This window comes from Luteolibacter sp. Y139 (assembly GCF_038066715.1).
Lineage (GTDB): Bacteria > Verrucomicrobiota > Verrucomicrobiia > Verrucomicrobiales > Akkermansiaceae > Haloferula > Haloferula soli.
The window spans coordinates 1-115,343 of sequence record NZ_JBBUKT010000013.1 but is presented as its reverse complement, the minus strand read 5'-3'; the positions used below and the strand labels follow the sequence as shown (position 1 = coordinate 115,343).

88 protein-coding genes and 1 tRNA gene (1 of these 89 running past the window's edge) are annotated in these 115,343 nt (G+C 63.1%); 37 read left to right on the top strand and 52 right to left on the bottom strand.

What is annotated here, in order from left to right:
* The 4 genes from WKV53_RS24715 to fabF all read left to right on the top strand — a co-directional run.
* Nucleotides 1-346, top strand: the 3' portion of a protein-coding gene (locus tag WKV53_RS24715; RefSeq protein WP_341407507.1) for an ExbD/TolR family protein. The gene continues 83 nt to the left of window position 1, outside the view; the window shows 346 of its 429 coding nt (coding positions 84-429); the start codon falls outside the window, past its left edge; its stop codon occupies nucleotides 344-346.
* 86 nt (nucleotides 347-432) lie between these two features.
* Nucleotides 433-1,176 carry a hypothetical protein gene (locus WKV53_RS24710; RefSeq protein ID WP_341407506.1) on the top strand — a complete coding sequence of 248 codons (744 nt, stop codon included), beginning with the start codon at nucleotides 433-435 and terminating at the stop codon, nucleotides 1,174-1,176.
* Nucleotides 1,173-1,415 (top strand): hypothetical protein, encoded by a 243-nt coding sequence (locus WKV53_RS24705; RefSeq protein WP_341407505.1) that lies wholly within the window; start codon nucleotides 1,173-1,175, stop codon nucleotides 1,413-1,415. Before WKV53_RS24710 ends, WKV53_RS24705 begins: the two co-directional genes overlap by 4 nt.
* Before the next feature lie 72 nt (nucleotides 1,416-1,487).
* Nucleotides 1,488-2,732, top strand: coding sequence for a beta-ketoacyl-ACP synthase II (gene fabF, locus WKV53_RS24700; protein ID WP_341407504.1), 1,245 nt, complete (start codon nucleotides 1,488-1,490; stop codon nucleotides 2,730-2,732).
* Between the two features lie 317 nt (nucleotides 2,733-3,049).
* On the opposite strand, the gene WKV53_RS24695 is transcribed toward fabF, so the two are convergent.
* Nucleotides 3,050-3,994 (bottom strand): hypothetical protein, encoded by a 945-nt coding sequence (locus WKV53_RS24695; protein WP_341407503.1) that lies wholly within the window; start codon nucleotides 3,992-3,994, stop codon nucleotides 3,050-3,052.
* Between the two features lie 115 nt (nucleotides 3,995-4,109).
* Here WKV53_RS24695 and WKV53_RS24690 point away from each other — a divergent pair, with 115 nt between their 5' ends.
* Both WKV53_RS24690 and WKV53_RS24685 read left to right on the top strand, forming a co-directional pair.
* Nucleotides 4,110-4,508: an acyl-CoA thioesterase gene (locus tag WKV53_RS24690; protein WP_341407502.1), complete on the top strand. Its 399-nt coding sequence runs from the start codon at nucleotides 4,110-4,112 to the stop codon at nucleotides 4,506-4,508.
* Between the two features lie 708 nt (nucleotides 4,509-5,216).
* Nucleotides 5,217-5,507 (top strand): DUF6172 family protein, encoded by a 291-nt coding sequence (locus WKV53_RS24685; protein WP_341407501.1) that lies wholly within the window; start codon nucleotides 5,217-5,219, stop codon nucleotides 5,505-5,507.
* 107 nt (nucleotides 5,508-5,614) lie between these two features.
* On the opposite strand, the gene WKV53_RS24680 is transcribed toward WKV53_RS24685, so the two are convergent.
* Nucleotides 5,615-5,863, bottom strand: coding sequence for a Precorrin-3B methylase (locus WKV53_RS24680; protein WP_341407500.1), 249 nt, complete (start codon nucleotides 5,861-5,863; stop codon nucleotides 5,615-5,617).
* 155 nt (nucleotides 5,864-6,018) lie between these two features.
* On the opposite strand from WKV53_RS24680, the gene WKV53_RS24675 reads away from it, so the two are divergent.
* From WKV53_RS24675 to WKV53_RS24665, 3 genes are all read left to right on the top strand, one after another.
* Nucleotides 6,019-6,531, top strand: coding sequence for an RNA polymerase sigma factor (locus tag WKV53_RS24675; RefSeq protein WP_341407499.1), 513 nt, complete (start codon nucleotides 6,019-6,021; stop codon nucleotides 6,529-6,531).
* 50 nt (nucleotides 6,532-6,581) lie between these two features.
* Nucleotides 6,582-10,559: a YfbK domain-containing protein gene (locus tag WKV53_RS24670; RefSeq protein WP_341407498.1), complete on the top strand. Its 3,978-nt coding sequence runs from the start codon at nucleotides 6,582-6,584 to the stop codon at nucleotides 10,557-10,559.
* A gap of 86 nt (nucleotides 10,560-10,645) precedes the next feature.
* Nucleotides 10,646-17,368: a hypothetical protein gene (locus WKV53_RS24665; RefSeq protein ID WP_341407497.1), complete on the top strand. Its 6,723-nt coding sequence runs from the start codon at nucleotides 10,646-10,648 to the stop codon at nucleotides 17,366-17,368.
* Nucleotides 17,369-17,531: 163 nt separating this feature from the next.
* Here WKV53_RS24665 and WKV53_RS24660 read toward each other — a convergent pair whose 3' ends face one another.
* The 3 genes from WKV53_RS24660 to WKV53_RS24650 all read right to left on the bottom strand — a co-directional run bounded on the left by WKV53_RS24660 (nucleotide 17,532) and on the right by WKV53_RS24650 (nucleotide 20,345).
* A complete protein-coding gene (locus WKV53_RS24660; protein ID WP_341407496.1) occupies nucleotides 17,532-18,263 on the bottom strand; it encodes a hypothetical protein in 732 nt (243 codons plus the stop codon).
* A 57-nt stretch (nucleotides 18,264-18,320) separates the two neighbouring features.
* On the bottom strand, nucleotides 18,321-19,679 hold the full coding sequence (gene argH, locus WKV53_RS24655; RefSeq protein ID WP_341407495.1) for an argininosuccinate lyase: 1,359 nt from the start codon (nucleotides 19,677-19,679) through the stop codon (nucleotides 18,321-18,323).
* Between the two features lie 165 nt (nucleotides 19,680-19,844).
* On the bottom strand, nucleotides 19,845-20,345 hold the full coding sequence (locus WKV53_RS24650) for a Fur family transcriptional regulator (RefSeq protein WP_341407494.1): 501 nt from the start codon (nucleotides 20,343-20,345) through the stop codon (nucleotides 19,845-19,847).
* Between the two features lie 102 nt (nucleotides 20,346-20,447).
* Between WKV53_RS24650 and WKV53_RS24645 the strand changes: the two genes are divergently transcribed.
* The 3 genes from WKV53_RS24645 to WKV53_RS24635 all read left to right on the top strand — a co-directional run bounded on the left by WKV53_RS24645 (nucleotide 20,448) and on the right by WKV53_RS24635 (nucleotide 22,983).
* Entirely contained in the window at nucleotides 20,448-20,906 is a 459-nt protein-coding gene (locus WKV53_RS24645) for a hypothetical protein (RefSeq protein WP_341407493.1), read from the top strand.
* Between the two features lie 87 nt (nucleotides 20,907-20,993).
* A complete protein-coding gene (locus WKV53_RS24640; protein ID WP_341407492.1) occupies nucleotides 20,994-21,530 on the top strand; it encodes an STAS domain-containing protein in 537 nt (178 codons plus the stop codon).
* 16 nt (nucleotides 21,531-21,546) lie between these two features.
* Nucleotides 21,547-22,983, top strand: coding sequence for a PP2C family protein-serine/threonine phosphatase (locus WKV53_RS24635; RefSeq protein WP_341407491.1), 1,437 nt, complete (start codon nucleotides 21,547-21,549; stop codon nucleotides 22,981-22,983).
* A gap of 185 nt (nucleotides 22,984-23,168) precedes the next feature.
* Here WKV53_RS24635 and WKV53_RS24630 read toward each other — a convergent pair whose 3' ends face one another.
* From WKV53_RS24630 to WKV53_RS24615, 4 genes are read right to left on the bottom strand one after another with little or no spacing between them, the layout of a single operon-like run.
* Nucleotides 23,169-24,047, bottom strand: a complete 879-nt coding sequence (locus tag WKV53_RS24630; RefSeq protein ID WP_341407490.1) for a PEP-CTERM sorting domain-containing protein — start codon at nucleotides 24,045-24,047, stop codon at nucleotides 23,169-23,171.
* 59 nt (nucleotides 24,048-24,106) lie between these two features.
* Nucleotides 24,107-28,108, bottom strand: a complete 4,002-nt coding sequence (locus WKV53_RS24625; protein ID WP_341407489.1) for a non-ribosomal peptide synthetase — start codon at nucleotides 28,106-28,108, stop codon at nucleotides 24,107-24,109.
* A 4-nt stretch (nucleotides 28,109-28,112) separates the two neighbouring features.
* Nucleotides 28,113-37,031 carry a non-ribosomal peptide synthetase/type I polyketide synthase gene (locus WKV53_RS24620; RefSeq protein ID WP_341407488.1) on the bottom strand — a complete coding sequence of 2,973 codons (8,919 nt, stop codon included), beginning with the start codon at nucleotides 37,029-37,031 and terminating at the stop codon, nucleotides 28,113-28,115.
* Entirely contained in the window at nucleotides 37,028-38,845 is a 1,818-nt protein-coding gene (locus WKV53_RS24615) for a non-ribosomal peptide synthetase (protein WP_341407487.1), read from the bottom strand. Before WKV53_RS24615 ends, WKV53_RS24620 begins: the two co-directional genes overlap by 4 nt.
* A gap of 279 nt (nucleotides 38,846-39,124) precedes the next feature.
* Here WKV53_RS24615 and WKV53_RS24610 point away from each other — a divergent pair, with 279 nt between their 5' ends.
* The 6 genes from WKV53_RS24610 to WKV53_RS24585 all read left to right on the top strand — a co-directional run bounded on the left by WKV53_RS24610 (nucleotide 39,125) and on the right by WKV53_RS24585 (nucleotide 50,992).
* A complete protein-coding gene (locus WKV53_RS24610) occupies nucleotides 39,125-40,357 on the top strand; it encodes a surface lipoprotein assembly modifier (RefSeq protein WP_341407486.1) in 1,233 nt (410 codons plus the stop codon).
* Nucleotides 40,358-40,372: 15 nt separating this feature from the next.
* Nucleotides 40,373-40,948: a polysaccharide biosynthesis/export family protein gene (locus WKV53_RS24605; RefSeq protein WP_341407485.1), complete on the top strand. Its 576-nt coding sequence runs from the start codon at nucleotides 40,373-40,375 to the stop codon at nucleotides 40,946-40,948.
* Between the two features lie 12 nt (nucleotides 40,949-40,960).
* Nucleotides 40,961-43,168 (top strand): GumC family protein, encoded by a 2,208-nt coding sequence (locus tag WKV53_RS24600; protein ID WP_341407484.1) that lies wholly within the window; start codon nucleotides 40,961-40,963, stop codon nucleotides 43,166-43,168.
* A gap of 100 nt (nucleotides 43,169-43,268) precedes the next feature.
* Complete coding sequence (locus tag WKV53_RS24595; protein WP_341407483.1) at nucleotides 43,269-44,783, top strand: sugar transferase; 1,515 nt, start codon at nucleotides 43,269-43,271, stop codon at nucleotides 44,781-44,783.
* 16 nt (nucleotides 44,784-44,799) lie between these two features.
* Complete coding sequence (locus tag WKV53_RS24590) at nucleotides 44,800-46,161, top strand: lipopolysaccharide biosynthesis protein (protein WP_341407482.1); 1,362 nt, start codon at nucleotides 44,800-44,802, stop codon at nucleotides 46,159-46,161.
* A 133-nt stretch (nucleotides 46,162-46,294) separates the two neighbouring features.
* The gene (locus tag WKV53_RS24585; protein ID WP_341407481.1) at nucleotides 46,295-50,992 is read left to right on the top strand and encodes a S8 family serine peptidase; all 4,698 of its coding nucleotides are present in this window, start codon (nucleotides 46,295-46,297) and stop codon (nucleotides 50,990-50,992) included.
* A gap of 58 nt (nucleotides 50,993-51,050) precedes the next feature.
* Here the strand turns inward: WKV53_RS24585 and WKV53_RS24580 are convergent, their stop codons facing one another.
* From WKV53_RS24580 to WKV53_RS24565, 4 genes are all read right to left on the bottom strand, one after another.
* Complete coding sequence (locus tag WKV53_RS24580) at nucleotides 51,051-51,257, bottom strand: hypothetical protein (RefSeq protein ID WP_341407480.1); 207 nt, start codon at nucleotides 51,255-51,257, stop codon at nucleotides 51,051-51,053.
* Between the two features lie 278 nt (nucleotides 51,258-51,535).
* Nucleotides 51,536-51,617: transfer RNA gene (locus tag WKV53_RS24575), tRNA-Leu, on the bottom strand.
* 45 nt (nucleotides 51,618-51,662) lie between these two features.
* Nucleotides 51,663-52,139, bottom strand: coding sequence for a peptide-methionine (R)-S-oxide reductase MsrB (gene msrB, locus WKV53_RS24570; RefSeq protein ID WP_345789679.1), 477 nt, complete (start codon nucleotides 52,137-52,139; stop codon nucleotides 51,663-51,665).
* A gap of 141 nt (nucleotides 52,140-52,280) precedes the next feature.
* Entirely contained in the window at nucleotides 52,281-52,523 is a 243-nt protein-coding gene (locus WKV53_RS24565; protein WP_341407478.1) for a hypothetical protein, read from the bottom strand.
* A gap of 93 nt (nucleotides 52,524-52,616) precedes the next feature.
* Between WKV53_RS24565 and WKV53_RS24560 the strand changes: the two genes are divergently transcribed.
* Complete coding sequence (locus tag WKV53_RS24560; RefSeq protein WP_341407477.1) at nucleotides 52,617-52,967, top strand: nucleotide pyrophosphohydrolase; 351 nt, start codon at nucleotides 52,617-52,619, stop codon at nucleotides 52,965-52,967.
* 57 nt (nucleotides 52,968-53,024) lie between these two features.
* The gene (locus tag WKV53_RS24555) at nucleotides 53,025-53,480 is read left to right on the top strand and encodes an FKBP-type peptidyl-prolyl cis-trans isomerase (RefSeq protein WP_341407476.1); all 456 of its coding nucleotides are present in this window, start codon (nucleotides 53,025-53,027) and stop codon (nucleotides 53,478-53,480) included.
* Between the two features lie 12 nt (nucleotides 53,481-53,492).
* Here WKV53_RS24555 and WKV53_RS24550 read toward each other — a convergent pair whose 3' ends face one another.
* From WKV53_RS24550 to WKV53_RS24530, 5 genes are all read right to left on the bottom strand, one after another.
* Nucleotides 53,493-54,521 (bottom strand): ankyrin repeat domain-containing protein, encoded by a 1,029-nt coding sequence (locus tag WKV53_RS24550; protein ID WP_341407475.1) that lies wholly within the window; start codon nucleotides 54,519-54,521, stop codon nucleotides 53,493-53,495.
* Nucleotides 54,522-54,726: 205 nt separating this feature from the next.
* Complete coding sequence (locus WKV53_RS24545) at nucleotides 54,727-58,434, bottom strand: phosphoribosylformylglycinamidine synthase (protein WP_341407474.1); 3,708 nt, start codon at nucleotides 58,432-58,434, stop codon at nucleotides 54,727-54,729.
* 185 nt (nucleotides 58,435-58,619) lie between these two features.
* Nucleotides 58,620-59,006: a hypothetical protein gene (locus WKV53_RS24540; protein ID WP_341407473.1), complete on the bottom strand. Its 387-nt coding sequence runs from the start codon at nucleotides 59,004-59,006 to the stop codon at nucleotides 58,620-58,622.
* 86 nt (nucleotides 59,007-59,092) lie between these two features.
* The gene (locus WKV53_RS24535) at nucleotides 59,093-59,287 is read right to left on the bottom strand and encodes a hypothetical protein (RefSeq protein ID WP_341407472.1); all 195 of its coding nucleotides are present in this window, start codon (nucleotides 59,285-59,287) and stop codon (nucleotides 59,093-59,095) included.
* Between the two features lie 77 nt (nucleotides 59,288-59,364).
* The gene (locus WKV53_RS24530) at nucleotides 59,365-60,219 is read right to left on the bottom strand and encodes a helix-turn-helix transcriptional regulator (protein ID WP_341407471.1); all 855 of its coding nucleotides are present in this window, start codon (nucleotides 60,217-60,219) and stop codon (nucleotides 59,365-59,367) included.
* Between the two features lie 195 nt (nucleotides 60,220-60,414).
* Here WKV53_RS24530 and WKV53_RS24525 point away from each other — a divergent pair, with 195 nt between their 5' ends.
* The 4 genes from WKV53_RS24525 to WKV53_RS24510 are packed head-to-tail and all read left to right on the top strand — an operon-like array spanning nucleotide 60,415 to nucleotide 65,162.
* Nucleotides 60,415-61,107 carry a hypothetical protein gene (locus tag WKV53_RS24525; protein ID WP_341407470.1) on the top strand — a complete coding sequence of 231 codons (693 nt, stop codon included), beginning with the start codon at nucleotides 60,415-60,417 and terminating at the stop codon, nucleotides 61,105-61,107.
* Nucleotides 61,108-61,117: 10 nt separating this feature from the next.
* Nucleotides 61,118-62,026 (top strand): DUF6607 family protein, encoded by a 909-nt coding sequence (locus tag WKV53_RS24520; RefSeq protein WP_341407469.1) that lies wholly within the window; start codon nucleotides 61,118-61,120, stop codon nucleotides 62,024-62,026.
* A gap of 58 nt (nucleotides 62,027-62,084) precedes the next feature.
* Nucleotides 62,085-64,352, top strand: coding sequence for a TonB-dependent hemoglobin/transferrin/lactoferrin family receptor (locus WKV53_RS24515; RefSeq protein WP_341407468.1), 2,268 nt, complete (start codon nucleotides 62,085-62,087; stop codon nucleotides 64,350-64,352).
* Between the two features lie 9 nt (nucleotides 64,353-64,361).
* Nucleotides 64,362-65,162, top strand: a complete 801-nt coding sequence (locus WKV53_RS24510) for a DNRLRE domain-containing protein (RefSeq protein ID WP_341407467.1) — start codon at nucleotides 64,362-64,364, stop codon at nucleotides 65,160-65,162.
* 158 nt (nucleotides 65,163-65,320) lie between these two features.
* Here WKV53_RS24510 and WKV53_RS24505 read toward each other — a convergent pair whose 3' ends face one another.
* From WKV53_RS24505 to WKV53_RS24485, 5 genes are all read right to left on the bottom strand, one after another.
* Nucleotides 65,321-65,971 carry a PEP-CTERM sorting domain-containing protein gene (locus WKV53_RS24505; protein ID WP_341407466.1) on the bottom strand — a complete coding sequence of 217 codons (651 nt, stop codon included), beginning with the start codon at nucleotides 65,969-65,971 and terminating at the stop codon, nucleotides 65,321-65,323.
* A 105-nt stretch (nucleotides 65,972-66,076) separates the two neighbouring features.
* Entirely contained in the window at nucleotides 66,077-66,610 is a 534-nt protein-coding gene (locus WKV53_RS24500) for a hypothetical protein (RefSeq protein ID WP_341407465.1), read from the bottom strand.
* Complete coding sequence (locus WKV53_RS24495; protein ID WP_341407464.1) at nucleotides 66,607-68,052, bottom strand: DUF1501 domain-containing protein; 1,446 nt, start codon at nucleotides 68,050-68,052, stop codon at nucleotides 66,607-66,609. The genes WKV53_RS24500 and WKV53_RS24495 overlap by 4 nt, the downstream gene beginning before the upstream one ends.
* A gap of 7 nt (nucleotides 68,053-68,059) precedes the next feature.
* Nucleotides 68,060-73,066, bottom strand: coding sequence for a DUF1800 family protein (locus WKV53_RS24490; RefSeq protein ID WP_341407463.1), 5,007 nt, complete (start codon nucleotides 73,064-73,066; stop codon nucleotides 68,060-68,062).
* Between the two features lie 99 nt (nucleotides 73,067-73,165).
* A complete protein-coding gene (locus WKV53_RS24485; protein WP_341407462.1) occupies nucleotides 73,166-73,927 on the bottom strand; it encodes an exodeoxyribonuclease III in 762 nt (253 codons plus the stop codon).
* A 109-nt stretch (nucleotides 73,928-74,036) separates the two neighbouring features.
* On the opposite strand from WKV53_RS24485, the gene rsfS reads away from it, so the two are divergent.
* The 3 genes from rsfS (at nucleotide 74,037) to WKV53_RS24470 (ending at nucleotide 76,195) form a co-directional block, all read left to right on the top strand.
* Entirely contained in the window at nucleotides 74,037-74,390 is a 354-nt protein-coding gene (rsfS, locus tag WKV53_RS24480; protein ID WP_341407461.1) for a ribosome silencing factor, read from the top strand.
* Between the two features lie 48 nt (nucleotides 74,391-74,438).
* Complete coding sequence (locus tag WKV53_RS24475; protein ID WP_341407460.1) at nucleotides 74,439-75,668, top strand: competence/damage-inducible protein A; 1,230 nt, start codon at nucleotides 74,439-74,441, stop codon at nucleotides 75,666-75,668.
* A gap of 122 nt (nucleotides 75,669-75,790) precedes the next feature.
* A complete protein-coding gene (locus WKV53_RS24470) occupies nucleotides 75,791-76,195 on the top strand; it encodes a hypothetical protein (protein ID WP_341407459.1) in 405 nt (134 codons plus the stop codon).
* 9 nt (nucleotides 76,196-76,204) lie between these two features.
* On the opposite strand, the gene WKV53_RS24465 is transcribed toward WKV53_RS24470, so the two are convergent.
* The 17 genes from WKV53_RS24465 to trpA form a co-directional block, all read right to left on the bottom strand.
* The gene (locus WKV53_RS24465) at nucleotides 76,205-76,582 is read right to left on the bottom strand and encodes a DUF3127 domain-containing protein (protein ID WP_341407458.1); all 378 of its coding nucleotides are present in this window, start codon (nucleotides 76,580-76,582) and stop codon (nucleotides 76,205-76,207) included.
* A 12-nt stretch (nucleotides 76,583-76,594) separates the two neighbouring features.
* Nucleotides 76,595-77,059 carry a dihydrofolate reductase gene (locus WKV53_RS24460; RefSeq protein ID WP_341407457.1) on the bottom strand — a complete coding sequence of 155 codons (465 nt, stop codon included), beginning with the start codon at nucleotides 77,057-77,059 and terminating at the stop codon, nucleotides 76,595-76,597.
* A complete protein-coding gene (locus WKV53_RS24455) occupies nucleotides 77,056-77,415 on the bottom strand; it encodes a hypothetical protein (protein WP_341407456.1) in 360 nt (119 codons plus the stop codon). The genes WKV53_RS24460 and WKV53_RS24455 overlap by 4 nt, the downstream gene beginning before the upstream one ends.
* A gap of 7 nt (nucleotides 77,416-77,422) precedes the next feature.
* Entirely contained in the window at nucleotides 77,423-78,232 is an 810-nt protein-coding gene (locus WKV53_RS24450) for a thymidylate synthase (RefSeq protein WP_341407455.1), read from the bottom strand.
* A gap of 33 nt (nucleotides 78,233-78,265) precedes the next feature.
* Nucleotides 78,266-79,471, bottom strand: coding sequence for a hypothetical protein (locus WKV53_RS24445; protein ID WP_341407454.1), 1,206 nt, complete (start codon nucleotides 79,469-79,471; stop codon nucleotides 78,266-78,268).
* A 133-nt stretch (nucleotides 79,472-79,604) separates the two neighbouring features.
* A complete protein-coding gene (locus tag WKV53_RS24440) occupies nucleotides 79,605-80,009 on the bottom strand; it encodes a peptide chain release factor family protein (RefSeq protein WP_375341841.1) in 405 nt (134 codons plus the stop codon).
* A complete protein-coding gene (gene panB, locus WKV53_RS24435) occupies nucleotides 80,002-80,787 on the bottom strand; it encodes a 3-methyl-2-oxobutanoate hydroxymethyltransferase (RefSeq protein ID WP_341407453.1) in 786 nt (261 codons plus the stop codon). Before panB ends, WKV53_RS24440 begins: the two co-directional genes overlap by 8 nt.
* A gap of 14 nt (nucleotides 80,788-80,801) precedes the next feature.
* The gene (gene folK / locus WKV53_RS24430) at nucleotides 80,802-81,335 is read right to left on the bottom strand and encodes a 2-amino-4-hydroxy-6-hydroxymethyldihydropteridine diphosphokinase (RefSeq protein WP_341407452.1); all 534 of its coding nucleotides are present in this window, start codon (nucleotides 81,333-81,335) and stop codon (nucleotides 80,802-80,804) included.
* A 30-nt stretch (nucleotides 81,336-81,365) separates the two neighbouring features.
* The gene (locus tag WKV53_RS24425) at nucleotides 81,366-81,704 is read right to left on the bottom strand and encodes a TM2 domain-containing protein (protein WP_341407451.1); all 339 of its coding nucleotides are present in this window, start codon (nucleotides 81,702-81,704) and stop codon (nucleotides 81,366-81,368) included.
* Nucleotides 81,705-81,711: 7 nt separating this feature from the next.
* Complete coding sequence (dapB, locus tag WKV53_RS24420; protein ID WP_341407450.1) at nucleotides 81,712-82,449, bottom strand: 4-hydroxy-tetrahydrodipicolinate reductase; 738 nt, start codon at nucleotides 82,447-82,449, stop codon at nucleotides 81,712-81,714.
* Nucleotides 82,450-82,460: 11 nt separating this feature from the next.
* Nucleotides 82,461-83,342: a 4-hydroxy-tetrahydrodipicolinate synthase gene (dapA, locus tag WKV53_RS24415; protein WP_341407449.1), complete on the bottom strand. Its 882-nt coding sequence runs from the start codon at nucleotides 83,340-83,342 to the stop codon at nucleotides 82,461-82,463.
* A 65-nt stretch (nucleotides 83,343-83,407) separates the two neighbouring features.
* Nucleotides 83,408-83,587, bottom strand: a complete 180-nt coding sequence (locus tag WKV53_RS24410) for a hypothetical protein (RefSeq protein WP_341407448.1) — start codon at nucleotides 83,585-83,587, stop codon at nucleotides 83,408-83,410.
* On the bottom strand, nucleotides 83,584-84,141 hold the full coding sequence (locus tag WKV53_RS24405) for an ATPase (protein WP_341407447.1): 558 nt from the start codon (nucleotides 84,139-84,141) through the stop codon (nucleotides 83,584-83,586). The genes WKV53_RS24410 and WKV53_RS24405 overlap by 4 nt, the downstream gene beginning before the upstream one ends.
* Nucleotides 84,138-84,515 carry a type II toxin-antitoxin system VapC family toxin gene (locus WKV53_RS24400; RefSeq protein ID WP_341407446.1) on the bottom strand — a complete coding sequence of 126 codons (378 nt, stop codon included), beginning with the start codon at nucleotides 84,513-84,515 and terminating at the stop codon, nucleotides 84,138-84,140. Before WKV53_RS24400 ends, WKV53_RS24405 begins: the two co-directional genes overlap by 4 nt.
* Nucleotides 84,512-84,781, bottom strand: a complete 270-nt coding sequence (locus WKV53_RS24395) for a ribbon-helix-helix domain-containing protein (RefSeq protein ID WP_341407445.1) — start codon at nucleotides 84,779-84,781, stop codon at nucleotides 84,512-84,514. Before WKV53_RS24395 ends, WKV53_RS24400 begins: the two co-directional genes overlap by 4 nt.
* 66 nt (nucleotides 84,782-84,847) lie before the next feature.
* Nucleotides 84,848-85,660 carry a diaminopimelate epimerase gene (gene dapF, locus WKV53_RS24390; RefSeq protein WP_341407444.1) on the bottom strand — a complete coding sequence of 271 codons (813 nt, stop codon included), beginning with the start codon at nucleotides 85,658-85,660 and terminating at the stop codon, nucleotides 84,848-84,850.
* A 15-nt stretch (nucleotides 85,661-85,675) separates the two neighbouring features.
* On the bottom strand, nucleotides 85,676-86,470 hold the full coding sequence (gene trpA / locus WKV53_RS24385) for a tryptophan synthase subunit alpha (RefSeq protein ID WP_341407443.1): 795 nt from the start codon (nucleotides 86,468-86,470) through the stop codon (nucleotides 85,676-85,678).
* A gap of 125 nt (nucleotides 86,471-86,595) precedes the next feature.
* Here trpA and nuoB point away from each other — a divergent pair, with 125 nt between their 5' ends.
* The 5 genes from nuoB to WKV53_RS24360 all read left to right on the top strand — a co-directional run bounded on the left by nuoB (nucleotide 86,596) and on the right by WKV53_RS24360 (nucleotide 91,151).
* Nucleotides 86,596-87,132: an NADH-quinone oxidoreductase subunit NuoB gene (gene nuoB, locus WKV53_RS24380; protein ID WP_341407442.1), complete on the top strand. Its 537-nt coding sequence runs from the start codon at nucleotides 86,596-86,598 to the stop codon at nucleotides 87,130-87,132.
* 11 nt (nucleotides 87,133-87,143) lie between these two features.
* On the top strand, nucleotides 87,144-87,713 hold the full coding sequence (locus WKV53_RS24375) for an NADH-quinone oxidoreductase subunit C (protein WP_341407441.1): 570 nt from the start codon (nucleotides 87,144-87,146) through the stop codon (nucleotides 87,711-87,713).
* Nucleotides 87,714-87,762: 49 nt separating this feature from the next.
* Complete coding sequence (locus WKV53_RS24370; protein ID WP_341407440.1) at nucleotides 87,763-88,467, top strand: rhomboid family intramembrane serine protease; 705 nt, start codon at nucleotides 87,763-87,765, stop codon at nucleotides 88,465-88,467.
* 94 nt (nucleotides 88,468-88,561) lie between these two features.
* Nucleotides 88,562-88,819 (top strand): 30S ribosomal protein S15, encoded by a 258-nt coding sequence (rpsO, locus tag WKV53_RS24365; protein WP_341407439.1) that lies wholly within the window; start codon nucleotides 88,562-88,564, stop codon nucleotides 88,817-88,819.
* A gap of 187 nt (nucleotides 88,820-89,006) precedes the next feature.
* Nucleotides 89,007-91,151, top strand: coding sequence for a polyribonucleotide nucleotidyltransferase (locus WKV53_RS24360; protein ID WP_341407438.1), 2,145 nt, complete (start codon nucleotides 89,007-89,009; stop codon nucleotides 91,149-91,151).
* Nucleotides 91,152-91,593: 442 nt separating this feature from the next.
* Here WKV53_RS24360 and WKV53_RS24355 read toward each other — a convergent pair whose 3' ends face one another.
* The 3 genes from WKV53_RS24355 to WKV53_RS24345 all read right to left on the bottom strand — a co-directional run bounded on the left by WKV53_RS24355 (nucleotide 91,594) and on the right by WKV53_RS24345 (nucleotide 96,510).
* The gene (locus WKV53_RS24355; RefSeq protein ID WP_341407437.1) at nucleotides 91,594-93,429 is read right to left on the bottom strand and encodes an SLC13 family permease; all 1,836 of its coding nucleotides are present in this window, start codon (nucleotides 93,427-93,429) and stop codon (nucleotides 91,594-91,596) included.
* Between the two features lie 63 nt (nucleotides 93,430-93,492).
* Nucleotides 93,493-95,163 (bottom strand): putative transporter, encoded by a 1,671-nt coding sequence (locus WKV53_RS24350; RefSeq protein ID WP_341407436.1) that lies wholly within the window; start codon nucleotides 95,161-95,163, stop codon nucleotides 93,493-93,495.
* 66 nt (nucleotides 95,164-95,229) lie between these two features.
* Nucleotides 95,230-96,510: a glycoside hydrolase family 2 TIM barrel-domain containing protein gene (locus tag WKV53_RS24345; RefSeq protein ID WP_341407435.1), complete on the bottom strand. Its 1,281-nt coding sequence runs from the start codon at nucleotides 96,508-96,510 to the stop codon at nucleotides 95,230-95,232.
* Between the two features lie 158 nt (nucleotides 96,511-96,668).
* Here WKV53_RS24345 and WKV53_RS24340 point away from each other — a divergent pair, with 158 nt between their 5' ends.
* Nucleotides 96,669-97,724 (top strand): LacI family DNA-binding transcriptional regulator, encoded by a 1,056-nt coding sequence (locus WKV53_RS24340; protein ID WP_341407434.1) that lies wholly within the window; start codon nucleotides 96,669-96,671, stop codon nucleotides 97,722-97,724.
* Here WKV53_RS24340 and WKV53_RS24335 read toward each other — a convergent pair whose 3' ends face one another.
* The 4 genes from WKV53_RS24335 to WKV53_RS24320 all read right to left on the bottom strand — a co-directional run bounded on the left by WKV53_RS24335 (nucleotide 97,725) and on the right by WKV53_RS24320 (nucleotide 103,385).
* Nucleotides 97,725-97,904 (bottom strand): carbohydrate-binding protein, encoded by a 180-nt coding sequence (locus tag WKV53_RS24335; protein ID WP_341407433.1) that lies wholly within the window; start codon nucleotides 97,902-97,904, stop codon nucleotides 97,725-97,727.
* A gap of 7 nt (nucleotides 97,905-97,911) precedes the next feature.
* Entirely contained in the window at nucleotides 97,912-99,315 is a 1,404-nt protein-coding gene (locus WKV53_RS24330) for an MFS transporter (RefSeq protein ID WP_341407432.1), read from the bottom strand.
* 15 nt (nucleotides 99,316-99,330) lie between these two features.
* Entirely contained in the window at nucleotides 99,331-102,714 is a 3,384-nt protein-coding gene (locus tag WKV53_RS24325) for a 1,3-beta-D-glucan phosphorylase, GH149 family (RefSeq protein WP_341407431.1), read from the bottom strand.
* Between the two features lie 140 nt (nucleotides 102,715-102,854).
* Complete coding sequence (locus WKV53_RS24320) at nucleotides 102,855-103,385, bottom strand: hypothetical protein (RefSeq protein WP_341407430.1); 531 nt, start codon at nucleotides 103,383-103,385, stop codon at nucleotides 102,855-102,857.
* A gap of 258 nt (nucleotides 103,386-103,643) precedes the next feature.
* On the opposite strand from WKV53_RS24320, the gene WKV53_RS24315 reads away from it, so the two are divergent.
* A complete protein-coding gene (locus WKV53_RS24315) occupies nucleotides 103,644-104,330 on the top strand; it encodes an MBL fold metallo-hydrolase (RefSeq protein WP_341407429.1) in 687 nt (228 codons plus the stop codon).
* Here WKV53_RS24315 and WKV53_RS24310 read toward each other — a convergent pair.
* The 5 genes from WKV53_RS24310 to WKV53_RS24290 all read right to left on the bottom strand — a co-directional run bounded on the left by WKV53_RS24310 (nucleotide 104,317) and on the right by WKV53_RS24290 (nucleotide 109,981).
* Complete coding sequence (locus tag WKV53_RS24310; RefSeq protein WP_341407428.1) at nucleotides 104,317-105,576, bottom strand: glycosyltransferase; 1,260 nt, start codon at nucleotides 105,574-105,576, stop codon at nucleotides 104,317-104,319. The two genes, WKV53_RS24315 and WKV53_RS24310, sit on opposite strands and share 14 nt — an antisense overlap.
* Nucleotides 105,573-106,943, bottom strand: a complete 1,371-nt coding sequence (locus tag WKV53_RS24305; protein ID WP_341407427.1) for an O-antigen ligase family protein — start codon at nucleotides 106,941-106,943, stop codon at nucleotides 105,573-105,575. The genes WKV53_RS24310 and WKV53_RS24305 overlap by 4 nt, the downstream gene beginning before the upstream one ends.
* Nucleotides 106,940-108,118, bottom strand: a complete 1,179-nt coding sequence (locus WKV53_RS24300; RefSeq protein WP_341407426.1) for a glycosyltransferase — start codon at nucleotides 108,116-108,118, stop codon at nucleotides 106,940-106,942. The genes WKV53_RS24305 and WKV53_RS24300 overlap by 4 nt, the downstream gene beginning before the upstream one ends.
* Nucleotides 108,119-108,146: 28 nt before the next feature.
* Nucleotides 108,147-109,349: a glycosyltransferase family 4 protein gene (locus WKV53_RS24295; protein WP_341407425.1), complete on the bottom strand. Its 1,203-nt coding sequence runs from the start codon at nucleotides 109,347-109,349 to the stop codon at nucleotides 108,147-108,149.
* A gap of 278 nt (nucleotides 109,350-109,627) precedes the next feature.
* The gene (locus WKV53_RS24290) at nucleotides 109,628-109,981 is read right to left on the bottom strand and encodes a hypothetical protein (protein ID WP_341407424.1); all 354 of its coding nucleotides are present in this window, start codon (nucleotides 109,979-109,981) and stop codon (nucleotides 109,628-109,630) included.
* A gap of 217 nt (nucleotides 109,982-110,198) precedes the next feature.
* Between WKV53_RS24290 and WKV53_RS24285 the strand changes: the two genes are divergently transcribed.
* From WKV53_RS24285 to WKV53_RS24275, 3 genes are read left to right on the top strand one after another with little or no spacing between them, the layout of a single operon-like run.
* Nucleotides 110,199-110,447 (top strand): acyl carrier protein, encoded by a 249-nt coding sequence (locus WKV53_RS24285; RefSeq protein WP_341407423.1) that lies wholly within the window; start codon nucleotides 110,199-110,201, stop codon nucleotides 110,445-110,447.
* Entirely contained in the window at nucleotides 110,444-111,685 is a 1,242-nt protein-coding gene (locus WKV53_RS24280; protein ID WP_341407422.1) for an FAD-dependent oxidoreductase, read from the top strand. Before WKV53_RS24285 ends, WKV53_RS24280 begins: the two co-directional genes overlap by 4 nt.
* 17 nt (nucleotides 111,686-111,702) lie before the next feature.
* Nucleotides 111,703-115,326 carry a hydantoinase B/oxoprolinase family protein gene (locus WKV53_RS24275; protein WP_341407421.1) on the top strand — a complete coding sequence of 1,208 codons (3,624 nt, stop codon included), beginning with the start codon at nucleotides 111,703-111,705 and terminating at the stop codon, nucleotides 115,324-115,326.
* The last annotated feature ends 17 nt before the right edge of the window (nucleotides 115,327-115,343 follow it).

The following is a 115,343-nucleotide window of genomic DNA, read 5'->3' as shown; positions in this document are numbered from 1 at the left end:
GGTGTTTTTCCTGCTCGGTCCGTCCTTTGCCAGCCAATCGGGCGTGGCGGTGGAGTTGCCGGTTTCGCGTTTCCAACTGGAGCGTCAGGCGGATGTGACGGTGGTGACAGTGACGGCCGGTGAGCCGCCGGCTTTCTGGGTGGAACGGGAGCCGGTGACGCTGGCGCAGCTTTCGGAGCGGCTGGATGCGCGGCGCGGGAGTGAGACGGTGCTGCTGCGGGTGGACAAGGGCGTGGCAGTGGAGACGCAACGCGAGGTCGCGGAGGTGGCGTTGCAGAAGGGGTTGAAGGTATATTTGCTGGGGCAGCCGGCGGAGGGTGGGGAAAAATCGAAAGAAACGCCATGATGGGCTTTTACGGGGAGTGCGGGATTCGTTCCTGTCGAACTCACCGAGCTGCTTTGGCGGAATGAATTCCGCGCTCCCAGTGACTTATGTTCAACCTCCGCCACAAACGCACGACCCGGGACCGCGAGAGCGGGCTGGTGTTCCAGTGGCGTTTGCCGGTGGGGCATAGCATGCGCTTCATGCTGGCGTTCGGTTTGGTGGCGCTGATCACCGCGGGGCTGGCTGCGAGCGTGAGGGTACGGGTGGGCAATGTTTCGCGGCAGCCGGAGCGGCGGGGGACGATGATCCTGGTCCCGCAGGGCGAGGAATGGCAGTCTTTGGAAATGCAGGCGCTGGAGGCAGGTCCGATGCCGCGGCGGGCCGATCCGGTGGAAGATCCGGCGGTGAAGGGCTTGATGGACGAGGCAATGGCGAAGGCGCGTCCGCCGGGCTATCGCTATGAGCCGAAGCTCCGCTCCGTGACCGTGGAGATCCCGATGGCGGCGGCGAACCGGGAGGAAAAGGTGTCGCTCGGCGTGTTGCCGGCGTTGCCGGTGCCCGATCCGCCCTCGCAGGGGCCGCCGCTGCCTGATCCCGCGCGGCCGCTGGTTCTTTCGAGTGGCGATGTGCGTGCCATGGCACCGGAGTCGGTGCCGCCGGCATCGCTGGCGCGGGGCAACCGGTATCTGCTCGGGTACGATGCCAACGGCCACGTGACCCGGGTGACGCCGCTTTTCTCCGCCGAGCCGGTCGTGGATGACAGCGTGGAGCAGTGGCTCCGGCAGGTGACGATCGAGGGCGGTGACAAGGGTGGCGGCTGGACGGCTGTCGAAATCTCCAGTGGATCATGATCGAGCTCTCCCTGACTGAACTCGCCGCGTGGGCCATCGGGATCACGATGGTGGTGGTGGTTTTTTTCGAGTGGATCTCCCGCTGGTCGGCGGGAAATGCCGAGCGGCGGTCGGTGCGGAAGCGCGTGAATTGCCGGCTGTGCCTGCTGGTGGTTGAAGACGAGGGGCGCGGGCGTATTTTCCACTGTCCTCACTGCGGGGCGGAGAATGAACGCGGCCGCAACCGGAGTCTGGGATGAGGCTTGCCACCCACCCCGGGAGACACTAAGGACCCCCGAAATTCCCGTCACGCCACGCCCAACTCACACATCATGAGCGAAAGAAGAGTCGTCATCACCGGTATCGGCTGCGTCAGCCCCCTTGGCAATGATCTGCAAACCACGTGGGACGGCCTGAAGGCCGGGCGCAGCGGCATCGGGACGATCACCCTGCTGGATCCGGCACCGTATGAGTGCAAGATCGCGGGTGAGGTGAAGGACTTCGCTCCGGACCAGTATTTCAACACTCCCCGTGAGTCTCGCCGCTCGGACCGATATGTGCAGTTCGCGGTGGCAGCGTCGAAGATGGCGCTGGCGGACAGCGGCGTGGATCTGGAGAAGGTGGATCGCCGCCGTTTCGGCGTGATGGTGGGCAGCGGCATCGGCGGCCTGGGCACGCTGGAGCGCGAGCATGAGGTCTGCCTGACGAAGGGACCGAAGCGCGTCTCGCCTTTCACGATCCCGATGATGATTTCCAACATCGCGAGCGGCATCATTTCCATGGAGCACGGTCTCTACGGGCCGAACATGGTGATCGTGACGGCTTGTGCGACGTCCAACCACAACATTGGTGAGGCGTGGCGCATGATCAAATTCGGCGATGCGGATGCTTTCCTCTGCGGTGGTGCGGAGTCGACGATCCTGCCGATGGGCTTGGCGGGCTTTGCCAACATGAAGGCGCTGAGCACGCGGAACGATGCACCGGAGAAGGCGTCGCGTCCCTTTGATGCGGACCGCGATGGCTTCGTGATGGGTGAAGGTGCGGGCGTGGTGGTGATTGAAGAGCTGGAGCACGCGAAGGCTCGCGGTGCGAAGATTTATGCGGAGCTGGTGGGCTATGGTGTGAGTGCGGATGCGCATCACCTGAGTGCGCCATCGCCGGATGGTTCCGGTCCGGCTTATGCGATCGGGATGGCGCTCAAGCACGCGAAGCTGAATCCGGAGGATGTGCAGTATCTCAATGCGCACGCGACCTCGACTGGGCTCGGTGACATTGCGGAGACGCGGGCGATCAAGCTGGCGTTCGGCGACTACGCTACGAATGGGCTGATGGTGAGTTCGACCAAGTCGATGACGGGGCACATGCTTGGTGCGGCCGGTGGTATCGAGCTGATCGCTTCGGTGATGTCGATCGTGGAGGGTGTAGTGCCGCCGACGATCAACGTGGAAAACCAGGATCCGGAGTGCGATCTGGACGTGGTGCCGAACACGGCGCGCGAGGCGAAGGTGGATGTGGCGCTGAGCAACAGCTTCGGATTTGGCGGGCACAATGCCTCGCTGCTGGTGAAGCGGTTCTAAGGCCGGTTTTCGAGACGTCGTAGGCGGCGCTCAGTGAGTCGAGCTCACTGGGCTCCTGCGGCGTCTTTGTTGAACCGCGAAAGGACGCGAAAGTGCGCGAAATTTAAAGGCAGGAAGAGGACTGGCCTGAATTGAGCGGCTGTGGTGTGGAATCCTGCGGTCCTAGGGAAGGGCGGTGCGGGCTTGAAGGGGAAAGCTGGGTTGTTAGGTGCTTCGAGTCCGCCTGAAGGCGGGACTACGTACGCTTGGAGGCGGGCGGTGAGGGGTGGTTCGGGATAGCGGGGACAGGAGTGTCCCCGCTCCTCAAGGGGAGTCGGCTAGCGGGATTTTCGCGTGGCGATTTCTTGATCGATTTTCGCCAGGCGGTCCCGGTCGACGGGGTCCGCTTCGGCGAGGGGGCGGGTGGTTCCGGTGGCTAGTTCGGTGCATTGCCAGGCGGATTTTTCGAAGCCCGATGGAAGGTCCTTGGCTGAGCCCTGGCGGGGCTGGCCAGCGTTTTTCCAGAGGATGAGCTGGCCTTGGACGTGGAGGCTCTTCGCGAGGTCATTCGCGGCGGGGTGCTGTCCGGCGATCCCTTGTTGGTGCAAAGCGATTCCCGGTTTCCAAGTGGTCCAGAGGATCTGGTGGTCGCTGACCTCGCCCTTGTCCGTGAAGAGCAGGCGGGAGAGGAAGGGGTATTCGCCGGTGGCGATGCTGAGGTGGCCGCTACAGACGAGCACGCCGTCGCCCCAGGCGATGTCGCGGATGGTGAAGTGCTCGAACTTGGGGGGCGCTTTCAGGAAGCGGTCGCTGCGGAGCTTGCGGATGATCACCGGCTTGTAGTCGGGAGCGAAGAAGGCGCCGACGCAGGACCAGCGGAGGACGGTGGCGACATCGCCGCGGGCGTTCATGCTGGCGACGGGCTGCGGTGCCCGTGATTCATCGTGATAGAGGAGGAACTGGTGGCCGTCCTCGGTCGCGGCGACGAGGTGATGAAAGAAGGAAGGCTTCGCGGAGACGGGATTCGCGGTGCAGTAGTGAAGCAGGCGGGTGCCGCCGCTTTCGCCGATGAGTTGTGGGGGAGACTTGGAGAAGCGCTGGGGATTTGTGGCAGAGCCCGGGGTCACCCGGTTGACGACGGCGTCTTCCAGAGGCGGGAGGTCCAGAGCCTCCTCAAGTGGAGGTGGAAGGTCGTCCGGGGCGGGGAGAAGATCCTGAGCCGGTGCGGAGGGGATGAGTCCGGCAAGGAGACTGGACAGGATGACGGCGCGACCCGGTTTCATTGGCCGGGAGTGAAACGTACCGACGGGAAATTGTGGAGGTGGAAAGCGTGAAATCCCCGGCAGGTCTGGCGGGCCCGCGCTTGCGGCCTGGAATTTCGCTCGTCATACCATGCGCATGATCGAGCCGCTCCATGTTCATCCGGCGCAGGTTTCCTTTGCGGATACCGATTGCAGCGGGTGGCTGCATTTTCCGAAGATCTTCCGCCATGTGGAGGAGGCGGAGCATCTGTATCTGCAACAGCAAGGGATCGTGGTGATCGACCGTGAGCTCGGGGGATGGCCGCGAGTGCATGTGTCGTGTGACTTCAAGCGGCCGCTGCGGTTCGGGGATAAGATCGAGGTGCAGCTGGGGATCGAGCGGATCGGGGCTGCTTCGGTGAGCTGGGTGTTTGAGGTGGTGAAGGAGGGTGAGGTGTGTGCCTTTGGGAAGATGACGACGGTGCGGGTGGATTGTGAGGGAAAGCCGCTGGTGATCGATGAGGGGACGCGGGGGAAGCTTCAAGCGGTTCCCTGAGCGACGGCTTTCTTCTCACCTGCTGCGCTGAAGTCTTTTCGCGTGGTAGTGAAGGAACGTGGCCCGAGCGCAGTTGAAGAGGCAGAGGATCAGGGAGGCTCCCGCGAAGTAGAGGAGGAGATTGGATTGCCAATTGATCAGCCAAGTCCCCCACGCCGTAGTTGCCTTCGCTGGTGCCGCAAAAGATGCAGAGAGCAAGAGGCTGATGACAAAAATCATAAACCAGATGCCTGAGCGTCCCTGGTGAATGAAGACTCTGCCAGTGATTCCCTCTACTTCATTCGAAGGGGCCAGAACCTGATCATGCCGGGGATCGTGGGGCTGGCCAGTGTTAGTCGAACTTTCGGCTTCGGGGTTCACTTGATTGATGAAGTAAACGCCAATCGCTGCATTTCGTCAAAAAATCGACGCTCTGGTTGGCGTTGTCTTCGCGACAATCCGGGGAAAAGGCCGGGGAGCTTCCGGCGGAGGAGGAAAGAGAGGCCGACCTGTAGCCAGATGCCTCCTCCACCGGAATCACACACAGAAAGTCAGATCACTTGGCCGGGGCGGTGATCGCATGCGGGTGGCATGTGTCGGGACGATGCGGGATTCGGGGGCGTGGCGATATTCCGGGATCGCGGGGGAGTGGGTTACGTGATCACGGGAAGGCGGGTTCGTAGCGAATCGCCATCGACAAGAGGCGGGGCGGAGGACACAAGGCCAGCCATGAAGAAAACCTTTCCCCTCGAAGTCGCGGACCGGAAGCCCGGGCTGGTGCTGGATGCGATCAAGAATGAGCTCCGGAAGTATCTGAAGCGCGAGCGCCGGAAGGCCTTGCCGGAGGGTGTCGATTTCTGGGACTTCGACTGCAAGGTGGGCCCGACGAGTGCGGAGGCCGCCGCGACGCATCCCGGCGATGTGGAGAAGGCGATCGCTGCCGCTGCCGCTGCGGGGGGCAAGGAGGTGTATGTGGAGATCCTGGCCAAGCCGGGGCACCGGGCGAAGAAGGAGGAGTAGGGGAGAGGCTGTGGGGGGCCAATTTGCTGGTTTCAGGTCGCAGCCTGAGGCGGGCCGCCAGACGCCTGACCGCTCGGAGAGCGGTCCCTGCCTTTGGCGGGCGGGGTCTAACGGCCTTCGCCGAAGTATTTTTCGCTGCGGTAGCGGAGCCAGACGCGGAGGGTTTGGGGGACTTTTTCGCGTTCCTCGGGGGTGAGGGTTTCGTAGAGGGCGATGGCTTTTTCGCGTTCGCCGCGGCAGGCTGCATTGCGGTGGGCGTCCCAGAGGCTGCGCGCCAGGCGGATGCGGCGGCAGACTTCCTTCACCAAGGCGGGGCCGGTGGGGGGCCACTGGTTTGGCTTCTTTTTCGGGGGCACGGGGGCGAAGATCCCATTAGTGAAAAATTCTTCCAAGGATTTCCGGGCTGCCGGGTCTTTACCGATGAGAGCCATGACCCTGATTGACATCACCCTGCATGGAAACCGCGTCACAGCCCAGGGCTGAAGCCCCGGCGGTGCTTCCTTTCGCCACGATGACCGAGGAGAAACCGACACTCCGGCAGATCTTCGAGGCGGAGGAGAGTCCACTGCTGCGCTTCGCCCACGGGATGGTGGGCCGCCGCGAATGTGCGGAAGACCTCGTTCAGGAGGCCTTCCTCCGCTTGCACGCCCATTGGGACGAGGTGGCCAATCCGAAAGCGTGGCTCTACCGATCCGTCAAAAATCTAGCTCTCAATTACCTGCGCGACCACAAGCGCGAGACCCTGGTGGAGGAGACTCCCGAGTGGGATGCCGCCGCCGGCCACGACGACCCCGATCCCGTGGGACGTCTCGAGGCCGCCGGCGCCGTCCGACTCCTCCTCTCCGAACTCCGCGATGACGACCGCGTGCTGCTCCAACTGAAATACCACGAAGATCTCAAGTACGACCAAATCAGCGAACGGACCGGCCTGAGCGTCGGCAATGTCGGCTACAAGCTGCACCACCTTCTGAAGTCACTCGGCGAGAGCCTGCGGCGAATGGGGATCGAGAGTGCGAACGGTTAGAGAGAGACGGAAGACTTCAAGACAACAGACAGAAGACTGGAACCAATCCTATGAATGACGATACGGACAAGCCGCTGAATCCCGTGGGTGATGCTGCGCTGGAAGCGCGGATCACGGCGTGGGTGTTAGGCGAGGCTTCGCCGTTCGAGGCGGCGGAGTTGGAGGAGATCTGCAACCGGGATCCGGAGGCGCGGTTGTTTGAGCGGCGCTTGCGGGTGCTGCATGGATTCGTCACGGCGGACCGCAAGGCGGGGCCGGATGAGGCGTGGAAGTTGCCGGCGGAGAAGCGGGCGAAGATCGAGGCTTTGTTTGATGATGAGCCGGTGGTGGAGAAGGAGGAGGTCATCGAGTTGCCGAAGATCGTGAATCGCGGGCAGACGGGGCGTCGTGCCCTTCTGGCGCTGGCGGCTTGCACGGTGATCAGTGCGGCGGGTTGGGCTCTCTTCTCTTCGGTGGGGGTGTCTTCCAAGGAAGCTTTGGCGATGAAGTCGAAAGTGGAGGTTTCGCCGATGAATGGAGAGCGCGAGGCTCGGAACCGTTTAGTAGAGCTGCGTGGGATTATCGTGGATCGGGCGGAGAATAACTTCGCTTATGACGCTCCGGCATCGCCGGCGGTGAGAGGTCCGCTTCCGGCAGAGGAGCCTGCTGCTCAGATCGATTCGCTTGCCGCGGTTGAGGCGAAAGGAGAGCGCGGGCAGGTGATGGAGGAGTCCTTGGCGAGGCTTGAGGAAAAGCCGGCGCTGAGTCGCAGCAAGTCTTCGGTCGAGGTTCCATCGCAGGCGCAAGCGAGGCGTTACCTGGATCTTGAGAAGAGCAGTCCGATGGCAACGATGAAGCCTGCTGCAGTGGCGGATTCTGGTCCAGCGCCTGAAGTCGCTGCGGGCGACGTTCCGGCGCCGACGACCGCACCCACGGCTACGGCTGCTACCGGCGCGATTGCTCTCAACGACTTCAGCGATCACCAGATGCTCGGGAAGGAACTGGGGGCTGCTCGTAGTGGGAAGCCGGCGGATCTAGAAGCTGACGCTGTCACACGGTTTGGACGCGCTGCGGACGCTTCTGCTCCGGAAGGGGCATCCAGCTTGAACACTCGTTCCCGCAGCGAGACTCCGTTGTTCGATTCGAAGGCGTCGATAGGAGGCGTGCTCCGTTTCGGGGAAGCGGAGCTGGCCCAGCCTTCGACCGAGAGCGGGCGGGTGGCTGGCGGTCCCCCGGCTTCCAATTCAGTCGGCGGGTGGTCCAGCTGGGGTGGTGTGAGAGGGGATGCCAATGCACCCGCACGGCCTGCGAGTGGAGCGGCAGAAGATCATTTTTTTGCCCACGGGGCGACGCAGCAGGCAACCGGTGACACTTTCGGGATGGCGGCGGATGGCATCGTGGGTGGTCTGAAGAGTGATCTGTCGCTTGAATACAATAGTGCCGTCACGAACGCTCCCACCGGAAGCGGTGGTGGTGCGATCCTTGGTATCCCGGCTGATCCGAGTGTCGGTGTGAACAAGATCATGACGGCGGGTCAGCGTTCCGGTCAGGGTGAGATCAATCGCAACAGCATCGACGCGATCCTGAGCAATACGGATCGCCCGGAAGCGGAAGTTGCCGGTGATTTGAAGAAGGATGTCACGCTGATGATGAATGGGAGCGTCAGCAATTTCACCGTCGACCCTGAAGCTGATACGGCAGGGGCGAAAGTTCAGGCGCAAACAGCGCTCGGTGCGAATGCTGCCGACAGGGACGCGGCTTGGTTCATGAAGCAGGAGGCAACCAAGCAGCTGCCGGAGTTGCAGCTGGCCGAGGGCAAGAAGTCAGCGGATGGCCCTTACAGTGGTCTTGCGCAGAAGGAGATGATCCGCCGCCAGAGTGCGGTGGCGACTTCCGACGCGCTGCGGGATGAAGGCCGTGATGCTTACGCCAAGGGCGACTACAAGGCGGCGGTGGACAAATACAAGGCGTCCCTGGATGTGTTGCCGGATGCGGAGATGGTCAAGGATCGCCGGGACTATCTTAACCAGGTGCTTTCCGATGGCTCGACCGCGCTTGGTGAGAGCTACCGCAAGGTGGGCAAATATGAGGAGGCGCGCCAGCTTGCCGGTGATACGCTTGCGCGTGACCCGAACAATGTGCAGGCAAAGGCGCTGCAGGACTATCTGGACGATCCGATTCGCACCAATCCTGCGCTGACTTACGGGGACGACAAGAATACCGACGAGGTCCGTCGCAAGCTCTACATGGCGGAGGGGAACTACAACCTCGGGAAGTTCGATGATGCGAGCAAGGCCTATGAGGATGTGCTCCGCACTGATCCGTATAACAAGGCAGCCCGGCGGGGGATGGAGTCGGTGGCGTCGGCCAAGGCGAACTACTATCGGGCGGCCTATGATCAGACTCGTGCCGAGCTTCTAGCGCAGGTGGATCGGGCTTGGGAAACTGCGGTCCCGCCGGAGGAGGGCTCCAAGGGATTGAAGGACCTCGCAAAGGCGAAGGACGATGTTTCCGCTTCAATGTCTGAAGTATCGGATGAGGAAGTCATCTTGAAATTGGACAAGGCGATCCATGAAGGAGAGGAGAAGCTTCAGCAGGATCCGAATAGCACCGAGATCCAGGCTCAGCTTCAGCAATTGGGCAGGGTTCGCGATGGATTCCGCAGTGAGATTGAGACGAAGGCCAAGAGCGAGAAGAAGCAGGAGCAGAACAAGGCCCCCGAGCCAGTGGCATTGGCCGAGACTGCGACTGCTGCGGAGCCTTTCTCGACCTTCTCGCTGCATGTGAGTGATGCGTCGTTCAAGATGGCGAAGGCGGCGCTGGATCGTGGGGAGGTGCCGGCGGCGGATGGGATCCGGCCGGAGGAGTTTTACAATGCATTTGATTATGGTGATGCGGCACCGGCGAATGGGGAGCCGGTGGTGTGTGCGGTGGAGCAGTGTGCGCATCCGGCCTTGCCGCAGCGGAACCTTTTGAGGATCGGCGTGCGGACGGGTTCGCAAGGGCGCGGGGGCTCGACGCCGCTGAATCTAACATTGCTGCTGGATAGCTCGGGCTCGATGGAACGTGAGGACCGGAACGCCGGGCTGGTGAATGCGGTGCAGCAGCTTTCGGGGCTACTGAAAGAGGGCGACACGGTGAGTGTGATCGGCTTTGCGCGGCAGCCGCGGTTGCTGGTGGATCGCTTGCCGGGGAACCGGGCGCAGGAGTTGAATGCGATCCTGGCGCGGACACCATCGGAAGGTGGCACGAATCTGGAGGAGGGGCTGAAGCTGGGCGAAGAGCTGGCTTTGCGGCAGTTCAATCCGGCGGCGCAGAACCGGATCGTGCTCTTTACCGACGGGGCGGCGAACCTGGGCGATGCGAAGCCGGAGACGCTGCAGGCGAAGGTGGAGCTGATGCGGCAGCATGGGATCGCCTTCGATGCGGCGGGATTTGGAACCGAGGGGCTGAATGACAAGCTGCTGGAGCGGCTGACCCGGAATGGGAACGGGCGGTACTACATCGTGGATCGTGCTGAGGATGCGGATGCTGGCTTTGCGAAGCAGCTGGCGGGAGCATTCCGTCCGGCGGCGGAGAATGTGAAGGTGCAGGTGCGCTTCAATCCGGCGCGGGTGGCGAAGTACAAGCTGATCGGCTTCGAGGAGCATCGCTTGAAGAAGGAAGACTTCCGCAACGACTCGGTGGATGCCGCGGAGATGGCGGCGGAGGAGGCGGGCAATGCGCTCTATCAGATTGAGACCCTGCCGCAGGGCGAGGGTGAAGTCGGCGAGGTGAGCGTGCGCTTCCGCGATGCGGCGAGTGGTCAGATGGTCGAGCGGACTTGGACGATTCCTTATGAGGCGCAGGCTCCGGCATTCGATCAGGCGACGCCGTCGATCGAGCTGGCGGGATTGGCTGCGTTTGCCGCGGAGAAGCTGCGGGCAGCGCCGATGGCGGAGGCGGTGGATTTCCAACAGCTGGCGCCGGTGATGGCGAAGGTGAAAGCACGCTATGCGAACAGCAAGCCGGTGGCCGAGTTGGAGTCGATGATTGGCAAGCTGAAGTGAACTGAACGCGCGTGGCGCGGATCTTTACGAATGATTTACCTGCTGCCGGGAGACTGGTGGCGTTCTCTCCTTACACCCTTGATGTTATGAAACTCCTACCATTCACCCTTTCTCTGGTTGCCCTGCTGTTAGGAGGATTTGCTCCGGCTCAGGATGAGAAGATTGTCCTTGTGCCCGTGGATCGTGAGAAGCCGGTGCCGCTGTTTTTTTCGGCGCTCACGGATACGGTGATCAAGGCGGGGACGGACAAGGTGGAGGAGACGATCACGGCGAAGCTGCGGGTGCATCAGGGGCGGCCGGAGGTGCTGAGCCTGGGTCTGACGGGGGTAGGTGAGATCACGGGAGTGACGGGTGTGGGTCTGAAGACTTGGACGGTTCGTCGTGAGGCGGATGGGGCGAGGTTCCTGGATCTGAAGCCGGAGCTACCTGCGGATCCGAAGGCAGAGGTGCCGAAGGAATTCAATGTGGCGATCACTTCGCTGCATGGGGATACAAAGGAGCCGATCGATCTGCTATTGCCTGCGCCGGGTGCGGCGGTGGGCTTTGCCTCGACGGTGAGTCTTGCCGGTGACGAGAGCACGGCTCCGCGGGTGCTGGCGGTGGAAGGACTGCAATCGCTCCAAGGGGATGCGGAGACGCAGCGTTTCAGTGGGAGCGTCGCGGCGAAGCTGAACGTGAAGGTGGAGCTCAAAGGAGCGGCTCCGCGTGCGGTGGAGTTGTCGAGTGCGACGCTCGACGGTCAGGTGACGCCTGACGCGAGCAGTGTTTCCTTCACGCTGAAGGGCGAGGTGCATGTGGTGAAGGCGGGGGAGGCGATGACCTTGTTAGAGGGTGTGGCGCTGAGTGGTGTGACATCGGGTCCGGGCTGGTTCATCCGGCTGAAGAAGGCCGGGGATAGCTATGTGCATGAGCTGGTGGGGGAGAAGGAGGGGAGCTTTCCGATCACGCTTTCCTTCGAGGCTCCGCTTGGACGCCAGGGCGATTGGCGGGGAGTGGATTTCAAGCTTCATGGCGGGGCGGTGGTGCCGGTGAAGATTGCCGGGCTCGATGAAGGTGTTTCGTTCAAGCCGGATGAGGCGGTGGTGCCGGAGCGTCGTGAAGGAGTCTGGACGGGCTTCCTGCCTGCCACGGGTCGTGCGGGGTTGGCTTGGAAGAGTGGGCGGAAGGAAGGCGATGGTGCGCTGTTTTTCTCAAGCAGCGAGATCGCGGAGACGCGTGTGGGTGCGGGCTTGGCGAGGCGTTACTCGCGGCTCGGGTTCCGGGTGCTGCAAGGGAAGCTGGAGTCGCTGAAGATCCGGATCGATGGAGCCGGTGAGATCCTTGCGGTGAAGGGGCCGCTGGTGCTGGCGTGGAGTGTGGCGGAGGAGGGCGGGGCACGTTTGTTAGATGTGCGGCTGAGCCGACCGATCGAGGGTGAGGGGGATATTGAGATCGAGGCGCAGGCCGCCTTGGGTGTGTTTCCGGCGAAGCTGACGCCGCCGCGGTTTTCTCCGGTGGGCGCGATCCGGCATAGCGGCTATCTGCGGGTGGCCAATGATGGGGCGGTGCGACTGGAAGTGACGGCAAAGAAGGGGCTGATGCAGCTTTCGCCGGGGCAATTCCCGTGGGCGAAGGAGGGTGAGAACTTGCGGCAGGCTTTCGTGTATCGCTTCCCTTCTGCTGACTATGACTACGAGGTGGCGGCGGATCAGGTGCTGCCAGAGGTGGGGGTGACGGAGGTGACGGTGCATGAGCTGGGAGAGACCGACCGGCGGATCACGACCGACCTGGAGCTCGACATCCGCGAGGCGCCCCTTCGAGAGTGGAGCGTGGCGGTGCCTGCCGACTTCGCGGTGGCGGGAGTGGAAGGCACCGGGGTGGCGGACTACAGCGTGGCGACGGATGCGGTGGACGGTAAGCGGGAGCTGAAGATCCTCTTCGGGCAGGCGCTGATCGGGCGGCAATTGATCACGGTGAAGCTGGAGAAGAACCTCGCCGCTGCGGCGGGCGACTGGGTGCTGCCGGTGCTGGGGCATCCCGGCGCGAAGTCATCGCGCGGGTATGTCGGCGTGGTGGTGACTGCGGGCTATCGGGCGGTGCCGGGTGTCACGAAAGGACTCGTGGAGACGCCGGTGGATTACTTTCCGAAGAAGCAGGCGGGGCTTCAGCAGGCGTTCCGGATTCGTGAGACGAAGTGGAGTGCGACGATGAAAGTGGAGGCGCTGGGGCAGAGCGTGCAGGCGGATGTGTTCCACCTGTATTCGCTGAAGGAGGGTGCGGTGACCGGCAGCGTGCTGGTGAACTATTTCGTGGTGGGTGCGCCAGCGAGCCAATGGCGAATCCGGGTGCCCCAGAGCCTGGGCAACGTGGAGGTGATCGGGCAGAACATCGGGCGCGATTGGAGGAGAGAAGGGGATACGCTGGTGATTCCGCTGGCGCGGCCCTTGCTCGGTGCTGGCACAGTGCTGGTGACCTTCGAGCAGCCGATGAGTGCCCGTGGAGGAACCCTATCACCGGGAGAAGTGAGGCCGCTGGATGTCCAGTCGGAGCGCGGCTACATCCAAGTGGTCAGTCCGCTTCAGGTGAACAAGAAGGAGCCGGTGGCGGAGGGATCGGTGCTGCCGATCGAGGCCACCGAACTGCCGGCGGAATACCGGCTGCTGAGCAGCGCGCCGACGCTGGAAGCGTGGCAGTACACTGCCGGTGATGTTTCGATCAAGATGGACATCGACTGGTATCAGCCGGGCGAGACGCAGGATCAGGTGGTGGATTTCGCGAAGCTCGCCAGCCGCGTTTCGCGCGATGGACAGGTGGTCACCGATGCGCGCTTCTATGTGAAGACGCGGGGTCGCTCGGTGCTGGAGCTTTCCTTGCCGCAGGGCGATTTGTGGGAGTCGAAGGTGGCTGGTCAGACGGTGAATCCGCGTCGTGACGGTGCGAAGATCCTGGTGCCGCTGCCTGCCAAGGCGGATCCGAATGAACCGGTGGAGGTGGTGCTGCGCTATGGCGTGAAGGGCGAGAGTGCGCGTTCGCCGAAGCTGGCTGCGCCGGTGCTGCATGCACCGACGGTGATCGGCGAGTGGAAGGTGAGCGGCGATGAAGGTCGGCAATTGGTGCCACGTGGTGGCTTGCGGCCGGTGAAGCCGGTGCTTACTGAAACCGGGCTGGAGTGGATCGTGGCGCGGGCGCGGATGGGGGCGCTGGCGATTCTGTTAGTGGCTTTGTTGGGATGGATCCTGCAGCGGATCCGTGGGCTGCGGATTCCGGGCGTGTTGCTGATGATCCTTGCCGGTGCGGCTTCATGCTGGCTGGGGTGGCAGGCGCTTCATGAGCGGCGGGTGAACATTGCGACGCTGGAATACACGGCGCCGGTGGTGCCTGCGGACAAGCAGGTGATGCTGGAGCTGGGGAACGTTCCCGGGTGGCAGGCGATGATCAGCGTGTGGGGCGTGCTGCTGGCATTGGCTGGCGTGGCCGTGGTGATCTACGGGCTGTGGACTCGCAAGCAGCGGGTGCTTTCGGTGACCGGCGGGCTGGCGATGATCGGGCTGGGTGTGTTGGCACAGCGCTTCGGTGCTGTGTTGTTCTTTGGCGGCTTGGGTGCGCTGCTGCTGTTAGGGAAAGGTCTGCCGGGATTGGCGGGGCTATTTCGCAGGGGAGTCGCGCCGGTGGCGGCGACAGCTTTGCTGTTGTTCCTCGGTGGTGCGGACTTGAGCAAGGGTGCCGAGCTGGTGCCTGCGGAGTCGATGTTGCACACGTGGCGGATTCAGGATGGACGCTTGACCGGTGAGGTCGATGTCGAAGCTCGAGGCAAGGCGGATGAGCGGGTGTTGCTGCTCACGTCGCCTGCGGTGCTGACTGGCTTCACGGGTGAGGGCTGGCGCGTGGTGAAGGCGGCATATGGCGAGAGCGAGGCGTATTTCCTGGTGGCCAGTGTCGACGGCAAGAAGACCGGGCATGCGACTTTTGAAATGCCGCTGCCAGCTCCGCAGAATGGCTGGCAATTGCCGACAGGTCCGGCGGCGGTGCAGCGGGTCAAGGTGAGCTGGAATCAGCCGGGATGGGAGTTCGTCTCGCAACGTGCGGCGAAGGTGACGCCTTTGACGGTCGAGGGTGGAAGTGGTGCCGAGCTGGTGCTTGGCCCGGCTGACGGGATCACGCTTCAGGCGCGGCCCTTGCAACGGGATGCGGCGAATGAGGAGACGCGCTTCTTTGTGGAGACGAATGATCTTTATTTGCCCGGACCGGGAGTAGTCAGCGGGCGTCACCGGCTGGCGGTGCGGCCGTCGCGTGGGGTGGTGAAGGAATTGACGGTGCTGATTCCCGCGGGCTTCACGGTGGGTGATGTGGCGGATGGACCGGTGGGAAGCTGGCGCTTCAATCCGGAGACGCGTGAGCTGAAGGTGGGCATCGAGCCCGCGCAAGATCAGGCGTTTGCGTTTTCGATCGGGACCCAGCGTGGGACTGCGACGTTGCCGGTGGATCTGACGCTGGAGCCGGTGAAGGTCCAGGGCTCGGCGGGTGCGGTGGGTCTGTTAGGTCTGGGCTTCGGTGATGAGGCGCAGGCGGAAGCGGTGAATGCGAAGGGCATGAGCGCAGTGAATCTGGACGATTTCAACGCGCAGCTTGTGCCGCATGATCGTGAGGGCCGGGCGCTGGCGGTGATGCACCGGGCGTATCGTCATACGGGTGGCGATGCCTCGCTGACGCTGAAGGTGACGCCGGTGGCTGCGGAGCTGCGGGCGGAGATGAAGCAGACGCTTTCGCTGGGGGATGATCGCATGGTGCTGGCGGTTGATTTGATGGCATCGATCACGCGGGCGGGCTTGTTCAAGCTGGAGGTGGAGATTCCGGCGGGCTTCGAGGTGGAATCGGTGACCGGTGCAGCGCTGGCGCATTGGGCGGAGGCGACGGTGGATGGGGTGCGGCTTCTGAACCTGCACCTGAATGGGCGGACGCTGGGGGATCAGGCATTTGCGATCACTTTGGCGGCTCCGTTTCCCGGTGCGCAGGCATCGTGGGCGGTGCCGAGGGTTTCACTGCGCGGAGCTGCACGGCAGACCGGCATGCTGACGGTGGTGCCTGACCGGGGACTGCAAGTGAGGGCGGTATCGCGCACCAATGTTTCCCAGCTCGATCCGCGCGAGGCGGGTGTGCCGCGACCGGGGGCGCTGGCGTTCAAGTTGCTCCAGTCGGATTGGTCGCTGGCGCTGGCGGTCAACAAACTGGATGCGTGGGTGACGGCGCAGGTGCTGCATGAGGTGACGTTGCGTGAGGGGCAAACGCTGAGCCGCGTGCGACTGGCCTATCGGATCGACAATGCGGCGATGAAAGCGCTGCGGGTGAGGGTTCCGGGGCTTGATGAGAAGGCCGCGGCGACGGTGCGTGCGAGTGGGCCGGCGGTCGGTGACTTCGTCCCGGTGGCGGGGGAAGATGGTCTGTGGGAGATTCGTTTCCAGCGCGGTGTGGCGGGAGAGACCACGGTCGATATCGAGTTCCAGCAGACGGCGGGGAATGCGGTGAGCGTTGCACCGTTGACGCCGCTGGAAGTACGGCAGGCATCGTATTTCGTGGCGCTGCGGACGGGTGGCCGGCTGGAGATGGAGAGTCCGACATTGCCGCGCGGCTGGCAGCGCAGTGACTGGGGTGTGGTTCCGCAGGGATTGCGCGATGCGTTTTCTGCACAGACGCCGGCGGCGGTATTCCGTGCGGCGGAGGTGGAAGGGCCGCTGGCAGTGAGCCTGAAGCGCCATGAGCTGGAGAAGACGCAGGATCTCCGCGTGGAGCGGGGGAGCCTGACGACACTGGTATCGCCGGATGGTGCGTCGCTGACGGCTGTGGATCTGAATGTGCGGGTGGCGGAGAAGGGAACGCTGCGGCTGGAGCTGCCGGCAGGGGCGGATCTTTACAACGTGCTGGTCAATGAGGATGGGGTGCCGCTGGTGAAGGACGGAGCGAAGTGGCTCTTCCACGTGCATCCCGCGCCAGAGGGGGACCGTCCGGCCAGTGTGCGCTTCGTGTATGCGATGAATGGCAAGGGCACGGTGCTGGAAGGGCCGCGGCTGGATGTGCCGCTGGAGAATCTGACGTGGCGCGTGATCTTGCCGGAAGGCTGGAAGCTCGCGAAGCACCGCGGGGATTTCGAACTGGAAGAACAGTCGCGACGGGTAGTGCAGGAGGACTATCGCAGCTACGTCTCGCGCCAGCGTGCGGCGGGCAAGCAGGAGGCGGTCGCCTTGCTGGATCAAGCGAACCAGTGGATGCAGGCCGGCGAACAAGACAAGGCGGGGCAGGCGCTGAGCAAGGCGGCGCGCAATGGACTGCTCGACCAGGCGTCGAACGAGGATGCGCGGGTGCAGCTGAGAAACCTGAAGACGCAGCAGGCGACGCTCGCGCTCAATACGCGGCGCCAGCGGCTGTATCTGGACAACAAGGCCGAGCTGCCGACGGGCAATGCCCAGCTGGAGAAGGCGGCCCAGGACAACCCGCTGCTCCAGGGGAATCTCAACTACGATCCGCAGCAGTTCGACCGCATGTTAGAGGGCAACACGATCGACGAGAATGCGGCGATGAAGGCGATCGCCAACCGGATCGTGACGCAGCAGCTCGCCGCCGATCCTGCGCCGGCTGCGCTGGACGTGACGATGGCGGCGCGTGGGACGGTGCTGGACTTCAAGCGCAGCGTGCAGGTGGACGGCAACAAGCCGATGCGGCTGGAGCTCGACATCGAGCCGCAGCAATCGCGCGGCTGGATGTTCGGGATTATCCTGTGCCTGCTGGGTGCGGCGATTGCGGTGCGCTTCTGCTGGCCTGGGAAGCAGGCGGTGTGAATGGCCCTGGGAAACTCGAATAAGCGGGACCTTTCGGAGAGAGGTCCCGCGGCGGGGGCGGGAATCGTGTGATGGTCCCGTTCACGTGTGACGGGCCGCCATAAGCCGGACGGCTCGGAGAGCCGTCCCAGCCGATTCGAAGGCCTGCTGCTACTTCAGCCCCTTACTTCAGCTCGACCAGATCCTTGTTGAGGATCTTGTTCACCGCGGTCTTGTTGATCTCGGCGGCCTTGCTGAGGTCCTTGGCGAGCAGTGCGCGGACGCCGGCGTCGGAGGTTCTTGAATCTATCACGTTGCCTGCGGCGTCGGTGATGACGAGGAGGTAGCTGTCGTACTGGTAGCCACCGAGATTGTAGTCGCCCGCATTGTCACTGTCGTAGCGGGTCTTGAAGCCTTCGACTGCTTCTTCCGTCTGTTTGCCCGCAGCGAGTTCGCATTCGAAGGTCTTGCGCCCCATGACCTTGTAGTTGGCGGCATTTTCCCGGCTTCGGCCGAAGTAGGTGAGGTGGACGGTCGATTTCGGGAAGGCGATGCGCGGGTTGGTGTTCTTCAGCTTCACCCGGGCGCTCACGGTCTGGTTCACCATGTAGTAGCCGTCCTTGTCCTTCTTCTTGGAGACGACGACCTCGATATCGAGCTTGGGCAGGCGCGGCGGGAGGTCCTTGCCTTCGTCGAGGATCTTCTTCTGGGAGTCCGGGTCGAAGCGGGCGAGGGCGAGCGAGTGTTCCTTCCCGCCTTTTTCGCCGACGGTATTGAAGGTGACGTTCTCGCCGCTGAGCTCGAGGAGTTCAATCTTGATGGCCTTGCCATCGCTGCTGCGCACGTCAAAGACGGGCCCGGCCAAGAGTGGCAGGGAGGTGGCGGCGAGGATGAGGAGGGGGTGATTGAATTTCACCCCTACAGGTTATCTCAAGAGATGACGGGAGAGAATTCCAAATCATCTCCGAATTTGTCACGGCGTGCCCGAGTTCTTCCAGCGGGTGATCTCCGCTTTCACGTTCTCGACCGAAGGTGCTCCGGGATTGGTGCGGGCGGCGAGGGCGCGCTGGAGATTGAAGACGCTGCCGGCATCCGCGGTGTAGGCGGAGTCGATCTTGGTGAGATCGAGCTTGTCGAGTGGGACGCCGGTTTTGACGGATTCGGCGACGGCCTTGCCGACGAGTTCGTGGGCGTGGCGGAAGGGGACGCCTTGCTTGACGAGCCAGTCGGCGAGGTCGGTCGCGAGCAGCATCGGGTCGCTGGCAGCGGAGAGGCAGCGTTCCTCGCGGATCTCCATCGCGGCGACCATCTCGGTGTTCACGGCGAGGATGAGCTTGAGCGTATCGATGGAGTCGAAGAGGGGCGGCTTGTCTTCCTGGAGATCGCGATTGTAGGTGAGGGGAAGGCCCTTCACTGCGACGAGGAGGTTCATGAGGTTGCCGATGAGGCGGCCGCTCTTGCCGCGGGTGAGTTCGCAGACATCGGGATTCTTCTTCTGCGGCATCAGCGATGAGCCGGTGGTGTGGGCGTCGGAGAAGACGACGAATCCGAACTCGGCGGTGCACCAGAGGATGAGGTCCTCGCTGAGGCGCGAGAGGTGAACGCCGCAGAGGCCGATGGCGAAGAGGGTCTCGGCGATGTAATCACGGTCGGCGATGGCATCCATCGAGTTCGTGGTCACGCTATCGAAGCCGAGTTCGGCGGCGATGGCGCGGCGATCGAGATTGATGGTGGATCCGGCGAGTGCGCCGGAGCCGAGGGGGGAGACATTGAGGCGCTTGCGGGCATCGGCAAGGCGGCCCTTGTCGCGCTCCAACATTTCGACGTAGGCGAGGAGGTGGTGGCCGACGGTGACCGGTTGGCCACGCTGGAGGTGGGTGTAGCCGGGGATGACGGTGGCGGCGTATTTTTCGGCGCGGTTGAGGAGGGCCGACTGGAGGCCGGACAGGGCTTCTAACAGGATGTCGATTTCCGTGCGGGAGTAGAGGCGGGTATCGGTGGCGACTTGGTCGTTTCGCGAGCGGGCGGTGTGGAGCTTGGCGCCGGCGGGGCCGATGCGCTTGGTGAGCTCGGCCTCGATGTTCATGTGGATGTCCTCGAGGGAGGTCTTGAACTCGAAGCGGCCGTCTTCGATGTCGGCCTTGATTTCGAGCAGGCCCTTTTCGATGGCGCTGAATTCCTCGGCGGTCAGGAGGCCGGCGGTCTGCTGGGCGCGGGCGTGGGCGATGGAGCCGGCGATATCGTGCGGGAAGAGACGCCAGTCATAGCTGATCGACTCACCGAACTGCTGGACGAGCGAGGAGGTATCCTGGGCAAAACGACCTTTCCACATGGCGGCGGCAGTAGCGGACAGGCGGGGGCGCGGTGCAAGGGAAAAGGCGGGGGGAAGGTCTGGGGGCCAACGCGCAAGGGTATTGTCCGCTTGGCTGGTGGCTTCCGCGTTCTCACGAACGCGCCTACGGAAGACGCGTCGACGGACGTCGACACCCCTTATGGGTCAGCGCTTGCGGGCGGGGAGGCGTTTGCCGGTGACGCGGGCCTTGATGAGGTTGGGGCAGACGCCCTTTTTGCGGAGTTGTTCGCAGCAGGCTTCGATCTTGATGGTCTGGCGCATGGGCCGGAAGCCGAGGCGGCGGGTCAGGCAGTCATTGAGGAGCTCCAGGTGGGAGTCCTCGAATTCCAGGACCTTGCCGCAGTCGATGCAGACGAGGTGGTTGTGGCTCGGCTTGTCGACGAAGTTCGGGTCGTAGGTTTTGAGGTCGCCGCCGAGGTCGATTTCGTGGAGCAGCCCGGCTTCCACGAGCAGGGAGATGGTCCGGTAGACGGTGGCGCGGGAGACGCCGGCATTGGCCTTCCGTGAGCGCTCGAACAGCTCCTCGGAGGTGAAATGCTCGTCGTTCGCGAAGGCGGTGCGCACGATCGCATCGCGTTGCGGGGTCTTCCGCAGGCCTTTTTTCCGAATGAAGGCGTCGAGTTTGTCGAGGATGGCCTGTTCCACGGAGCTATTTTAAGCGGTCAGTTGCGCCGCGGGAAAGGATGAAGCGTGAATGCCGGAATTTGCGGGTTGGCAAGGGCGGTTAGCTTGCGTGAAATAGCGCCGATGAAGCTTTGGAAGCCCCTCGCGGTGATGATTTCGGCCTTGTCCCTGTGGTCCTGCGGCTCGCCGCAGGTGCTGGACGTGCGGCCGCTTCATATCCGCGAGGTCGGCCTCGGTGACAGTGACGATCCGATGATCCGGGGTGAAATCAAGCGGCGCTTCCACGGTGCCATCAGCATGGCCGAGCAGGGTGACCGGCTGGGCTACACCTATACGGTGCTGTGGAATGAGGCCTCGACGTCCGACGCCGGTCAGATCGTCTTTGAGTTCCAACAGGCTTCCACCGGCAGCCGCGTGAAGAAAATGATCCAGCCCATTTCCGCCGGCGAGACCTCTGGCCGGGCCGAATTCGCCATTCTAGGCAACGACTACCGGAAGGGCGGCCGGGTGCTGGCTTGGCGCTGCAGTCTGGTCCGTGGAGGCAGGGAAATCGCCTCGCGCCACTCTTACCTGTGGCAGTAACCGCTTTTTCACACAGATGCACGGTTGACCACGCCCGCCAGTGGATTCTAAGGTAAAGCGGTCGCTAGCAAGTTCGGTCCCTCTCACGTGAGTTCGGAAAACGCCATTTTGGTCGGAGTCTTCGACGGGTTTACCTGGATTCGATGCGAGGGGAAAGGTTCCTTCGTCATCAGTCCGGTCATGAAGGAATGCGCAGAGGGCCGGATCGCGGCAGGAGAGCGATGTTTGGTCATCGACCTCGAAGCGTGCACCGGGATGGACTCCACTTTCATGGGGCAGCTGGCGAGTTTCGCGGCCCGATTGTCGAAGCTGGGAGCCAAGGGTGGCGTCCAGATCGCTGGTGCGGGTGAGCGCAATCGCAGCTCGCTGGAGGATCTGGGACTTGATTGCCTGCTTGAGATTGACCCGCCGGTCGCTCCGTGGCGCGGCAAGGCCGGAGACATCCGGGCCGAGCTGGAGCCCTATCAGCCGGGGCATTCGCCCACGGTGAAGGAGCGGGCGCGGCATATTTTGGAAGCTCACCAGACGCTGGCTTCGACCAGCGAGGAAAACGCCCGGAAGTTCGCCGGCGTAGTCGGGATCCTTGAACAAGAGGTCGCCGAAAACGAACGAAAAGCCGACTGAGCAGTCGGCGCGGCCCATGGAACACCTTCTCCCTTATTCCTTGTTGGCCCTGATGCTCATTGGGCTGGCGATCGCCTTGTCGCGGAAAAAGCGGGAGTTGTCTTCGAAGAATGCCGAGCTTTCGGCCTTCGAGGGGGAAGAGCACCGGATGTTCGCCTTCCTCCACGATCTGGGTGCCGCGATCGATAGCAATACCACCATGAGCGGCCTTTCGCGGTTGATCGTGGATGGGGTGGACCGCGTGGTGGCGGCCCGGGGTGGAGCGCTTTACCTGCTGGACGACTCGCGCACGAGGCTGCAGCCGAAATACCTTTCCGCGCAGTGCCCGCCGTTGATTCCGGTGCCGGAGGACGTGCGGCAGCGCACGGAGAAGGACCCGCGGGCCTTGGAAAGCCACCTTCGGCTGGCCCAAGTGCAGGCGGACGAGGGAATGCTGGGGGCGATCCTTTCCTCGGGTGAGGCGCAGTTCGTTCCCGAGGTGAAGGCTCATCCTGCTTTCCGGGACGGGGCGCTGCACTACGGCCCGGATACGATGGCTCTGGTCGCTCCGCTGCGTCACGGTGGCAAGGATCTCGGAATCCTGGCGGTGACCCGGATCCGCGAGGACGGGGCATTCACCGCGAATGATTTTGCGGTCTTCCGGAGCGTGGCCGAGCAGTCCGCTTTCGCGATCGGCAGCGCGCTGGTCCATCGCGAGGCCAGCGAGAAGCGCCAGATGGAGGGAGAGCTTCGCAATGCCCGGGAGGTCCAGCGCGTGCTGCTGCCGCAGGGTGACCCGGTGGTGCCGGGCTATCGCATCAGCGGAACCAATCAGCCCGCGCGGATTATCAGCGGCGACTACTATGACTATTTCGATCTCGGTGATGGCCGCCATGGCGTGGTCATCGCAGACGTGTCGGGAAAAGGCGTGGCCGCGGGGCTTCTGATGGCGATGTGCCGCAGTGTCCTACGCTCGCTCGCCACGGCGCATGGCAATCCGGCCGACGCGCTGGGGCTGGTGAATCGGCAGCTCTTCCCGGACATCCGGGAGGACATGTTCATCAGCCTCTTTTACGCGGTGATCGAGGGCGATGGCGGTGCGATGAAGTTGGTGCGTGCGGGGCACGATCCGGCTTTGCTTTATCGGGCCGCGGAGAAGTCGGTGACGCTCTTGAAGCCGCCAGGCTTGGCGCTGGGGATTGATGAAGGCGATGTTTTCGAACGTGTCACCAAGGTCCACGAGATCCATCTCGAGCCGGGAGATTGCCTGCTGTTTCACACCGATGGCGTGAAGGAGGCGGTGGACGCTGCGGGCGAGGAGTTCGGCATGGATCGCTTGCGGGATGCCTTCCGCGAAGGAGCAGGGCTGGGTGCCGAGGCATCGATCCGGGCGGTGGAACGCGAGCTCTCGCGTTTCGCGGCCGGGGCGCCTCAGATGGATGACGTGACGCTGGTGGCGATCGAGAAGCGATAGTGTCGACATGCTGTCTGGCATGGCTCAGCGGGAGCTTCGGATCTGGTCATCGAAGACGGCTGCAAGACGCATGAGGCGTCACGTTGTGACGCGATCATCATGCTATAACGGCCCCGGCACTTCGTGCCGGGCTTTTATGAGTCGTCCCGTTGGGATGGAATGCGGGGGCGCTTTGATCCCAGGGATCACGCATTGATCGCCCGGCGGCTGCGGCGAAGCAGCATGCCCATGGAGGCGACGCTTAACAAAAGCGGAGCGGTCGGCTCCGGCACGACCACGAGGGGATTGAAGCCACCCGTGGTGCCGTCGGTCAGTCCGAGGTCGCCATCCCATGCGGCGAAGATACCATTGTTCTGCACCGGGAGACCGGGCTGGGTGGTGGAGAACATGTCGAAGCGAATCGACGAGGTATTCTGGTAATAGAGGATCATCCCACCGTGGGGTGTGGTCTCGGGCTGGCCTGCGCCGGCGGCGTCGAAGCGATAGCTGCCGCCTTCATCCGAGGCGAGGATGCCGCTGCTGCCGTGAAGCTGGTAGCCAGTGAGGCCGTCTCCGGCGAAGGCGCGGATCGACTCCGATTGGAATGGCTCGCCATCATGATCGTAGATGAGCAAGCGCACGCCCGGCAACGTGATCGGCGTGCTGAAGCTGCCACCGCCCTCGAAAAAGGAAAGCGACCATGCGATGCCGCCCTGCTGCTGGGCGTAGTTTCCATCGTGGCGATAGTAGACGCCGAGATCGTTGCTGGCATCGAGGGTGTTGTAGTCGGGGATCCAGCCGACCCATTGATAGGTGCTCGATCCGCGGAAGTCGGAGCTTTCGCCATCGGTCAGTCCGAGAAAGGACACGCGGACATCGACTGAATTGCCATTGTAGCTGCCGGCGCTGGTGAAATCCATGTACGACGCCGAGCTGTAGTAGGGGCCGAGCGTGGAGTTGTTCGGATACATTTGGGTGGCAGCCTGCACATTGTGGCTGAAATCCAAATCGACGTAAGTCTGCGCCATCGCTCCGAGCGGGAGGAGGGCGAACAACAGGGCGGGGAGGGGGAACGGCACGGTCATGGGGGCGACAGGGGCGCGCTGGTCTAGCAGCAATCACGCCGTAGAGCGAACAGGAAGTGTCACGCGATCGCGGTAGTCTGGAGTGCTTCTTGCAATGCTCTCGCGAGCGGACCGATGTTTCCTTCGTCGAATAGGGTCAGGTGTCGCCCGGGGACGGGGATGATCCTCAGCCCTCCAAGTGCCACCGAACTCCATCCGTAGTCAGCCGGCCACTCGACCTTGTCGCTCGGGGTCATTGCCTTGAAGAGCGTGGTGGTGCCGGCGTAGGACCGCGGGCGATAAGCCTGCATGGCGCGCCAGTTTTCCTCGCGAACCTGGACGCGGCGCAGGTCGCTATGGGCTTCGGCGGGGCCCATGTTCATGGCTTCGGAGACTTCCTTCTTCACCTGGCGATGGACTGCGATGCCCTCGGCGATGCGTTCTCGCAGGCGCTCGAGTTTCGCGGGGAGGGGCAAGTCGTCCTGTTGTTGCCAGAAGGCGCCGAGGCGTCCGCCCAGGGAGTAGCGCTTGGAGGGAGCGGTGGGATTGTGGGTATCGAAAAGGCCGAGGAATTCGACTGTGTGGCCCTGCTCGGTGAGTTGGCAGGCCATCTCGTGGGCGACGACGCCACCGAAGGAGTATCCGGCGAGGCGGAAGGGACCACTGGAGTGGACGGCGAGAAGCTCCTGGATGTAGGCGGCCGCGGTCTCCTCGACGCTGGATTCCTCGATGGGGGTGCTGTTACTCAGCGAGAGCGCCTCGATGGCGTGGATCGGGAAGTCGCCGGTCATGCGCTCCGCGAGGCCGCGGTAGAAGATGACGCCGCCGTCGCCTCCATGGATGCAGAAGAGTGGTGGTGGCGTGCCGCGATCGAAGAGAGTGACGAGATGGCCTCGCTTGCCGGATTTGACCGGGCTGGGTTGCGACTCGGACTGGAGCAGGGAGGCGAGGCGTGCGATGGTCGGGTGGCTGAGCAGTGCGGCCAATGGCAGGCTGCGGCCGAAGTCGCGGGAGATGCGTGAGAAGAGGCGGAGGGCCATCAGCGAGTGGCCACCGAGGGAGAAGAAGTCGTCCTCGCGGCCGATCTCCGATGTTCCTAGTAGTTCGCTCCAGATGGCGGCGAGCTGTTGCTCGATCTCGCCTTGGGGCGGGGTGAAGATGCGGGCTTCGGGGGGCGCTTTTGCGGGGTCGGGCAGGGCGGCGAGGTCGATTTTGCCATTCGCGGTGACCGGGAAGGCGTCGACGATCATGACGCCGTCGGGTTGGAGGAAGGCGGGGAGGCGGGCGGAGAGCCAAGCATCGAGCTTGGTGGAATCGAGCAGGCTGCCTTGCTCGACGATGGCCCAGGCGAGGATGCGCTTGGTTTCAGCCGTATCACCGCGTACGGCGACCTTGGCTTGGCGGACTTCGGGGTGGGAGGCGAGGACGGTTTCGATTTCGCCGGGCTCGATGCGGAAGCCGCGGACCTTTACCTGATGGTCGCGGCGGCCGATGAACTCGATGGTGCCATCTGCGAGCCAGCGGCAGAGGTCGCCGGTGCGATAGAGGCGGCCGAACTGGGGATGGGTGATGAACTTTTCCGCAGTGAGGGTTGGGTCGCCGTGGTAGCCGAGGGCGAGGCCCGCGCCGCCGGTGAAGAGTTCGCCGTGGATGCCTGCAGGAACGGGGCGGCCTTGGTCGTCGAGGATGAAGGCGGTAGTGTTGGCGATTGGGCGGCCGATGGGGATGGAGGGGCGTTCGCAGTCCTGCTCACCAATAATGTGGCAGGTGGTGAAGGTGGTGTTTTCCGTGGGGCCGTAGCCGTTGATAAGGGTGGTGCCGGGAAGGGCGGCCAAGGCTTGGCGGATGTGGGAGACGGAGAGGACGTCGCCGCCGGCAAGGAGGTAGCGGAGGCCTTTGAGAGACGCCATGTGCTCCTCGATCATCACTTGGAAGAGACCCGCGGTGAGCCAGAGTGCGGTGACGCCTTTTTCGCGGACGGCGGTGGCGATTTCATCGAGGCCGGTGCCTTGCGAGGGGATGACGAGGGTGCCGCCATTGAGGAGCGGGCCCCAGATTTCGAGCGTGGAGGCGTCGAAGGAGAGGGGGGCGGCCTGGAGGAAGACGTCTTCGGCGGTGATCGGCATGAAGCCGTTGTCGCGGACGAGCCGGGTGACGCCGCGATGGGGGACCAGCACGCCCTTTGGCTTGCCGGTGGAGCCTGAGGTGAAGAGGAGGTAGGCAGGGTGCTCCGGGGAAAGGGCGATGTGGGGAAGATCGACCGAGGTGGCGTTTCCGATCCTGGGGATCTCTAACAAGGTGCCGTTCCATTCGCCGAAGGAGAAGGCGAGGCCGGGAGCGGCGAGGCCGACTTTCGCGCCGGATTCTTCTAACAAGAGGGCGAAGCGCTGAGCCGGGTAGTCGGGATCGAGAGGGACGTAGGCACCGCCGGCCAGCAGGATACCGAGGAGGCCGACGATCATTTCGGGCGATGGCTTCGAGCAGAGAGCTACCAGGTCGCCGGGCTTCACGCCGGATTCGATGAGGCGTGCTGCCAGGGTAGCGGCTTCGACGTGGAGTTGGGTGTAGGTGAGCGTGTGCTCGCCGAAGACGAGGGCGGTGCGAGTGCTGTGAGTCGATGCTGCTTGGGCGAAGAGGGAGGGGATGGTGTCGACGCTGCCAGTCGCTTCGTTGCGAGACCATTGACCGAGGATCGTTTCCTTCTCTTCGGCTGTTAGGATCTCCAGTTCCGAGAGGTTTCTTTGTGGGGCTTCCGCAATTCCTTCGAGCAAGCGCTGATAGTGCGCGAGCATGCGGCGGGCGGTGGCGTGGTCGAAGAGGTCAGTGCTGAAGTCGCAGGTGACGCGCCAGCCTTCGGCGCGCTCGACCATGAAGAAGTGGAGGTCGAAGATGGCGCCGGGGGAGCGTGAGGGAATAGGGATCAGTTCGACGCCGCCGAACTTGCCGGCTTTGGCGAATGAACGCTGATGGGTGAAGTTGACTTGGAAGAGGGGGTTGCGGCTGGAGTCGCGGTTCGGCTTCAGGGCGCGGACGAGGCACTCGAAGGGCAGGTCCTGGTTTTCGACTGCCGACAGAGCGGTATCGCGGACTTGGCAGACGAGGCTTTCGAACGATGGGTCGCCGGAGAGGTCGCTGCGGAGGACTAGCGAATTGATGAAGACGCCGATGAGGCGCTCCATCTCGGCGCGGGTGCGGCCGGTGATGGGCGAGCCGACGGCGATGTCGGTCATGCCGCTGTAGCGGTGGAGGAGAACTTTATACGCTGCGAGCAGCAGGTGATAGAGGGTGGCTCCGTTTCGGGCGGCGATGGCTTGCAGGCGATTGGTAAGATCGCGGGGCAGGAGGGAGGAGATGAGGTCGCCGTTCCACGACTTCGCGGCGGGGCGCGGGCGGTCGGTGGGGAGATCCAGCTCGGCCATGTTTGTCAGCCGGTCTTTCCAGTAAGCGAGTTGCTTGGCGACTTCGGGGCCTTCAAGAAAGTCCCTCTGCCACACGCTGAAGTCGCCGTATTGGATCGGTGGGAGTTCGAGCGGGCATTCCTTGCCGTCGTGATAGGCTTGGTAGATCTGGGCGAGCTCTTCGGTAAGGACGGTCATCGACGAGCCGTCGAACATCGCGTGATGGACGGTGACGTGGAGGATGTGGGAGGTGGCGGAGAGCTTCACCAACTCGGCGCGGAAGACCGGGCCGGTGGCGAGATGGAAGGGGCGTTGTGCCTCGATGCTGCCGAGGCGGTCGGCTTCCTGTAGGCGCTCGCTTTCCGGCAGGGAGGAGACGTCGTAGATCGGGAAGTCGAAGTTTGAGTCCGGGGAAACGATTTGGAGCAGCTCGCCGCCTTCTTCCTCGAAGTGGGTCCGCAGTGATTCGTGGCGCTCAATGATGGTTCGCAGCGATCGCTCTAACAAATTCGTATCGAGCGCGCCTTCCAGGCGGAAGCGCATGGGGATATTGAAGGCCGAGACGCCGGGCTGGAGCAGCTCCAGGTACCAAAAGACCTGTTGGGCGACTGACGCGGGAAACGCCAGTACGTCCGCGGCCTCTGGCGCTTGGGTCGCATCCAGGTCGTGACGGGTCTCGCTCATCGAGTCAGAGTTTGCGGCGGTAGGCATCGCGATTGACGCGTTGGATGGTCGGGGCCGCTGGGGCAGGTTCTGCCACAGAACTCAGGTCGGAGGCCAGCGCGGCGATGTTGCGGTGGCGGAAGACTTGTGCGGGAGCGATGGCCAGGCCGGCACGGGTGGCGCGGGTGCTGATCTGGAAGATTAGGATGGAGTCGCCGCCGAGTTCGAAGATGTCGTCGGTGGTGCCGATCTCCTTCAGGCCGAGGACTTGTTTCCAGATCTCGACGAGCTTTTGCTCGGTGTCGTTCTTGGCGGCGACGATTTCGCGGGCAGGTGCGTCTTCGGCTTCGCCGGGGGCGGGGAGGGCCTTGCGGTTGACCTTGCCATTCGGGGTGAGCGGGAAGGCGTCGAGGACCACGAAGGCAGAGGGCACCATGTAGTCCGGGAGCTTGGCGGCGAGATGTTGGCGGAGTTCCGTGGCGAGTCCGGTGGATGGCTTCTCGTGGTGTGGTACGTTTGCCAATGGTGCCGGTGAGGCTTGGATCGGCCACAGGGGACGGACTCCACTGCCTGCGGGGAGGAAGATCACGTCGATGATGCCGGCGGCGCCATTGCCGCGCCAGCGGACGTGGGCCTTGTAGCCGGACGAAGACGCGGCGGCGAAGAGGTCTTCGGCTGTTAGGGCGGTGTTCGGCGGTGAGGGGACGAAGGGAAGCGCGCTATCTTCTGGTGAATGTTCAAGAGCTCTGAGGAAGCCGAGGGCGGGGGCGAGACGGAGGTCCGGGATGCCGGCGATGGCGAGTTCGTTCGGGCCTTCGGCGAGCATGGCTTCGAGCTGCTCAAGGTTGAGGCGTTCCCATTGACGCCAGTTGGTGACCACCTGGGTGGCTGGCTTTTCGCCGACGTGGAGGATCACGTCGTAGTGATAGGTGGTCGTTTCGTTCGAGAGCTTGCCGCGGCGGAGCTGGATTTCGACGTGCGAGAAGCCATCGAGGTGATCGAACCAGGCGGGGTCGAGTGAAAGCTCGGTTTCGCGAGAGAGGCGTTGGGCGAGCTTGTCGCGGAGTTGCTTGCAGGTGGTTCCGGCGGGGGCGCGCTCGCGGAGGATCTCGGCGTGGTGGGCGGAGAGGAGCGCATTGCTTTGGATGTCGCCGAGGAAGATGCGGCCGCCGGGCTTGAGGGCTTGCGCGGCACCTTCAAGGACACGGGCGAGGTAGGGCGCGTCTGGGAAGTATTGAGCGACCGAGTTGATGATGATGGTGTCGAAGTAGCCTTCGGGGATGTCCGTGAAGTCATCGGCGGGACGGTGGAAGAGCTTCACCTGCGGGAGCGGGTGATTCTTCTGGAGGGCTTCGATGGCGACCTTGGAGATGTCGGCGGCCCAGTAACACTCGGACTCGGCGGCGAAGCGGGAGAGGATCTGGCCGGTGCCGCAGCCGATTTCAAAGATGCGGCGCGGGCCGTAGCCGCGGAGGCGGGAGCTGGTGGTTTCGATCCACTCGGCGACCTGGTCATCGATGTCGGTGATGCCTGCCCAGCCGGCGATGACGGAGTCGAGCTTGTCGAGATGGCCGCTGCCGGACTGGTCGATGGCGGACTTGTAGAGCAGGTCCCACTGGTCTTCCCAGATGGCGGTGCCGTTACCGGTCGCACCTTCGGGGCGGACGTAGGCGACGAGGCGGCCGTCGTGGACGTGGGCCACGGCTTGGGCGATAGAGGGGTGTTGTTCGAGATGGGTCTCGATGTCGCCGAGCTCGATGCGGAAGCCGCGGACTTTCACCTGATGGTCCATGCGGCCGAGGCATTCGATGGTGCCGTCCGCATTCCAACGAGCGAGGTCGCCGGTCCGGTAGAGCTTGCCGGATTGGAGCGGGGTGGAGATGAAGCGGTCGTCAGTGAGGTCCTGACGCTCGTGATAGCCGTGGGCGAGGCCATCGCCGCCGATGAGCAGTTCGCCGGGGATGCCGACGGGCTGCGGTTGCATGGCGGTGTTGACGATGAAGACCTGGGTATTGTCGATGGGGCGGCCGATGGTGACGGGGCCTTCACCGGCGGTGACTTGGGCGGTGGTGGACCAGATGGTGGTTTCGGTGGGGCCGTAGACGTTCCAGATTTCGCCGCAGAGGGGGGCGAGGCGATTGACGAGGTCGCGCGGGACGGCTTCGCCGCCGACGAGGGCCTTGAAGGTGGACTTGCCGGACCACTGGGCTTCTAACAGCAGGCGCCAGGTGGCGGGTGTTGCCTGGAGGACGGTGACGTTGTGGCGGGCGATGGTTTCGGCGAGGCGGTTGCCGTCGATGGTGGTGTCGCGGGTGGCGATCACGACTTCGGCACCGGTGGTGAGCGGGAGGAAGATTTCCAGGCCGGCGATGTCGAAGGAGAGGGTGGTGACTGCGAGCAGCACGTCAGCCGGGGTGAGGCCCGGTTCGCGACGCATCGAGTTGAGGAAGTTCACCACGGCGCGGTGGGGCAGGCGAACGCCCTTCGGACGACCGGTGGAGCCGGAGGTGAAGATGACGTAGGCGAGGTCTTCGGGATCGCATTCGACGGAGGTGAAGCCGGTGCCGTCCCCGGTGACTTCATCGACGAGGATGACCTGGGCTTGCGAGGTGGGGAGTTCCTTGTGCAGCGAGGTCTGCGAGAGGATGACCGGCATGTGCGCGTCCTCGACCATGAAGGCGAGGCGCTCGGCCGGGAAGGCGGGGTCCATCGGGACGTAGGCGGCACCGCATTTCAGGATGCCGAGTAGGCCCGCGACCATGTCGGTGGAGCGCTCGAGGTGGATGCCGACGAGATCGCCGCGCTTCACGTCGGATGCCTGGAGGCGAGTCGCGATGGTGTTGGCGCGTTGTTCGAGGGCGGCGTAAGTGAGGGAGGTGTTGTCGCACCGGACGGCGGTCTTTTCCGGGACGCGGGAGGCGACGTGCGAGACGAGGCAGGGGAGGGTGGCGGTGCGCGGGTAATCGCGCTCGGTGGCGTTCCAGTCGACGAGGACGCGCTGGGTTTCCCCGGTGTTGAGGATGGGGAGTGCCTGCAGCGTGGTCTCGCCGTCGAGGATTGCGCTTTCGATGAGTTGCTCGAAGCAGCCGAGCCAGCGGCGGATGGTGGCGGCGTCGTGGAGGTCGGGATTGTATTCGCACTCGACGATCATGCGCTCGTCGGTTTGGACGAGGTTAAAGAAGAGGTCGAAATTGACGTGGCGCTTCGGATTGGTCCAGACGTCGAAGGCGAGGCCATCGAAGGTGATCTGGTCGATGCCGGACTTGTCGATGTTGAACATCACGTTCACCAGCGGCAGGCGGCTGGTGTCGCGAGGCAGGCTGAGCTTCTTCAGCAGGCTGCCGAAGGTGCAGTCCTGGTGATCGTAGGCTTCCAATACCTGCTCCTTCACTTCGGCGGCGAAGGTGCGGAAGGAGCGGTCGGCGTTTGCTTGGAGGCGGAGGGGGAGGAAGTTGAGGCAGTGGCCAACGAGTTCGTCGCGGCCGATGCGGGTTTGGCCTGCGGCGGGGACGCCGATGACGAGGTCTTCCTGGCCGGTGAGGCGATGGAGGAGGGTGGCGAAGCTGGCGAGGAGGGTGGCGAAGAGGGTGCCGCCGAGTTTCGGAGAGGCTTTCTTGAGGCGGGCGTAGCGATCGGCATCGAGGGTGATCGCTTCCATCGAGCCGGCGAAGGTCTTGACCTGCGGGCGGGGGCGGTCGGTGGGGAGTTCGAGGATGGGTGCGCCATTCTCAAACTTCGCGACCCACCAGGCTTCGGCGGTGGCGTGGTCGTCTTGATGGGCGACTTCGTGGCGGGCGTAGTCGGCGAAGGACATGGCCGGCGGAAGCAGCGGGAGGCGGCCGGCCTTGCGGGCATTGTAGGCTTGGGCCAGCTCCATGAGGATCATGCCGAAGGACCAGCCGTCGCAGACGATGTGATGAGCGGTGAAAAGAAGCTCGTGGTGATCGGCGGAGAGGCGCGCGACTTGGAGGCGGACCAGGGCGTGACGGGCGAGATCGAAGGGCGTGCGTGCTTCGTCTTCCTTCACCTGCGACCAGTGCATGTCGCGGGCGTCGGCGGTGAGGGCGGAGAAGTCGTGCTCGTGGATTTCCAACTGGCGCGGGGCGGCGTGGAAAATCTGCTGCTGGCCATCCGGGCTGAAGGTGCTGCGCAGGGCGGGATGGCGGACGACGAGATCTAACAACGCGGAGCGGAGTGCGGGGAGATCGAGGTCGCCATCGAAGCGGATGACGTTCGACTCGTTGTAGGCGCAGTTCGCTTCATCGCCCATCATGAGCGAGTGGAAGATCTCGCGCTGGCCTTCGGTGGTCGGTGCGATGTCGTGGCGCGGAAAAACGGCGGGTGCGGTGACTTCTTTCGCTGATGCGGGGAGGAAGCCGGCGGCCTGCATGTCGGCGACGGCTTCGGTGAAGCCGCGGACGATGCGGTCGAAGTCCTCGTCGTTGTGAGCGGTGGTGAAGTAGAGCGGGCGGCCTTCCCAGACGTGAACGCCTTTCTCGCGGAGGAAGTACCAGAGGAGGCTGGCATACTTCAGGTCCGCGGCGTACTCGATGACGGCGTAGGCACTGAAGTGTGGCAGGCGGATGGGGACGCCGATGGCTTCGAAGTGATTGTTGAGCGTGCGGCAGAGGCGCTCGACGCGTTCGGTGACTTCGATCTGGAGGCGAGGGCCTTCGCCTTTGAGGTGCTCGACGACGCGCCATGCGGCGGCGAGGGCGAGGGGGTGGCGGACGAAGGTGCCGGCGAAGAAGGTGACGCCGACTTCCGGGAAGCTATCGTCGCCGTAGTTCCATGAGCCGCCGTCGAGGGCGTCCATGTATTCGCGCTTTCCTGCGAGGACGCCGATGGGCATGCCGCCGCCGATGACCTTGCCGTAGGTGGCGAGGTCGGCTTCGACGCCGAAGTAGGCCTGGGCACCGCCGGGATGGCAGCGGAATCCGGTGACGACTTCATCGAAGATGAGCGCGGTGCCGGCGGCCTTGGTGATGGCGCGGACCTCGTGCATGAAGTCACGCGGCTGGAGGCCGGGGGCGCGGCTTTGCACGGGCTCGACCATGACGGCGGCGAGTTCGTGGGCGTGGGCCTTGAGGATTTCCAGAGAGGCGGGGTCGGCGTAGTCGAGGACGAGCATGTTCTCGACGAGCGATTGCGGGATGCCGGGGGCGATGGGCTGGGCCTTGTAGACGCCATCGACCCATGCGCCGCGGACGAGGACTTCCTCGAACATGCCGTGGTAGTCGCCGGTGAAGTAGGCGATGCGGGTGCGGCCGGTGATGGTGCGGGCGAGGCGCATGGCGGCCATCACGGCCTCGGAGCCAGTGTTGCAGAAGGTGGCGCGCTCCATGTTGGTCAGCTCGCAGATGGCCTTCGCGAGTTTTCCGGCGATGGGGGACTGCGGCCCGATTTCGATGCCGGTGTGGAGTTGCTTCTCGATGGCTTCCGTCAACCACTCCGGCGAGTGGCCGAAGAAGTAGGTGCCGAAGCCCATGGTGATATCGACGTATTCATTGCCGTCGAGATCCCAGATCTTCGCGCCTTTCGAGCGGGAGGAGACGATGGGATAGACCATCTCTTTCCACAGTGACTTGAAGCCGGAGACGGCGCGTGGGTCGGCGTAGTGATCGCGGTGCTCGGCGGTGTAGGCCTTCGAGGTGGCGGTCTTGCGAACGTAGCGGGCAATGAGCTCGTCGAGGGACCTCTGTTGGACCGGGGTGAGGCCGCCGTTTTCGCCCTTGTCGATCGGCTTGTAGGGGCCGAAGCGGGTGTTGGCGGAGACGTTGCGGGTGTGATTGGCGGGCCACTTGACGGTTGGGAGGCTGCTAGCGGCGGCGGGGGCTGATGCAGGGGCGGGAGACTGGCGGTCGGCCAGCAGGGCCTGCATGAGCTGGATCTGGTTCGCCATCAATTGCTCGATGGTGCCGCCGTTGCCGACTGGTGTGATCGGAGGAAGAGGTGTGGGAGTGGCAACTACGGCGGGTGTCGTAGTTGGTGCGGCGTCGGCTGGAAGTTCCGCGTCGAGGTGAGTCGCGATGGTGGCCACCGAGGAGAGTTCACCGAGCATCTGGCGGAAGGTGATCTTCACGCCGAAGCGGGATTGGATCGCCTGGCTGGCCTGGGTGAGGAAGAGGGAATCGAAGCCGAGTTCGGTGAACGTGGCGGCATCGTCGTCGACGGTGATGCCGGAGAGTTCATGGACGATGGCACGCAGCTTGGCGGCAAGGTCGGGAAGGCGGGACATGGCTGAGGGGGGGGATGGTAGATGGGAGATCGCAGATGGCAGATCGGCTGCGACAGGTGTCGGGGCTGCCATGGTAGAAGGGGCCTGCGGGGTCTCGGACGAATTGTCGATCCAGTAGCTTTGGCGTTCGAAGGGATACGTGGGCAGGTGGACGCGGGAGCGTTCCTGGCCGGAGAAGAAAGAAGGCCAGTCGAGGGTGACGCCGGTTTTCCAGAGTTCGCCGGCGGCGTTGAGGAGGTCGGCGAGGTCGGTGGAAGAAGAAGGCAGGGTCGAGACGACGGAGCTGGTGCCGCGGGCGGGGTGCTGGCGGGCGAAGGGGCCGAGGGCTTGGCCGGGGCCGACTTCCAATAGGATGAGTTCGCCGGTGGCGTAGGCAGTGGCGAGAGCGTCGGTGAAGCGGACTTCGTGGCGGAGTTGGTGGGCCCAGTAGCTAGGGTCTGCCAGGGTGGCTGCGTCCATCTCGCGGCCAGTGCAGGTCGAGATCCAGGGGATGGAGGGGGTGTTGGCGCGGACCTTCGCGGCTTCGGCGGTGAAGGGGGCGACGATGGGCTCCATCATCGCGGAGTGGAAGGCGTGCGAGGTATTGAGGGCGCGGGAGGCGATCTTCTGTTCTTCGAGTTCGCGTTGGTAGGCGGCGATGGACTCGTGGGAGCCGGAGACGGTGCAGAGTTTCGGGCTATTGATGGCTGCGAGATTGATGCCTTCGGGCAGAGTGAGTTCGTCGGCGCCTTGGCGGATGGCAAGCATGGCTCCGGAGGGGAGCGCTTGCATGAGCTTGGCGCGGACGGCGAGGAGGCCGAGGGCTTCTGCGAGGGTGAAGGTGCCGGCGAGGACGGCGGCGACGTATTCGCCGATGCTGTGGCCGATGACGAGGGAGGGTTGGACGCCCCAGGAGATCCAGAGCTTCGCCAAGGCATACTCGGTGACGAAGATGGAGGGTTGGGTGAGCCAGGTTTGGTGGATGCGCTTTTCGGCTTCGGTGCGGTCGGCTTCGGTCGGGTAGAGGGTGGCGCGGATGTCGAGGCCGAGGTGGGAGTAGAGGAGAGTGGCGCACTCGTCGACAGCGTCGCGGAAGGCGGGCTCGGTGTCGTAGAGCTCGCGGCCCATGTCGGGGTATTGCGAGCCTTGGCCGGGGAAGAGGAAGGCGACGCGAGTGGACTTGTTAGAGGCGGAGGACTTCGCGGGCTCGCGGAGTTTGGTGATGGCCTCGGTGGGGTCCGCGGCGACGATGTGGCGGCGGAAGGGGAAGGATTTGCGGCCGGTGGCGAGGGTGAAGGATGCGTCGGCGAGATCGGATTGATCGCTTTCCAAATGCTTCGCCAGATTCGCGGCCATCGTGTCGAGGGCGCTGGCGGTTTTGGCGGAGAGGATGAGGAGCTGCTGCTTGCGTCCGGGTCTGCTTGGAGGTGAGAGAGGTGGTTCCTCCATCACGACGTGGGCATTGGTGCCGCCGACGCCGAAGGCGCTGACGCCTGCAAGGCGTGGTGTTTCGGAGCGGGGCCAGTCCTTGGTTTCCGAGACGGGTCGGAGGGGACTGTTGGCGAAATCGATGCGCGGGTTCGGCGCGGTGAAGTGCAGGAGCGCGGGGATCTTGCCGTGGCGGAATTGCTGGATCGTCTTGATCAGGCCGGTGACACCTGCGGCGACGTCGAGGTGGCCGATGTGGGTCTTGCCGGTGCCGAGGGAGCAGTAGCCGGTTTCTTCGGCACCGCCTTCGCGGAAAGCTTTTGTTAGAGCGGCGACTTCGATCGGGTCGCCGAGCGGGGTGCCGGTGCCGTGGGCCTCGATGTAGGAAACATCGGAGGGATGCACGCCTGCGGCGGCCTGGGCCATGGCGATGACGTCGGCCTGGGCATTGAGGCCGGGGGCGGCGAAGCCGATCTTGTCGGAACCGTCGTTGTTGACGGCCCAGCCTTTGATGACGGCGAGGATGGGGTCGCGGTCGGCGACGGCTTCGCTGAGGCGCTTGAGGAGCACGACGCCGCATCCGTGGCCGAAGACGGTTCCGTTGGCCTTTTCATCGAAGGCGCGGACGGTGCCGTCGCCGGAGACCATGCCTTCCTCGGTGTAGAGGTAATCGCGCTGTTGCGGGAAGCTGATGGAGACGCCACCAGCGAGTGCCATGTCGCACTGGTAGGTGAGCAGCGAGGTGGCGGCCTGGCAGATCGCGACCAGCGACGTGGAGCACGCCGTCTGGATGGTCATGCTCGGGCCGCGGAGGTTCAGCTTGTAGGAGACGCGGACGGGGAGGAAGTCCTTGTCGTTGCCGAGCATGGTTTGGTACTCGGCGACCTGATAGTTCTTCGCGAGATCCTTGGCCTTGCCGAGGTTGTGAAGGAGGTAGGTATTGAGGCTGAGGCCGGCGTAAACGCCGATCATGCCGGGATAGGCACCGGGATCGTAGCCGGAGTGCTCGATGGCTTCCCAAGCGCACTCGAGGAAGACGCGGTGCTGGGGGTCCATCAGCTCGGCTTCCTTCGGGTAGATGCCGAAGAAGGAGGCGTCGAAGAGATCGGGGTGTTCGAGCGTGCTGCGAGCGCCGACGTATTTTTCGCCGTTGCTTCCCACGCGTGAATCGAAGCGGGTGATGCAGTCCTTGCCCGCGATGAGGTTGGCCCAGAATTCATCGGGCGAATCGGCACCGGGGAAGCGGCCTGCCATGCCGATGACGGCGATGGCTTCGGGTGGGGGGAGCTCTTCGTTCATCGGGGGCGGCGGAAATTGGCGAGGCCTGCGCGTTGCATGCGGGCGCGGTCCTGGGCCGCGGAGGTCGCGGCGGGTGCTTGTGGGGAGAGGAAGGCGGCGAGTGTCTTGGCGCTGGGGCAGGCGAAGAGGTCGGTGATGGCGAGATCACGACCGGTCAGTTCGCGAAGGCGGACGTGGACGACGGCGAGGTGGATGGAGGTGCCGCCGAGGTCGAAGAAGTTGGCTTCGGGATCGGAGACGGGGCGCTCTAACACTTCTGACCAAAGGGTGAGGATGCGGCCGGTGAGGGTGTCGTCATGGGTCTTAGAGGACGCATGGGACGTATTGGATTCGGCGAGGGCGAGGCGGTCGACTTTTCCGTTCGGGGTGAGCGGGAAGGTTTCGGTGAAGTGGAACTCACTCGGCACCATGTAGGCGGGGAGGCGGGTGGCGAGGTGTTCCTTCAGGGCTGCGGCGGAGGTGTCGCCCTTGATGTGGGCGATGAGGCGGCCGTCCTTGGCGATGACGACGGCCTCGCGGACGGCGTCGTGTTGATCGAGTGCGATCTCGATTTCGCCGAGTTCGATGCGGAAGCCATTCACCTTTACCTGGTGATCGGCGCGGCCGCGGAACTCCAGCGTGCCGCAAGGCAGGCGGCGGGCGAGGTCGCCGGTGCGGTAGATGCCGCCGGCGAGGGCGAAGGCGCGGGTGGTGCGCTCGGAGTCATTGAGGTAACCGCCGCCGAGGCCGGCGCCAGCGATGCAGAGTTCGCCGAGTTGTCCGTCAGGGATGGTGGCTAGGTCTTCGTCACGGATGGTGACGGTGACGTTAGGGATTTCCTTGCCGAGCGGGACGAAGGGGAAGAGGTCGAGGTTTTCGCGATGGAGGCGATGGAAGGCGCAGATGTCGGTGCACTCGGTGGGGCCGTAGGTGTTCACCACTTCGGCGCGGGAGTTCGGATGCTCCAGCCAGGCGCGGAGGCGAGGGATGGAGATCGGCTCGCCACCGAGGATGGCGAAGCGGAGGGACGCGAGTGCGGTGTAGCTGCCGGATGCCGCGGCATCGACGAGTGGATAGAAAACGCTCGGGGTGCAGTTGATGAGGGTGACGCCGTGATCGAGGATCAGCTTTGAGATACGAGAGATGTCGTAGTTGCTGCCGTCATCGAGGACGAGCTTGCCGCCGGTGAGCAGCGGGGTGAAGAAGTTCTTCTGGGTGAGATCGAAGCTCGGAGAGCTGATCACGAGCGTGCAGTCTTCCGCGCCAAGCGATAACTCGGTGGCATACCAGTTGAGGAGGTTGGCGAAGCCCTTGCGGAAGACTGAGGCGGCCTTTGGCTGGCCGGTGGAGCCGGAGGTGAAGATCGCGTAGAGCGAGTCGTCCGGCGTGGCGTAGGGAGTGACGGGGTCATTTCCCTCCGCGGAGGCCACGTCGACGACGGTCTTCGCGCCGGCTTCGGAGAAGAGAGTTGTTAGATCCGACCGGCTGAGGACCAGATCGAGTCCGGCGGTCGAGACCATGTGGGCGAGGCGTGCAGCCGGATAGCCGGGGTCGAGGGGGACATAGGCAGCCCCCGATTTCACCACGGCAAGCAGGGCGACGATCAGCTCAATGGAGCGGTTCAAGCCGATGCCGACGAAGACGCCGGGTCGGGCGCCGAGAGCTTGCAGGTGGCCAGCCAAACGGTTCGCGCGGGAGTCGAGGTCGCCATAACTGAGCGTGGCATTTCCCGCGATCACCGCCGTTTGATCGGGGGTGCTGGCAGCGTGGATTTCAAAGGCGCGAAGCAGCGCGTCGGCGGAAAGAGCTTCCGGCATGAGGGGGGAAAGGATCATGCAAGCAGGCGGCGATGAGTAAAATTACGGGGCGATTATTTAAAAAAGTTTGGATTAGTCAACAATCGGGCCTCGGGCGAATTGGAATGGGGGTGGGGAATGCGAGGTGCGGTTTTTCAAGGATTCTGCCGCATTTGATATGCCTAGGAAGTTGTATCAGGAACCCGGAAAATCGGCATTACGCGATGTCGTAAGGTTCGGAAATTTGAAATTTCTTGTCGCGGGGGCTGGGATTTTTTACGGTGCGGCGCCGATTTTCCCCCTTTCATGTCCCACCGAGTGCCACGTGCCCCCCGAGTGGTGCCGATGACGATTGCCGCGCTGGCCGCGGGCGTCATGGCCCCTTCGTCGGGCGAGGAACTCACCTCCAAGGCTCCCGGCCGATTGGAGGGTGAGGTGGACAGCCGTATCGTTCCGCAGACGGGCGCGAGGCTGGATGAACTGGAGGGGAAGAAGCGGACCGAGGAGCTGGAGATGGGCATCGCGATCTCAGCGGCCTACGACGACAACATTTTCCTCAGCCCGAATGCCCAGTCGGACTTCGTGGTGAAAGTCGCGCCTGCCATCAAGTGGCGGAAGGGTGACCCGGTGGAGGGCGAGGGCGGCTATCTCAGTATCGCTTACAAGCCGACAGCCGTGGCCTATGCCGACTACAGCAGCAATGATCGCATTGATCAGGTGGCGGCGTGGGAGACGGGGTGGCGCGGGAAGGCGATCAAGTTTGCTTATACCGGAGAAGCCCGGGCCCTGGGTGATGCCACTGCCGATACTGGCACGCTGACGGATCGCACGGAGTTCGTGAACGAGGCTCGCATCTCGTGGTCGGTGCGCGAGCGGGTCGCGGTGGAGGTGGCGGCAGGTTACGAATCCACTTCTTACAAGGATACCCGGTTTGCGGATTCGAGCTATGGGTACGGCGAAGTCGCACTGAAGTATGCGTACTCGCCGAAGACGACGCTGGGTGTGGCTTACAAGTTCGGCCGGTTTGAAGTCGATGGTGCGGGACCGCAGGATGTGCATCGCACCACGGCCCGCATCGAGTGGAAGCCGCGCGAGAAGATCGCCATCGACGTGGAAGTCGGCGCGGAGCATCGCGTCTTCGACAGCGGCTCCGACACCACGCCGGTGGTCGAGGCTCGCATCGGCTGGAAGCCGAAGGAAGGCACGGAAGTTTACCTCAATGGCTATCGCCGCGAGCAGGCGTCGGCCTATCTGGCGGGTCAGAACTACACGCAGGGCGGGGTTGCCCTCGGGATCGTCCAGCGACTCGGCGACAAGTGGAGTGCGCGCCTGGAAGGTGGCTTGGAGCGTTCCGAATACAGCCGCGTTTCCGGCACCGGGTCTGCTGGCCGCGAGGACAAGATCCACTTCATCCGGCCCTCGCTGGAGTATCGCTTCACGGACGACTTCAGCATGGGTCTCTACTATCGCTACTCCGAGAACAGCTCGAACAACCCGGCCTTCGGCTACAAGGACAACAGTGCCGGCGTCGAGATGGGCTATCATTTCTAACAAGTCCCCCCCCACATGAAACTGAAGTTCCTTTTCCTCCTATGCGCCTTGATCGGCTTGCTGGCGGCTGTCAGCTCCGGCGAGACGGCCGAGGGCGGCCGTGCTTCCGGTGTGATCGGCCAGCGCGACACGGTCGAGATCCGCGTCTTCCGCGAGGAGGAGCTGACGACCACGGGCCAGCTCTCCAGCGATGGCTCGATCTCGATGCCGCTGATTGGCTCGGTGAAGCTCGGCGGCCTGACCACGGACTCGGCGGCCAAGGTGATCGAGGCCAAGCTCAAGGATGGCTATCTGGTGAAGCCGCAGGTGAGCGTGACGATCGAGGGTCGCATCCGCCGGACGATCACGGTGCTAGGGCAGGCGCAGAACCCGGGCGTCTTCGAGCTGCCCGCGAGTCGCTCGATGACGATTGTGGAGGCGATCGGCATGGCGGGTGGTGCCACGCGGATCGCGAATACCAAGAAGATCACGCTCAAGCGCTCCGGTGGCAAGGTCCAGACGATCAATCTCAAGGACATCACCTCCGGCAAGACGGCCGACATGCCTCTCAAGGACGGCGACGTGCTGAGCATTCCTGAAAGCCTTTTCTAACATCATCCCCCGATGACTTCCCCCCGCAAATCGGAATCCCTTGTTCCCGCGACGCCGCGTTCCACTGAACTGGCGGTGGCGACGGAGCCCACACTTTACTTGCCGAAGGTCGAGGTCGGACGCCTGCTTGGCATCCTGCTGCGCCGCGGCTGGCTGATCATTCTCGGCATGGTTCTCGCCGTCGCGGCGATGACGATGTATGTGAAGACCGCTCCGAAGATTTATGTTTCGACCGGTTCGGTTCGCGTCAGCAGCCATGCGCCGCGAGTGCTGAATATCGAAGGGCTCTCCCCCGAGGACTCCAAGGACTTGGAGCAGCTGCGCACGATCGAGAGTGACATGAAGTCGAGCGCGGTGCTGGCACGCATTGCACAGGCGAATGGACTTTTCACGGCGACCGATTTCGCTCCTGCGGGATCCAGCGAGCTGACGGTGATCGAGATGCTTGCCCACCGGATTCAGGTGGAGCTGCTGCGCGGCACGCGAAAGATTGGAATTTCGGTCGAGGACACCGATCCGCAACGAGCCAAGCGCCTCGTGCTGTCGCTGGTGTCGGAATACGAATCCTGGATCAAGGACAACACCGATGAGCTCACCCGCCGCGCCGGGGAAGGGCTCGCGATGGAAGAGGAGAAGCTCCGCGAATCGATGGAGACTGCGGAAGGGCGGATGCAAGAATTCCGCGAGGCGCACCCGGTGCCCGGACTGGAAGGTCGCGAGGGCTCGGGGCCGGTGACGGATCAACTCGGTACGCTGAATTCACAGCTTACGCAGGCGAAGTCGGAGCGGTTGCGACTGGAGTCGGAGTATGAGTCCTTCAAGAAATTCGATCCGGAAGATCCGGATTCGCTCGGGGGCATTGCCAACACGTCTCGCTCCGAGGAGGTGCTTTCCATTTCGCGCGCACTGCAGGCGAAGGAGCTGGAGTTCGCCAAGATCAAGGAGCGCTATCTCTTCAAGCATCCCGCTTACAAGGAAGTGGAGCGCGAAGTGACGAGCCTCAAGGCGAATCTGGTCGAAGCGGTGCGCTCCGCGGGACATGCGCTGGAGAAGAGCTACCACGTGGCGCTTGAAAACGAGACCAAGCTGCAAGGTGAAGTCGAAGGCGCGCGGACCGTGGCCATCGGCGTGGAAGGCGTGCGTTCGAAATTTGATGCGTTGAAGCGCGACGCTGAAGCGGCCCGCGAGATGCATGCCACCGTGGACAAGCGCCTGCGGGAGACCACGCTGACGGGAGTGATGGCTGCCTCTGCCATCGCTTGGGCGGAGCCGCCATTTGTGCCGGAAAAAGCCTCCAGGCCGGCGAAGAAGATCCTTTTCCCACTGGCGGCGTTCGCCGGCATGATGGGTGGGCTGACCTTGCTGGTCGCCACCGAACTCAAGGACGGACGGGTGCGCGACTCCGCGAGTGCGGCGCGGGCGACCGGAGCGCCCTTGCTTGCCAGCCTGCCTCCATTGCAAGCCGGGAGGGAAGGGGACATGGTGTTGCTTTCCGATCCGGCTTCGCCTACGGCCGAGGCGTTCCGCCGCTTGCGAGCGGTGCTCTTGCCGCCGCCTGCCAAGCCCGAGGCGCGCACGGTACTCTTCGCGAGTGCGGTGCCGGGTGAGGGACGCTCACTGTGTGCGATGAACTACGCCGCGTCGCTCGCGATGCAGGGCCAGCGCACGCTGCTGCTGGATGCCGACATGCGGCGTCCCGGTCTCAGCCGCGAGCATGTGAGAGGTGAGTTCGGTGGTCTTGGCGATTATTTGTCAGGTGAATCGGACCCCGCTAAATCTTGTTTTCCGACGGCGCTGCCGAACCTTTACCTGCTCTCGTCCGGGCCGATGCGGGATGATGCGGCGGAGCTTCTTTCCGGCACGCGCTTCCCGGCGCTGCTGGAAGATGCTTACCGGTGGTTCGATGCCGTGGTCATCGATAGTCCGCCGGTGCTCTCCGTTAGCGATGCCCTGGCAATGAGCCGCTATGCCGACCGTGTTTGTCTGGTGGTGCGGCAGAATGCGAGCGAGCGGAAGAATTTACGTAAGGCAGCGGAAATGATTCGCGCGTCGGGCGGCAATTTGGTGGGTTTCGTTTGGAACGAGTTGCCAGTCCGTGCCAAAGGCCATCTGGCTCCCGAACCGGTCGTCCCCTACAGCCACTCGGCTTTGGCCGGTTCCGGCGACACGACTGGCCCGGGCTCTGCTTCCGGTGAAAACACTTCCCCCACGATCACGTAATAGTCCGCCGAATTTTCCTCTGTTACATTTCCCACGTCATTGCCTCCCCCGGCTGTGATCGGGCTCCCCCAGCCCCAAACCCCCATCATCCCCCCGAACCATGAACTGTGCTCCCCCCGCACCGGCCGTGGAGGACTCCGCTCCTGCGGATTCTGCCCCATCTCCCGCTGATACTTCGCGCTCCTACTCCCTGAGACACCGCCACCGCCCGTGGGTGGCCCACCAGAAGCTGATTGCTGTCAGCTTTCTCGGCGATGCTGCCGTGGTGTTCCTGTCGATGCTCGTGGCCTATCTGCTGCGCTTCGAGTCGCGTCTCCAGTTCATCGGCGTCGATGATCCGGAAATCAGCCTGCGTGCGTATGCCGGCCACGTGCTCATCGGCGGTGGCCTGATGCTGGCCCTGCTGGCAAATTTCCGCGTCCACGATCCGCGCAACTACCTGGCGATCCGCCGGACCTTCACGGTGATCGTGAAGACCTGTGCGATCTGGCTGGTCGCCTTCCTCGGCGTCGCGCTCATCCTGAAACTCGATCCCGCGATCAGCCGTGTCTACTGCGTGCTGGGTAGCGTGGCCGCCATGGTGCTGCTCTGTGGCTGGCGCTGGTTTCTCTACTGCGTGCTGCGCCGCGAGTCCTTCGCCCAAGCGCTTCGCCAGAAGGCGGTCTTCGTGGGATGGAATGATGAGTGCAGCCGCGCGATCGGCCGTTTCAGTGAGGGCCGGTCTCACCAGATCGATGTCCACGGTGTGATCGTCCCGCCCAATCGCAAGCTGGAGTCCAATCCGCCTGCGGATGTGCCGGTGCTCGGCGACTACGATGATTTCCGCGACGTGGTCCGCAGCTCCGGAGCCGACCTGATCATGGCGGTGGATGGCTGCATGGATCGTCATGAAATGCTCCTGCTCGCCGAAACCTGCGGCAAGGAATTCGTCGACTTCAAGCTGGTGCCGAGCTGCTTCCAGATCCTGGTCTCCGGCCTGCAGCTGGAGAATTTCCACGGCATGCCGGTGCTCGGCATCGGCAAGCTGCCGCTCCACCACGCCTTCAACAATGCGCTCAAGCGGGGCATCGATATCTTCGGTGCCATCATGGGCCTGATCCTGTTCGGGCCGGTGATTGCAGTCTTCTGCACCATGGTTCGCATGGAATCCCGTGGTCCGGTCTTCTATCGCCAGCGCCGGATCGGTCTCAATGGCCGTCCGTTCAACATCATCAAGATCCGCTCGATGAAGGTGGATGCCGAAGCCAATGGCCGCCCGGGCTGGACGGTGAAGGACGACCCACGCCGCCTGAAGGTGGGTGCGTTCATGCGCGAGTGGAATATCGACGAACTGCCACAGTTCTGGAACGTGCTGACCGGCGAAATGAGCCTGGTGGGTCCGCGTCCCGAGCGCCCCGAGCTGATCGAGAACTTCAAGGAGGACATCCCGCACTACAACGTCCGCCACAACATCAAGCCGGGTGTGACCGGATGGGCGCAAGTCAATGGCCTGCGTGGCGACACCTGCCTGCGCGAGCGCGTGAAGTTCGATCTCGACTACATCGAGAACTGGAACGTGATGCTGGACCTCCAGATCATGCTGATGACCTTCATCAACCGGAAGGGCGCCTGTTAACACTCGTCATCCCCACGTGTCCCGTGCGACCCATGTGGCACCGATGACCGGTGCCGTAGAAGAAAGCCACTCCGCCCGCCGCGATCGCTCGATCCGGCTGGCGGTGGTGACGTCCTTCCTTTCGAAGGCGGGGACGATGCTGTTCCAGGCGCTGTCGATGCCGATCGCGGTGCGGGTGCTGGGTCGCGAGGAATTCGGCATCTACCTGGCGGTCAACGTCACGCTGGGCGTGGTGTCGATGTTGCAGGTGGGCATCGGGCCCGCGCTGGCGCACGGCTTGTCGAAGGCCAAGGCCCAAGGTCACGAGGAGGATGCGCGGCAGCTTGCTTCCAGCGCGTTTTTCCTATCCGGCGGGCTGGCGCTGCTCGCCGGGCTGATCCTTGGCGCGATGTTGCTCACAGTGCCGCTGCCGGCGATCTTCGGCAGTGAGTTTGCCAGCAAGGAAGCGGTGCTGCGGCCTGCCTTGTGGACGGGCCTATCGCTGTTCCTTCTGCTGTTTCTTTTCAATCTGACCGACCGGACCCGTGAGGGTCTTCTGGAAGCATCCGCGAACAACCTGTGGGGCGCGGCTGGCAATGTGCTGGCTGCCGCCGCGGTCGGGATCGGGGTGTGGTTCATTCCGCAGGTGTGGTTTCTGGTGCTGGCCGTTCACGGCTCGCTGGTGACCGCGAAGCTTTGCAACACCGTCGCCCTGTGGCGTGCGCATCCGGAAGTCCGTCCGAAATGGACGCGCTTCCGGCTGCCGGTGGCGAAGCATCTTTTCAGCGACGGGCTGACGTTTTCAGCCGCCACGCTCGTCACCGGGGTGGTGGAGTATAACGTCTGCGGCTGGCTTGCGGGACGCTACGGTGGCCCGTCTGCGACCGCTCTCTATGGCGTTTTCATCCAGATGACCGTGATGCAGCTCGGCTTCGTGATGATGCTCAGCACGCCGACTTGGCCGGCCGTCGCGGAGGCGCTCGCCCGGGGCGATGTGCCGTGGGCGCGCAAGGCGGCGAAGAAGCTGTATCTCCTCGGCAGTGCCTTTGCGCTGTGTGCCTTTGCCGGGTTAGCTCTGCTCGGGCCGTGGGTGTTCACGGTCTGGCTTGGGAAGGACTTCGCCAACACGCCGCGGATGATGTTCGTGTGCTACGGCCTCTACTTCGCAGCCCACGTCTGGCGACATCTGAACCACGCGATGATGATCGGCACCAGTCAGGTCAGCAAGCTGGCGCGGGTGCAGTTCGTGGAGTCCACGCTGGTTACGGTGGCCGCTGTTGCCGCGCTTCACTGGGGCGGGATCGGTCCGATGCTGGCGGCGATGGGACTGGTGATTCTCGCGGTGACGGGGTGGGTCTTGCCACGGCAGGTGGCGGGGCGTTTGAAGGCTGTGGATTGAGTCCCGGGATCGTGGAAATACGGTGACGCCCTTGTCACTGCTTCGATGGTCGTCCTCTGGCCCGGATGGTGCTTTGCTCGGCGGCCCTCTCGTTCCCCCGAGGGTGGTTACTTACCTCTCCACTCAAAGTCCCATGAGCCACCGCAGCCGCCGGATCTCCGGCCTCCTCTTGCTCGCTACTGTCACGGGTATCCTCCTGGTGCCGCGCGACGACCACGGTGACAAATCCACCGCCGCCGCTGCGGAGCCTTCCAAGGCACCGCGGGAAAAGTCCACCATTCCGGAAGCCCCTGTGGTTCCTGAGCCGCCCGCCGCCGTTGTCACCGCGGACCGCGGTAGCGAACGCACCTTCGACATCGCACTCGACGAGGCAGTGTTCCGCGATGCCGATGGGAAGGATGTGACCCTTCGCCTCGATCCTCCGGCGACTCTCGCGACGCTGCCTGCGCGTCTGATTGAACTCTCATCCCAAGGCGAGGTGCTGCCCGTGTGCTACGAGCCCGGGAAGCCGCATACGCCGCAGTATCGCCGGATCATCACGCGCGACATCACCGTGGAGCTGCCATCGCCGGATGCTGCTCCGGCCTTGCCCCAGGGGGTCGTATTGAAGGACCGGCCTGCGTATGCTCCCGGCTATGCGATCGTTTCTGCGGCTGATCCATTTGCGGCGATCGCTGCGCTGGAGCCGCTGCGCAATCAGCCGGGCATTGTTTCCGCGGACATCCAGCTCGCCTCGCAACGGGCGCTGAAGTCGATGCCGAACGACCCGCTCATCGGCGACCAGTGGCATCTGAAGAACAGCAATTCCGCGCGCACGCACGCCAATGTGGAGAATGCCTGGCTTTACGGTGGCAGTGGTGGTGTGAAGGGTACGGGCATCCGTATCGGAGTGGTCGATGACGGCCTCCAGACCGCGCATCCCGATCTCGCCGCCAACGTCGACACGACCAACGACAAGGATTGGAACGGCAACGATGCTGATCCCAATCCGGGCAGTGGCGATGATCACGGCACTGCCTGCGCGGGCAATGCAGCTGCACGTGGCAACAACGCGCTCGGCGTGAGCGGCACTGCTCCTGAAGCCACGCTGGTGGGCATGCGCTTGATTGCTGCGGCCACCACGGATGCGCAGGAGGCCGAGGCGATGGCCTACCTTCCGGATCTGATTCAGGTCAAAACCAACAGCTGGGGTCCCAATGACGATGGCGCGACGCTCGAAGGCCCGGGTGCTCTGACCAAGGCGGCCCTCGCTACTGCGACCTCCTCCGGTCGTGGCGGGCTTGGCACCATCATCCTGTGGGCCGGGGGCAACGGTGGCGACGTGCTCGATAACTCGAACTACGACGGCTACGCGAATGACATCCACACCATCGCGATCGCCGCTACGGACAGTGAGGGCGGTCAGTCGTGGTACAGCGAGCCGGGTGCGAATATTGTCGTGTCCGCGCCTTCATCGGGTGATGTGCTCGGCATCACCACCGTGGACCGTACTGGCAGCAACGGTTACAATACGGCGGCTTCGCCAACCGGTGACTATACGAATGACTTCGGCGGCACCTCGTCCGCCACGCCAACGGCGGCTGGTATTGTGGCGTTGATGTTGGAGAAGAAGCCGACGCTCGGCTGGCGGGATGTGCAGGAGATCCTGATCCGCTCCGCCTACAAGTTCGCACCGACCGATTCGGACTGGACCGACAATGGCGCGGGCTTCCATTTCAACCACAAGTTTGGTGCCGGCCTGATCGATGCGACGGCGGCGGTGAACATGGCGTCCACGTGGACGAATCTTGCGGCGGCGACTTCGCAGACGGTTTCGCAGAGCGGGCTGAGCGTTTCGGTTCCGGATAACAATGCCACCGGGATCACGCGCAGCTTCGCTTTCTCGGGAGCCAATCTTCGCGTGGAGCAGGCGACAGTCACGCTTACCGCCAACCACGCCAATCGTGGTGAGCTGGAAGTCACCCTGACTTCGCCGTCTGGCACGGTCAGCCGCTTGGCGGAGAAGCACAACGACGGCGCGAGCAACTATACCGATTGGACCTTCTCGAGCGTTCGCCACTGGGGCGAGAACTCGGCTGGCACGTGGACGCTGAAGATCGCGGATCGCACGAGCGGGACTACCGGCACGCTGAGCGCTGCTTCCATCACTCTGAATGGTGCTTTGGGCACTCCGATCAATCCGGGGCCGACGGTTCAGATCACTTCGCCGGCGGATGGTGCGGTCTTTAGTCCTGGTGCTACCTTCAATGTCGACGTTGCGGCGAGCGACCTGACGTCGACGGGTTCGGCTGGAACCGTTTCGTCGGTCCAGCTTCTCGACAATGGCTCTCCGGTGGCTACGGATACGACTTCGCCCTTCAGCTTCTCCTTTAGTCCTGCGCTCGGCAGTCATAGCCTGACGGCCATCGCCACCGACAGCGAAGGGAAGGCCACCACTTCCGGGGCGGTCGCCATCAGCGTGATCAATCAGCCGCCGGTGATCACTGCGGCGTCGCTTGCTCCGTCACCGCAGGCGTTTTCGGATGAAGTGATCGCGGTCACTGGTCTCACGGCCAGCGATCCGGAGAGCCAGAGCCTGACTTATAGCTATGCGTGGGAAAAATCGTCCGACTCGGTTACTTGGACTGCGGCCGGGGTGACCACCGCGAGCTTGCCTGCGGCGGCTGGCAATGCGGGTTTCCTGTGGCGCTGCAAGATCACCGCATCCGATGGTACGAGCTCGAGCGTTGCCTTTACCACCACGGCGGTGAACAGCCTGGTCCGGCCGCCTTCCTCCGTGGCGAATGGCTCGCCGTTCTCGTATGACAGCGGCCTGGTGCTGCGGGGAACCGATTCACCGGTGAGCCGCGATGCGCTGATCAATGAATTCAGCCAAGGCGTTTCCGGTACTTCGGAGTGGGTGGAGATTCTTACCCTGCGTGAGACCTCGTTCCGTCAGTGGAAATATGCTGACTCCAACTCGGGAACGCTGACGTTCGCCGATGCTGCTGTTTGGGACGCGATTCCGGCTGGCACGCTGATCGTGATCTACAATGGTGCTGCGAAGGACTCCTTGCTGCCCGCGGACGATACCGATGCGTCCGACAAGAAGCTCGTGCTCGCCAGCAACAACGCGACCTACTTCAGCGGAAGCTGGCCTGCACTGGGGAACAGCGGTGATGCCGTCCTCCTGAAGAACGCCGCGGGCACGACGGTCGCTGGCGTTTCCTATGGCTCGTCGAATGCCGCGACGCCGCACCTCGGTGGGGTCAGCGGTGGCAGTGCCGCCTACTTTGGCGGTGGTAGCGACGCGGCTGCGGACACGGTGGGTGCCTGGACCGTCACGACCTCGGCGGTGGCGCGACGCATCACGCGTGCCGTGGGCGACCTCTTCATGTCCGAATACATGGAAGGCAGCACGGGCAACAACAAGTTCCTCGAGATCTACAATCCTTCCGCTTCCGCTGTGGACCTCGGCACTGCGGGCTACAAGGTCGAGATCTATGCTAACGGGGCGAGTGGCGCTACTTCCACCATCTCCTTGACTGGAACGATCGCCGCCGGTGGCACGCATGTCATCAAGAACAGCGGGGCTTCCCTTGCCGTCACGGCGCAAACGTCGTCCGCAAATCTCAGCTTCAATGGCGACGATGCGGTGGTGCTCAAGAAGGGCACGGCGATCGTCGATTGCATCGGTCAGGTCGGCGTCGATCCCGGCACTGCGTGGACCGGTGGTGGAGTGAGCACGCTGGACAAGACCATTCGTCGCAAGCCATCCATTCTCACCGGCGACACCAATTCCACCGATGTCTTCGATCCCTCGATCGAGTGGGTGCAGATCGGCACGGATATCATTGACGGCTTCGGCTCTCATACCGTCGATGGTGGCGGTGGATCGGGGCCCTCGGTCACGGTCTCTGTTAGCCCGGCTTCCTTCGCGGAGAATGCGGGCGCTTCCGCTGCCACTGGCACGGTGACGCTTTCCGCTGCCCCGGCAGCGGATGTGGTGGTCTCGCTTCTTTCTTCCGATACCGGAGCGGCCACCGTGCCCGTCAGCGTCACGGTTCTGGCGGGTCAAACGACCGCGACCTTCGCTGTCGCAGCGATCGACGATGCGGTTGCGGATGGGCCGCAGACGTCGGCCATTTCCGCGACCGCGAGCGGCTACACTGCTGGAAACTTCGTGGTCACCGCGACCGACAACGAAGCCTCACTGGATGGCGTCACCCCTGGTGGAGGTAACACGCCGGCCAACGTGGCTTTCATCGCGGACATCCGTTCCGGTGCGTTGAATGCTCCGGCCTTGTTCCGTTTCGGTGCGACGTCGCAGACTCCGGCGAATCTCACGATCGATTCCGCGACCGGCGTGGTGTCCGGGACTCTTTCCGCGGCACCGGGCGATTATCTCATCGTCATTGAGCGCTATAACACTCTTGCCGAGGTCGTTTCCCAATCCTTCACGCTGACCGTCACCGGTAGCGGTGGCTATGCCGGGTGGATCGCCGGCTACCCTGGCTTGTCTTCCAGTGCGATGGATGGCGATCCGGACTTCGATGGGATGGCGAACGTGCTGGAGTACTACCTGGGTGCGAATCCGGGAACGCCTGATGCCTCCGCATCCCTGCCCGTCTTCGCCAAGTCCGGAACCACGCTCACGCTGACGTGGTGGCACTTGAAATCCGCGACCGATGTCTCCGGTGCGGTGGAATGGTCGGACAGCTTGGGCAGCTGGTTCAATTCCGGCATCAGCACGCAGGTGATCGCCGACGAGGCTACCCGCGAGCAAATCCGCGCCACGCTCAATGTGGGCCCGGGCGAGGTGAAGAAGTTCCTCCACCTGAAAGTGGAGTGAAGCCTCTGGCTCAAGTAGGGACAGGAAACCGTCTGCCGGTCTCCTGTCCTGCTTGGGATCACTCGAACATGCCCTTGACCTTGTCGAGCAGTCCGCCGCCGACGGAGGAGAGGTCGGGCGTTTGGCCAGCCATCAGGGAATCGACCATGCCCTGATATTCTGGCGGTACCTTGGATTTGACGAATTCGGCGACCGTCTTGATCGCCCCATCGACTTGTTCTTCGCTCAATCCGAGAGCGGCCAGTCGTTGTTTGAGCTCATTCATGGCGCACTTCGGGTAGGGAATAACCCGCAGTCGGTCGCTATTGCCCGACACCGGGATTTCGGTTAAAAATGTGGGGGAAGGGGCGGACGATGGATGAAGGCTCGTGTCAATTGCGGTCTTCAGTTCCGCCCCTTCACTTCAACTTTTGTCGAATCCGGCGGGAATCATCCAGCGCGAAGGGAGGTAATATTTAGCGCTCCCTTGCGCTTTTCCGGTGATCGAGAATTGACCGGTGGAATACGGAAGGTGAGTTTTTCCGACAGTCGCTTAGTTTTTAGTGCCGGGAACAGGACTCGAACCTGCACGCCTTTCGGTGCCTGAACCTAAATCAGGTGCGTCTACCAATTCCGCCATCCCGGCATCGCGGGGAGCCTAGTGAAGCGGGCTATTCTCGCAAGCGGGCATTCACTTCTTTTCCGGGGCCTTCTCGGGAGCCTTTTCCGCATTGTCTGGAACGAACTTCAGGGCGACGCCGTTGATGCAGTAGCGCTGGTCGGTCGGGGTGTCGAAGCCTTCGCCCTTGAAGACGTGGCCGAGGTGGCCGCCGCACTTGGCGCAATTCACTTCGGTGCGGAGCGTACCGCCTGAGTAGTCATCCTTGGTGGTGACGTTTTTGGCCTTGGAAGGATCGTAGAAGGACGGCCAGCCGCAGTGGCTGTCGAACTTCTCCTTCGAGGTGAAGAGTTCCGCGCCACAAGCGGCGCAGTAGTAGGTGCCGCCGCCTTGTTTGTTGAACTGCTTGTAGACCTCGCCATTCGGGGCCTCGGTGCCGGACTTGCGGAGGACGCGGTATTGTTCCGGGGTGAGGATCTTCTTCCACTCCTCGTCGGTCTTCTCGACCTTGCCGGTCGGTTGCTCGGGGGCTTTGTCGGCGGTTTCCATGGCGGTCTTCTTGGATTCATCCGCCGAGCAGGCGCAGAGCGAGATCGCGGCGGCGAGCGTGAGGGCGGCTTTCATTGGCAGAGAACTATGCATGACGGCGTGAGGATGCAAGGAGGCTCGGTATTCCGTTTCCGTGGGACTTCAGCAGCAGCGGACCCATGCCCACTTGCCGATGGCGGGAAGGCGGCGGAATTCGAAGCCCCAAGGGACCGCGGGATTCACGGGGCCTGCACCGCTCATGCTGCGGCAGATGAAGCCGCCGACCCGATACCAATATTGTCCTTTTCTTTGGTCCCAAGTGCGAACCGTCGCGGCGGTGGCGGGAATCCAATCGCCGACGTGGCATTTCAACGGGTCGTCCCACGCATGCGGGGTACTAGTCATGGTCCACCATGCACGTGGTGTTCATGTGGTGCAACTGGGGTGGGGATGGAAATTGCGGTTTCGTTTGGAGGGCGGCCGGTATTGGATGAGGGCATGTCCGATTCGATTGCCGAGCTTACTTCACGCATCCGGAGCTTCGTGGCGGCGCGGGAGTGGGAGCAGTTCCACAATCCGAAGGACATGGCGGTCGCGATTGCGGCTGAGGCGGGGGAATTGCTGCAGCACTTCGTGTGGCAGCAGCCGGACCAGGTGGAGAAGCGGGCGGACGAGCGTCGTGACGAGATCGCCTCGGAGATCGCGGATGTGGGGATCCTGCTGTTTGAAATGGCGGACTTGCTCGGGATGAACCTGGGCGAGGTGATGGAGGCGAAGATCGCGCGGAATGAACACCGCTATCCCGAGGACAAGGCACGGGGGAACAACTTGAAGTATAACGAGCTTTGATCGCTCCTTGACCGCTTGGCGTGGGGTGCGGAGTTTGAAGGCGAAACCAAGTCTTCCATGAAATCCTTCTTCCCGCTCCTTTGCTCCGTGACCGCGCTTGGTCTGGCTGCCTGCAATTCCAAGACCGGCTCGACTCCGCCTCCTGCCGCGGGCGAGAGCAAACCCGATGCGGGCGGAATGACGAGGACTGCCAGCGGTCTGAAGTATGCCGTGCTCAAGAAAGGGACTGGCAAGGTGCATCCGAAGTCAACCGATGAGGTCACCGTTCACTATCACGGCACGCTGCTCAACGGCACGGTCTTCGATAGCTCGGTGGATCGCGGCCAGCCCGCCACCTTTCCGCTCAACCGGGTGATCCCCGGCTGGACCGAGGGCGTGCAGTTGATGGTGGTGGGGGACAAGTTCAAGTTCGAGATCCCGGCCAATCTCGCCTATGGTGCGAACAGCCCGAGTCCGGCCATCCCGCCTAACAGCACGCTTGTGTTCGAGGTGGAGCTGTTAGGGATCAAGTGATGCTTCCGCGGACTATTGCCCTGCGAGCCTGCCGACCCTGAACCTGGCGCTTCTCAGGAGGCGTGCCGTCGACGAATCCACGCCTTCTGATTCAATCAAGGTCTTGATCGTCTTCTGCGTCGGCCGGGCGCCCCGGGCGAGCAAGACCTTGATGACATGGTCGTTCCCACATAGGGCAGCGATATCGAGGGCGGTATTTCCATCGCCATCGAGCGCGTCAATGTCAGCGCCGTGATCCAGTAAGACCTTGATCATTTCGCCGTCAGGGAAAAACACGAACCGGTGGATCGGCTGGCGCTGCTCGTTATCGCAGGGATTGACCGGAGCCCCATTCGCGAGAAGCAAGCTCACCATCTCCTTGTGTCCGGCGACGTGAAGCGGTTGTTGTCCCTTGGCATCCACGGCGGTGACGCTGGCTCCGTGGCGGATCAGCAGTTCGGCGGCTTTGACTTCCTCGGTGATGTCACTCGTCTGCCTGGATGCCAACAGATGCAGAGGCTCTTGGCCGGCGGGGGAATCGAACTCCACGCGCCCGGTCTTCGATCTCGGATCGGCACCATGTTCCAAAAGATAGGTGCAGGTCCCAACAATGCCATCCGGACCGCTGGCGAACACGGCGGAATGCATTGGCCGGTGCCCGGTTATTTTCTCCAAGGCATTGATCTTAGCGCCATGGTTGAGGAAGAAGCGGATCATCGAGATGTCGCCTTGCGCAGCGGCGGAGTTGATGCACCCGCCCCCGGCATCGCCGTCCACCACCACCTTCGCCCCCCGCGAGAATAGGAACCGGGCGGTCTCCAAGTCTCCGGAGGATTGGAGTGGCGTTGTGCCATAGGAATCACGGGCGTTCACGTTCGCACCTCGGTCGAGCAGCAGGCGGACCACCGCAACGTGCCGCCGGTAGGCGGCGAGATGGATCGCCTGATACTTGGGTGCTTCGCCTTTGTAGTCGTCGGGCGCAAGCACCGCAGAGACGGGTAGCCCTGCATCGAGCAGCTTGGTCACCTGCTTCAAGTCGCCGGCACGAGCGGCTTCCGCCATGCGAAATTCCCTGGAGCCTACTGGGGAGCCCCCTTCCGCCGCTGCAAATTGGATCAAGACCGCAGCGACAGCGAGATAACGCATCATGGAGTCATGCTAACAAGGCACTCGAAACCGTCAACGTCCCCTGCGCCACTCGAGCTAGGACGTCGGAGATGGTGTTAGGTGACTATTTGCCCGAGCCTCCAGGTCGGCAGACAATAGCTCAAGCAAACCACTTCACGCCCGCTGCGAAGATCGGCTGTTTCTTTTCGCCGGGGATGTTCTTGCCGACGAGAGTGCCGCTGCGTTCGGTGTGGGCCATCTTCCCGAAGACGCGGCCGCAGGGGCTGGTGATGCCTTCGATGGCGAAGAGGGAGCCGTTCGGGTTGATATCGATCTCCATCGAGTAGGTGCCTTCGGTGTCCACGTACTGCGTGGCGATCTGGCCCTTGGCCGCGAGGTCGGCGATGACCGCGGGGCTGGCGAGGAACTTGCCCTCACCGTGGGAGACAGGGACGCTGTGCAGGTCGCCGACTTCCATGCCGGCCATCCATGGTGACAGGGTGCTGGCGATGCGGGTGGTGACGTAGCAGGAGACGTGGCGGCCGATATCGTTGAAGGTGAGCGTCGGTGCGTCGGCGTGCGGGTCGCGGATTTCGCCGTAGGGGACGAGACCGGTTTTGATCAGGGCCTGGAAGCCATTGCAGATGCCGAGCACTAGGCCGTCGCGGTTCTTGATCAGGTCCATGATCGCATCGGCGACCCGCGGGTTGCGGATGACGGTGGCGATGAACTTGGCGGAACCATCGGGCTCGTCGCCGGCGCTGAAGCCGCCGGGGAACATCAGGATCTGCGACTCGCGGATCTTCTGTGCGAAGGCTTCGAGCGATTCCTCGATGTGGCGTGAGCTGAGATTGCGGAAGACCTGGATCTCGGCTTCGGCTCCGGCCTCGCGGAAGGCCTTGGCGGAGTCGTATTCGCTATTGGTGCCGGGGAAGGCGGGGATGAGGACCTTCGGCTTCGCGTGCTTGGCCGAGGAGGTGTGCTTGCTGCCGGTGAACGATGCGGCGAGCGAGAGGTGAGGCGTATTGGCGACGGTTGAGTCTTCCTTGGTCGGATAGATCGGCTCGAGGGTGCCGAGCCAGGCGGCCTGGAGGTCATCGAGCTTGTGGCTTTCGCCGGGGAAGTTGAGTTCGGGCTCGGCGATGGTTTCACCGAGGACGCGGGCGAAGAGAGATGCGGGCAGTTCGCCATCGTGCTCGACGAGGAAGCAGAAGTAGCGCTCGGCGTAGGGCTGGAGATCGGCGGTGATGTTCGCGCCGACGCGGTTGCCGAAGGCGCTGGTGGCGACGGCATGCATGAGGCCACCGGCACCGAGGGCTTTCATGGAGAGGATCTTGCCGGAGGCATTCAGCTCGTGGAGCGCAGCGGCGACTTCGCGGAGGTTTTCGAACTCCGGAAGCTGGTCGTCGTCGCGAGCGACCTTGACGAGGGACAAGGTGCTGCCGGGTTTCTTGAACTCAGGCGAGAGGGCGAGGCTGGCTTGGCCGGGGGCGAGGGCGAAGGAGACGAGTGTCGGCGGGACGTCGAGATCGTTGAAGGAACCGGACATCGAGTCCTTGCCGCCGATGGCCGCGAGGCGCAGGCCATGCTGGGCGTGGAAGGCACCTAACAACGCGGCGAAAGGAAGGCCCCAGCGCGCAGCATCGCCGCCGAGCTTCGGGAAGTATTCCTGCAGGGTGAGTCTAACATCCGAGAGTTTCGCGCCTGCGGCGACGGCCTTGCAGACGGACTCGGTGACCGCGTAGACGGCACCGTGGAAGGGCGACCATGCCGAGAGGTGGGGATTGAAGCCCCAGCTCATGTAGGTGCAGACATCGGTATTGCCCTCTAACAGCGGGAGCTTCGCCACCATCGCATCGGGCGGGGTGAGCTGGTGCTTACCGCCGAAGGGCCACAGCACGGTGCCGGCGCCGACCGAGCCGTCGAAGCGCTCGCCGAGGCCCTTTTGAGAGCAGTGGTTGAGGTCGGAGAGCAGTTTGGTCCCCGACTGCGGGAGATTGAAGGCGGACTGGAAGATGCCTTCGGGCGCGGCGACGTGGACCTTGGCGGTTTGTTGGACGCCATTGGTGTCGAGGAAGGCGCGGCTGAGATCGACGATGGTCTTGCCGCGCCAGCTCATGCGCAGGCGACCGTGGTCACCGACGACGGCGACCTTCACGCATTCGAGGTTTTCCTTGTCGGACTCGGCGATGAAGTAGGCGGCATCCGCGGGATCGATGCAGACGGCCATGCGTTCCTGGGACTCGGAGATGGAGAGCTCGGTGCCATCGAGGCCATCGTACTTCTTCGGCACGGCATCGAGATCGATATCGAGCGAAGGTGCAATCTCGCCGATGGCGACGGAGACACCGCCGGCACCGAAGTCGTTGCAGATCTTGATCTTCTTCGTGAGTTCCGGATTGCGGAAGAGGCGCTGGATCTTGCGCTCGGTGGGCGCGTCGCCTTTCTGGACTTCGGCGGAGTTTTCGAGGGCGGTGTCGGTGTGTTCCTTGGAGGAGCCGGTGGCGCCGCCGACGCCATCGCGGCCGGTGCGGCCGCCGATGAGAAGGATGACATCGCCGGCAGCGGGGGTGCCGCGGAAGACTTGGGAACGCGGTGCGGCAGCGACGACAGCACCGATTTCGAGGCGCTTGGCGACGTAGCCGGGGTGATAGACTTCGGCGACTTGGCCGGTGGCGAGGCCGATCTGATTGCCGTAGGACGAGTAACCGTGTGCGGCGATCTGGCAGATCTTCTTCTGCGGGAGCTTGCCCGGCAGGGTCTCGGCGAAAGGTGTCAGGGGATTGCCTGCACCGGTGACGCGCATGGCCTGATAGACGTATGAGCGACCGGAAAGTGGATCGCGAATGCAGCCACCGAGGCAGGTGGCGGCACCACCGAAGGGCTCGATTTCGGTGGGGTGATTGTGCGTCTCGTTCTTGAACATCACAAGCCACTCTTCCTCAGGGCGGTCGTCGATCTTCACCGGGACAACGATGGAGGCGGCGTTGACTTCGTCGGAGACTTCGAGGTTATCGAGTTCGCCGCTGGCCTTGAGTTCGCGCATGCCGATGAGCGCGATGTCCATCAGCGTGACCGGCTTCTCTTCGCGGCCGAGTTGCTTGCGAGTGGCCAGGTAGGTTTGCCATGCCTTCTCGACAGGTTCGGTGCCGGGGGCGAAGGTGGCTTCGTCGATCTTCGTGAGGAAGGTGGTGTGGCGGCAGTGGTCGGACCAGTAGGTATCGAGCATCCGGATCTCGGTGATGCTCGGATCGCGCTTTTCCTCGTCGCGGAAATAGGTCTGGCAGAAGGCGAGGTCGGCATCGGACATCGCGAGGCCGAGGTCCTTGCGGAGGGCGGCGAGGTCGGTGGCGGGCTTGGTGGTGAAGCCTGTTAGAATCGCGACGTCGGCAGGTGTGTTGATCTTTGGCTGCAGGCTTTCCGGGAGGTCCATGCGGGCCTCGTGGGAATCGACGGCGTTGATAACGTAGCCCTTGATGCGGGCGAGGTCATCGGCGGAGACGTTGCCTTTCAGCACAACGACCTTGGCGGAGGCGACGAGCGGGCGCTCCTGGCCGGTGAGGATCTGGACGCACTGCGCGGCAGAGTCGGCACGCTGGTCGAACTGGCCTGGAAGGTATTCGACGGCGAATGCGGTCTCGTTTGCGACAAGAGCGAGCGTGGCGGTGGTCACGTCGACCTGAGGCTCGGAAAGGATCAAGCGGGCTGCCTGCTCGAACTGGGCGTCGGTGAGGCCGTCGATGTCGTAGCGCTGGATGATGCGGACGCCTTCGAGGGAAGGGAGATCGAGGGATTCGCGGAGATCGTGCAGGAGGTGACGGGCCTCGGCGTTAAAGGCGGGCAGCTTCTCGACAAAAATGCGGTTCATGGGCGGCTAGGACCTGCGGAAGGGGGGAAATGCTAGTCACCCCCGGGGGGAGGGCAAGACGGGTGATTGCCGAATTGCCACTGAACCACTGTAAAGGGTGGGGGATGAAGGTACGAGAGTGCCGCTGTGGGTAGGGCCGCTAGAAACCGGAACGGCTGAGCCGCTCCGCTACGCGAGAAGGCTGCTCAAGCGGCGGCCTTGAAGCGGAAGGCGAGATCCACGCGCTGCGCCTGATAGGTGCGGTCCAAACGGACCTGCTTCATCGAGCGAAGGCAGAAGTCTTCAAGGTTTTCGCCTTGGCGGAGCTTCACGGGCAGAGTCTCCAGCTCGGAGCCATCGGCACGGACTGCGATTTCCAGATGCCGCTCAAGGAAGTCCCGGAGCGGGGCCAATTTCGGCAGGGAGTCGGTGCCGGCAGCGGTAAAAAGCCGGAAAAAGCAACGCACGCACTTGCCGGGTTGTCCCTTGGACATCAACAACTCCCGCAAGTCGAGGATGGTGTCGGCTTCCCTTGCAAGCGAGGGAGCCAAGGGCAACAACAGGGCGTCGATTTCGTGTGGCGTAAGCGTCACGGGGCGGACGAAAGCCTAATTGAGACCTTGTCGCAATAGAAAACGCCCAACCGTTAGAGTCCTCGGTGAAGGGCCCGGCAGGGGGATCAGTCGGCTTTTTCGTAGTCCCCGCACCAGTCGTCCGAGGCGGTGACGGGAAACATCGATTCGAACTTCACCTCATCGTCGACTTCGAAGGCGACGGTCTGGGGGGCGTGTCGGCGACATTCGCCGTGGGACTCCTCCATAGGATTCCAGAAGGCGCAGGCTTCGCAGGCGCGATGAGCTTTCTTCGTTTTCATGGCAGTCGTGGAAAATACCATTCCCTGACTAAGCCGGATCGTCCTTACCCGCAAGATGCAAAAGGTCCGGGGCCGGGTTACCCCGCCGCGCGCCAGTCGGATGGGCGCACGCCCTTCTCGGCGACGAAGGCCTTGGTGAAGTGGCTGAGGCTGTTGTAGCCCACCTCGAAGGCCGCCTCGGTGACATTGAAGCCGCCGTTCCGCAGCAGCGTGGCGGCGCGGTCGATGCGGATTTCGCGAAGCTTTTGGCTCAAGGTCTTCCCGGTGTGCTGGCGGAAAAGGCGGCTCAAGTAGTGCGGCGCGCATCCCACGTGCCGGGATGCGGTGAGGAGGTCGAGGTCTTCCCTGAAATGGTCGCGCAGCCATTGGGTCGCCGCGTCGACGCGCTGGCGTATCGGGTCGTGATCGGGACCGGCGGATTTGGGAATCCCGCCGAAGACGCTCAAGCATTCCAAGGCCTTCCCGCGGAACCAGGCCGGTCGCAGGATCCGCTGGACCGGTGGCTGGAGAAGGGATTCGCAGAGATCCCGCTCCGCCAGATTCATGGAACGGAGCAAACCGGTGTGCTGCGGACTGTCCACATTTCGCAACAGGGGGTGCAAGGCGGTGACGGATTCGCCAAAATTCGATGCCAGCCAAGCGGAAGTCGCTGAAACCACGACGAAGCGGTGGCGTCCATCACCCGCCAAGCGGCTGGCGTGGACTGATTCGCCGGCGGCGATTTTCAGAATCGAAGCGGTACCCGGGACTATGCCCAGCCGGACGTGGCGGCCAAGAATCACGCCGTGACCATCCAGATTCAGCACGAGATGGCCCATCTCCGGTGCCAGCAGGCTGCTCCAGTCTGCGGCGTAGGAGACTTCCGCGTCCACGCCACGTAGCGCCACACCGGATCCATCGTGAAGGAGGGTGGCGGAGAAGGAGGAGGACATGGAGGCAGGAGCGACAGATGAGCGTAATTGCGAATGCGTCTCAAGAGTTTATTTGCACTTGGCGGCCGGTTGTCACCTCTTAGCGGTCAATTGCCATGATGGGGCGATGCTCGCAATTCCGCGCCATGAATTGGCAAGAGGCCGGGAGCGCGGGGGGAGGGGGGTGAGGAAGGTGGGGGCGTGCTTCCGCTCGACATGCATACCACTCCGACACGCCGCCGCCGCCGTCTGTTCACGGCGATCCCTGCCCTCGCGATCATGCTCACGGGGCTCCCGGCTCAGGCGGCAGTTCTCCTGTCGAATCTGGATTTAGGAGGAACGCAGCAGACGACAACAGTTTGGGGAAATCTCACGGGAGAAAATCCGACGAGGACTCCGAGCTCGGGATCGGGTGGGACGATCAACATCTCTTCGAGTGCGTTCCAAGGCTCGTTCGGTTTTTACAGCTTCACTGCTGACTACACGGTCACTGCGACCCAGACGGCTTCGTTCGATATCGCGAGCGTGGTGTGGCAGATCGAGGGTTCGCCGAATCCGGACCTTGCCTGGCCATACAATGGCGGGCCTTTCATCACGGTGACGACGGAGTCCGGCAGCCAGGTGATCGCGCCGATCGCCTTCAAGAGCGGCAACAGCGAGCTGCGCGACAACTTCGGGCCGGATCCGATCCTCTACACGGCGTATGCCTGGCAGTGGAACCTCTCGTCGATCAACGAGACGATCACTTCGATCACCTTGTCGGCTCCGATCGGGATCCACACGTCGGTCACCGCGTCGCAGATCGATGTGGGGAACTCCTTTGTCCAAGTGATTCCGGAGCCATCCGCGCTGCTGCTGTCCTTCGCCGCGCTGCCACTGATCGCGCGCCGCCGCCGTCAGGTCCTCTAACAAACATCTCATGAAACCATTGTCATTCCTGCTTGCGGTGCTGTTCCTCGGGAGCACCGCCTTCGCCGACGACGCGAGCTTTGAAAAGGATCGGAAGGCGATCCTGTCCATGGCCGGCGACTTCAAGGTCGGCTTCCATTTCCAAGAGACCTTCTCGATGCATGAAGGCTACAAGGTGGAAGATAAGCCATACACCGAAGAGGCCTTCGAAACCGTCAAGGTGGTGGAGGACAGCGGCAAGCGCATCGTGCTCCAGCACATCCTCCAGGCCGGACCGATGGTGGTGAAGCACTGGGCGCAGATCTGGACCTATGAGGATACGGAGATCCTCGAGTTCCAGGGCAGCCGGGTGTGGACCGCGAAGACGCTCACGGCGGAGGAAGCGAAGGGCAAGTGGAGCCAGCGCGTGACGCAGGTGGATGACTCGCCGCGCTACGAAGGAATCGCTGCCTGGGTGCATGGCGAGGAGACCAGCGAATGGACCTCCGAAGCCAACCGCCCGAAGCCGCGGCGCGAAGAGAAGCGCGATGACTACGACCTGCTGGTGGTGACCAATCGCCACACGATCACCAAGGAAGGCTGGTTCCACGAGCAGGACAACACCAAGTGGGTGAAGCGCGACGGGAAGGCCTATCCGCTGTGCCGCGAGGTGGGATTCAATCCGTATCTGCGGGTGAAGGATCACGATTTCGCGAAGGCCAACAGCTATTGGGAAAAGACCGCGCCGCTGTGGAAAGAGATCCGCAACGTGTGGGATGAGCTTTCGCCGGAGAAGGGCAGCATCAAGGTGCTGACGAAGGCGGATGAAGGACGACTTCAGGATCTGGTCTCCGAACTGGTCGCAGAAGCAGAAGACGGCAAGACCCCGGGCGTGGACAAGATCCGCGAGACCTTGAAGCCATTCGTGATCGCGCAATAGCGCGGCCCCTTTCATCGTGCGCCACTCCATTTTTTTCCAGGTAACGTTCGCCATCGGTATGGCGCTGCACCCCGCCTCGGCGGCAGATCCTGAGGAGGTACCTGCCGCCGGGGACGAGGGATCGGTGGTCGAGAGTCTCGGCGACATGGTCGTCGTGGGCACTCGCACCGAGCAGCGGTGGATCGACTCCGCTGGCACGACGCTCCATATGGGAGCGGAAGACCTGCTGCGTACTGGCAGCCAGGATCTCTCCGGCTTCGCGAAGTATGATCCGACGGTCTCGCTGCCGTTCGACTTTTCGAGCGGGGATGGTGCGTTTGCCTACGGGCAGTCCGGATACGGGAGCATCAATATCCGTGGTGCGGAGGGGAACCGTGTGGCCATCGAGCTCGATGGGATCCGCCAGCCGCCGCAGTATGTGTCGACGTCCTTCGACATGGGAAGTGGCGATGGAGCGGGTGGCATCGGGCGGGATTACTTCGATCCGGCGATGTTTGACCTGGTGGAGGTCTTGAAAGGTGGAGCGAGTGCGCTCTATGGCAGTGATGCGCTCGGTGGCGTGATTACCTTCAGGACGCCGGATCCGGAGAGCATGCTGGGCGGCCGCAATGCCGGTGGACTCGTGCGAACGCAGTACTTCTCCGCGAATGAAAGCATCGCGGGGCAGGTGGGTGGTGCGGTGAAGAAGGGGAATACCTCCGTGATGCTGCTCTACGCCGGCCGCCATGGTGAAGAGACGGCGAACAATGGCTACGAGCCGCCGAATCCGGCGGACTTCACTTCGAACTCCGCCTTGCTGAAGGCCGAGCATGTCCTGGGTGATCATGTGTTCCGGTTCGCCCTGGAAATGTTCGATCGCGAGGGTTCCACGAATGTCCGAAGTGCTGCGTCGTCGGCGTTTCCGGTTTTCAACGACTACGTCTACAACAACCAGCTGCTCGATCGCCAGCGGGCGAGCCTGAAGTGGCAGTGGACGCCGCAGTCGCAGTCGTGGGTCGATCAGCTCGATAGTCACGTTTACTGGCAGCATGCTGGCACGGTCAGTGATAACGACTCGGCCTCGAAGCCGATCGTGATCGGTGGCAATCCGATTCCCGGCACCGAGCGGACGCGGCAACAGCGGATCAGCTTCGATACCGACATCATGGGACTATCGTCCGTTGCGCGGCGCGAGTTCGGTGATGGCGGGCGGGTGATTCATGGAGGGATGGCGGGTATCGATCTGTCGCTGGAAGGTGGCGACAACCGTTTCACGCGGCTCGACTCTGGAACGCCGGACGATGTGAACCGCACATCCTTCGCTCCGACCGACACGACGCGGGCCGGTGTATTCGTTCAGGACGAGATCAAGGTGGATGGCAAGTGGTTCATCACGCCCGGGCTGCGGCTCGATTGGCAGGGGATCAAGCCGGATCCGAACCAGGCTTATCTTGACCGTCTCGCGGAGCTTGGCCGATTCGGGCAAGAGCCGCCGACCGACTATGAGAACTTCTCGATTTCGCCGCGACTGAATCTCGCGTGGAAGCCGAGCGACATCGTGCAGTGGTATGGCACCTATGCGCGTGGCGTGAGGAACCCGACGGCGGAGGAGCTGTCGATGATCTTCGATCACCCGCCGTCCGGGGGGAATCCGGCGGGAGCGATGACGGTTCCGAATCCCTCGCTGGAGGAGGAGCAGAGCGATGCCTTCGAGCTTGGCTTCAAGGCGGAAGGAAAGGCCGGCCGATTCCAGTCGTCCCTCTTCTACACGCGCTATCGCGATTTCATCGAGAATGGAGTGCCGACCGGCGAGCTGGCTGACGATGGCCGCGAAATCGTCACGACCGTGAACCGTGGCGAGGCGGAGATTTATGGCTTCGAACTCGGTGGCATGCTCGACGCGGGCTATTTCCAGAAGAAGGCGGAGGGCTGGCAGCTGGGGCTGAGCACCGGCAAGTCGATCGGCAACAACCTGACGGACGATGTGCCGCTGAACTCGATCGAACCGTGGAAGACGGCGAGCTTCATTGGCTATGAGGATCCGGAGGGGCGCTTCGGTGCACGCTTGTCGGGGATCTATACCGCGAAGGTGGAGCGAGTCGACGATAGCACCAACCAGGGAACCTTCTTCCGGCCGCCTGCGTGGTTCACTCTGGATCTGGCCGCGTGGTGGGAGCCGACGGAGACCGTGTCGATTCACGCCGGGCTCAACAACATCTTCGACGAGAAATACTGGGCGTGGGGTTCGGTGCGCCGTGGCAATGGGCACCTCGGCGGCAACGCCACGACGGATCGCTCCACTGCGCCGGGCAGGAACTTCAGCGTGTCCATTACCAAGACCTTCTAACAAGACATCATGAGAGCTGCGATTCTGATGCTGGCGTGCAGCCTGACTGCTGCCGCTGAAACCGTGACGCTGGGTCCGACCAAGGACAGCGACATCTATTCCTACACCGATCGCGCCACGGGGACGATTACCACGCTGGGGATCAATTCCAGCGGGGTGGGTTCGCCGCACTCACAGCGGGCGCTGATCCAATTCAATCTTGCCGGTCTGGCGATTCCGGCTGCTGAGATTGGAACGGCGAAGTTGCGGCTTTTCGTGGTGCCTCCCGATCCGAGTTTCGGTGATCTGGTGCCCGGCAATATCCAGATCCTGCGTCAGACGGCGGCATGGACAATCACGAATCCGACGCTGCGCTGGAATCATTTCGTGGCGGCGGATCCCGTGGGTTTGCTGGCGGTGCCTGCGGGATCGTCGGGAAGCTGGGTCGAGGTGGAGGTGAAGCCGCTGGTGGTCGCGTGGGCCGCGGGGAGTGTCGCCAACTATGGGTTCGCGCTTCAGGCGGAGAGCGAGACGACAGCGCTCAATGTGACTTTCGCTTCGATGGAGGTGACGGGGTATGGGCCGCAGCTGGTGATCACGAGGGCTGAGGCGCCGGTGGTTCCGCCGGTATTGGCGCTGACGTCATCGGGTGCTTCGGTTCACGTGCGCTGGCCTGTTAGTGGGAGCACGGGGTGGGTTCTTGAAACTGCGGGAAGTCCATCGGGGCCATGGACGCAGGTGAATGGAGCGGTGCAGAGTTCGGGAAATTGGGAGGTGAGTGCTGCGGCGAATGCTTCGGGGCGTGGGTTTTTCAGGCTTTCGAAGCCGTAGGAGAGGAGCTGAGGGTTTGCTGGGAGCGGGGGATTTATTCCGCTTGGGAGGTTGAGTCGCCGGACCAACGAGGCGGGATGAATCCCGCGCTCCCGGTCATAGAAAAAGCCGCGCTGCGACTGGGGTCGCGAGCGCGGCTTTTGGTTGCGTATGGGATCTTACTTGCGACGGCGGCGGATCACTAGCATCGCGGTGCCGAGAAGGCCGAGGGCAGCAGAGGTTGGCTCGGGGACGATCTGGATGGCATCCAGCGAGACGTGGCCAATGTCGCTCGTGACGTTGAACTTGTAGGTGTCGGCGGCAGCGAGGCTGAGGCCGTTCCAGTCAAATTTGACGATGAAGAACGTATTCGCGCCCTCAAGGAAGCTGGTGATCACGGTCTGGGCGGAAGCTGCTGCAGCGGCGGCGCCAGCGGCCTCCAAGGTGATGTCGAAGTGTCCGAGAGCACCTGCGGCCGTGTTGTCAGGGGAGGTGAACTTCAGGACGACGCTGAGTTGGTCGAACGATTGGTTGACCGTTCCCTGGGCCGTCAGGTTGAACGAGAATGGATCCTGGCCGGGAACGAAGGTTCCGGAATAGAGCCGGTCTCCTCCGCCGAACACAGCGCCGCCGGTCATTACCGAGGTGAGGGTTCCCGTGACCTGGCCAGTGGAACTGGTCGAGGGCGCGTTGCTGAAGTTGGTGCCGGTGAAGGTGTCCCAAGTGGTGGCAACGAGTCCGTTAGGGAGTCCGACGGTGGTGGCAGAGGTAATGCCGGGAGCCACTAGGGCTGCTGCTGCGAGGAAGGGGGCTAACAATTTGTGCTTCATGCGGCCCACAGCGTGGCGGAGTACCGAATGTGGCGCTAACGCCCGCTTGCCGAATCTTGATGTGCCCTTGCGATGGGCTGACGCCTCGTTGCGGAATCTTGGCGATCACTTGCCTGATGGCTTCATGACGAGATCGTCGGAGGTGTAGGCGATCTTGTCGGGGCCGGCTGAACGGAGTTCGAGTTGAGTCCATGCTTCCGGATGGACCACGAGCGGAGAGCCCCAGCGATCGATCAGCAAGCCGTCCTTCGAGAACACCGGATGTCCTTCCGGAAGGTAAGTCTCGCGGTTGGGGTTTTCGCCGCGCAGGGCGGCGGCGAGATCGGCATTGCCGCCGATGGGGAAGCGGCTGGCGTCCTTGACGACCGAGAAGTAGCCGGCGACGACGCGCTGGACTTTTTTCAGGTCCTCGATGGGTGGTGTCGAGGGGTCGGCGTAGCCTTCGAGAAGGCGCTCGGATGCGGTGGGGATGTGAGAGGTGGGTATGGGTGGCCCATCCGGAATTGCAGGTTCCCTTGATGCTTCCCGAGGACTTGGAGGGCCCTTGGATGTCACGATCAGAAACATCCAAGCCAGAGGGACGAGGGAAGCGAGCGCGAGGATCAATCCCAAGACGAACAGCCGGCGGTTGATCTTCACGCGAGGAAGCCGACGGGGTTGGAACTACTATAGGGGTCGTAGAAGTTCCGGATATTCGGAAGCACTTCATCCATGTCGCCGGCGGTGACCCCGAACCAGCGCAGGAGCTCGCAGAAGTACTGGTCGGCGGAGAGTTTCGGGAAGATGCGGCCGCCGCGGCCGACATCGTCATTTCCCTCGATGACGAGGGAGGGGAAGCTGCCGCGGATGAGGCCGCCGGCGACGGGGCCGCCCATGACGATCTGGTTTCCCGACCATGCGTGGTCGGTGCCCTGGCCATTCGAGCGAAGGGTGCGGCCGAAATCGGAGGCGGTGAAGGTGATCACGTCATTGGCAAGGCCAAGGGTCTCGAGGCACAGCTGGAAGGCGTAGAGAGCGCCATCGAGGATCGCGAGCATGCTGGCGTGGTTTTCCAACAGCTCGGCGTGATGGTCCCAGCCGCCGAAGTCGATGAACATGGTCTGCCGCATCAGCTTGAGCTGCTGGCGGATGGCGATGGTTTTCACCGCGGCACGGAACTGCGCGGAGATCCAGTGGTTCGGGAAGGGAGCATTGGCCACCACCGTGTTCACGTCCTGGCCATTGAGCGTGCCGGGGCTGGAGAAGTGCTGCTGGAACTCCTCGCCGCGAGCCATCGAGTTCGCGGTGATGCGACCGTGGGTGCGCTGGAAGAGATTCGAGTAGTGCTGTTCAATGGGGCTCTCGACGGTTTGCTCGATGACGCTCTGTTTTGCCTGGAGTGAAGCGGAGTCTCCGGTGGAGCCGGTGAAGGCGAGAGCGCCGCTGCCGGTGATGACGAATTGTCCCTCGCTCTGGCCGATCTGGAACGCGGAATTGCCAGCGACGGAGAAATTCATCGGCATGTAGAAGCCGCCGGTCTGCTCGGTATTGAGGGTCGAGTGGATGATGTCCGCGGCGCGACCGCCCCAGCCGGAGAGGACCTGCATGCCCTGGGGTACGGAGGTTTGCCATTGCTCGATCTGGTCGCGGTGGGAGAAGAGCGCCTTGGGCAGGGCAACGCTGCCATTGAGGTAGGCGGTCTTGCTGGGGATCGGCTCGATCAGGGTGCCGACGTTCGCGAGCATGCTCACGCGCTTCTTACCCACGAAAGAGCCGGTGCCATTGAACATCTCGGCGAGCTTCGAGCAGGAGGGGTGGAGCCCGAAGTTCGTGCCGGTGAGTGTCCTCAGCTGTGCCTGAGGGATCGCGAGGTTGGAGCGGGCGGCGGCATACTCGCTGTAGCCCGCGCCGGTGGGGACGAGCAGATTGAAGGTGTCGCATCCGCCGGACAGGAAGACACAGACCAGGGTCTTGCGCTGAGTGCCGAAGCCACCTTGAGCGGCGGCGTGGTTCGCCATCGTCAAGTTGAGTAGCGTCGAGAGGACGGAGGTCGAACCGATCGCGGCGCAACTGGCTTCTCCGAGGAATCTGCGGCGGTTCATGATGGGTTCAGCGTTGGATGGCACCTTCGGGGCAAGTCATCGCGGTCCAGATGGCGAGGGCGACGCGTTCCTTGGGTGCGAGCGAGGATTGGGAAACGGCATTGAGCAGGATGCCGCGGGTGCGGGCGGTCATGGAGCCGGCGCAGACGAGAAGGTTCACGTGATCGACCAGTGCGGCCGGGTTCTCGGCGAGCAGCAGGGTGTCCGAGTAATCGAGCGGATACCACCAGTCATAGGACGAGCGGAAGCCGCGGTGCAGGTATTCCCAGATCAAGTTCGGGAAGGAGATGGACGAGTAGGTGTCGACGATCTGGAAGCCGGGGCTGACGAGGCCGGCATTCCGGATTTCGCCGGGAGCCTGATAGACGGGCGTGTAGAAATTGAAGACGCTGGGCGAGTTCGTTGGCTCTTGTTTACTGAATCCGTAGTAGGTCTCGGTCCAGTTCCACCAGACGAAGTTGGGGTGCGTCTCGGCGAGCTTGAAGAGGCGGCCGAGGTGCATGGTCTTCACGACCGGTTCGCGGACCTTGCCGAAGTTCGGGGAGAGCGGTTGTTCGCGGGCTTCGGGATCGAGGAGGATGGCTTTCACCACGGCACCGAGGTTGCCGCGCTTGCCGGTGCCGTCGTTCACGAAGACGTCCTGCACGCGATTGATGTAGGCGGGCGAGGGATTGTCCGTGACGAGGAACTGGATGAGCTGGCGGCTGACGAAAGGAGGAGTATTCGGATGGCGGAAGAGTGCGTCGATGGCGTCGCGGACGTCTTGCATGCCATTGCTTTCGGTCGGTTCGCGAGGTGGGACGACGAAGCCGTGGGGGAGTTGTTTGGCGTCGAAGTCGTGGCGGTCGGCATACATCACCATGGGCTTGGTGAAGTGCTCATCCGCCCAGCCAGCGCCGCCCCAGCCGTAGGGCGAGTCGTAGTAGAGGCCGGTGAAGACGCGGGCGAGTTCGGTGATGGTGCCGTTGTCGTAGGTGGGGATCGGCTCGCCGTGGATATCCAGCTTGCGGGTGCCATCGGGATTGAGTTCCCAGAGGCCGATGGTGAAGAGCTGCATCGACTCGCGGGCGAAGTTCTCGTCCGGGTAGCGCGGGATGGACGGATCGGCCTTCTGATTGCCGGCGTGGCTGAGGTAGGTGCCCATCGCCGGATGAAGCGCGACGTCTAATAAGAGGTCGCCGTAGTTGCCGAGGGCGTGGCGGAGCAGGGTATCGTAGTAGTTGGTGATGCCTTCGGCGCGCTCTTCGAGGTTCGCATCGCGGCGGGAGACGACGAGGATTTGGGAGAGAGCGAAGGCGACGCGCTGGCGGAGCTGGTCCTGACCTCCGATGGCGGCGCGGGCGAAGGGGGTGGTGGCATTGTTGCCGAAGAGAAACTTGTCCTGATCGCTGTAGTTGTAAGTGGGGTCGATGTTGTTGCCAGCGGCGTCACGCTTCACTTCCACGATGTAGGGCGTGTGGTAGGTCGGGGGCAGGGTGAGCTGCTGATTGATCCAGCCCTCGTAGCCAAGCTGGCGGACCTTGACGATGTCCTCCGGCGTGGGGCCGAAGGTGGACTGCATCAGGAAGCGCGAGGCATTGACGGGGGAAGGGGTGCCGGGCGCGCTGGATCCGGAGGAAGCACCGGAAGGAGACGAGCCCTGGACTTTCTCTAACAAGGAGACGGCATCGCCCGAGAGCGTTTGGCCGTTGGCGCGGGTGATGGGCTGGGAAAGTGTGTCGGGGGTGCTGTTGGATGAGCCGAGGACGTTGGTCTCGATCCAATCTTCCACGCCGTCGCCGTCGGTGTCCTTTGGCGAGATCTTCGTGCGGTAGAAGTTCTTCCCGGCTGGCAATGAGCCGGCAGGGATCGAGAGTTGGCGGCGGCCGCCGACGATGCTGGAGGTGGGCAAGCCGACCGCGCTTTGCCAGCCGGCGAGGGTGGGGCTGGTCTCGATGTCGTAGGCTTTCAGCGGGAGATCGGTCCAGGAGAGGACGAGGTTGCCGCTGTCGCGCCAGGTTTTGAGATCGATTTTTGAAAACGGATCGTCGGGATCGGTGCCTGCTTCGCTTTCGGCGAGGTTGCTCACGCCATCGCCATCGTCGTCGGCGGTTGGAACGCGGTGGGTGCCGCCGGACCAGAGGGTCCAGGCATCGGACATGCCGTCGCCGTCGAGGTCGGCGAGACTGCCGGTGAAGTTGAACCACGCGGGCTTGCTGGTGGCGGAGAGCGGGTCGCTGTCGTGATAGAACTCATTGCCGTCGGAAGCGCCGTCATCGTCGCTGTCGGCGTCGCGGGGATTGGTTCCGGCGAGGAATTCCTTCACGTTGATGAGGCCGTCATTGTCGGCATCCAGCGTGGCATCGGCGGCGCTGTTGATGTTGAAAAGATTGGTGGTTTCCCACGAGTCGGGCATGCCGTCGCTGTCGGTATCGACGGGGCCGAGTGCATTCGGCGTGATGTAGGCGTTGACTCCGGTTTCGAGTGCGACGTCGAAAGCGCCTGCGAGTCCGGCAGCATTCGTCCAGACGGCGGTCCCGTTCGTGATCGACGAGTCCATGGACTGGGCACCGAGCCAAGACTTGGACGATAGGGTCACGGGGCTGCCGGGATTTGTTAGATCGGCGATCAGGAAATTGAGGTTCCAGGAATTCACCCCGGCATTCGGTCGGGTGGCGGTGAACTCCATGCGGAGTGGCTTCGAGTCGTCGGCAGGGCCGTAGCCGCCGAAGCCGAAGTCCTTCGAGCGGTCGGTCGGCGGGACGTTCCAGTCGCTATCCCAGAAGCCTTCGTCCGCCTTCGCCGGATTGTCGGGAGTTTCCGCGACGCGGAAGAGGCCTTCGATGCAGCGGAAGCGATAGGTGACGCGGCCATCGCGATAGCGGAGGCCGATGCCGAGGGACTTGTTCCAGCCGCCCTGGCTGACCTGGGCCACGGCTTCGCCGAGCATGGTGTCGCTGGTTTCGAGCGCGCCGAGCATCGACTGCGGGTGATTCCAGAGCATGCGGATGTTATCGATGCGCCAGGTCCAGGTGCGGGTGGTGCCGTTCCATGTGGGGACCGGTGGCGGGACGCTGGCTGCGGACATCGGGTTGGTGCCGGCGGCGCGTTCGATGGCGTCGTTGTAGCCGTCGTCGTCGCTGTCGGCATCGTTGGGGAGCGATGGGAAAGGGGTGGCATTTACCTCGTCGCCGTCGAGGAGACCGTCGCTGTCACGATCAGGGTTGAGGGGGGCGGCGTCGAGATTGTCGGGGATGCCGTCGCGGTCAGTGTCGGTGTGATGAAGGTCGGTTCCGGCGGCGAGTTCGGCGGCATTGGAGAGACCGTCGCCATCGGCATCCGCGGTGGCGTCGGCTACTGCGGGATTGAGACGGTTCTCGACTTCGATTGCGTCCTTGATGCCGTCGCCATCGGTGTCGGTGCCGCTATCGACGATCTGGATGCCATGGATGCCGGCGTAGGAGGCATAGTTGACCGTGCCGGAAGCGGGTGGGAGTGGCGGCAGGGAGGTGAGGGTGATGGTCTGGCTCGCACCATTGAGATTCCGATAGCGGACGTAGTTGCCTGACTGTGGCGTGGTGGTGGAGGTGACTTCCGTGAACGCACGGAAGGGTGGCTCGGAGGCGGAAAGGAGGTAGCGGTCGCTTCCTGCGGCTCCCTGGCGCGACACGACGGCACGCGAGCCGGGATAGATGTAGCCCGCGTAGACGATGAGATCGTAGGTGGCGTAGGGAATGCCGGTGAGCGTGACGGACGCCGGCGTATTGATGGCGGTGGTGACGGTGTTGTTAGAGCTGATGGTTCCGGTGCGCTGGGTGCGGAGTAGGCCGGAGAAGAGCCGTTCGTTGCTGGTGCCCTTGTGGAGTCCGGGAGTCGCGAAGTGATAGCTCCAGCTCGCTGCGGCGGTGGTCGCTTGGCCGCGGAGGTTCTTGAGGGCGGATTGGCTGCCGGTCGTGACTGCGGCGTCGGGCCGCCACTGGGGTAGCGGCGGTGTGACGTTCCATTGCGGAAAGCGGAAGTAGCCGGCCGGGTCGCCGGGCGGCAGGGCGGCGGATTGCAGGGACTCAGCTACGAACTGGAGGCCGATCGCACCGGGGTAATTGAAAGGCTTCGAGGCAGCGGAAGAGGGATTGGAGCCTTGCTCGACCTCGATGTTGTCGGGATAGCCATCGTTATCGCTGTCCGCGAGCAGGGGGCTGGTGGTGATTTCAGCGCCATCGGCAATGCCGTCACCATCGGTGTCGCGGAGCAGGGGATTCGTTCCGAGAGTAATTTCCGCGGAATCGGAAAGGCCGTCGTTGTCGGTATCGGCGTCAGTGGGGTTGGTGCCGGCTCGGAACTCGGCAAGCGTGGTGCGGCCATCGCCATCAGGATCGGCCGCGGCGTCGGCGGGATTGCTTTCGCTGAGGCCGAAGCTTTCTTCATACCAGCGAGGCAGGCCGTCGTTGTCGGCATCGGCCATGCCGGTCGGGTCGTGATCGAGCTTCAGGTAATCGAAGCCGATCCATGCGCCAGCGGTGCCGCCGGTGCGCTCGATCTGGATGATGTTTTCTCCGGTGACGGCGTTCACCGAGGCGGCGGCAAAGGTCATCTCCAGCGTGCGGTTCCAGGTGATGCCGTTGAAGGTCGCGACCGGGCGGCCATTCATGGTGATGGCCAGATCGTGGCTGGCGAATCCCGGCGCGGAGGAGCCGCCCCAGAGCATATCGAGCGTCAGCTTCAGCCGTGATGTCGCCGATGCCTGGGCGGCGGTCAGCGGAAAGTGGATGCGGTGGCGTGGATCGCCGGAGGTGACTTCGCGCTCGAAATTGGTGATCGGCTCGGTGAGGTAGTAGTCGTCGTCCTTGATAGTGGACGAGCCGGGGGCGGCGTTGATGGTCCACGTGGTGGTGCCGAATTCCTCAGGGGTCTCGTTGTCACTCCCGAGCTGCCAGATGCCGTAGAAGTAGGGGACGGCGGATGCCGTTTCTGCCGAGACGAGCAGGAGCGCTGGCAGAACCAGAGATGCGGGCAGGCGTAAGGGAAACCGCAGCATGGGGTGGGGATACTTCACAGATCCTCACGAATTGCAAACCGGCGATTCGGTGACGGAAGCGCCCGTTTGCAGCAGATCGGGTGCCGCGGAATGCCGCTTTCAGCCCAAAGTCAGGGTCACCGGGCAGTGATCCGAGCCGGTGATGTGCGGCATGATGGAGGCGTCCTTGACGCTGCCGAGGATGCCCTTGGTGACGCCGAAGTAGTCGATACGCCACCCGACGTTGTTGGTGCGGGCGGCGCCGCGGAAGCTCCACCACGAGTAGGCGCCGGTTTTGTCCGGGTAAAAGTGGCGGAAGGTGTCGTGGAAGCCGCTGCCGAGGAGTTTCGTGAAGCTGGCACGCTCTTCATCGCTGAAGCCGGCGTTCTTGCGGTTGTCCTTGGGGCGGGCGAGGTCGATTTCGTTGTGCGCGACGTTCAGGTCGCCGCAGAAGATGACCGGCTTGCCGGTGGCCTCGAGGGCGAGGAGGTAGAGGCGGAATGCATCGTCCCACTGCATGCGGTAGGGCAGGCGGCGGAGTTCGTCCTGGGCATTCGGGGTGTAGACGTTCACCAGATGGAAATCGGGATATTCCAGCGTGAGGACGCGGCCCTCGCGGTCGTGGTCGGCGATTCCCATGCCGTGTTTCACGGAAATCGGCTGTTCGCGGGTGAAAACCGCGGTGCCGGAGTAGCCGGGTTTTTCGGCGGAATTCCAGAAGCCGTGGTAGCCGCCGAATTCCAGCGGGAGGGCCACTTGCTCCTCGCGGGCCTTGGTTTCCTGAAGGCAGAGGATTTCCGGGCGCTCAGAGGCGACGAATTCGGGGAGGCCTTTCCCGAGGGTGGCGCGGATGCCATTGACGTTCCAGGAAACGAGTTTCACGCCGCCAAGAAGGCGCAAGCGGCGCGGGGAGGCAACCCCGGAAACGACCTTGAAATTGATTGGCCAAGCGGGCGGGACGCGCTAGGGTCCGCGCCCCGGACGGGACGATATGGCTGTAGAAGGACTTGAATTGGCAAAGGCTTGCGCGAAGGCGGCTGACGAAATCCAAGCGGAGAAAATCCGCGTTTGGGACCTGCGCGGGGTGTCGAATTTGACGGATTACATGGTCGTCTGTTCGGGTTCCTCGATGCCGCACCTGCGGGCAATCATGCGCGACGTCCGGGGCAACGTGGAAGAATGGCACGGCGCGAAGCCGGCGAATGCGGAGGGCAATGCCGACACGAAGTGGGTGGTGCTCGATTACATCGACGTGATGGTTCACGTGATGCACGAGGAGCTGCGCGATTACTACGGCCTGGAAGAGCTGTGGGCGGATGCGAAGGAGCTGGATTGGAAAGCCTGAGGGCATCCGGTCTTGCGTCTTTCGCCGTCGGGTCTTCTGTCTCCGCCTGTGCGCATCGAGATCCTGAATACCGGAACGGAACTTCTTCTCGGAAAAGTCCTCAACACCCACGGGAAGTGGTTCGGCGAGGAACTGTTCAAGCTGGGGATGCGGATCCAGCGGCTGACGACGGTGCCGGATGGTGAGGCGATCACGGAGGCTTTGCGGGAGTGCGTTTCGCGGGCCGATGCGGTGATTGTCACGGGAGGTCTCGGGCCGACGAGCGATGACCTGACGCGCGAGGCGACGGCCGAGGTGCTGGGGATCGAGCTGATCGAGGACGAGGCGGCGATTCGGTCGCTCGAGGCGTTCTTTGCCATCCGCAACAAGCCGATGGCGGACTCGAACCGCAAGCAGGCGCAGGTGCCGGTGGGGGCGGATGTGATGCCGAATCCGAATGGGACTGCGCCGGGGCTCTATATTCCGCCGCGGCTGAATGGGGCGGCGAATTGCGCGGTGTTTCTTTTGCCGGGGCCGCCACGGGAGCTTTATCCGATGTTCCGGGAAGAGGTGGCGCCGCGTCTGGTGGCGCTGGCGGGCTTGGCGATGCCGCCGGGGTTGCTCGAGATGAAGATCACGGGAGTGGGGGAGAGCGATATCCAGCAGGAGATCGATGCCGAGCTGGGGTTGATCCCGGGCTTGGAGGTCGGGTATTGCGCGCGGGTGGGCGAGGTGGATCTGCGTTTGATCGGCGAGCCGCCGGCGATTGCTGCGGGGCGTGAGGTCGCGATGGCGAAGTTCGCGAAGAACATCTTTTCGGAAGACGGCTTGTCGCTGGAAGCGACGGTGGTGCGGCGGGCGACGGAGCGGGGGCTGAAGTTGGCTACCGCGGAGAGCTGCACGGGTGGCTTGGTGGCGAACCGGCTTACGGATGTGCCCGGCAGCAGTGCCGTTTTCACGCATGGATTCGTCACGTATGCGAATGAGGCGAAGCGTGATGTGTTAAGCGTGCCGCAGGAGCTGCTCGATGCGCATGGTGCGGTGAGCGAGCCGGTGGCTCGTGCGATGGCCGATGGGGCACTGCGGGTGAGTGGTGCCGATGTCGCGGTGGCGGTGACGGGAATTGCCGGGCCGGATGGGGGCACGCCGGAAAAGCCGGTGGGCACCGTGTTCCTCGCATGGGCGGCGAAGGGGCGTGAGACGATCTGCGTGAGGCAGATTCACCCGCGCAATCGCAAGGACTTCAAGCTGGCGGTGAGCCAGGCGGCGCTGGATGGAGTGAGGCGGATCCTAGGGTAGGATTTTCGGGGCAGCAGCCCTGTAACTTCCGAGATAGTGGAAAGGTTGAGAATATTGACCTTTCCAAAGGAATTCATTATGAGGCGGTCGCCATGGTGAGTTCCTCCTACTCTATCTACTTCTTGATAGCCCTTGCTTGGACGACGTTCTTTTCGATGTTCAACCGTCAGCCGATCCGGGGGAATCGCAATTTCGGGCTGCTCGCGTGTTATATTATTTTCATCGTGATGCTGTTCCGGCGGCCCTTCGCGGAGACCTTTGCCACGTGGGCGGTGTTCGGATTTGCCGGCGGGCTTTGCTACCTCGGCTATGAAGTAATAAGCCGCCTGCGGACTTCTCCGGGCGAGGAGAAGCCGGGCGTGTCCTTGGTCACCCTCTTTTACGGATTGCTCGCGTGGCCGGTGATGATTCCCGAAGCGATCGAGTATCTGGCCGCTGACTTCGGGCTGCTACCAGTGCCAGTCGTCCCGACGGCGGTAGCAGGTGACGCGACGGAATCCGCCGTTACCGGAGAAGAGGAGGCCTAGGAGGCCGACTTAGAACGGAATGTCGTCGGAGGCGTCCGGTTCGTTGTCGAACTGGGAGTCGAGGCTGGAGTTGTAGCGGCCGCCTTCATCGCTGCCACCGCTGCTGGAGCCGCCGTCGGCCTTGGTGAGTTTCCAGGCGTTGAGGTTCACGTAGAAGCGCTCCTTGTATTCGCTGCCGCGGATGTCGAAGGCGATCTTGACCGCGTCGCCGATCTTCACGTCGTCGAGCATGGAGATCTTGTCCTTCACGCACTCGAACTTGAGCATCTGAGGATACTTGCCGTCCGGGACTTCGACGACGAACTCGCGCTTGGCGAAGCCGCTGGCGAAGGTCTGGGTGTCAAAGAGGTGCTTGAGGGTGCCTTCGAGTTCGAATGTCTGGGCCATGGCAGGAAGTTGTTAGGGTCGGCGGTAGCGAAAGACGTCGAAAGCTTCGTGCGATTCGACGAGTTCGGGAGTTTGAAAGAGATGGGCGAATTCGGGAAAACGGGTGTCGCCGGGGTAGGGAAGGTGGACGTGGGAAACGAGGAGTTCATCGAGCTGCGGCAGGAAAGCCGCGTAGATGCCCGACCCGCCGATGATGAAGACGTCGCCCGCGAGGTCGAGCGTGGAAAGCTCCTCCGGGGTGTGGATGACTTCCACGCCTTCTGCGGACCATGCGGGATCACGGGTGACGACGATGTTCCGGCGCTTCGGCAGTGGCCGGCCGATCGAGTCGTAGGTTTTCCGGCCCATGACGATGGGGTGCCCGGAGGTGGTGCGCTTGAAGAAGGCGAGGTCCTCCGGCAGGTGCCATGGCAGGGTTCCGTCGCGACCGATCACCCGTTCCGGGGTCATGGCGACGATGGCGATCAGGCGGGTCATGAGTCTTTGTCGTCTTCCTCGTAGTGGAACCGGTGCAGCACGCGATGTGCAACCGGCGCGACGAGGAAACCCGCCAGCGCGATGAAGACCAGCCCGGAAAACAGGGCGTAGCAGCCTGAGAAGATTTTTCCGGCATCATTCGGCATCGGATCGACCGGTCCCATGCCGCCGAGGATCATCGAGGCATTGAGGAAGGAATCGATCCAGCCGAGCTTGCCGATTCCGTGGTAGCCGACGATGCCGACGGCGAGGGCAGAAACGACAATGCCGCCGGCGATCGCCGTGCAGCGTAGCATCCGGAACGTGAAGTGCCGGGTGCTCAGGGGCTTTTCGCCGCGATGCTCGAAATGGAACATGGGTCACTCAGACCGAGACCTCCGCCTTGATGTGCGGATGGGGATCGTAGTTCTCCAGACGGAAGTCGTCGAAGGTGAAGTCGTCGAGTTCGCGGACCTTCGGATTGATCCACATTTTCGGCAATGCGCGCGGCGCGCGGGTGAGCTGCTCGCGGGCTTGGTCGAGGTGGTTCTTGTAAAGGTGGAGGTCGCCGAAGGTGTGGACGAATTCGCGGGCCTCGTAGCCGCAGACTTGGGCGAGCATCATCGTCAGCAGCGCGTAGGAGGCGACATTGAAGGGGACGCCGAGGAAGAGATCCGCCGAGCGCTGGTAGAGCTGGCAGGACAAGCCCGGGCGATCCGAATCCGGATCGTGGACGAAGAACTGGAACAGGCAGTGGCAGGGCGGCAGGGCCATGCGGTTGACCTCGCCGGGGTTCCACGCGACGACGAGGTGACGGCGGGAATGAGGGTCGCCGCGGAGGCCGTGGACGAGCTCGGCGATCTGGTCGACTTCGCGGCCATCCGGCGCGGGGAAGGAGCGCCACTGGCGGCCGTAGACCGGGCCGAGATCGCCGCTTTCATCCGCCCACTCGTCCCAGATGCGGACGCCATTTTCCTGCAGGTAGGCGATATTCGTGTCGCCTTTCAGGAACCACAGCAGCTCGTGAATGATCGAGCGGAGGTGGAGCTTCTTGGTGGTGAGGCAGGGGAAGCCCTCGCGGAGATCGTAGCGGACCTGACGGCCGAAGACAGAATGCGTACCGGTACCGGTGCGATCGGAGCGTTCCTCGCCGTTCTGGAGGACGTCGCGGAGGAGATCGAGGTAGGCTTTCATGCCGACACTCTATCCGCTATTTTGCCATCCTGACTAGGAGGGAATGCGGCGGCGGCGCAGGAGCAGGCCGGAACCGAGAGCGGCGAGCAGCAGGGAAGAGGATTCCGGGACGACCTGGAGGTAGATGTCACCCGTGGTGCCGCCGTTGGAGGCGGTGCCGACGATGAGGGTGCCGGTCTTGCCGCTGGCGAGATTGGTGATCGACAGGCCGCCGGAAACGACGCCGGTGGTGCCATTGAAGGTGAGGCCGGTCCAAGTGTTGGCGTTGTTCGAGCTGGTGTCGAAGAGCTTGTAGAAGCCGTTGGAGCCAGTGCCTTGGAAGTTGATCGAGTTGCCGTTGAAGGTGAAATCGCCCGAAGAGGCGCCGGCAAGGACGAGGAGGTCGCTGCTGCCGACCGAGGTGATGCTGGTGCCGGCGAGTCCCAAGTCAAAAGCCAGGGAAGCGCCGCTGGCCAATGTTGCGGTGCCGGTGGTGCCGCTCATGTTGAACGTCAGGGTGCCGACCGTGCCGACGGACGCACCGGGTGCGAGGACGCCGGAAACATTGATGCCATTGGAGCCGGTGGGAGCGATGGTGCCGCTGCCGCCGAATGTGGCACCGCTTGCCACGGAGATTGCCCCGCTACCCGTTGCGGCAGTTGAGCCGTTTGCAAAAAGAGTGCCTGCGCTGACCGTCGTGGTGCCCGTGTAGGTATTGGTATTGTTGTTCAGCGAAAGCGCGAACGAACCGGTCTTCGTCAAACCGGAAGCCGCCGTTTGGCCGAGCGCCCCGTTCATGACGAGACTACCCGCTGCTGCGTCGAACGTTTGGGTGGCGCTCATATTGAGCCCCAGACCGAGAGTTTGGGTGGTGGTGGCGCTATTGATGACGCTGCCGGTAAGCGTGGCAGTATTTCCATTCAGGGTGAATTGCCCTGCTCCTGCCGTGAACGTGATGGACCCGATCGAGGTCAACGCGTCGTTGGTGTTGGTGAGCGTCGTGGTTCCCGAGAAATTCAGGGTGTCACCATTCGAGACCCCGTTGCCATTCCAGTTTCCGTTGTTGCTCCAGAGCGCGCTTGCACTGCCGTTCCAGATTCGGTTGGCAGCAGATGCGTAATCGGTGACCACGACGGCGAGTGCTGCCGAGGCGAGGATCGCGCCGGTACGCGAAATGGAAAAATTTGCGATCCCTCCTGCAAAAGCTGCAAGTGGAGAGGAGGCGCGTACGGAGGTGTGTCCGGGACGGGACGGGTTCATCTGGGGGCAGAAGGGGAAAGCAGCAACAATCTCGGGGAGAGAGAACTGTGACCTGTCTACCAATCCATTTGGCGCGGAGCAAGCGTTTCCCTTTAAGGGACCTAAGAAAGCCACCTATATTGCAAATTGCGCGCTAGTCATCTTTTCCCGTGTGTCGTCTTTGTGACTTTTTTTGGGAATTCCGGCGTTTTTCCTCAACGGAGCGCTGCTTGGAACGACGCGACAAAGGGCGGTTTTGGCGGCGGTTTTTCTCAGCGGCATCAATGGCCGCTTGGACCTTCTCGCGGCGATTCCCTTCGAGCCGGTCACAAAGTTCGTGGCGAGCCTGGAAGCGATTCATTTCCCGAGAGCGGTGAGACTGGCACTTCACCTCGATGCCGCTGGGGATGTGCTTGAGATAGACGCAAGACGAGGTCTTGTTGATCTTCTGTCCGCCCGCGCCGGAGCCGAGGATGAACTTCTCGACAAGGTCGTCCTCCGCGATGCGCAACTTGGCCATGCGGGCGTCGAGGGCGGCTTGCTTTTCGGGGCTAACCAAGAGGGGCGGGACAGTTCTGGACGCGGGCTTTGTAGGCGGCCGCGGCGGCAGTGATCTGGGGAGAAAGGTTCGCCTCGGGCTTTGCGAAGGGTGGGACGAACCACGGGAAAGTGCCGATCAGGTCAGTGGCGACGGCGACTTCCCCATCGCAGGTGTGTTCGCCGCAGCCGATGCCGATGGTGGGGACGGCGAGCTGGGAGGTGAGCCATTCGGCAGTCTTTGGCACCACGCTTTCGAACACGATGGCGAAGACTCCGGCCTCCACGAGCGCCTGCGCGCCTTCGAGAAGGGCGGCGCTTTGCTCGGGGGTTTTGCCCTTTTTGCGGTAGCCGCCTTCTTCCAACACACGCTGGGGCAGCATGCCGAGGTGGCCGCAGACGGGGATGCCGGCATCGACGATGGCGCGGACCTTCGCGGCCTGGCGGAGGCCGCCTTCGAGCTTCACGGCCTCGGCCCCGGCTTCGACGAGCTTGCGGGCATTTGCCAAGGCAGTGGCCGGGTCGGGATAGGTGCCGATGGAAAGGTCGCCGATGACCAGTGCCTTTGGCTTGGCCCGGGCGACGGCGGCAACGTGGTGGAGCATATGCTCCAGCGTGACGTGGGTGGTGTCCGGATAGCCGAGGACCACCATGCCGAGCGAGTCACCCACGAGAAGGGCATCGATGCCCGCGTCGTCAAACAGCCGGGCAGTGGGGTAGTCATAGGCGGTCAGCATCGTCACCGGCGGACCGGCGTGCTTCCGGGCGGCGAGAGCGGCGGCTTTTTCGAGACCGGTCACGGGAGAAGAAGGATTTACCACACCGCCTGCACGGTGACGAGCGGCGGCTCTTCAGAATCAAGGTGGCGGAGGTGTTCCGCAATCGAAACTTGATCGCCGGGTAACACGAGGCCCGGCTGGAGGTCGGCCAGCGGCTGGAGAACGAAGCGCCGGGAGGTCAGGCGCGGGTGGGGGAGGTCGAGGATTTCGCCGTCGATCTGCTCGTCGCCAAAGAAAAGAATGTCCACGTCGATCACCCGCGGGGCGTTCCTTTCCGGCACGGCGACCCGGCCGAGGCGGAACTCGATGGCCTGGGTCGCGTCCAGGAGGTCGTGGGCGGTGCCTGCGTAGTCGAACACGACGACGGTATTGTAGAAGTCGGGCGAGTCCGGCGGGCAGGCTACGGGTTCGGTCTGATAGACGGGGGCCTGGTGGAACTTTCCATCAACGGAGAGTTTCTTCAGGAGATCGCGTGCCTCCTGCAGGTGCTTGAGGCGATTGCCGAGGTTGGAGCCAAGGGCAACGCCGACCCGGGCGGGTCGCCGGGAGGATGGAGAGTCTGCGGACATGTGGGTGTCCTTGCGATCCAAGACGGAGCCTTAGGCTGGTGGCAGGAATTGCCCCCCTTGTTGTGGCAAATGCTGCTGCTGCGAAATGGTGTGGGCGAGTCGCAAGTTGTGATCCCTGACCCAGTCACAAATCAGGAATGCATCGACGAGCCACCAGATGAAGGCGCCGATGTAGGTGAGGATGCCGATGCCCACGAAGATGAGCGGGATCGAGAGGATCACGAGCAGCAGCATCGCGACCGCCGACCCGGTTTTCCCCATGTAGAAGCGGTGCGCGCCGAAGTGGCCGAGGAAGACCCAGAGAAGGAACGTGGTGGAGGTCTCCTTCTTGTGGACCTGATACCACATCAATGACTGGGGATCGTTCATTGGCGCGTCACTTCAGGCCCAGCACGTCCTGCATGTCGTAGAGGCCGGCGGGCTTGTCATAGAGCCAGACGGCGGCGCGGACGGCACCGGCGGCGAAGGTGAGACGGGAGCTGGCCTTGTGGGTGAGCTCCACGCGCTCGCCATCGGCGGCGAACATCACGGTGTGATCGCCGACGACATCGCCACCGCGCAGGGTGTGCATGCCGATTTCCCGCGGTGGGCGCGGACCGACATTGCCGAAGCGGCCGTGGGCGATGTCCTTGTTGTAGTCGGTGCCGGTTTCCTCATTGAGGATCTCCAACAGGCGGCGCGCCGTACCGGACGGGGCGTCGATCTTGTGGCGGTGATGCATCTCCGTCACCTCGATGTCGAAGCGGTCCTGCGTGAGAATTTGCGCGGCCTTCTGGGTGAGCCAGAAGAGCGTATTCACACCGATCGAGAAGTTCGGCGCGTAAACGATCGGGAGCTTGGCGGATGCCTCGCGAATCGCGGCGCGCTCTTCATCGGTGTGGCCGGTGGTGCCGATCACGAGGTGCGTGCCGTTTTTCAGGGCAGCCTCCAGCAACTCGCCGGTGAACTTGTGCATCGTGAAGTCGATGACGGTATTCGCCTGGGCGATGGCGGCAGCGAGGTTTTCGCCGGCGTCATGAGTTGCAGTGACCAAGACGGCGGGTTCATGGCCGGCGGCTTGGATAACAGCCTGGCCCATGCGGCCGGACTTTCCGGTGACGAGAAGCTGGATCATGGCAGGATGAATTAGAGCAAGCCGAACTCCTTGAGCAAGGCGGTAAGCTGGGTCTTCGCGGAATCGGTCAGCGGCGCAAGCGGCAGGCGCATTTCCTCCGAGCAGTGGCCTTGGAGGGCGACGGCGGTCTTGATCGGGACCGGATTGACATCGAGCGACATCAGTCCGCGGAAGAGGGGATACCACTTCTTCTGCTGGGCCAAGGCGGCGGGGAAATCGCCGTCGAGGCAGGTCTGGACGAGCTTCACCAGCACTTCCGGAATGATGTTCGAGGCGACCGAGACGAGGCCGACCGCACCGCACGCCATGAAGGGCAGGGTGAGCGGGTCATCGCCGGAAAGGATCGAGAAGTCCGCGGGGACGGCTTGGAAGAGCTGATTCACGCGTTCGACCGAGCCACCGGCCTCCTTGATGGAGACGATGTTCTTGCAGTCCGCTGCGAGGCGGGCGGTGGTTTCCACACCGATCTCGATGCCGCTGCGGCCAGGCACGCTGTAGAGCATCACCGGTAGGCCGGTGTTTTCCGCGACGGCCTTGAAGTGGCGGTAGAGGCCTTCCTGTGAGGGCTTGTTGTAGTAAGGGCAGACCTGGAGGGTGCCGGTGGCACCGACCTTTTCGGCGGCTTGGGTCAGCTCGATGGCTTCCTTGGTCGCATTCGCGCCGGTGCCGGCGACGACCTGGCAGCGGCCAGCGGCGTATTCCACGGCGAGGCGGATGATCTCGATGTGCTCGTCGGTGTCGACGGTGGGCGATTCGCCGGTGGTTCCGACCGGCACGATGCCCGTGATCCCGGCTGCGACTTGACGATCGATCAGGGCTTTGAAAGCGGCCGTATCGACTCGGTCTTCGCGGAAGGGTGTAATGAGCGCGGTGTAGGTGCCTCGGAAAGTCATGGCGGGCGGAGAATGAACATCCCGCGCCGGTCTTCAACCCCTGATGGCAAATTCGCCACGGAAAATCAGGGCTGCTCCTCGACGACCTTGCCGTTCTTCCAGACGATGATGGGGAGCCCGAGGCGGCGATGCTCGGCGCGGAGCTTGCGGGCGGCGCGCTTGTGGGCGCGGAGCGCGATCTTGCCATGCTCGGGCAGCTCGTCTGCGGATTGCGGGAGGAGCGGCTTGTATTTTGGAGCGATCATTTTGAGCGGAGGAATCCGTCGACATCAGCAATAGCATGAGTCGCAGAGTTTGCCAAGGGGATGGGCGGGAGGCTCCGGGCGCTCCAGAAATACCACTCGTGAGCCAATGGTAGGTAGAGATGGACCAAGTTTTCGAAAATCCGGGGATATCGACGCCGGATGTCCTCTGATGGGACATGGTGTCCTCCTTTTCTTACCCGCTGCTTCACCCGCGCGATGGATTCCTTCGGATTCGGGAGCCAGAGGAAGTGGAGCACGATCCGGTAACCCTGATCGCGAGCTTGCCGAAGGATGGGCGCATGCCCCCGTCCGGACAGTGTTGATTCCAGCGCGAAGCTGTCTTGGGAGCGGATTTGCTCGTCGAGTTCCCTGAGCAGAAGCCTGCCCGCCTTGAAAGCAACTTCTGCGGGGTCGAACGGAGACAATCCACGGGCGATTTCATCTGCGTTCAAGAATCGCATGCCCTTGAGATCGGACGTCAGGATCTCCCTCGCGAAGGTCGTCTTCCCCGCGCCGTTCGGTCCCCCGATCAGGATGAGCGAGGGCTGCTTCATGGCGACCGGCCGTAAGGGACATGAACGTCTGCCGAATCGGCCGGAAAATCGCGGGTGTTCCGGGTGATCAGGCGGGTTCCGAGCAGGCGTGCCGACGCGAGAATGATGGCGTCCGGAAGCTTGAGTTTTGGGACGTGATGGCGGCGGATGGTGAGGGCTGCTTCCACGACGTCCTCGGTCATTTCAACGACGTCGAACTGGGCGAGGAAAGTGCGGGCGATATCTTCTCCTGGCGTGTCCTTGACCCCGGCGAGCACCTCCATCCATGTGATGCGGCTGATGCAGCGGCGGCTGTAGGGGGCGGTGGCGACCTGCGCCTCAGGGACGCCGTTGAGGAAGTCGATGAGGATGTTGGTGTCGAAGAATCCGGTCATTCCCACTCTCCGCGAAGTTCATCCTGATAGGCCTGTGCGTCGCCGTAGTAGCCCTTCAGTGCGCCAAAACCGGCGAGGGGCTTGGGTGTGGAGGGCGCCTTGCCCTTCCGGACGACGTATTCGGCGACGGCTTCCCGAAGGACGGTGGCGCGGGGGACGGAATTCTCATCCGCGAGATCATCCAAGCGCTTCAGATCCTCGTCTGGGAGGTCGATGATCGTGCGCTTTTTCTTCAGCGCATCACGGTAGTTCACACCCTTTTTCATACCGGTAAGGTGGCAGGAAAAAGGATGATTGCAAGATGAGATGTCAAATGATGCCAAAAAATGGCATCAAATTTCGATATCGCCTTCGAAGACGAAATCCGCTGGTCCCGTGAGGGTTACGTTCGTGAATGTGGATTCGCCGGTCTTTTCGAAGCCGATCTCCAGAGTGTCTCCGCCCTTCACGTCGACCTTGATCGGGGAGGGTGCGCCATCGAGGAGGTGATGCATCAGCGCGCTGGCGACCATGCCGGTGCCGCAGGCGAGGGTCTCGTCTTCCACGCCGCGCTCGTAGGAGCGGATCGCGATGTGGCCGGGGGCGAGGACGGTGGCGAAATTGGCGTTCGTGCCTGCCGGGGCGAAGCCCTTGTTGTAGCGGATCGCCGCGCCATGGCGGACGACTTCGGTGCCGGGCAGGTCGGCGACGAATACGACGACGTGCGGGACGCCGGTATTGATGAAACGCAGGGTCCCCTCGAGGCCGGGGATGTGAACTCCGGTGTCGAGCTTGAGATCCTTCGGCTCCGACATCGCGATGCGGACGTCGTCTTCCACGAGTTCAGCGGCGAGTTCGCCGGCGATCGTTTCGAAGGTCACGCGGTCGGGCGTGTCATCCATCAGCGCCGCTGTGAAGCGCCCGAAGCAGCGTGCGCCATTGCCGCACATTTCGGCTTCGCCGCCGTCGGCATTGTAGTAGCGGAACTTGAAGTCGGCACCGTCTTCGGCGGGCTCGACGGCCAGCAGGCCATCCGCGCCGACGCCGCGATGGCGGTCGCAGAGATGCTCGATCTGGTCCTTAGTAAGGGAGAGGGAGAGGTCGCGGTTGTCGACGACAACGAAGTCGTTGCCGGCACCGTTCATCTTGTAGAAATGCAGGAGCATGGTCGGAAAAGGTGTTTAGACAGCCTTGGTGGCGGCGATCAGCGGGGAAACAAAGTCGCGCACGGCAGCGGCGGCGCGGTCGGGATTGAGTTCGATCTGTTTCACGATGGCTGAGCCGACGATCACCCCGTCCGCTGACTTCGCAACCATGGTTGCCTGATCGGGAGTGGTGATGCCGAAGCCGACGCAGACGGGCACTTTTGCGTCCTGGCGGATCTTGGCGACTTGCTCGCTGATGCCTTCCGAGGGAGCGCCGTGGGCACCGGTCACGCCGGTGCGGGACAGGGCGTAGATGAAGCCCTCGGCGCTGGCGGCCAGGAGTTTCACGCGCTCGTCCGGTGTGGTCGGGGCGATGAGGCGGATGTGCTTGAGGCCTTCGCCCCGGGCGAGGTCGTCGTTTTCCTTGGCTTCGTCCGGCGGCAGGTCGAGCAGGAGAATTCCGTCGGCTCCGGCCGCTGCGGCGTCGGCGTGGAATTTCTCGAAGCCATAGGTGAAGATCGGATTGAGGTAGGTGAAGAGAACGATCGGCGTCTGGTGCGTCTCGCGGAACCTGCGGATCAGCTCCAAGGAGCGCGGCGTGGACATGCCGGCCTTCAGGGCGCGGTCGGCGGCCATCTGGTTGACGATGCCGTCGGCAAGTGGGTCGGAGAAGGGGAGTCCCAGCTCGATGATGTCCGAACCGGCGTCGGCGAGGGCTTTGATCACCTCCAGCGAGGCCTCGAAGGAGGGATCGCCAGCGGCGACATAAGCGACGAAGGCTTTCTTTCCTTCCGAGCGGAGCCGGTCAAAGGCGGCGTCGATGCGATTCATGGGCGCGCGGGGATAGGCCCGCCCGCCCGCAAAGGAAAGCTCGATGTGATTCCGGGAGCTTGTGAAAAATTTCACAAACGGCTTGAGAGCGGGGCGGGGGAGGGGCATCGTCCCGCCGCACGACCATGGTCAGCGATTCCACCCAGACCGCCCACGCGGCCTACGATTCCAAGATCGAAGGCAACATTATCTTCACGCGCGTGGATGCCGCGATGAATTGGATGCGCAAGAATTCCATGTGGCCGATGCCGATGGGACTCGCTTGCTGCGCGATCGAAATGATGGCCTCCGCGTGCAGCCGCTTCGACCTCAGCCGCTTCGGCATGGAGGTGATGCGCTTTTCCCCACGCCAGGCCGACGTGATGATCGTGGCTGGCACGGTGACCTACAAGATGGCCCTCGCCGTGAAGCGGATCTGGGACCAGATGCCGGAGCCGAAGTGGTGCATCGCCATGGGTGCCTGCGCCTCGTCCGGTGGCATGTATCGCTCTTACGCGGTGCTGCAGGGAATCGACAAGTTGATCCCGGTTGACGTTTACATTTCCGGCTGCCCGCCACGGCCTGAGGCACTCATTGAGGGCCTGATGAAGCTCCAGGCGAAGATCGAGAGCGATCCCGCGCTGGCGAACCAGAAGAAGGAGTTCATCGAAGACCTCGCCTGATTTCTTTTCCCATGTCCGCTGCCCAGGATATCGAAAGCCTTTCCGCGAAATTCGGCGCGGATGTCGTCGGAACGAAGGAATTCCGCGGCGAACACACGATTTGCGTGAAACTCGGCGTGCTGCACGAGGTGCTGGCCACCGCGAAGAAGGAGCACGGCTATGAGATGATCATCGACATCTCGAGCCTCGACCACTTCGGCGAGGAGCCTCGTTTCGAGATGGTCTATGAACTCGTCACGGTGGACGACTCGAAGCACCTGCGGGTGAAGTCGAAGGTCTCCGAGGATGAAGAGGTCCGGACCTGTACTGATCTTTGGGTCGGTGCCGATTGGCACGAGCGCGAGGTTTACGACATGATGGGTATCCGCTTCAGCGGGCACCCGGATCTGCGCCGCATCCTGATGTGGGAAGGCTATCCTTTCTACCCGCTGCGCAAGGATTTCCCGCTGGCCGGTCGTCCGAGCGAAATGCCGGATGTGGCTTTCACGGGCATTGCTCCGCTGGAAGGTGGTCCGTTTGTGACCAGCCCTGGCACGAATGACTCGGTGAAGCGCGAGCCGCGTGCCCGCGTGGTGAAGTAAGGTCGGCAGATTAGGTTCGCTATTTTCGATTCTCCACTCGTCCCGAGCCATGCACTCTCCGTTCGTGCCCGGACGGAGCCAGCGGTGGAAATGGTGGTGGGAGGATGTCCGCTCCGCGCGCTTCTCGCTCGCCTTGGCGGGGGTGATTCTGGTGATCGAGGCCGTGCTCGCCGTGCTTGGTGGAGCGGGGGCGATTCCGGGAGTCTATCAGGCGCTGGGATTGAGCCGACAGGGGATCCAGAGGGGCTGGATCTGGCAGATCGCGAGTCATGCGCTGATCCACGGGGTGTGGTGGCACGCCGTGCTGAATGTCTTGGTCCTCGTCAGCACTGGAGCCCGGGTGGAGAGAATCGGTGGATGGAGAACGGCGGCGCGGGTTTTTCTCATGGGAGCGCTGGCGGGCGGGGTGGCGTTCCTGCTACTGCCTGCGACGGAGTCTGGTATGGTGCTGGTGGGGGCTTCGGGCGGGATTTTCGCGTTGTTGCTGTGGCTCACGACGGTGTCCCCGCAATCGCGGATGCTGCTGTTGCCGCTTTCGGCGAAGAATCTCGGCTTGGGAGTTCTGCTCGCGTCGGGGATTCTTGCGGTGGCGGTGCCTTGGATGCCGGCGGGGGTGCTGGCTGTCTCACATTCCTGCCATTTTGGCGGGGCTTTGGCGGGCTGGCTGATGGCCCGCCGCAGCATGGGCTCGCCGGTGACCCTGGCCGATTTGCAGAAAGCCCGGGCCCGCCGAGAGCCCGGGGTAGAACCCTGAATCGGTGCTTGCAATGCCCTGAGAATCGGGTTTCCTCCGCGGTCCCGAGCAAGGGCGGACCGGCCAAGGTGGCTGGACTGAATTAAATATATCCATGAGCGAAAGCACCATCAACGTCGCGGACTTCAAGATCCACGAAACCGACACCGGCAGCGCAGATTACCAAGTCGCCCTGCTTACCCAGCGCATCGTCCACCTGACGGCGCACCTCGGCCTGCACAAGAAGGACACCTCGTCCCGCCGCGGCCTCCTCAAGCTGGTCGCACAGCGCCGCAAGCTGCTCGACTATGTGAGAGCCAACTCCGAAGAGCGCTACCAGAAGCTGCTCGCCGGTCTGAGCCTCCGCAAGTAAGACCCTTTCTCCCGACGGCCACGGTTCATCCCGTGGCCGTCGCGCATGAATACGGCGGGTATTATCAGGGAAACGTTTTCCCACCCGCCGCCGGACAGTCCCTTCGAACCCTTTTTACTCTGGGGTCTGTCCGAAACCAAACACCGCCGCGGCATGTCGCCGGGGCAACACACGAAAGACAGACAAGATGAATATCCATACCGTAACGAGCCAGGTCGGCTCGAACCCCATCACCTTTGAAACGGGGAAAATCGCCAAGCTCGCCGACGGCGCCGTCGTCGTGACTTGCGGCGAAACCGTGGTCCTCGTGACCGCCGTGTCGCAAACCAAAGTGAAAGCCGGCCAGACCTGGTTCCCGCTTTCCGTCGAATACAAGGAAAAGGCTTCTGCCGCCGGCCAGTTCCCGGGCGGCTACTTCAAGCGCGAAGGTCGTCCGACCGAGAAGGAAATCCTCACCTCGCGCATGACCGACCGTCCGCTGCGCCCGCTCTTCCCGAAGGGCTACCTTTACGACACCCAGATCGTCGCACTGCTTCTCGCCGCTGACCAGATCAACGACTCCGACATCCTCTCGATGAACGGCGCTTCCGCAGCGCTCGCCATCTCTGACATCCCCTTCGCTGGCCCTATCGGTGCCGTGCGCGTGGGCCGGGTGAACGGTGAGTTCATCATCAACCCCGTTTTCGATGACCGCGCCGAAAGCGATCTCGATCTCGTGTATGTCGGCAACAAGACCGACGTCATCATGATCGAAGGTGCCGCCAATGAGCTTCCCGAAGAAGACTTCATCAAGGCGCTGCACTTCGCCCAGCAAGCCGTTCAGAAGCTGGTGGAAGCCCAGGAAGAACTGGTCCGCCTCGCTGGCAAGCCGAAGCGCGACTACGCTCTCACCGTCGCCAAGGAAGAACTCCTTGAAATCGGCTACGAGATCGCTGGATCTCGCATCGAAGACGCCATCTACGCACCGTCCAAGGTCGAGCGTGGCAAGAAGGTCGGCGCTCTCCGCGACGAAGTGGAAGCTGCCATCAAGGCCCGCTATCCGGAGTCGAACGACTTCGATGTCGAGCAGGTCTTCGAATACATCCAGAAGAAGGCATTCCGCATCTCCATCATGGAGAAGGGTCTTCGCGCCGATGGCCGCCAGGTGGGTGATCTTCGCCCGCTCTTCGCCGAGGCTAACAGCCTGCCGCGCGTTCACGGTTCCGCGATCTTCGCCCGTGGCGAAACGCAGGCTCTGGGAATTTGCACGCTGGCTCCGGCCGACGAGAAGCAGTTCTTCGACAACTACGCCGGTGGTGAGGACAGCAAGCGCTTCATCCTTCACTACAACTTCCCTCCGTTCTCGGTGGGTGAGACCGGCCGCATGGGTGGCCTGAACCGCCGCGAAATCGGTCACGGTGCCCTTGCCGAGCGCTCGATCGCTCCGGTGATCCCGGACGTCGAGGATTTCCCATACGCCATGCGCGTGTCGTCGGAAGTCATGGAGTCGAACGGCTCCACCTCGATGGCCACCGTTTGTGCCGGCACCATGTCGCTGCTCTGTGCGGGTGTCCCGCTCAAGGCTCCGGTCGGCGGTATCTCCGTCGGTCTCGTGACCGAGTGGAACGAAGATGGCACGATGAAGGCTCACAAGGCCCTGCTGGACATCATCGGTTCCGAAGACTTCTACGGCGACATGGACTTCAAGCTCTGCGGCACCGATGACGGTGTCACTGGCTACCAGCTCGACCTGAAGCTTCCGGGCCTGCCGCTCTCGATCCTCGAGGAAGCCATTCACATGGCCAAGGCTGCCCGCTCCACGATCATCGCCAAGATGACCGAAGCGGTCTCCGGTCCGCAGGCTCTGAGCCCGCATGCCCCGCGCATCGTCTCCGTCAAGATCCCGGCTGACCGCATCGGTGAGCTCATCGGGCCTGGCGGCAAGAACATCAAGGGCATCCAGGCCGAGTCCGGCGCCGAGATCAACATCGAGGACGACGGCACCGTGCACATCTACGCTTCCAAGGAAGAAGGATTGCTGCGCGCGAAGTCGCTCATCGAGCGCATGTTCCAGGAAATCGAAGTGGGCAAGATCTACACCGGCAAGGTGGTCAGCATCACCAACTTCGGTGCCTTCATGGAAGTGCTTCCCGGCAAGGACGGCCTGATCCACGTGTCGGAGTTGGCCGAAGGCCGCACCGAGCACGTCGAAGACGTCGTCAAGAAGGGTGACGTGATCACGGCCAAGTGCCTCGGCGTGGACGAAAAGGGCCGCGTGAAGATGAGCCGCAAGGCCGCCCTTCGCGACGAGAAGGCCAAGTCTGCCGAAGCCGAAGCTCCCGCCAACGCGTAAGCTCGATTGCTCTAACAAAGGCCCGGTCTTCCGCGAGGGAGGCCGGGCTTTTTTGTGGCCGGGATCCATCTTGCCCCGGCCTCTGACGTCCCCTATCCTGAGGTAGTGATGGAGTCTGACCTGGTGCCGCAACTCCGAATCCCGCGGATCTACCTTCACGGGGTGGCGTTCGGAGCAATGTCCGTGAGCTTTCTGCTCACCATCGCGGTCCACAATGACTGGAGTCATTTGGACTTAGCCTGGGGAACGGTCGCGGTCTCATGGTTTCCCTCAGCTTGCGTCGAGCTGTTCCGCCGCGGGAACATCGAACGCGTTCTCGCGGCCTCCATCATCCTTCCAGCTCTTGTGGGTTGGGATATCGCATGCCGCTTGGGCCACTGACCGGGTTTCATCGTCTCATTCCACGGTGAGTGGCCCATGGCTTTCCGAAGCTTGATCGATTCTAAAGCGGAAGGAGCCAAGGAACCAACAGCACGGTCAGGATCATCACCAGGATTGTGAAAGGGACGCCGATTTTCACGAAGTCGCCGAAGCGATACTTGCCGGGGGCCATGACCAGTGTGTTCACGGGTGAGGATACCGGCGTCATGAAGGCGGCGGAAGAGGCGAAGGCGACGGTCATGGCGAAGGGGTGAGGGGAGGCGCCCAGGGCACGGGCGGCGCTTAGTGCGATGGGGGCCATGAGCACTGCGGTCGCGGTATTGGAGACGAAAAGGCCGATCAGCGAGGTGAGCGCGAACAGGGCTGCGAGCAACAGGCGCGGCTCGGAATTTCCGAAAACTTGCAGCAGTCCGTGCACTGCGAGATCGACGCCGCCGGTCTTCTGGAGCGCGGCGGAGAAGGGCATCATGCCGACGATGAGGATCAGGCTGGGCCATTGGATGGCCCGATAGGCGGCATCCAGCGTGAGGCAGCGGGTGGCTCCTAACAGGAGGCAGGCGAGGAGGGCGGCGATCACGTTCGGCACCCAGCCGGTGACCATCAGGACGACCATGATGGCGAGGCTGGCGAGTGCGAAGGGTGCCCTGCTTGCGGCGGGCGCGGCCTCGTCGATTTCAGCTGGCAGGGTGAGCAGCACGAAGTCGTGCGGATGCTTCTTCAAGTTCCGGATATGCTTCCAGCGGCCGATCACCAGCAGGGTGTCGCCTGCGCGGAGCTTCTCTTCAGCGATGGATCCTTCGGCGGCCTCGCGTCCGCGGCGGAGGCCGATCACATTCAGCCGGAAGCGCGTCCGGAATGTCACCTCAATGATCGTGCGGCCGACGAGGCCGGAGTCTGGTGGCAGCAATACCTCTGCCATGCCAATGTCCCGGGAGCGGTCGGTGAAATATCTGCCGCGGAGTGGCAGCGGCTCGAGCTTCAATCCTGCGAGCATCTGCAAGCGCTCCTCATCGGGAGGCTCTGCGACATCGATCATGAGCACATCGCCCACTTGCAGCAGCAGGTCGGGACGTGGCTCTAACAGTTCGCTGTGTTGACCGGCTTTCGGTCGCTCAATCGCCACCACATTGGCGGCATCGCGACGACGAGTGCCAACGCTTTCCAAGGTCTGTCCGGCCAAGGGAGAGCCGACCCCGATGCGAAGCCGGTATTCCCGGCTCTCCAAGCGGTAGTCCTTCACGAAGTCCATCATCTGCCGCCGTCGATGCTCCGTGCCGCCATCGTCGTCGCGTCGATTCAGCCAGCGGCGGGCGATCAACAGGTAGCCGATTCCTGCGGCGAGAATGATCGCGCCGAAAGGGGTGAAGCTGAAAAAGCCGAGACCCGCGTGTCCGGCGTGGCGCAGGGCGCTGTCGACGACGAGGTTGGGAGCGGTGCCGACCAATGTCAGCATGCCGCTGATCAGGCCGGCGTAGGCGAGCGGCATCATCAACCGGCTGGGTGAGAGTTTCCGGCGGTTCGCCACTAACAGAACGACGGGAATAAAGATGGCCACCACGCCGGTGGAGCTCATGACGGAACCCAAGCCAGCGACGGCGAGCATGAGCAAGATGAGCAAGCGCGGTTCGCTGCCGGCGGAGTGCTTTAGCAGGAAATCACCGATTTGGTTCGCGACGCCAGTTCGCACGAGACCTTCGCCGACGATGAAGAGCGCCGCGATCAAGATCACATTTGGATACGAGAAGCCTGCGAGTGCTTCCGGCACGGTGATGATGCCGGCGAGCGGCAGCACGACCATGGCAAGCAGAGCCACCACGTCCATGCGCGGCCGGTTCGTCACAAACATGACGACGCATCCGCCAAGCAGGCAAAGGACGAGTGCGAGTTGGGGATTCATCGGCTGACAGATGATTGCTCAAGCCTCGCTCCGAATGACCGAGAGTGTCGAGATTGCAATCGTCTAACCAAACAAGACGATCGCGAGCACCTGGGCTGAGAGGATCCGCATCAGCGTGGTGAGGGGATAGACGGTGGCGTAGCCGACGGTGGGGGCGTCGGAGCCGGCGATGTTCGACGCGAAGGCGAGTGCGGGTGGATCGGTCATGCTGCCGGAGAGGAGGCCGCTGAGGTCCATGAAGTTCATCTTCAAGACGACTCTTGCAAAGATGCCGACCAAGAGGAGGGGCAGCATGGTGACCATGATGCCAGCGGCCAGCCACTGGACTCCCGTCTCGCTGAAGACGGTGGCGAAGAACTTGGCACCTGCATTCAGGCCCACCGCGGCGAAGAAGAGGGCGATGCCGAATTCGCGGAACGCGAGGTTTGTATTCACTGGCATGTGCCACACCTGGCGGCGGATACGGCCGACCCGGCCGAGAATGAGCGCGACGATCAGCGGCCCACCGGCGAGGCCGAGTTTGACGGGTTGGGGTAGTCCCGGGACGGCGATAGGCAGGGTGCCGAGTGCGATTCCGAGCACGATGCCGATGAAGAGCGGAATGAAGTGGGTCTCGTTGAGTTCCTTGAGGGAATTTCCTAACAGCTTTGCCGCACGATCGAGGTCCTCGGGATGGCCGACGATCTGCACCTGATCACCGAACTGGAGGCGTAGTCCGGGCACGGCGGACATTTCCAGATCGGCGCGGGTGACGCGGGTGACGGCGACATCGAAGCGTTGGTCGAGTCCGAGTTGGCTCACGGTTTTTCCCAACACACCGCGGTCGGTCACCGCGACGCGGCGGAAGGTGATGTTCGATTCATCCACCGTGATGTCTTCACTGCTGCGCTGTCCGATCACTCGCTCGAATTGATCCAGTGATTTCGGCGTGCCCACGACTACGAGGAGATCGCCGCGATGAAGGATGGTGTCCTCGTGCGCCACGACCGTTTCTCCCTGGTGGCGGATGCGTGAAATGGTGACCTCTGCCTCGATGCGGCCCGGCACGTCGGCGAGGCGTATGCCATTGAGATTGGGATTGGTCACCGCCAGTGTGCGGCGTTCCAATGCATCTACTTGCCGGCGATTTCTTGCCGCGAATTCGGCCGCTTCTTTCGGAGCATCGATGGCGAAGATCTTCTTCACGATGAGCAGTGTGAGAATGATGCCGACGATGGCCATCGGGTAGGTCACGGCGTAGGCCAAGGCGGGCATGGCGCGTTGGTCGGCGGTGACGTTTTCCATCGAGCTGATGGCTTGGCTGCCGGCTCCGAGTGCGGGGGTATTGGTGGTGCCGCCTGAATAGATGCCGAGCACGGCGGCCATGTCGAAGCCCATGAGCTTTCCGGAGAGCGGCGCGGTGATGGCTCCGATTACGACGATGGCTGCGGCAAGTGCGTTCATCTTCACGCCCTTTTCCCGCAGCGCGGCGAAGAAGCCGGGGCCAAGCTGGAGACCGATGGTGAAGACGAAGAGCACCAGCCCGAACTCCTTCACGAAATCCAGCGTCGCGTGATCGACGGGATTGCCAAAGTGGCCGACAATGATGCCGGCGAACAGCACGCCGGCGGTGCCGAGTCCGATGCCACGGAACTTGAGGCTGCCAAGCGCCATCCCGAGCACGCAGACGAATGCGAGCGCGCCGATGGCATGGGCAACCGGCTGTGTCTTGTGGAGTTCGAAGAGCCAATTCATTCCCGCGCGCGTGGCAGGAATGCCGGACGCACGGGGGTGTGGCTATTGCACCATGGTGCTACGCGGTCAGCGGACCTGGAAGGGGATGTTCTCGGCGCTTGCCGCGCCGCGGCCATCGCGGGCGATCAGGAAGACGCGATAAGCGCCGGGCTTGTCGGGAGCCTTGAAGGTCCATTGGTTGGGGCCGGTGGAGTCCATCGAGAGCTTCTTTTCCTCGGGTGCGCGCTCCGCGTCACCGCCGCTCTTGCGATCGGTGGATTCGCTGGCCAGCGTCCACGTGAGCTCGACCTTGTCCTTGTCAGGATCGACCACATCAAGGGTGATTGCCACGCTTTCACCCGGGCTGATGGTGTTTCCTTTCGCAGGCGAGGTGAAGGTCTCCACGCGCGGGCAGCGGTTGGCGGGCCACTTGCCGGTCCAAGCGCGGGACATGGCGTCCACTGAGGGGAGCTTTTCGCCGCTCTGGAGGAACATGCCGTACCAGGTGGCAGTGCATTCCTGCTTCTGTCCCCAGAGGAAGGCGTAGGAGCCGACGAAGAGTCCGGCGGAGTCTTCAGAGGCCAGCTGCTGGGTGGAGTAGTACTTCGCGGCCTTGTCGCGGCTGCTGGGCTCGATGGGGGCGCCCCATGAAGTCTTCGCGACCTCCCAATGGCCCGATGGGCCGAATTCGGTTAGAATGAATGGCTTCTTCCATCCTGCTTCCTTGACCGCCTTCCCCGCGCCGGCGGCGGAGGCGTAGGCATTCACGCCGAGGATATCGATGCTCGGGCAGTGGTCCCTGACTCCCTCGATCTTCGGGCGCGCCGCGCCGGCGATGACCGTCATGACGAGGCGGCTGGGGTCTTCTTCCTTGATGATCTTAGCGAGCACCTCGAGCTCCTTCCAGATGCGGTCGTCCTTCCCATCCGCTTCGGGGCCTTCCATCTCGTTGCCGAGGCCCCAGAAGCCGATGGCGGGCTCGTTCTTCCACTTGGCCACGGCGGCGCGGATGTCCTTGCGTTGCTTTTCCAGCTGCGTGGTGTCGCTGTAGTTGAAGCCGTGACGCTCGTGGCCGACCCAGAGGCCGGCGGCGATGGTGAGATCGAGCTCTTTCGCGCGCTGGACGAGCTGCTTGCCATCGACCTTTTCGGCAAGGGCGTCGACGCCCCAGGTGCGGACCGAGTTGCCGCCGGACTCCACCAGTACGTCGAGGCTGCGCTGGCCGCCGGCACCGCGGATGAAGTAGGGCTTGCCATCTCGCACCAGTTCCCAAGCTCCGTCGGCGTTCTTGCGCATGGAAAGCGGGCCGGGCTCGGCGGTCGCGGTGGCTAGCAGGGCAGGGAGAAGAAGTGGAATGAGGATTCGCATGGGTTCAATCAACGGGGTGCCGCTGGTGGGTGTTGCACAAAATTACATAAATCTGCGAAGCGGTGGCAAGGTCGGATTTTTGGGCCGCGCAGGCCGTTCTTGCCACATCCCTGTCACAAACTCCATTATTGGTGAGCCGGAAAGGGCTCGTTGCGAAAGTGGCTGAAGTAAACCAACAATTGATCGCCGACCGTCTCGGGATTTCCCGGGCCACGGTGTCCCGCTGCTTCACCAACCATGCCGGCATCAGTCCGGTGACGCGGGCGAAGGTTTTCCAGATCGCAGCCGAGCTCGGCTACGCGCACATGGAGACCCGGGTGCGCACGAACAAGCAGCCGGCCTCGCAGATCAATCTGTGCGCGCTAATTTGTACGGAGACGAAGGAGTACTTCAGCGGTGGCTATGAGAGTCCCGGTGCACAGATTCTCGAAGGAGTCTCAGAGTATGCCCAGCTCCACGGGGCGCTGGTGGAGGTGCACTTCATCCCGCCGGATGTGAAGAGCGTGGAGAGCCCGGAGTTCGACCGGATCCGCAACCTCGCCCGTCGCAAGACGAGTGGCGTGCTGCTCATTTATCCTTTCCCGGTGGCCGTGGTCGATGAGCTGGCGACGCGCTTCCCGCTGGTTTCCCTAGTCGATCAGTATGAGCACAATGCGATCGATTGCGTGGACGTGGATCACTATCAGGGGATCTCGATGCTGATCGATCATCTGGTCGAGGCGGGTCACCGGCGGATCGGTTATTACACTCGCTCTTATCCGGTCGAGGCCGGTTGGTCGTTCCGGCGTTATGGTGCCTTCGTCGAGAAGATGGCGCGGTTGAAGCTGAAGGTCGATCCGCAGGATGTGATCGGTGTGTTTCCTCGCACGGAATTGCCGGTGGAGGAGAGCATCGATGCTGCGACTGAGCGCACCCGGGCCGGAGTCACGGCCTGGATCTGTGCGGCTGACCACCAAGGATATGATCTCGTGGCCGGGCTGAAGAAGCGTGGCATCAAGGTGCCATCTGACGTCTCGGTCACTGGCTTCGATGGCATCGAGCGTCGCGGCAATCGTCCCGCGCTCACGACGGTGGAGATTCCTTTCCGCGAGATCGGGGCAAGTGGCACGCAGCGGCTGGCGGCTCGCTTGCGGAAGCGTTTTCACCAGTCCCAGCACGTTTACATTGCCGGGCGCTTGCGCGAGGGGAATACGGTGATGGCTCCTCCGGCCTGATCAATCGGCGAGGAAGGCGAGGCGATAGTAGCCTCGTGCCTCAGCGCCGATGCTGGTCACGTAGATGTCGTAGGCGAGCCACTTGCCGGCATTGATCCAGCCGACATTCATTCCTGCGCCGGCATCGCTGCACGCCTCGGTGCTGGCGGCGAGGGCGAGTAGCATCAGGATCGATTTCATCGGCGCGTCAGGCGGGGTCCGGAGAAGCTCCGGCGCGGCGCTCGGCGAGTTCTTCTTCGATCTTCCGGACCATGGCGTCGCTCAAGGGGTACCAGATTAGCACGATCCCGTTTGCCACGGCAAAGACTCCCGGCAGGATTGAGAACAATACCCGCAAGCCCATCAGGGTCTGCTCCGATTGGATTGCATCGGCCTGGAAGCCATAGATTCCCAGCAGCCACCCGGCCAGACCACCGCCGATGCTCATCCCGAACTTCTGGGCAAACATCGCGGCAGCGAAGGCAAGTCCCGTCGTGCGGCGTCCGAAGTGCCACTCGCCGTAGTCCGCCACATCCGTGTAGATCGCCCACACCAGTGCCGGGGTTGGGCCGGCGAGCAGGCTGGCGAGGGCATTCACCCATACCATCGTCCAAAAGTCACCGCGCGGGACAAAGAAGAACGCCAACAGCACCGCCGCATTCGCGAGCGTCAGCACCATGAGCGAGTTCTTCTTGCCGAAGCGATGCACCAGCCATGGCGTGAAGAAGATGCCCAAGAGGAAGGACAAGCTGCCCACGCTGAGGAAGAGTGACGTGTGATCGAGGAAGATCTCCCTGCCGAACAAGTGCATGGCTGCATCATTGTAGCCGCCGTAGTATTTGAAGAAATGTGGCGTGACCGCCCAGCGTACCGCGGCGCCGGAGAGCGTGAGCAGGGCCGCGACGACCATGATGACCCACGGCTTGTTCTTGAGCAGCGAGCCGATGTCCTTGCGGAAGTCCGGCTTCTCGTGGTGTGGCTTGATGCGCTCCTTCGTCATGAGGAAGGTCGCGACGAAAAGCAGGACGGCCAGAAGCGAGAAGATCGCCATGGTGACCTTGAAGCCGAGTGCCTTGTCACCGTGGCCGAGGATGCGGACCAGCGGGATCACTCCGAGGGCGATCAACAGCTGGCCACCGAAGGCTCCCACGAAGCGATAGCTGGAAAGGGAGGTCCGCTCCTTCGAGGAGGGCGTCATGACTCCCATTAGTGCGGAGTAGGGGACATTGATGGCCGCGTAGGCGGTCATCAGCAGGAAGTAGGTCACGTAGGCGTATGCAATTTTCGCGGTGTCCGAGAGCGCCGGATTCGCGAAGGTCGCATAGCCAATGAGGCCGAAGGGCAGGGCCATCCAGAGGAGATAGGGCCGGTAGCTGCCCCAGCGGCTCCGCGTGCGGTCCGCGAGCGCGCCGACCAGAGGATCAATCAGGGCATCCCAGAAGCGCGCGAGGATGAAGAGGGTTCCCGCTACCTTGGCATTCAGTCCGAACACATCCGTGTAGTAGAACAACAAGAACATGTTGACCGTCTGGAAGAAGATGTTGGACGCGGCATCGCCGAGTCCGTAGCCGATCTTCTCCCAGATCGGGAGTTTGGCGGAGTTGGGTTCCAAGGGTTTTCGGTTGGGTTAGAGGAGGAGCCAGTCGGCCGGGAGTTCCACATCGATGCCTTCGATGCGGCCGGAGCGGCGGATGATCTCGGCGGCGGGTTCGGCCGGAAGGAGCCCACCGGGGAAGACTCGTTGCTGGCCGTCGTTGAAACGAACGGTCAGGGTGGCATCATTCAGCGATTCGCGGCAGCGATAGACGATCGGCGTGCCGGCCAGCGTGAAGGAGAGATTGCGGTCGCCGTTTTGATCCGCGGCGAATTCGGCTGCGCGCAGGAGGCGGGGGCGGAAGCGAATCGAGCCGTGCTCGAAGCTGACGCCGAGTTCACCGAAGCGGCAGAGGATGCCTTCCTTCACCTGGCCGGTCAGGCCGGGCTGCTGGGCACCAGCATGGGCAGGGCTGTGCGAGTAGGCTTCGGCCGGGAAGGCGCCGTAGTCCTGGGGCGATTTGCGGAAGCCGAGGCCGCGCTGGATGCCGTAGTAGGAGACGGCCAGCCGATGACGCAGGTCGCCGTCCGCTTTCAGCGCGAACTCCTGCGAGGCGAGCATGAGCTTCGAGACCATGTGCCAGTAAATGCAACCGAGCCCCTCGTAGGCAAACATCGTTCCGCTGCGGCCGGTAAATGCGCGGTGGTGGAAGACCGATTCGTAGAGCGCATGGATCGAGTCGCGGTCCTTTCCCGAAACTCCGGCGCGGTCGAGGGCGGCAGCGAGTTCGTAGTCGTTGACGAGGGTGGGATGGAAACGGAACCCGCCGGTGGAGTCAGGAACGAGAATGCGGTGGTCCTTTGCGCAGAGCATCTCCGAGAGAGCGGAGATGCCGAAGACCTGGCTTTCGTCTACGAGATTGAAATCCAGGAAGCCCGGGAGATCGCGGTCCGGGTAGAGGAGATAGCTATCGTGACGCGTGGAATAGAGCCGGCTTTGTGGGAGAGCTTCTAACAAAGCCGCCGCTTCTTCGCCATCGAGCAGGCCGGACGTCAGAATGGCTACCTGGCCTTCGAGCATTTCGGAAAGGCGGGCGAGTTCCATCCGTTGGCCGGGGCGATCGATCTCCAGCACATTGTAGGAATGATAGAGGCCGTCAGGGCGGCGGTTTTGCTGTAGCGTCCGGCGGACTGCGGATCCGGCACGGCGGAGGAAGCCGAGGAGTTCCTGGCGGTCCAGTTCGACGGTTTCACCGGGGCCGTTGCGATAGACTTGTTCGCGATGCCGCTCGGCGGCGCGACCTGACTGCGAGACGAGTTCGAAGCGGGTGCTTGCGTCGTCGGATTGCCAGCGCGGGTCGGCAAAGATTCCATCCAGAGCCGCAATCAGATCGGCGAGATGGGCAGAGAGGGAAAGCGTCTCGCCGGTGTGGTCGGTGATCAGTCCTTCGACGAATGCCAGGTAGCGAAGCAGATAGGCTGCTGTCACCACGGAGAGACCGCAGCCTGCGAGCGCATTGTTGGCGTCGTTCCATTCGGGGCGCTGGGTGTTCATCCAGATGCCACCACCGGGGACGAGATTGGCGAGCTTGACCGCAGCAGGAAGCAGAAGTTTTTCCGCGAGTGTTACCCGGCAGAGATTGCCCTGAGCGTCGCGTAGGAGAACACCATCAGAGCCGATCGCGGCCTTGCGCTCCATGAGTTCCGCGTGGCGTGCTTCGTCGAAATTCACCGTGTGCCGGGGGTCCGCCAGTGTTCCTTCCCAGCCGCAGAGGCGATAGGGGACATCGGCGAACACGTAGGCGGCGCGATCAAGCTGACCAGCGAGGAAGTCGGGCCGAACCTTGGCCTGGAGTTCCAGGAATTTTAGCAGGTAGATGATCTGATGATCTCCCCAGTAGCCGATCGTTGCCCAAGGGTCTTCGGGATCGGGGACTTCCCAGTCGAGACCTTCGGATGAAATCCGATAGGGATTATAGCCGTCGATGGTGGAGGCGTTGAGAAACTTGGTGATGAAGGCATCGAGGTATCCTGGATGGCTCCAAGCGAGAGCTTCCCAGTTCTGGAAGATATCGCGCCAGTTGCCTTCGAAGTGGCGGATGCGTTCGCCATTTTCATCACGCACGCGAATATCGAAGCGATTCCACGGCCGGCTCGGGTCTCCATGGCGACGGCTCAGCACCAGTGGCAGATACTCCACCGCGAGGCGCTCAAGGTCCGGTTCGCCGAGGGCGCGCACTTCCGCAAGCCACGTCTCGCGTGGCATGACCACGGGCAAGTGGCTCAGCCATGAGCGATGGCTTTCGTGCAAGGGCGCGTGGTGCTTGGCGAGGTAGGTCGCGAACTTTTGCGTCCGGATACCGGAGCCTTCGACAGGCACGCCGCCGCGCAGGATATTGCAGAGCGTGTTTTGATAGTGGTGGAGGGTGGCGTCACGGTCGGCTCCGTGCTGGATGCCATCGGCGGTTGCGACGCGACGTTGCAAGCGGGCGCGACCGTCGAGCACGTCAGCGGTAACTTCCGCGGCGAGCTTTTCGGGATCGTCCAGTTGGCGGGCAAGCTCCGAGACCTCGGTCTGCGACTGGCGGACTTCTGCGACGAACATCCACTCGGCTGAATCACCGGCCTCAAGTTGGAAGCTGCGAGCGAGGAACATGGCTCCGCGTTGGCCGCGGGCTGCGGATGCGGGGCGTGGCGCGGTGCCGCGAAGGAATTCCTCCGCCTCGCCTCGCGTGAGGCAGGTGCGCGCGCCATCCAGGCCCTGGGCCCACACGGTGGTGGCGTGGAGGCTCTCTAACGGAATCGCGCGGTCGATGATGCCTGCGGCAAGGCGATGAACGAGCAGGCGGCCGCCGGATTGGAGTTCGCTCAGCTTGTAGGCATCCGCCAGGCAGCTGAGTTGGTTCTGCATGCGCTTGTCCACGCCGGGTGCCATCAGGCTGTCGAGGCCGTCCACCAAGCGGAGTCGTACGGGGCGCTTGCCGAGATTTTCGAGCTTGGCGCGGCGGACGAAGCCGAAGCGCGCCGAGCATTGCCAGCGATAGGAGAAGCGCAGGCCGAGGCCTTCGTGTTCTTCTTCAAAGACGACCTCGTCGCCGGTCACATTCTTGCGCAAGCGGCGCTTCACCGAGGGCGAGGGGAGTGTGGCCGGACGCATCGGCTCCCACAGGACATCGCCAGCGATCATCGCGGTCCAAGGCCCGGTGGTATTCCAGCCCTCGATGATCTTGTCGACGGTCTCGTAGGGAAAGAGCGCGCAGTCGGCATTGCCGCGGCCGGAGCTCAGGGCTCCGTTGCTCGCGCAAAACAGCCAGTGATCGTCCGAGCTGACGATATTGAGGAAGAACGGGGCCATGTCTTCCAAGCCCTCGATCAGCGCGTAGTCTTGGCCTGCCTCGCTGGTCCAGCGGTTGGCAGGGGGAAAGGGGCCGATGCCGATGGTAGGCGGAAGCGAGGCGGCGGTAGGCGGAACGGACATAGGCAAGCAGCCGGTCGGGAGGAGACCGGCGGTATCAATCCATGCAGGCGACCCGTGGAAGGGTTCTAAGGTGCGATTATAGCAGGTTCTTCAAGCGAGCATCCCCGGCTGCCGAAGCGGTCCGGGGATGCGAAGGTCGTTCACTTCAAGGAGTCGAACTCAAGGCTCTTCACCTTGTCCTTCGCTGCATCGGCCGGCTTCCAGAACCAGCCCTTGGTGTCCCAGCACTGGGCGTAGGAGAGTTTCTCGACGAGGGTCTTGTAGTCGGCGGCCGCTTCTTCCTTCTTGCCGCGCGCTTCCTTCGATTGGCCGCGAATGTAGTAGCAGGTGCCCACGTCATTCAGGGCCCAGTATTCGGCGGCCTTTTCCTTGGGGGCCGCTTCGGTGAGGCCCTTTTGCATTTCGAGCGCCTTCGCTTCGTAGAGCTCGATGCACTTGGCGACGTAGCCATCGACTTCGTCGTGCTTGGCGGCCGTGAGGGCCTGCCATGCCTTGGTCGTGATGGTGGAGGAGCTGTGGTCGCCGAAGTCCAGGGTGGGCTTGGTGGCGGGCGTTTCAGCCGGCTTGGTCTCCTCCTTCTTCGGGGCGGTTTCTTCCTTCGGCTTGGTGTCTTGGGCGATGGCCGGGAGGATCAGCAGGGTGGTAGCGGCGAAGAGGACGGAGCGGGTCATTGGTTTCATGTCGGTTGGGTTCGTGGTGGGAGAATGGGTGGGCCGGGAATCTGACGCAAGCTCGAAGTGCATAAAATTGCATCGACCGGATTGCAATGATAGCCAAGGTGGGATGTGGGGTCGTGGATTGCCGTTCCTTGATCGCTGCGCGGAAGAAGTGGCGTCCCTCGCAGGCGGGCGCGGCCACGCCCGGTGGCGTTTGCCGAGGTTAAGGTATCGTTCCTTTACGCCACGAAGGGATGAGATTCAATCGGCGGCGTGTTTCCCGATCTCGTTTGCGTCCGGACGCCGCTTGTGAACTTTCACGTGCTGAAGGACGATGCGGGTTTGGTTCTGCTCGACGCGGGATTCATTGGTGGCCGGCACTATTTGCGCGAAGCCCTGCGGGAACGCGGGTGGGAAGACGAGCTGATCCGGGGCATTCTGGTCACGCACGGGCATCTGGATCACGTGCTGAATGTCGCGAGCTTGGCTCAAGAGGCAGGGGCGTGGGTGGCAGCACCGCGTCTGGATCGGGAGCGATATCTGGATAAGGAAAGGTCCCGTGGTTGGTCACGGGTGGCGGGAGTGCTGGAGGCGATCGGACGACCGTTGCTAAGATTCCGGTCGTTCACTCCAGATCGCTGGATCGACGATGGCGACGAAATCGATCTATGGGGCGGGCTGCGTGCCGTGCATCTGCCGGGACACACAGCGGGGCACACGGGCTACTATTGCGAGTCGCGAAGGCTGCTGTTCTGTGGCGACCTGTTCGCCAGCTTCCGTGGCTGGTCTCATTTGCCGCCGTCCATCTTGAATCAGGATTCGGCGGGGATTAGGGAAAGCGTCTACAAGGCGCTATCGCTGGATTTGGGAGGGGTCGTTCCCAATCACGCAGACGGCGCGGAACCGGAGGAGCACCTGAGGCGGCTGCAGAGCCTTGCCGCCCGACTCAGACCCGACTGAGGATTCCGCCTAACAAGGACTCGAGTCGAGGAACGCCGTGGTCGTCGCGGAAGCGGGCGAAGTCGCTTTGCAAGGGCTGACCCTTCCAATCGTGTCCATCGAGGATGCGGCGGAGCGCTTCCAAGGCTTTCCCGCTGTCTCCTTCGGGAATCGTCAGGCCAGTGCGGTAGCCCTCGACGCGATGGCCGATGCATTCGCCTTCCGACGCGAGGCAAGGGATGTTGAAGGCTGCTGCTTTACCGAGCGTGCCGCTGCTGCCTTGGAAGCCTTCGTAGGCAGCCCATGCCACGTCGAAGGTGCGGAAGACGTCGTTGAAATCCTCTTCGGCGGGGATGCGGCCGCCAGGCAGGGTGAAGTGGAGATTGTCGATTTCGCCGGTGGCGACGCCGCGGGCGGTTCGCTCGACCAAGGCGTGTTCCTCTTCGGAATACTCCGGGCGCTCGTAGCGTCCGGCACAGGCGAAGTACCATGGGAGTCGTAGTTCGCGGGCCTTTTCGGCGACGCGCAGGAGATTCAGCAAGCCCTTGCGACGCTCCATGCCAAGGAGGCCGATGATTTTCCTGCCGGCGGCCTTGCGGCGGATTTCCCCGGCGAGTTCGTAGGGCCGCTCGGGGAGGGAGGCATCGGTGACGTCGGGGAAGGCATGGACGTGCTGGCCGGTGTAGCGCTGCATCGGATTGATGAAGCGCTCGTCGAGCACGCCGATGCCACGGCAGAGGGGACTGCGGATGATGGCGTCACCTTTAGCAAGCAGACGGAGCGATTTCTTCGGCGAGGTGCTTTCGCCGTGGTGGTGATTGCGCAGGTAGAGGCCGCTCCACGGGCGGTCGATGGTCAGGTGTGGCACTGCCGGGAAGGGCAGGAAGCGCAGGTAACTATCGAGGTAAGGGAAGAAGACGAGGTCGACCTTGCGGCCGGTCGCTTGCTCGGCTTCGAAGAGAATGTCGGCGCAGCGTTTCCAGCGCTGATAGGTGCGCACGGGATCGCCCTCGAAGCGGCCGTTGAACCAGCTCTTTTTCCCGCCCGGCAGTTTGTAGGTGGCGACGCGGCGGTCGAAATCCGGGATGTCGCCGAGGGAAGCGGTGCGGGCTGCCGAGAAGGCTTCACCGGGTTCCGGGCAGAGGCCGATGACGAAGGTTCCGAGCCGCAGGAAGGCCGCAGTGAACTGCGAAAAGTACATCGGATGATGGCCGATCCATAGCGGATCGACCAACGCGACGGTTTTCGTCGTTGGAGCGGGAATCATCGGCGGGAGGAACGCTCCCCGGCGTGGATCCAGGAGGCGCGGACAAGGAAAGCCTGCGAGAGCCCGGCCATCACGCCGAAAATCATCGAGGCGAGGCGTTCGTCGAAGGGATTTGAGGTGAGCGTCTCGCTGAGCAGGCAGCATGCCGCGATGAACGGCAGAAACGCCAGCCACTGGTCGGGGCCCGGATCGGATGCGTTCGAGCGGGCCGCGACCATCGATACGACCATGGTTCCGCCGATGAAGGCGATGTGGGCGAGCAAGCCGATGATGCCGCCAGAAAAGAGCGAATAGGTCCACGTGGAGTGGCCGGCGAACCAGACCTCGTCGCCGAGGTCGGCATCGGGCGGATAGACCAGATGGAATTCCTGCATGTAGGAAGGATGCCAGTAGTACGACGCGCCGATGCCCTTGCCATGGATGTAGTGGGCGGGCTCGCGGTTGAGGATTTCGAAAATGGCATCCGCCTCCGCGACGCGGGTGAGGAACGAGATGTCGGCGGTGGTATTGCGGTCCTCGGCGTGGTGGAAGAGTCGCTCATTCCAGCGCTCGATCTGATGCGGTTCCACCGCAGCTGCAATGATGGCGGCTCCGACCAGGAATGCGCCGATGGCGAAGCCGGGCCACAGCCGCTTCACCGCGTCGAACGGTTGATAGATTCCCCAGCGAACGCCGAGTACGAAGCACAACGAACTCGCGCAAGCCGAGGCCATCACCGGGAACAGCAGCGAGCGCGTGACCGTGATGAAAATGCCGAAGAACAACACGCCCACGGCCACCGGGAGCATCCAGTGGAAACGGGACCGCAGTAGCAGCGCGCAGCCGATCCAGGCAGCGAGCCAATTGTTAGCGGAGCTTTGCACTTCCACGCGGGCGGTGTCCATGGTCACGCCCTTGAATACGAAGCCGTGGAAGATTCGCCATAGGACGTTGGTACAGGCCGCGATGAGGACGGGCATGACGATGCGCGATGGCTTCACGCCGACGCAGCCGGCGATGTGCGCATTCATCATTCCCGCCAGACAGAGGACCAGGGGCAGGATGATCCGCACCGAGCGGCCCGGTGCGACGCCCTGCATCATCGCGTTCATGCCCATGAAGGCGAGAAAGCCACCCCAGCCGAGAATGAGCCAGGCACCCGGGCGGACCAGCAAGTGCCGCCAGCCCAAGTAGAGGATGCCGGCGGTGGAAAAGATGGAGAGGGCGAGGAAAAGGAGCTGGTCGATGCCGGCACCGCTGGTGGCCTCGCGGGCTTGCGACGCGCGGTAGTCGAAGGCGAAGGAAGCCATGAACACCCACAGCAAGCGCTCTACCCACTGCGCGGCGGGGGTGGCTGGCACTTCGACGGCATCATGGGTGGCCGTCATGCTCGAAAGGCGTCGGGGTTTTCCAGCGCGCGGCCTAACAGCTCGCCGCGGTCCTCCCAACGGAAGGCATGGCGGCAGGCATCGAGGGCACGGCTGGCGGCGTGATTGAGGAAGGCGAGGTCGTCGATCTTTTGAGCAACGGCTTTGGCCAGAGATTCGGGATCGGGTGCGGCGATGGCCTCGGTGGCGGGATCGACGGGGACGCCGCTGAGGGCGGCCTCGACCGAAGCGAGGGGCAGGCCACGGAAGATGTAGTCGAGCGCCTTCAGCTTGAAGCCCCCACCGAGTGCTTCCGGGATCAGGCCGATGCGGGCTTGATCGAGGAATGGATTCACCGAGGGGACGTTAGGTGTGAAGGTTGCCCACGGGTGTTCGCGGCTGAGCGCTGCAAACCATTCGGGATCGGCCTTCCCCACGACTTGGAAGCCGATGTTCGCATGCTGGAACGGGGAAGCTGCGGCAGCGAGGAATGCTTCGAGGTTGCGGCGCTTGGCCAGCCATTCGAAGGCTCCGGCGAGCACCACGGTGCGCGGCGTTTCCGTCGTGATGGGGCGGGGCGGACCGTCAGGGATGTCGCCGGTGTAACCGGGAGGAAGGATGCAGACGGGAGTGCCCGGGTTTTCACTGCGGAAGGCATCGGCATCGCGCGGGGTGATCGCGGAGATGAGATCAGCGCGCCGGCAGAGGGCGCTTTCCATGCGGCCGTATTTCACGGAGTCCCACTTGAGAGCCATCCGCATGGGCAGGGAGCCACGGCCATCCGCTGCGACCTGGCGGCGCACCGAGGTCTCGTGATTGTGGGCGAGATAGGCGACGCGATGGTTCTTGCCGATTTGATCGAGTGCCCATGCGCAGGCGGCCTGGTCGATGATCACCCAATCCCATTGGCTTCCTAACAATCGAGTCAGCTCCTTGCGCTGGATAGGATTGCCGAGGCGGAAGGCGTCGCCGGGTAGGGCGGATGCCAGGCTGCGAAGGCGACCGGTCGGGATGGTGCCATGAAGTTCCCACGTGACTGCGGGGCCGCCATCGGCCGACTTCTTGCCGTGGTGCGCCAGGACCGTGATCTCCACGCCCGGCCGGGTGGCCAGCGACTTCAGCAGGCCGAGCGAATAGATCAGCTCGCCGCTATCCGCGGGGCGGGGGTCTTGCCGGGTGATCCAGAGGCAGCGCATGGCGGACGGGCGACGTTTAGCGCAATGCTCAGGGCTTGGCCGTTAGAATCTTCTCGAAGGTGGTGGCGGTCTTCTCGATCGGGAAGGTGGCCTCGGCATAGGCGCGGGCCTTCCTGCCAAACTCCCGGCACTCCTCCGGCGAAGCGTGAAGGAAGCTCGCTGCGGCGAGAAAGCCCTCCATGTCCTTTGGTTCCACGGTGATGCCTGCGCCGTGCTCGCGGGTGATGCGAGCGGCAAGGTTTTGCTTCGAGACGGCAAGCAGCAGCGGCCGTGCGGCGCAGAGATAGCTGAGGGTTTTCGAGGGAACCGAAAAGATGCCGGCTTCTTCCTCGAGGATGCCCACCAGCACATCGCCGCTGGCCAGCACTTGTGGCAGCTCGGCAAAAGGTTGGTACGGCAAAAGTAGTAGATTCGTCAGGCCTGCGGCGGCGGATTCGCGGCGGAGCCAATCGGCGCCGATGCCCTCCGAGACGATCACGATGCGCACGGAGTCGTCGTCTTTGAATTTCTTGGCCAGCTCCAGCAGCATCGCCGGGTTGTGCTTCATGCCGATGGTGCCGGAGTAGAGATACACGAACTTGTCGTGGAGTCCGTGACGGCGGGACCAGGCATTGTCCTTTGGCTGGACCGGGATTTCCTCGATGACTGCCCAGTTGGGGACGACGGAGACGCGCTCGGGATCGACGCCGAATTCCCCGGCGAGGATGGGAGTGAAGTCGGCGGTAATCGCGACGATGCCGCTGCTGCGCTTGAACTGCCGTGAATCGAGCAGGCGATACCATGCGCCGATGAAACCGCCGGCGACGGGAATCTTTTTCCGCAGCAGCTTGTCCACCGCGAGGCTGTAGAAGTCCTGCACCCAGTAATAGAAGCGGCCTCCCACTTCGACGGTGGCGCGGGTGATCGGCTCCTGCGTTTCGGTGGGAGTATTGCCGGAGAGGACGGCGTCGGGCTTCCACTGGCGAACGAACTCGGCGGCGGCCTTGCCGTAGCGAATCTCCATGTCGCGGCGGCGGCGGAAGGAATACTTGAAGCGCGGATAGTTAGGATCCATCGGGATCTCGCGGAACTCCAGCGTGGGAGCATCGGCGGGATTGCGCTGCAAGTCACCGCGCGGTGTTTGCAGGGAACCTGCGAACGCATGCACCACATCGTGACCGCGGGCAGCAAGGGCGCGGCTGAGGGACGTGGGAAAGGCGTGTCCTGCGTAATCGTGGACCAGAATCTTCATGGGGGGACGGGCCGGGGAGGCGCGCCGATCATACCTGCATGAATTTCAGGGTCAACGAACGGGCTTCACGTGATCGCGTGGGGGCCGGAACTCAGCGGAAAAGGAGTCCCAGAAGGATATAACCGGCCACCAGAGCCGAGTAGATCGAGGCCAGAATGACTAGTTCGGCGGTTGAGGCCGGGGTTTCTTGACGGTGGGTTTTCATGGCTAAAAGGGGGTTTCGGGTCCCGTCAGCCGAAGACTGACAGGACCCTATCGGGTAGGGGTGAGGGTATATCTCACTTTGCTTCGCGGTTTTGATCGGCTTCGTCTTCTAGGGCATCGGCCTTGCGCTCGGCAGCCTTGCGGATGGCGTCAGCGTTGTCCTCGGCGGCGTCGGCTTCGGCCTCGGCGGTCTGCTTTTCGGCGGCGACGGCGTCCTTGGCCTGCTTGCGCACGCGGTCGGCGGCGTTCTCATTGGCGTCGGCGGCGGCTTCGCCTTCCTTGCGGACTTGCTCAGCCTTCTTTTCAAGGGAGTCGGCCTTATGCTCCAGTGCTTCTTCGCGAGCGTCCTCCTGTCGGGAGTCGCAAGCCGTGAAGGCAAAGGTGTAGACCGAGGCGGCGAGCAACGTGGGGATAATGGGAAGTTTCATGATGGTCTTTTGTGGTTGAGCGGCCTAACGGCCTGAGAAAGTGATTGGCACGACGAGTGCCGTTCTATTTTCAATGACTTATGAAAGCGGTGAGGCGGGAAATGCGGCTCCTTGCATGAAAGCTGGGTGCAGGATGCACGGCGGGGCGGTCAATGAACCGGTGTGGGCGGGAAGGGGGCTTGCGGCCGTTGGCTGGCTTTGCTCCCGTGGCGGCCGGATGAATCAAGCGCCGACGGCGGACGAGGTGATGGCAATGCTGCGCGATGAAGGGCTGGTCGACCTGTGCCCGGATTTCCCGGCGGATGGCGACTTGTTCGCGGCAGGCCTGGACTCGATGGCTGTGATGCAGCTCATCGTGGTGGTGGAGGAGCAATTCGGCGCGGTGGTCGGGCCGGAAGATGTGGGGCGGGAGAATCTAGGCACTCCGGCGGCTCTGGCGGACCTCATCGGGAGGAAGCTGGCATGACCGCGGATGTGCTGGTGCTCGGGGCGGGCAGCGCCGGTCTGGCGGCAGCAATTACGGCGGCGCGTGCAGGAGCACGGGTGGTGCTGTTAGAGCGGCATGGCTTCGCGGGCGGCATGGGCACGGCTTCGCTGGTGCACACGTTTTGTGGGCTCTATTTGTTGGGCGAGGGGCCGCCGGTGATCGCGAATGGTGGATTTCCAGCGGAGATGGCGGAGCGGATGCTGCGAGCGACGGGTGACAACGGACCGGTGAAAATGGGCCGCGTGTGGGTGCTGAGGCAGCATCCGGTCGAGTTCGTGAGAATCGCCGATGAGTTGCTGCGCGAGAGCGGGGTGGAAGTGCTCTTTCACACCGAGGCTTTGACTGCTTCGCGAGATGGAGACTTCTGGAATGTTGAAGCGATCTGTCGCGGGCAACGCCGGACCTTGCGGGCGAAGGCGCTGGTCGATGCTTCAGGTGATGCGGTGCTGGCGGATTTGCTCGGGGCGGCATCGGAGATGACCGAGTCGTCCCGTCTCCAGCGGCCGGCCTACGTGTTCGGCGTGCAAGGGGCGGTTGGAGGCGAAGAGGGCTTGGCGCTGGCGGGTCGTATCGTCGATGGCGTGCGGCGTGGGTTGCTTTCGAAGGAAACACTCGGGCTGCATTTTCGTGCAAGCGGTCGGGCGGGGGAGATCTTCGGGACGATCGATCTGAGCGGAGCGGAGGAAGGCGACTACGATCCTCTGGATGCGGCATGTTTGTCGCGACTGGAAATGACCGGGCGCGGCGTGGCGGCGGCGGCGGTGGATTTTCTGAGGAAGGAGGCCGCAGGTTGGGAAAGTGCTTGCGTCTCCCATTGGCCAGTCCGTGCAGGTGTTAGAGAAAGCCGCCGCTGGAAGGGCAGGCACCTCCTGACGGAGACGGAAGTGCTCGGAGGCGTTCGGCACGAAGATGAGATCGCACTGGCGACCTGGCCGCTGGAGTTTCGCGAAACGAATCGCGGGCCGAAATTGCGCTATCCGGAGAATGACCGGCCGGCGGGCATTCCACTGGGCTGCCTGATGCCGGAGTCGCTCGACGGGGTGTTTGTCGCGGGCCGCTGTATTTCCTGTGACCATGGCGCGCAGGCTTCGGTGCGGGTGATGGGTACGTGCTTCGCCACGGGGCAGGCGGCTGGCTTGGCGGCGGCCTTCGCAGCGGATGGGAAGCGGGAGAATCTGGCCCCGGTGATTCGGAAGAAGTTTCCCTTTGGGGTTTGATGCTTTCCACTGCGCGCATGCAGTGGCGCATCCGAGTGGATACCGGTGGAACTTTCACCGATGCCTGGGCAATCGGGCCTGATGGGGTTGAGCGTCGGGCGAAGATCCTTTCCGATGGGACGCTTCGTTGTCGGCTGGTGTCGCAGGAAAACGGGTGGTGGCTTACCGATTCTGAACTCGCGCTGGAAGACGGCACGCTGGCTGGCTGGATCTGCGGGAAGGTCAGCGTTCTCGATAGTCGTGATGGAGCGCGTCGCTTGAAGCTGGGTGGAAACGCGACGGATCTCACAGTTGGAGACATCCTGGAACTTTCCTGTGGTGATGAGGCACCGGTGGCGGCGGCCAGGCTTCTGACCGGTACGCCGGCGGAGCGGGTGCTGCCGCCGGTCGACTTCCGCGTGGCCACGACCCGCGGGACGAATGCCTTGTTAGAGCGCAAGGGTGCGCCGGTGTTGTTCATCGTCACGCGCGGGTTTGGCGATCTGTTGGAGATTCGCGATCAACGTCGCGAGCTGTTGTTCTCGCTGGCCCAGCCGCATCGCCGTCCGCTTGCCAGTGCGGTTTGTGAATGCGGTGGACGGCTGGATGCATCGGGGCAGGAGATCGAAGCGCTCGACGTGGAGGAGATCCGCGGGCTGGTCAGGTCGTGGCGGGCGCAGGGTATCGAGACTGCCGCGGTCGCGCTGCTTCACGCGTGGGCGAATCCGGATCACGAGCGTCGAGTGGGTGAGATGCTGCGTGACGAGGGCTTTTCCCATGTCTGTTTGTCTTCGGAGGTTGCCCCGATGATCCGGCTGCTGCCGCGCGCGGAGACTGCGGTGACGGATGCCTATCTCGCTCCGGTGATGGACCATTTCGTTCGCCGCGTGGCGGGGCCACTGGGCACGGAGCCATGGCTGATGACGAGTGCCGGTGGCTTGGTGCCGGCGAGTGATTTTCGTCCGAAGGATTCGCTGCTTTCGGGGCCGGCGGGTGGGCTGGTCGGTGCGGCTGAACTCGCCAGGCGGGCCGGGTTTCCGAAGGTGCTCACTTTTGACATGGGTGGGACCAGCACGGACGTGGCGCGGATTGATGGGCCTTTCACGTGGCGACAGGAGCAGGAAATTGGTTCAGCACGGGTGTTCGCACCGGCATTGAAGATCGAGACGGTGGCGGCTGGTGGGGGATCGATCTGCTGTTGGCGAAATGGACGTCTTGAAGTGGGTCCGGAGAGCGCCGGGGCGAATCCGGGGCCTGCGTGCTATGGGCGGGGTGGTCCTTTGACGCTGACGGATGTGAACTTGCTGTCAGGGCTGATGGATCCGGCGAAAGCCGGGATCCCGCTCGATCGGGGCGCGGCCGAGGCTCGTCTTCAAGAGCTTCTGGCCGATCTCCGTGAAGCGGGTGAGGAAACCACGGTGGAGAGCTTGCTTGCCGGCCTGCGCGAGATCGCCGTGGAGACGATGGCGGAGGCGATCCGCGGTGTCAGTGTCCGTGAGGGCTGTGATCCGCGTGACTTTGCCTTGCTCGCCTTTGGCGGTGCCGGGCCACAGCATGCTTGTGCGGTAGCCGATCGTCTCGGCGTATCCCGCGTGCTAATTCCCGCTGATGCGGGGTTGCTCAGTGCCTGGGGACTTGAGCGTGCGCGTCGGCAGGAGCAGAGGATCAGACAAGTGCTGAAGCCTTTGGACGGTGTTGTGTCCCTTGCCTCCGAGTGGGAATCGCTCGCTGCAACGGTCACCATTTCCGACGCTGCCTTTCGCTGGATGGCGGATATTCGTCTCGTTGGTCAGGACAGCTTTCTCACTGTGGAGTCATCGTCGACCTCCATCTCCAAAGGTGAACTCGTCGACGCCTTTGCTGCCGAGTATCAGAAGCTCTACGGCTATCCGCCATCAGCGGGGCGAACGGTGGAACTCGTGGCCTTGCGTGTGGTCGCGGAAGAGAAGTCCGTGGACTCCGCCGGGGAAGTCTTTGCCGATGAACTCGTGCAGGGGCCGCTGCTGCTTCAGGATCGTTTCTCCACGTGCTTCATTCCTGCAGGATGGGCGGTGCGACGCGGGACTTGCGGGACGCTTTTGTTAGAGAGAGGCGAGGACGAGCAGCGGCAGTCTGCCACTGGGAATCTTCCCTCTGCGGTTTCTGCCGGCCTGTTCCGCAGCCGGTTCGAAGGCGTCGTGACCGCGATGGGGGAAATGCTCCGTCGCACGGCGCTCTCGACCAACGTCAAGGAGCGGCTCGACTACTCGTGTGCATTGCTCGATGCCACGGGGCATCTGGTTGCCAGTGCTCCGCACGTGCCGGTGCACCTCGGGGCGCTGGGCGTGTGCGTCCGTGAGGTGCTGCGCGTGCTCGATCCGGGACCGGGAGATGTCGTGATTACGAATCATCCCGCGTTTGGAGGCTCGCACTTGCCGGATGTGACGCTGATCGCTCCTGTGTTTGATCGGGAGGGAACGCGGATCGCCTTTGTGGCGAATCGCGCGCACCATGCGGAGATCGGAGGCAAGGCTCCGGGCTCGATGCCTGCGGACGCGCGCTGCTTGGTGGAGGAAGGTGTGGTGATTGCGCCTCGTTTGTTAGTCCAAGGCGGCGTTCTTCGGTTGTCCGAGATCGAGGCTTTGCTGCGAGAGGCACCATGGCCATCGCGGCGCATCTCCGACAATCTCGCCGACCTCGAGGCCCAACTCGCTTCGATTCACCATGGCGTCCGCACCCTCGAAGAACTCGCGTCGGTCCATGGGGGAAACATCGTCCATGATGAGCTGCGAGGTATTCTCGATCGCTCCGCGGCTTTGATGGGTGGGCGTTTGCAAGGGTTGGCGCTGGATCGCAGGGTGACCTCTTCCTTCGACGATGGCACTCCGCTTCAGCTTCGCGTCAAGGCGGGCGATGGAAAGCTAGTGCTGGATTTCACGGGCACGGGAGAGGTCCACCCACGGAACTTGAATGCCACACCAGCGATTGTCCGGAGTGCCGTGCTGTTTGCGTTGCGGCTGTGGATCGGGGAGGATGTGCCGCTCAATGAGGGGCTACTAGAAGCTGTGGAGACGGTGATTCCCCGCGGGATTTTTTCGCCCGATTTTGGCGATGATCCCGCACGCGCGCCGGCGGTGGTGGGCGGTAATGTGGAAACCAGCCAGCGGCTCACCGATCTTTTGTTAGAAGCGCTGGACCTAGCCGCCAACGGACCGGGGACCATGAACAACTTCCTGTTTGGTGACGAACGCTTCGGTTACTACGAGACCCTGGCGGGTGGTTCGGGGGCGGGCCCGCATCATGACGGCAGCTCCGGACGCCACGTTCACATGACGAATACGGCGATCACGGATCCGGAGGTGATGGAACACCGCTTTCCCATCCGGCTGTGGAAGTACGAGATCCGCCGTAATTCGGGTGGTGCGGGGAGGCATCGGGGTGGCGATGGGGTGATCCGCGAGCTTGAGTTTCTCAAACCGCTGGTGATCTCGTTTCTCACCGAGCGCCGTCTGGCCGGGCCGCGAGGTCTGAATAGTGGCGGCGAAGGCTTGCCGGGGAAGCAGGTGCGCGTCCATCCCGATGGCGGGTGGGAAGTCTTGCCGGGGGCGGTGACGTATCGTGCCGAGGCTGGCGAGCGGGTGATCATCGAAACACCCGGTGGCGGTGGTTGGGGGAGCGTTTGAGGGAGCTTCGCGGCGGC

Bases quoted from the DNA above. Each gene is read 5' to 3' on its own strand.
- WKV53_RS24695 (WP_341407503.1), bottom strand. From the start codon at position 3,994: ATGAAACCGGGTCGCGCCGTCATCCTGTCCAGTCTCCTTGCCGGACTC.
- WKV53_RS24375 (WP_341407441.1), top strand. From the start codon at position 87,144: ATGTCCGCTGCCCAGGATATCGAAAGCCTTTCCGCGAAATTCGGCGCG.
- WKV53_RS24615 (WP_341407487.1), bottom strand. From the start codon at position 38,845: ATGATCCTTTCCCCCCTCATGCCGGAAGCTCTTTCCGCCGACGCGCTG.
- WKV53_RS24395 (WP_341407445.1), bottom strand. From the start codon at position 84,781: ATGAAAAAGGGTGTGAACTACCGTGATGCGCTGAAGAAAAAGCGCACG.
- WKV53_RS24410 (WP_341407448.1), bottom strand. From the start codon at position 83,587: ATGATCGCTCCAAAATACAAGCCGCTCCTCCCGCAATCCGCAGACGAG.
- WKV53_RS24515 (WP_341407468.1), top strand. From the start codon at position 62,085: ATGGCGCTGCACCCCGCCTCGGCGGCAGATCCTGAGGAGGTACCTGCC.
- WKV53_RS24635 (WP_341407491.1), top strand. From the start codon at position 21,547: ATGGAACACCTTCTCCCTTATTCCTTGTTGGCCCTGATGCTCATTGGG.
- WKV53_RS24510 (WP_341407467.1), top strand. From the start codon at position 64,362: ATGAGAGCTGCGATTCTGATGCTGGCGTGCAGCCTGACTGCTGCCGCT.
- WKV53_RS24400 (WP_341407446.1), bottom strand. From the start codon at position 84,515: ATGACCGGATTCTTCGACACCAACATCCTCATCGACTTCCTCAACGGC.
- WKV53_RS24290 (WP_341407424.1), bottom strand. From the start codon at position 109,981: ATGAAACTTCCCATTATCCCCACGTTGCTCGCCGCCTCGGTCTACACC.
- WKV53_RS24505 (WP_341407466.1), bottom strand. From the start codon at position 65,971: ATGAAGCACAAATTGTTAGCCCCCTTCCTCGCAGCAGCAGCCCTAGTG.
- WKV53_RS24595 (WP_341407483.1), top strand. From the start codon at position 43,269: ATGAACTGTGCTCCCCCCGCACCGGCCGTGGAGGACTCCGCTCCTGCG.
- WKV53_RS24325 (WP_341407431.1), bottom strand. From the start codon at position 102,714: ATGTCCGTTCCGCCTACCGCCGCCTCGCTTCCGCCTACCATCGGCATC.
- WKV53_RS24705 (WP_341407505.1), top strand. From the start codon at position 1,173: ATGATCGAGCTCTCCCTGACTGAACTCGCCGCGTGGGCCATCGGGATC.
- WKV53_RS24455 (WP_341407456.1), bottom strand. From the start codon at position 77,415: ATGTTCCATTTCGAGCATCGCGGCGAAAAGCCCCTGAGCACCCGGCAC.
- trpA (WP_341407443.1), bottom strand. From the start codon at position 86,470: ATGAATCGCATCGACGCCGCCTTTGACCGGCTCCGCTCGGAAGGAAAG.
- rsfS (WP_341407461.1), top strand. From the start codon at position 74,037: ATGGCTGTAGAAGGACTTGAATTGGCAAAGGCTTGCGCGAAGGCGGCT.
- WKV53_RS24320 (WP_341407430.1), bottom strand. From the start codon at position 103,385: ATGACCCGCTCCGTCCTCTTCGCCGCTACCACCCTGCTGATCCTCCCG.
- WKV53_RS24580 (WP_341407480.1), bottom strand. From the start codon at position 51,257: ATGAATGAGCTCAAACAACGACTGGCCGCTCTCGGATTGAGCGAAGAA.
- rpsO (WP_341407439.1), top strand. From the start codon at position 88,562: ATGAGCGAAAGCACCATCAACGTCGCGGACTTCAAGATCCACGAAACC.
- nuoB (WP_341407442.1), top strand. From the start codon at position 86,596: ATGGTCAGCGATTCCACCCAGACCGCCCACGCGGCCTACGATTCCAAG.
- WKV53_RS24625 (WP_341407489.1), bottom strand. From the start codon at position 28,108: ATGAGCGAGACCCGTCACGACCTGGATGCGACCCAAGCGCCAGAGGCC.
- WKV53_RS24690 (WP_341407502.1), top strand. From the start codon at position 4,110: ATGATCGAGCCGCTCCATGTTCATCCGGCGCAGGTTTCCTTTGCGGAT.
- WKV53_RS24545 (WP_341407474.1), bottom strand. From the start codon at position 58,434: ATGAACCGCATTTTTGTCGAGAAGCTGCCCGCCTTTAACGCCGAGGCC.
- WKV53_RS24645 (WP_341407493.1), top strand. From the start codon at position 20,448: ATGAAGCTTTGGAAGCCCCTCGCGGTGATGATTTCGGCCTTGTCCCTG.
- WKV53_RS24300 (WP_341407426.1), bottom strand. From the start codon at position 108,118: ATGCGCTGCCTCTGGATCACCCGGCAAGACCCCCGCCCCGCGGATAGC.
- WKV53_RS24405 (WP_341407447.1), bottom strand. From the start codon at position 84,141: ATGAAGCAGCCCTCGCTCATCCTGATCGGGGGACCGAACGGCGCGGGG.
- msrB (WP_345789679.1), bottom strand. From the start codon at position 52,139: ATGGAAACCGCCGACAAAGCCCCCGAGCAACCGACCGGCAAGGTCGAG.
- dapA (WP_341407449.1), bottom strand. From the start codon at position 83,342: ATGACTTTCCGAGGCACCTACACCGCGCTCATTACACCCTTCCGCGAA.
- WKV53_RS24550 (WP_341407475.1), bottom strand. From the start codon at position 54,521: ATGGCGGAAGCCGCTCGTGCCGGCGACTTGAAGCAGGTGACCAAGCTG.
- argH (WP_341407495.1), bottom strand. From the start codon at position 19,679: ATGTGGAAAGGTCGTTTTGCCCAGGATACCTCCTCGCTCGTCCAGCAG.
- WKV53_RS24450 (WP_341407455.1), bottom strand. From the start codon at position 78,232: ATGAAAGCCTACCTCGATCTCCTCCGCGACGTCCTCCAGAACGGCGAG.
- WKV53_RS24335 (WP_341407433.1), bottom strand. From the start codon at position 97,904: ATGAAATCGATCCTGATGCTACTCGCCCTCGCCGCCAGCACCGAGGCG.
- WKV53_RS24345 (WP_341407435.1), bottom strand. From the start codon at position 96,510: ATGCGAATCCTCATTCCACTTCTTCTCCCTGCCCTGCTAGCCACCGCG.
- WKV53_RS24525 (WP_341407470.1), top strand. From the start codon at position 60,415: ATGCATACCACTCCGACACGCCGCCGCCGCCGTCTGTTCACGGCGATC.
- WKV53_RS24675 (WP_341407499.1), top strand. From the start codon at position 6,019: ATGACCGAGGAGAAACCGACACTCCGGCAGATCTTCGAGGCGGAGGAG.
- WKV53_RS24490 (WP_341407463.1), bottom strand. From the start codon at position 73,066: ATGCTGCGGTTTCCCTTACGCCTGCCCGCATCTCTGGTTCTGCCAGCG.
- WKV53_RS24425 (WP_341407451.1), bottom strand. From the start codon at position 81,704: ATGAACGATCCCCAGTCATTGATGTGGTATCAGGTCCACAAGAAGGAG.
- WKV53_RS24555 (WP_341407476.1), top strand. From the start codon at position 53,025: ATGAAATCCTTCTTCCCGCTCCTTTGCTCCGTGACCGCGCTTGGTCTG.
- WKV53_RS24630 (WP_341407490.1), bottom strand. From the start codon at position 24,047: ATGACCGTGCCGTTCCCCCTCCCCGCCCTGTTGTTCGCCCTCCTCCCG.
- WKV53_RS24665 (WP_341407497.1), top strand. From the start codon at position 10,646: ATGAAACTCCTACCATTCACCCTTTCTCTGGTTGCCCTGCTGTTAGGA.
- WKV53_RS24535 (WP_341407472.1), bottom strand. From the start codon at position 59,287: ATGAAAACGAAGAAAGCTCATCGCGCCTGCGAAGCCTGCGCCTTCTGG.
- WKV53_RS24355 (WP_341407437.1), bottom strand. From the start codon at position 93,429: ATGAATCCCCAACTCGCACTCGTCCTTTGCCTGCTTGGCGGATGCGTC.
- WKV53_RS24585 (WP_341407481.1), top strand. From the start codon at position 46,295: ATGAGCCACCGCAGCCGCCGGATCTCCGGCCTCCTCTTGCTCGCTACT.
- WKV53_RS24710 (WP_341407506.1), top strand. From the start codon at position 433: ATGTTCAACCTCCGCCACAAACGCACGACCCGGGACCGCGAGAGCGGG.
- WKV53_RS24605 (WP_341407485.1), top strand. From the start codon at position 40,373: ATGAAACTGAAGTTCCTTTTCCTCCTATGCGCCTTGATCGGCTTGCTG.
- WKV53_RS24685 (WP_341407501.1), top strand. From the start codon at position 5,217: ATGAAGAAAACCTTTCCCCTCGAAGTCGCGGACCGGAAGCCCGGGCTG.
- WKV53_RS24670 (WP_341407498.1), top strand. From the start codon at position 6,582: ATGAATGACGATACGGACAAGCCGCTGAATCCCGTGGGTGATGCTGCG.
- WKV53_RS24520 (WP_341407469.1), top strand. From the start codon at position 61,118: ATGAAACCATTGTCATTCCTGCTTGCGGTGCTGTTCCTCGGGAGCACC.
- WKV53_RS24350 (WP_341407436.1), bottom strand. From the start codon at position 95,163: ATGAATTGGCTCTTCGAACTCCACAAGACACAGCCGGTTGCCCATGCC.
- WKV53_RS24495 (WP_341407464.1), bottom strand. From the start codon at position 68,052: ATGAACCGCCGCAGATTCCTCGGAGAAGCCAGTTGCGCCGCGATCGGT.
- WKV53_RS24305 (WP_341407427.1), bottom strand. From the start codon at position 106,943: ATGACGGCCACCCATGATGCCGTCGAAGTGCCAGCCACCCCCGCCGCG.
- dapB (WP_341407450.1), bottom strand. From the start codon at position 82,449: ATGATCCAGCTTCTCGTCACCGGAAAGTCCGGCCGCATGGGCCAGGCT.
- WKV53_RS24295 (WP_341407425.1), bottom strand. From the start codon at position 109,349: ATGAAGATTCTGGTCCACGATTACGCAGGACACGCCTTTCCCACGTCC.
- dapF (WP_341407444.1), bottom strand. From the start codon at position 85,660: ATGCTCCTGCATTTCTACAAGATGAACGGTGCCGGCAACGACTTCGTT.
- WKV53_RS24620 (WP_341407488.1), bottom strand. From the start codon at position 37,031: ATGAACGAAGAGCTCCCCCCACCCGAAGCCATCGCCGTCATCGGCATG.
- WKV53_RS24530 (WP_341407471.1), bottom strand. From the start codon at position 60,219: ATGTCCTCCTCCTTCTCCGCCACCCTCCTTCACGATGGATCCGGTGTG.
- WKV53_RS24460 (WP_341407457.1), bottom strand. From the start codon at position 77,059: ATGACCCGCCTGATCGCCATCGTCGCCATGACCCCGGAACGGGTGATC.
- fabF (WP_341407504.1), top strand. From the start codon at position 1,488: ATGAGCGAAAGAAGAGTCGTCATCACCGGTATCGGCTGCGTCAGCCCC.
- WKV53_RS24280 (WP_341407422.1), top strand. From the start codon at position 110,444: ATGACCGCGGATGTGCTGGTGCTCGGGGCGGGCAGCGCCGGTCTGGCG.
- WKV53_RS24275 (WP_341407421.1), top strand. From the start codon at position 111,703: ATGCAGTGGCGCATCCGAGTGGATACCGGTGGAACTTTCACCGATGCC.
- WKV53_RS24360 (WP_341407438.1), top strand. From the start codon at position 89,007: ATGAATATCCATACCGTAACGAGCCAGGTCGGCTCGAACCCCATCACC.
- WKV53_RS24560 (WP_341407477.1), top strand. From the start codon at position 52,617: ATGTCCGATTCGATTGCCGAGCTTACTTCACGCATCCGGAGCTTCGTG.
- WKV53_RS24565 (WP_341407478.1), bottom strand. From the start codon at position 52,523: ATGACTAGTACCCCGCATGCGTGGGACGACCCGTTGAAATGCCACGTC.
- WKV53_RS24465 (WP_341407458.1), bottom strand. From the start codon at position 76,582: ATGGCCCAGACATTCGAACTCGAAGGCACCCTCAAGCACCTCTTTGAC.
- WKV53_RS24285 (WP_341407423.1), top strand. From the start codon at position 110,199: ATGAATCAAGCGCCGACGGCGGACGAGGTGATGGCAATGCTGCGCGAT.
- WKV53_RS24370 (WP_341407440.1), top strand. From the start codon at position 87,763: ATGCACTCTCCGTTCGTGCCCGGACGGAGCCAGCGGTGGAAATGGTGG.
- WKV53_RS24600 (WP_341407484.1), top strand. From the start codon at position 40,961: ATGACTTCCCCCCGCAAATCGGAATCCCTTGTTCCCGCGACGCCGCGT.
- WKV53_RS24445 (WP_341407454.1), bottom strand. From the start codon at position 79,471: ATGAACCCGTCCCGTCCCGGACACACCTCCGTACGCGCCTCCTCTCCA.
- WKV53_RS24310 (WP_341407428.1), bottom strand. From the start codon at position 105,576: ATGATTCCCGCTCCAACGACGAAAACCGTCGCGTTGGTCGATCCGCTA.
- folK (WP_341407452.1), bottom strand. From the start codon at position 81,335: ATGTCCGCAGACTCTCCATCCTCCCGGCGACCCGCCCGGGTCGGCGTT.